This is a genomic window from Neorhizobium sp. P1_A6 (assembly GCF_056406795.1).
Genome location: NZ_JBFTZM010000015.1, coordinates 1 through 107,857, shown reverse-complemented (window position 1 = coordinate 107,857; position 107,857 = coordinate 1). Strand labels below are relative to the sequence as shown.

Genomic DNA, 107,857 nt, shown 5'->3' with positions numbered 1-107,857 from the left:
AATAGGAAGCCTCAGGCAAACCGGTCCTGCATCGCTGCTGCCGCCTTGGCAAGGCTGGTGATATTGTCGCGGATGCGGTTCTCGATCACCCGGCCGACCTGGGGATATTCCTCCAGCAGGCGGTGGAACAGCGAGCGGCTGATCTTCAGGGCCTCGGAGTCCTCGATCGCCACGGCGGTGAACTTGCGCTCCACCATGGTCACGAGCGCCAACTCCGACAGAAGGGTACCGGGACCGACCGTCGCTTCCACCTTCATCTCGCCGCTCCGGTCCGCCATCAGCAGTTCGAAACGGCCCCTTGCGACGATGAAGGCCGACTCCGCCGGGGATTTTTCCCGGAACAGCTGCTGGCCGGTCGTCACCTGCCGACGCTCGGCACCGAAGGCGACGAGGCGCAGCTGGTCGTCGTTCATGTCCCGGAACAGCGGGACCTGCGAAAGCAGGCGGATATCTTCGGTCAGCGACATCAGGGCCCTTTACGGTACGATCTTGTAGCCGCCGTTTTCAGTGACCAGGATTTCGGCGCTCGACGGATCGCGCTCGATCTTCTGGCGAAGACGGTAGACATGGGTTTCCAGCGTATGCGTAGTGACGCCGGAATTATAGCCCCAGACTTCCTCCAGGAGGACGTCGCGGGTCACTACCTTCTGGCCGGCGCGATAGAGGTAGCGGATGATCGCCGCTTCCTTTTCGGTCAGGCGGATCTTCTTGCCGTCCTCGGTGGTCAGCAGCTTCTGGCTCGGCTTGAAGAGATAGGGGCCGACCGTGAAGGTGGCGTCCTCGCTCTGCTCGTACTGGCGAAGCTGGGCACGGATGCGGGCGAGCAGCACGGCGAAGCGGAAGGGCTTCGTCACATAGTCGTTGGCGCCGGCTTCGAGGCCGAGAATGGTGTCGGAATCGGTGTCGTGGCCGGTCAGCATGATGATCGGCGCCTTGAAACCGTTCTTGCGTAAGAGTTTCACCGCTTCGCGACCGTCCATGTCCGGCAGGCCGACGTCCATGATCAGCAGGTCGATCTGGGCATTCTTGGCGGTCTGCAGCGCCTTGGCCGCATTCGCTTCCTGGAGGATTGCGAACTCTTCGTAAAACGACAACTGCTCGACGAGCGTCTCGCGCAGATCATCGTCGTCGTCCACCAGGAGTATCGTGCGCGATGCCATGCGTTCTTGCCTTTCGTCTCGCCGTTGCGTCCAGACTGCTGTTGCAGCCAATCGAAGCGCATTTAGGGCTCCTCGATCTAAATCCCTACAGCATCGACCCAAAAATCGGAATCGATTTTCGGAAAGTACGATGTTTCGATTCAATATGCGCAGCGCTTTAGTGTGCTATGAATTCAAACGAAATCATATTCAAAGCAAAACCTTGTGAGAGAAATGCAGCGTTTTCGCGGGGGAAATCACAAAAAGACTGCCGTCGTCACCGTTCGGACCGCGCCGCGCGACCGGCGTCGGGCGATCGTCTCCTTCGGCGGTATCACCGTGCCGGCGGCGCTCGGGCGGTCCGGCACCACTCCCTTCAAGCGTGAAGGGGATGGCGCAACGCCGATCGCGCCGATGCGCCTCCTCAACGGCTATGTCCGTGGGGACCGCGTGACGCTGCCCCCGACGCCGCTTTCGATCGCGCGCATCGATAAAGACCTGCTGTGGTGCGACCAGCCGGAGCACCCGTCTTACAATCGTCCGGTGAGGGCACCATTCCGGGCAAGCCACGAAGAGATGATGCGGGCTGACGGGCTCTACGACATCTGCCTCGTGCTCGACTGGAACGTCACCTCGCGAGCCCGAAATCGTGGCTCGGCGATCTTCTTCCACCTGATCAAGCCGGGTTACCAGCCGACCGCCGGCTGCATCGCCGTCAGTCTTCCCGACATGAAACGGCTGATCCGGTTCATGCGCAAGGGTACGGTGGTGAGGGTGCTCGGCTAAGGCCTGAAACGAAAATGCCCGGCGCTGAGGGCCGGGCATCTCAAAATCAAAGCTGGAAAACGCTCATTTCCACTCGCGGATGTCGACGAAGTGGCCGGCGACCGCGGCTGCGGCGGCCATGGCCGGCGAGACGAGATGGGTGCGGCCCTTGTAACCTTGGCGGCCCTCGAAATTGCGGTTGGAGGTGGAAGCGCAGCGCTCGCCCGGCTTCAGGCGGTCGTCGTTCATCGCCAGGCACATCGAGCAGCCCGGCTCGCGCCATTCGAAACCGGCATCCTTGAAGATCTTGTCGAGGCCTTCGGCTTCCGCTTGTTCCTTGACGATGCCCGAGCCCGGGACGACCATGGCGGACACGGTCGATGCGACGGCGCGGCCTTCGACAACCTTGGCTGCAGCACGCAGGTCTTCGATGCGGCCGTTGGTGCAGGAGCCGATGAAGACGCGGTCGATGGCGATATCGGTGATCTTGGTGCCGGGCTTCAGGCCCATATAGTCCAGAGCGCGCCATTTCGAGGTGCGCTTGGTTTCGTCCTGGATATCGTCCGGGTTCGGAACGGAGCCTTCGACCGAGATCACGTCTTCCGGTGAGGAGCCCCAGGAGACGATCGGCGGCAGGTTGGCGGCGTCGAGCACGACGACTTTGTCGAAATGCGCGCCTTCGTCCGTCTGCAGCGTCTTCCAGTAGTCGAGCGCCATGTCCCAGGCCTTGCCCTTCGGGGCGCGCGGTTTGTCCTTGATATACTCGAAGGTCTTTTCGTCCGGCGCGATCAGGCCGGCGCGGGCGCCGCCTTCGATCGTCATGTTGCAGACCGTCATGCGGCCTTCCATGGAGAGCGCGCGGATCGCCTCACCGGCGAACTCGATGACATGGCCCGTGCCGCCGGCGGTGCCGATCTCGCCGATGATGGCAAGGATGATGTCCTTGGCGGTGACGCCCGGCGGCAACTGGCCGTCGACGCGCACCAGCATGTTCTTCGCCTTCTTCTGCACCAGCGTCTGGGTGGCGAGCACATGCTCGACCTCAGACGTACCGATGCCGTGCGCCAGCGCGCCGAAAGCGCCGTGGGTGGAGGTGTGGCTGTCGCCGCAGACAATGGTCATGCCCGGCAGGGTAAAACCCTGTTCGGGGCCGACGATGTGGACGATGCCCTGGCGGACGTCCTTTTCCGAATAATATTCGACGCCGAAGTCGCGGGCGTTCTGGGCAAGCGCTTCCACCTGGATGCGGCTTTCCTCGTTCTTGATGCCTTCGTGGCGGTCGGCCGTGGTCGGGACGTTATGGTCCACGACGGCGAGCGTCTTTTCCGGTGCGCGGACCTTGCGGCCGGCGATGCGCAGGCCCTCGAAAGCCTGCGGCGACGTCACCTCGTGAACGAGGTGACGGTCGATGTAGAGAAGACAGGTGTGGTTCTCGTCCTCGGAAACGACGTGGTCGTCCCAGATCTTGTCGTAAAGGGTGCGGGGTGCGCTCATGGCTGCTGTCCGTATAACTGACTGAAACTGGAAATGGGTGTCCGGCAGCACAGGGCTGCCTCAAGCTGAGGAAAGTCAGCTAAGTCGGTCGCAAAGCGCCCCGGATACCCGCGCGAAAAACCGTGCCGGCAGACGTTTGTGGTCCTGCAGCACGACGATATGGTTCGCGAGGCATCCGAATTTCGATCCCATGGCCGCTGCAATAGCAGTTTCCGGGGAAATCGGCAATCGAATTGCTTCGCAGAAAATCTGTCGCATCTCTGTCATAAAGCTTTCGCGGAAACGTGGTTGATCTGGGTTTCCATAAAGGAGGAATGCCTACCATGTCCGAACCCATGCAAGACCAGCTCAGCCGCATCAAGGAAGAGATCGCCGACAGCTTCGATGAAGAGCTGGAAATGCAGATGGAAGAGGACCGGCTCGACGAGCTGGTCGCCGAGGGCATGTCTGAGCCCGCCGAGGCGACGATCGACCGCCGGATCTATTTCCGCGAACTCTTCCGCCTCCAGCACGAACTCGTCCGCCTGCAGGACTGGGTACAATACAAGAAGCTGAAGATGGTCGTGCTGTTCGAAGGCCGCGACTCGGCCGGCAAGGGCGGCGCCATCAAGCGCGTCACCCAGCGCCTCAATCCGCGTGTCGCCCGCGTCGTCGCGCTGCCCGCGCCGACCGAGCGCGAACAGAACCAGTGGTATTTCCAGCGCTACGTCCCGCACCTGCCGACCGCCGGCGAAATGGTGATGTTCGACCGCTCCTGGTACAACCGCGCCGGCGTCGAGCGGGTCATGGGCTTCTGCACCAAGGACGAACTGGAAGAGTTCTTCCGCTCGGTGCCGGAATTCGAACGCATGCTGGTCCGCTCCGGCATCATCCTCGTCAAATACTGGTTCTCGATTACCGACGAGGAGCAGGAATTCCGCTTCAAGATGCGCATCCACGATCCCCTGAAGCAGTGGAAGCTGTCGCCGATGGACCTCGAAAGCCGCGTCCACTGGGAAGAATATACCAAGGCGAAGGAAGAGATGCTCCAGCGCACCCACATCCCGGAAGCGCCGTGGTGGGTGGTGCAGGCCGTCGACAAGAAGAAGGCGCGGCTCAACATGATCTCCCACCTTCTCGCCCAGGTGCCTTACGAGACCGTTCCGAAGGAGCAGATCGACCTGCCGGGCCGCGTCCGGAACGACGACTACATTCGCCATCCGGTGCCGGCGGACATGTACGTCCCGGAAGTGTACTAAACAGAAACGCGCCCTGCCGTCGTTGACGCTGCGGGCGCTCGGCAGGGACTGAAACGGCGAGGCGGCCTTCGGGCCGCCTTTTGCGTTAGCGCTCCGTCCTTTTCCGCAAACGTGCTTCGAGGCCGCGCAGGGCCAGCGACAGGCCGATCGTCAGCAGCAGGTAGATATAGGTGACGATCGAATAGGTCTCGAAGAAGCGGAAGGAGCCGGCCGCGTAGACCTTGGCCATCTGGGTGATGTCGGCGACGCCGAGTACCGAGACGAGCGAACTATCCTTCACCATCGAGACGAAGTCGTTGGAAAGCGGCGGCAGGATCACCCGCATCGCCTGGGGGAAGACGATCAGCCGGAAACGCTGCCAGCGACTGAGGCCCAGCGCCTTCGCCGCCTCGATCTGGCCGATGTCGACGGCTTGGAACCCGGCGCGAAAGATTTCGGCGATGAAGGCTGCATAACCGATCGTCAGGGCGATGATCGCCCGCCACAAGAGCGAGACGTCGCGCACCAGAAGCGCCTGGACCCAGCCGCGCTCGATCAGCGGCGACAGCGCCCAATTGTAGAGCGTCACGAAGGCCGGTGCGCCGACGAAGGCGATGTAGAAGAGCAGGACGAGGATCGGGATGCCGCGGATGAGCTCGATATAGAAACGCGCCGCCTGCCTCAGCACGACATTGCCGGAAAGCCCTGCAAGCGCGATGCCGAGCCCCAGCAGCGTCGCCAGGAGAAAGGCTGCCAGTGTCACGCCGACCGTGATGCCGATGCCCCTGGCGACGACATTGAAGACCTGGGAATAAAGATCGTTGAGGGCGATGACCGCCGCCAGGCCGAGGCAAAGTATCGCGAAGGCGACCAGCCACCAGGGGAAATCCTGCGGCTGGGACGTTCTGCGACGCGAAGGCGCCATGCCTTTACTGGCCCATCTTGTAATCGAGGAACCACTTCTTGTTCAGCGCATCGAGCGTGCCGTCAGCCTTCAGCGCGGCGATCGCGGCGTTGACCGGCGCAACGAGATTCGAACCCTTCTTGAAGATGAAGCCGAAATCCTCGGTGCCGAGCGGCGCGCCGATCAGCTTCAGGGTACCGCCGGAGGCCTTGACGTAACCGTCGCCGGCGGTGCTGTCGGTCAGCACCAGATCGACATCTCCCGCCTTCAGCGCCTGCACGGTCGCCCCAAAGGTTTCGAACAGCTTGATCCGCGGGTTCTGCTCGTTGCCGTCGAGGATTTCGTAGACCGCCGTGTAGAACGGGCTCGTTCCCGGCTGGGCGCCGATCAGGCCGGTCGCCAGGGCGCCAAAACTCTTGGCGTCGGCGAAGCGTTTTTCATCGCCGCGTACCAGCATCAGCTGTTGCGAGCGCATATAGGGATCGGAGAAGTCGACCTTCTGTTTACGATCATCCTTGATGGTGATGCCGGTCATGCCGATGTCGTATTGCCCGTCGGAAACGGCCTGGATCATCGCGTCCCAGCTGGTGTTCTGGTATTCGAGCTTGAAATTCAGCCGCCTGGCGATCTCGTTCATCGCATCGTATTCCCAGCCGATCGCCTTGCCGCTTTTGGGATCGACAAATTGCAGCGGCGGATAGGCGTTTTCCGTGACCACGACAACCGCCTGGCCGCCGAGGTCGGGAAGATCGATGGCAAGGCTCGGGGAGGGGGCAAGAAAGAGTGCGGCAAGGCCGGCAATAACGGTGCGGCGGAAAGGCATCAGGACACTCCCGTAAAATGAGAACCGCATTCGACTCTCACGAAACCGGCTCAGATGACAAGCGGCGAAATCGGGTGCGGAGCATCAACTTTCCCGTGCTCCGGAACAAAGCGGCGCATGCGGCCTTTACGAGGCAGCGAAGGTTCCAGTGCGTTCAAGAGCATCAAGCCGCGGGAGGATATGTCTATGGTTTCCGAACAGCAACTGATCTCCAAGATCACCTGGCGGCTGATGCCGTTTCTCGGGGTTCTTTATCTCATCGCCTATATCGACCGCCAGAATGTCAGCTTCGCCAAGCTCGACATGGTATCCGCACTTGGCATGAGCGAATATGCCTACGGGCTCGGCGCGTCCCTGTTCTTCATCGGCTATTTCCTCTTCGAAGTGCCGAGCAACCTGTTTCTCACGCGGTTCGGCGCCAGCCGCTGGTTCGCCCGCATCATGATCTCCTGGGGCATCGTCACCATCGCGCTCGCCTACACCCAGAACGCTACGATGTTCTACATCCTGCGTTTCCTGCTCGGTGTGTGCGAAGCCGGGTTCTTTCCGGGCGTCCTCTATCTTCTGACCCTCTGGTTCCCGGAGGATTATCGCGGGCGCATGGTCGGGCTGTTCATGATCTTCAGCGCTCTTGCCAATGCGGTCGGCGCTCCGCTCGGCGGCACGCTGCTCGATCTCGACGGGCTTCTCGGTCTTGCCGGCTGGGAATGGGTTTTCCTTGCGACCGGGGTGCCGGCCGTCATCGCTGGCATCGTCACGCTCTTTTATCTCGACGATACGCCGGAAAAGGCGAAGTTCCTGAACGACGAGGAAAAGAAGTGGCTGCATGATCGGCTTGCCCGGGAGAAATCGGGTATGGACGAGCATTCCGACAACGGCTTCAAAGCGCTCCTGAACCCTCGGGTTCTCGTCATGGCGCTGTGCTATATCGGGTTTCCGCTTGCCGCCTATGGCCTGAGCTATTGGCTGCCGACCATCGTCAAGGGTTTTGGCGTTTCAAACACCGCCAATGGTTTTATCAATATCATTCCGTGGGTGATCGTCGCCGTCGCGCTCTGGGCGGTACCGGCAGCCGCCGACAAGGTGGCCAGGAAGACGCCCTATATCGTCATTCCGGCCTTCGTCGGGGCAATCAGCCTTGCCCTGTCGGCGATCTTCGCCAATCCGACGCTGCAGTTCGTCTTCCTCTGCGTTGCTGCCGCGGGCATCTTCGCCGGGCAGCCGGTATTCTGGAGCCTGCCGTCGCGCTTCCTGAAAGGTGCGGGTGCTGCGGCCGGCATCGCGGCCATCAACTCCGTCGGCAATCTCGGTGGCTTCATCGCGCAGAACGTGGTGCCCTGGATCAAGGATCAGACCGGCAGCAATATCCTGCCGATGTTCTTCCTGGCGGTCTGCCTTGCCGTCGCCGGTGTCCTCGTCATCATCGTGGGGCGAATGTTGGCGGCGAGACAGGCGATCTCCGTCTGACCGGACATTACTGCCATTGGTTCCCTCCGCGGAACCAATGGCGGCAAAACTGCCTGCTTCCGCCTCATCGGCGTTTCTCCTATGTCTTTTGGCACGCCAGATCAAAACGCTTGGAGAATGTCGATGATACGAATCTTTAAACATGCCGCTCTGGGTTTGGCTCTGTTCGGGGCCGCGATGGGCACGCTTATCGCGCCCTCGCTGGCACAGGAGCCGGTGCTGGCCGCCCCGGACAAAGACGCGCTTTTCACCAGCACGGACCCCAAGCTGCATGCAAACAAGCAGGTTGTCTACGGCATCGTCCGTGACCTGCTGGAAGCCAATCAGTGGGACAAGGCCGATCAGTATCTCACGGAACGTTACATCCAGCACAACCCGAATGCCGCGTCAGGACGCGAGGGGGTGGTACGCTATTTCATCGACGTCCTGAAGCGGAAGCCGAGCCCCATTCCGACCAAGATAAAAACGCCGGTCGCCTTTGTCACAGCGGAAGGCGATCTGGTGACCGTGGGGACGGTGCGCGAAATGAAAGATCCTCGCGATCCTTCGAAGAGCTATACCAGCACCTGGTACGACACATGGCGTATCGTCAACGGCAAGGCCGACGAACACTGGGATTCGGCCGTCAGGAATTAAACCTGTATCGCGCAACAAAAAAGGCGGCTCGAAGGCCGCCTTTTCCGTATTCGATATGAAAAGCTTATTCGGCAGTCGCTTCAGCAGCCTTGGCGGCTTCTGCGGCTTCAGCAGCTTCTGCTGCGGCCTTTGCTTCAGCGGCTTCCGCTGCTGCCTTTTCGGCGGCGAGAGCCTGGGCTGCTGCAACCTTCTCGGCTTCGATACGTGCCTTCTCTTCGGCAACGGCCTGACGCTCGGCGTCGTTCAGCTTGCGGGCGCGAACGCCGGTGTCTTCAACGATACGAGCCGACTTGCCGCGACGATCGCGCAGGTAATAGAGCTTGGCGCGACGGACCTTACCGCGGCGAACGATTTCGACGCTCTCGACCATCGGCGAGTAGATCGGGAATACGCGCTCGACGCCTTCGCCGTAGGAGATCTTGCGAACGGTGAAGCTTTCGTTGATGCCGCCGCCGGAACGGGCGATGCAGACGCCTTCATAGGCCTGTACGCGGGTACGGGTGCCTTCCGTGACCTTCACGTTGACGCGGACGGTGTCGCCAGCGGAAAATTCCGGAAGCGTGCGCTTGGCTGCAATCTTGGCGGCCTGTTCGGCTTCCAATTCCTGGATGATATTCATCGTCTCAAACCTTTGGTTCTTCTGAAACAGCCAGAGCGCTCGGATATATCCCTTTGGTCAAAGCCTCGGGGATTTGCCTTTTCGGCAGAGCGGATTCACCATTCTTTGTTGCTGGTCGACGGGATATTTCCCATTTCCGGCTGGGCCAATACACCAAAGACATGGGTTTGTCATCCCGTTGATTGCGATTTTATGACGAAAAAGCCCGCTATTGCCGGGTTTCGCCGAAGCGGCTATCTGATGGCCAGGGATGAGGAAACATCAATGACAATCACAATGATAGCCCTGCTCGCCGCGGCGGGCTTCCTGTCCGGTGCGGTCAACGCGATCGCCGGCGGCGGAACCTTTCTGACCTTCGGGGCGATGACGCTTGCCGGCGTTCCGCCGATCCTCGCCAATGCGACGTCCTCGATCGTCCAGTTTCCGGGCTACGTTACTTCGACGATCGCCTATTGGGACGAGATTTCCAGCCGCTGGCGCAGCGCGCTGGTGCTTGCGCTGGTTTCGGTGGTCGGCGCCGTTGCCGGCGCCTTCCTGCTGCTGTCGCTCGACAATCCGTCCTTCCGCGCGCTGGTGCCCTGGCTGCTGGCGGCTGCGACCGCTGTGTTTGCGGCAGGTCCCTGGCTCAAGCCAAGAGCATCCGCGGAGCGCCCAGCGGGTTCGCCCGGTTCCGTCATCGCCCAGTTTCTGACAGCTATCTATGGCGGGTTCTTCGGCGCCGGCATGGGCATCATGATGCTCGCCGTGCTCGGCGTCACCACCGGCGGCAGCTATCACCATCTCAACGCACTCAAGAACATGCTGGCGATCCTGATCGCCGCCGTCGCCATCGTCGTCTTCGTCGGCGGCGGCGTCATCGCCTGGCCGGAAGCGATCGTGATGATCCCGGCAGGCGCGCTGGGCGGTTATGCCGGCGTGTGGATGGCGCGGCGGGTGCCACAGGCGGTGCTGCGCTGGTGCGTGGTGGCCGTCGGGGTCGGGTTGACGATCTATTATTTCGTAACGGGGTGAAGAGGTATTCTTACTCGCCCTTCAGCAAATCCGGCCGCCGCTCCGCGGTCAGCTTTTTTGCCTCCTCAAGCCGCCATTTTTCGATAGCGGCATGATTGCCCGATGTCAGCACGGCTGGAATCTCACGCCCTTCGAATACCTGCGGCCTGGTATATTGCGGGTGTTCAAGCAGCCCGTTTTCGAAGCTTTCGTGGGTGCCGGACAGCGCGTTGCCCATCACGCCCGGCAGGATGCGCACCACCGCGTCGAGCAGCGTCAGCGCCGCCGGCTCGCCGCCGGAGAGAACGTAGTCGCCGATCGACACCTCTTCGAGATCGCGGGCATCGATCACCCGCTGGTCGACGCCTTCGAACCGGCCGCAGATGATCACCACGCCATCGCCGGCTGCCAACTCGCGTACCCTCTCTTGCGTCAGTGGTTTTCCGCGCGGGCTCATCAGCAGGCGCGGGCGTCCCGGGGCCAAGTCGTCACCTTCGGAGACGTTGTCGATCGCCTTGGCCAGAATATCCGGCTTCAGCACCATGCCGGCGCCGCCGCCGGCCGGCGTGTCGTCGACGGTGCGGTGCCGGTCCTCGGCAAAATCGCGGATCTGCACCGTGTCGAGCGACCATTGTCCACGCTCCAGCGCCTTGCCGGCGAGCGAAAAGGCCAGATGACCCGGAAACATTTCCGGATAGAGCGTCAGAATGGTGGCGCGAAACGTCATCGCGCCTACTTGCCCTTCTTGGGGAAACCCGGCGCGGCGCCGTCGTCTTCCGGGTTCTCGGCAAGGCCTGCCGCCTGCGGATCGATGAGGATCTTGCGGCCTTCGAGGTCGATTTCCAACACCGCAGCTTCGGAGAAGGGGATGAGGGTAGGGCGGCGGCCGGGGCCTTTCAGCTCCAGCAGATCGCCGGCGCCGAAATCATAGACCGCGCTCACCGTGCCGTAGCTCTTGCCGTCCTGATCGACCGCTTCGAGGCCTTCGAGGTCCGCATAATAGAATTCGTCTTCCTCGAGTTCGTCGTCCGGCAGGTTGTCGCGCTCGATGAAGAGTTCGAGGCCGGCCAGCGCTTCGGCCGCATTGCGGTCGTTGATGCCGCGGAAGCGGACGATCGCGATGTTCTTCGCCTCGCGGATTTCGAGGATCTCGAAAATCCGGCCGTCCTCGCTGTGCAGGTTGCCGTATTCGCCGAGCGCCGTCGCATCGGCCGTATACGTGCGCACCCGCACCTCGCCTCTCAAGCCTTGGGCGGCGCCGATGGTCGCCATCAGAATGGGGTTCTCGAGCTTGGTCATGCGGGTCGTGATCTCAGTTGCCGTGCGCTCATTTAAGCGCTGCGCGATTAAAAGCAAACAGCAAAACGGGCAGCGCGTTGCCGCGCCACCCGTCGATTGCGAAGAATTTTTGCGAAGCTTATGCTTCGGCGGCGGCAGCCGCTGCGTCTTCAGCCTTCTGGGCCCGTTCCTTGACGCGTTCCTGGGCCTTCTTGCCCGGTAGTGCCTTTTCCGGGTTGTTCTTGGCAGCGCGCTGGGCAAGGCCGGCTTCCGCGAGGAAACGCAGAACGCGGTCGGTCGGCTGGGCGCCGTTGTCGATCCAATGCTGGATGCGCTCGGCGTTCAGTTCAACGCGCTTGGCATCGTCCTTGGCGAGCATCGGGTTCCAGGAACCGAGCTTTTCGAGGAAGCGGCCGTCGCGGGGCGAACGGGCGTCGGCAACGACGACGGTGTAATACGGACGCTTCTTGGAGCCGCCGCGGGCGAGACGAATTTTCAGGGCCATTTCATTTACTCCTAGGTTTTCTGGCCGCCGTCAGGCGGGCCGGGTTCTTCTTGAGGCCGCCATCAGGCGGGCTGGTTCAGGCTGTTTTCGTGCCGACGTGTTCGGCGGCGATGGCTTCATGATGCCGGATGACTTCCTTGATGACGAAGTTCAGGAACTTCTCGGCGAAATCCGGGTCCAGATGCGCTTCCTTCGCCAGGCGGCGAAGACGCTCGATCTGGAATTCTTCGCGCGCCGGGTCGGCCGGCGGCAAATCATATTGGGCTTTGAGGACGCCCACTTCCTTGGTGCAGCGAAAACGCTCCGCCAGCATGTGCACGAGCGCCGCGTCGATGTTGTCGATCGACTGGCGATAGCTTGCAAGTTTCGCTTTGACCTCGGGGTCAACCATTGGCGTGTCCTCCCTCACTTCTTCTTGGGCAGGCCCGGTAGACCGGGAAAACCGCCGCCGAGGCCGGGTAGCTTGGGGGCACCAAGACCCGGCATGCCGCCGCCCGGAAGGCCAGGCATGGAGCCGGGCTTCAGCCCCGCCGCCTCTGCCTGCTTCTGCAGCGCTTCGAGCTGTTTCGGATCGAGCTTGGAAAGGTCGGGCATGCCGCCCATTCCACCCATTCCGCCGCCCAGGCCGCCCCCCATGCCACCAAGACCCATCTTGGAGGCAAGGCCGCCCATCATCTGCTTCATCATGCCGCCCTTGCCCTTGCCGCCCATCATTTTCATCATGTCGGCCATCTGGCGATGCATTTTCAGCAGCTTGTTGATTTCGGCGGCGTCCGTGCCGGAACCGGCGGCAATGCGCTTCTTACGGCTGTGCTTCAGCACGTCGGGATTGGCGCGCTCGGCTTTGGTCATCGACTGGATGATGGCGATATGGCGAGCGAACGTCTTGTCGCTCATGCCGGCGGCCGAAAGCTTGTCCTTCATGCCGCTCATGCCGGGCATCAGCCCCATGATGCCGCCCATGCCGCCGAGCGACTGCATCTGCTTCAGCTGTTCGGCGAGATCGTTCAGGTCGAACTTGCCCTTGGCCATCTTTTCGGCCATGGCGCGCGCCTTGTCGGCGTCGATATTCTCCGCGGCCTTCTCGACCAGCGAGACGATGTCGCCCATGCCGAGAATGCGGTCGGCGATGCGGCGGGGATGGAATTCCTCCATCTCCGTCATCTTTTCGCCGGTGCCGATCAGCTTGATCGGTTTGCCGGTGACGGCGCGCATCGAAAGGGCCGCGCCACCGCGGCCGTCGCCGTCCATGCGGGTTAGCACGAGGCCGGTAATGCCGACGCGTTCGTCGAAATTGCGGGCGAGGTTGACGGCGTCCTGGCCGGTGAGACTATCGGCGACCAGCAGGATTTCATGCGGGTTGGAGCGGCGCTTGATCTCGGCCATCTCCGCCATCAGCGGCTCGTCGATATGGGTGCGGCCGGCGGTGTCGAGGATGACCACGTCATGGCCGCCGAGCTTGGCCGCCTGCACGGCGCGGGCTGCGATCTCGGTCGGCGACTGGCCGGCGATGATCGGCAGCGTGTCGACGCCGGTCTGTACGCCGAGCTGGCGAAGCTGTTCCTGGGCGGCCGGGCGGCGCGTGTCGAGCGATGCCATCAGCACCTTCTTGCGCTCGCGATCGGTCAGCCGCTTGGCGATTTTGCCCGTCGTCGTCGTCTTGCCGGAGCCCTGCAGGCCGACCATCATGATCACGACCGGGGCGACCGCATGCAGGTCGATGCCGACCCCTTCGGAGCCGAGCATCTCGATCAGCTCGTCATGGACGATCTTGACGACCATCTGGCCGGGCTTGATCGACTTCAGAACTTCGGCGCCGACCGCCTTTTCGCGCACCTTGTCGGTAAACGAACGCACGACTTCCAGCGCCACGTCTGCTTCCAGCAGGGCACGGCGAACCTCGCGCAGAGCGGCGGACACATCCGCTTCACTCAATGCGCCACGGCCGGTCAGTCCACTCAAGATGGAGCCAAGACGGTCCTGGAGGCTTTCGAACATCGTTTCTTCCTTCTCGCGTTTCGGGATCACCGAAACGTCGGGTTCTCATCTGCCAAAAACAAGAGACAAAGCCAAAAAGCACCCGAGGGCGCAACGCGCTGTCGGGTGTTGACCTCCGGGCTCAGTCTATCGGCCCCGGTCGGCGGCTCCAAGTCGTAACTTGTCAGCAGATGGGCGGGCTTAAACAGCAAGCGGCCGGGAAAGTCAAGGCTGGCGCGTCGGCTTGTGCCTCGCGCTTGCAGGGATATTCAATTGCTTTATATTGAATATTCAAACCTGCGGATGGTAGCCATGTCCCTTTATATACGCGACGCCAAAGTGAATGAACTCGCTGAAGAAGTTATGCGCCGGCTTGGTACGAAAACCAAGACGGAAGCCGTGCGGGTGGCGCTGGAGAACGAGCTGAAGCGGGCCGATAAAGATATTCCGCTCGCGGAGCGGGTCAAAAAATACCAGCGCCAGATTGCCGAACTTGGTCCGCGCGACCCGAATTTCGATGAAAAGGCCTTTATGGATGAGATGTGGGAGTATTGATGTTTCTCGATGCTTCCGCAATCGTTGCAATCCTACAAGAAGAGGACGCGGGAGCGTCTTTGCTCGATCGTATAGAGGCTGCGGAAGGTCCGGTTTACTATTCCTCGCTTGCCGTCTTTGAGGCGGTCGTCGCTTTGTCGCGCCAAAGGAAGATAGAGACGCTTGGCGAGCACACATCAACGCCGCCCGATCTCATTGCGAAGACGGAAATTTCTGTCGAGGGCTTTTTGAAGGAAATAGGCGCCATTGAAGTTGCTCTTCCTGCTGGGTTACATGCTGTCGCCCTCGAAGCCGCGCGTAGTTATGGCCGGTTCGTCGGCCATCCCGCCAAACTGAACTTCGGCGATTGCTTCTCCTATGCTGCCGCGAAAACGCTTCGGTCGCCGCTACTGTTCGTCGGCAACGATTTTTCAAGGACGGACATAGAGGTCGCATAAATGTGTCCATTCCTTGCGCGCTCTCTTCCCAGGTGTAAGAGCACGCTGATAGACATCTGCCATGAACCGACGAAAATTCCTGAAATGGTCCGGCATCGGCGCGATCGCTGCCCTTGTGGGCGGGTTCACGGCAAGGGGAGCCATGGCTGCCAACAAGTACTACTCCGGTCCGGCTTCCGATCATTTCGACGGAACGTATTTCTTCAATCCGGGTGGGGAGCAGCCGCGCGGCGGGCTTGACCTGCTGCGCTGGAAGCTCGGCGGCAACAACATCGCCTGGCCGGACAGCTTTCCGAGCCCATTTCCTCAGACCGTGCCGGAAACCCGCGTCTCGGGCGACCGGCTGATGGTTACCATGGTCGGCCATGCCGCGATGCTGATCCAGGTAGCCGGTCTCAACATCCTGACCGATCCGGTCTGGGACGATCGCGCCAGTCCGGTGCGTTTTGCCGGCCCCAAGCGGGTCAATCCGCCCGGCATCCGCATCGGCGACCTGCCGCCGATCGATGTCGTACTCGTCACCCATAACCATTACGACCATATGGACCTCGAGACTCTCTGGGTGCTGCAGGGCCGCGACAAGCCGCATTTCGTCACGCCGCTCGGCAATGACGCGCTCATCCGTTCGCGTATCGCGGATGCGAAGATCACGGTGATGGATTGGGGCGGCCGCGAGGAGATCGCCGCAGATATCGGTCCTGGCATCGTCCTGCATTGCGAGCCCTGCCATCACTGGTCGGCGCGCGGCGTAGGCGACCGGCGCATGGCGCTCTGGGCCGCCTTCGTTTTCGAAACCCCGGCCGGCAAGATCTACCATATCGGCGATACGGGCTTCCACCAGGGCATCAACTACCGCGCCGCGCGGGAAAAGCACGGGGCTTTCCGGCTCGCCAACCTGCCGTTCGGCGCCTACGAGCCGCGCTGGTTCATGCAGGCGCAGCACCAGAACCCGCAAGAGGCGGTGGAGGGCATGCTTCTTTGCGATGCGGCTTTCGTGGCCGGCCATCATTGGGGCACGTTCAAGCTGACCGATGAAGGGATCGAACAGCCGCTGGCGGCGCTTCACGCCGCTCTCGATGCGCGCGGCGTTTCCCGGGAGCGCTTCCGGCCGATGCGGCCGGGCGAAGTCTTCGAAGTGCCGACAATTTCCGTCTGAGCACGCCGGAACTGTTGCGAAAACGCGACAGGCAGCCCCGAAGCGGCGGAAATTTCAGTCTCTGCCGCCGCCAATGCCTGGCTGCCCAACATGCTGATTTCACATTAAAACATGAGTATACTTATCATCTTATCCGATGATCTTTGGATCCATTCCAAATCATTGATGTTGCGCCGCTTTTTAGGTGGCGCTAAACGCGGAACCGTTGGTCGGGCAGGTTTCGGCCTTGGGGTTACGGACTTGGACATCAGCCTTATCGAGCAGTTGCAGCAGACCGAGGAGGGGAAGCTGCGGCGGTTCTTTCTTCGGCGCCTGCGCAACAGGGAGGATGCGGCGGACGCGACGCAGGAGACCTTTCTGCGGCTGCTGACGGCATCGCCGAAGGAGGATCTGCGCAATCCGCATGCCTATCTTTTCCAGGTCGCCCGGTCCGTTGCCCATGGCATTACCGCACGGCTGATGCGCGACAGCGCGCTTTTCGACGATGAGCTGGACCAGACACAGGTTGCCGACGAGGCGCCAGGCCCGGAGCGCGTGGTCGCTGCGCGCCAGCAGCTCGGGCTTCTGATCGAGACGATTTCCTCCCTGCCGCCGAAATGCCGGGTGGTGTTCGTGCTCAGCCGGCTCGAAGGACTTTCCAACGGAGAGATCGCAACCAAGCTCGGGATCTCCCGAAACATGGTTGAAAAACACATCATCCGTGCACTCATGGCTTGCCGTCAGGCCCGCCTTGCGGCATTGGCTCCCGCCGGGGGGATTGCGCATGACTAATGTTTCAGACAAGGCGCGTGAGGACGCCATTGCGGAGGAGGCGGCAGGCTGGGTCGCGCGGCTCGGCTCCCATGATGCGACCGATGCGGATCGCCGCCGCTTCGAATTCTGGAGAATGCAGGATCCGGCGCATGCGGCTGCCTTTGAAGAGATGAGCGCTCTCTGGGGCGATCTCGCTGCGGTGCCGAAAACGGTCGTGCCACGTCGGCGCCGGATGGTCGGGGGTGGCATTGCCGCACTGCTTCTGATGGGCTGTCTTGGCATCATCGCCAGCGAGACCGGCCTCATCGCCCGGTATCGTTCGGATTTCTACACGCCGGTCGGCGTCATCCAGCGCATCGACCTCGATGACGGGTCGGTGGTGACGCTCAACACCGATAGCGCGATCAAGGTGCGATACGGCCAGACCGAACGCCGGATCGTGGTCCTGCGCGGCGAAGCATTTTTCGACGTCACCCCGAACCCGGCACGGCCTTTCGTCGTCAGCGGCGACGAAACCCAGGCGATCGCGCTCGGAACCCATTATGCGGTGCGGGTCGGCGAGCGCGACGAGGTGATGGTTGAGGAGGGACATGTGGCGGTGACCGCCGGCTCCCAGCGCGCGGTGCTCGAAACCGGTGGCACCGCCCATCTCGGCGCCGATGGCCGCCTGGCAACTGGCTCCGGCGATGTCGCCGATCTGACGAGCTGGCGCAGCGGCAAGCTGGTCTTCTCCGGCCGACCGCTCGGTGAGGTGCTCGACCGGATCGGCCGCTACCAGCGGGGTCGCATCATGATGCTCGACGACCAGGCCTCGCAGCTGCGGGTCAGCGGCATCTTTGCCATGAACGATGTCGATCAGACTTTCACGGCGCTGCAGGAAAGCCTGCCGATCCGCATCATCCGGCTTTCCGACTGGGTCACGCTAGTCCGTTCGCGCTGAAGACATGCCCATCACAAAAATTGAGTATTAAATTCATCTTTTTTCGAAAACCGACATCAGGAGTTGGAGCCCCCTTTCACTCATAACCACCAGGGACCGCGATGAGAGCGGTCACGAGGTTCGAGTGCAGGGGGCTAAATGAATTTGAGGGGACCGCTTTATTCGCGGCATGTCCGGATTGCGCTTGGTTGCGCATCCTTGCTGGGCGGCATGGCTTCGGCCTTCGCACAGCAGCCGGCGCAAAGCATCCGGTCGCAGCAGGTCGCCGTTTCCATTCCCGCCGGGCCGCTTGAAAACGCACTTCTCGCGCTCGGCCGCCAGACCGACCTGCGTCTCGTCTATCGCAGCGAAATCACCGCCGGAAAGACCACGGGTGGCGTCACCGGTTCGCTGACGCCGTCTGCCGCCCTGTCGCGGCTGCTCTCCGGCACCGGCGTATCCTTTCGGTCAAGCGGCGGCAATACGGTGACGCTGGAGGCGGGTTCGCCTTCGGTTGCAGCGACCGGCGGCGATGCGGATACGACGCTCAAGCCAATTGTTCTGCGCGATGGCGGCAACGGTGGTGCTGCCGACACGCCTTACGAGACACCAGGCTCTACGAGTTATATATCGTCCGAGCAGATCCAACGCTTCCGCGGCTCGTCGGCCGGCGACCTGTTCAAGAACACGCCGGGCATCATCTCCGCCAACAACCACAGCAGCGGTTCCGTCAACGTCAACATTCGCGGCCTGCAGGGCCAGAACCGCGTTCGGGTTGCGATCGACGGTACGCAGCAGACGACGACCACCTGGCGCGGTTACGGCGGCGTCGATGACCGCACCTATATCGATCCGGATCTGATCGGCGGCGTCGGCATTTCCAAGGGACCGACGGGCGGCGCGGCGGGCGCCGGCGTCAATGGCGGCGTGGTCGAGATCACCACGTTGAAAGCCAAGGATATCGTCGAGGACGGCAAGCAATATGGCGGCCGCATCAAGATCGGCGCCCAGGACAACACGACAAGGGATTTTACGGTCAATTCCTACGACCAGCAGACGGATTCGGCCGAATTCTTCGATTTCACCAATGGCTCGGGCAGCTTTGCGCTCGGTACGGTGCAGGACAATTTCGATTTCGTCATCGCCGGTGCCCGCCGCTATCGCGGTAACTATTTCGCCGGCAAGCACGGCAAGAATTACTACGAGTTCCAGGGCCGCAATCAATTCCTCTCGCTCACCAAGCAGGGTGAAGAGGTCTTCAATTCGTCCAACGAATCCACCTCGTTTCTCGCCAAGGGTACGCTTCGCTTCGATGACGACCAGAGCCTGGAACTGGGCTATATCCGCTATGAAAGCCAGTTCGGCCAGATCATGGCCTCGCTTCTGACCTCGGGCGACAACACATTCCGGCAGGCGCCGCTATCCGATGTCACGACCGACACGTTCACCAGCCGTTATCGCTACAATCCCAGCGACCTGATCGATCTCAAGGTCAACGCCTGGCTGAGCATCGTCGACCAGAACTCCATGTCGACGGGTTTCGGTATTTATCTTCCGCAATTCAACATCAAACCGGGTGATGATCCCCGCTACGCCATGACTCATACCTGGGGCGGCGACATTTCGAACACGAGCCTGTTGGACACGGAATACGGGCCCTTCAAGGCCAATTACGGTGTGTCCTACCTGCTCGAGGATATCGATTCCCGACGCTATTACAGCCGCAGTCAGTCAAACAGCCCAGGGGTCAAGATGGATCCCAGTATGGGCAACCGGTCGATCGCCAGCGTGTTTACCGACGGCCAGTGGGAGGCGACAGACTGGCTGACCCTCAATGCCGGGCTGCGCTATGACGGTTACTGGATGAACGACAAGGGTATCGAATCCAGGACCGGTATCCGCCACAAGGAAGGTGGCCGGTTCAACCCGTCCGTCAGCGTCATCGTGGAGCCGATCGAAGGGCTGCAGTTCTACGCGCTTTATGCCGAAGGCATGCGCCCGCCGACCATGCGCGAAACGATGGGCAATGACGGTAACGTCATCCAGAACCCCTATCTGAAGCCCGAGGTCTCGAAGAACTGGGAAGTCGGCATCAACTACAGCAAGGATGGCCTGTTGCTCGCCGACGACGCGTTGCGCTTCAAGCTGTCCTATTTCAACAACAACTACACCGACTATATTTCTCGCGTACCGTCCAATGCGGGGCCGGGCCAGCCGGTCTTCACCTTCGACAATCTCAGGAGCACCCGGTTCTCCGGTATCGAAATCTCCGGCTCCTACGAGGCCGGCCTGTTCTTCAGCGAAGGATCGCTGACCAAGTACCTGAGCTACGAGTTCTGCCGCACTCTTTCCACCTGCTCGGACTCGACCGTGTCGATGGACTATGCCGCCAACCACATGCCGCCCGAGATCATGGCGAGCCTGACGCTCGGCATGCGGCTCTTCGACGACAGGCTGAGTTTTGGCACCCGCTTCACGCATGGCGGTGCGCGCCTGTCGCCGGTCACACAGGAAGCCCGGATGTATACGGGCATGTGGATTCCCTACACGACCGTCGATGCGTTCGCCACCTACAAGATCACCGACCACTTGACGTTCGATCTCCAGGCGGAGAACCTGACGGATCGATTTTACGTGGATGCGCTCGACGGGTTCACTCCCGCTCCCGGACGGACAATCCGGGCGTTCCTGACAGCCAAATTCTAAAACATATAAGCATCTGGACATTGCACGCATGCAGATCGAACTCGAAACAACCGCCGCACCGACCCGGATCCAGCGTCTGAAGGCTCTCACCGATGCCACCCATGAGCGCCTCGACAAACGCATCATGGCGGCCGATCCCTTCGCCAGCCGCGAGCGTTACGCGCTGTTCCTCGCGGTGCAGCATCATTTCCATGCGGATGTCGACCCACTCTATCTCGATCCGCGGCTCAACCGCGTCGTCCCCGATCTTCCGAGCCGGGTCCGGCTTGAAGCGCTGCGCCAGGATATTGCCGACGTGACCGGAAGCGAGCCGCCGGTCCTCACTGCCGGCACGGGCGGGCTTGGTATCCCGGCCGCACTCGGATGGCTGTACGTTGCCGAAGGCTCAAACCTCGGCGCCGCCTTCCTCCTGAAGCAGGCGGCCCGGCTCGGCCTGTCGGAAGAATTCGGCGCCCGCCACCTCGCCGGCCACCCCGCCGGCCGCGGCCTGCACTGGCGCACTTTCGTTGCTGCTTTCAACGGGTTCGAGATGTCCGAGACGGAGGAAACGGAAATGGCCGAAGGCGCCAAGTCGGCGTTTCGGAGGGTGCATGCGCTGGTGGACGAGTTTTTCGTCTGAGGGCGTGGCCTGGGTCCTCAGGCTTGACCCCGCGCCACCCACTGGTAATTCCCTGCCTTTTCCGCCATATACAGCCCAATAGGCGGGCATTCGGCCCGGAATGGATTGGCGTCATGATGGAACTGGTGGAATTCGCGCGGATGAACGGGCTTGGCAACAAGATCCTGGTCGTCGACATGCGCGGACGCACCGACAAGGTGACGCCGCAGGCTGCTATCGCACTCAATGCCGATCCGGCCACCCAGTTCGACCAGATCATGGCCATCCACGATCCGAAGGCTCAAGGCACCGATGCCTGGATCGACATCCTCAATTCCGACGGTACGATGGCGCAGGCCTGCGGCAACGGCACGCGTTGCGTGGTGCAGGCGCTGAGCGCCGAGACCGGCCGCAAGACCTTTACCTTCCAGACCGTCGCCGGCATCCTCAATGCCGTCGAGCATGAGGACGGTACGATCTCGGTCGACATGGGCAAGCCAGTCTTCGAATGGGACCGCATTCCGCTGGCCGAGGAATTTTTCGATACGAGCCGCATCGAGTTGCAGATCGGCCCGATCGATGCGCCAATCCTGCATTCGCCATCCGCCATGTCGATGGGCAATCCGCATGCGATTTTCTGGGTCGACCGTGATCCGATGAGCTTCGACCTCGAACGGTTCGGGCCGCTGCTCGAAAACCATCCGATGTTTCCGGAAAAGGCCAATATCACGCTGGCGCAGGTCACGTCGAAGTTGTCGCTGCGCACCCGCACCTGGGAACGTGGCGCCGGCCTGACGCTCGCCTGCGGTTCGGCCGCCTGTGCCGCCGCCGTTTCCGCCGCCCGCACCGGGCGCACCGGTCGTATGGTGACGATCGACGTTGCCTCCAGCCCGATCCGTCAGCCGCTCGTCATCGAATGGCGCGACGACGATCACGTCGTGATGACCGGTCCAGCCGCATGGGAATGGTCCGGCAAGGTGGATCCGACCATCGGAACCTTCATCCGCGACGACGAGCCAGAGGCCAACCAACGGGGCGAGCCGGAGGCTCGGGTCAATTGAGCGGCGTCGAGGTCATCACCTTCGGCTGTCGGCTCAATACCTATGAATCGGAAGTGATGCGGGCAGAGGCCGAAAAGGCCGGGCTCAACAATGCCATCCTCGTCAACACCTGCGCCGTGACCGGCGAAGCCGTGCGCCAGGCCCGCCAGGCGATCCGCCGGGCGCGGCGTGAAAATCCGCATGCCCGGATCATCGTCACCGGCTGCGCCGCCCAGACCGAAAAAGAGACATTTGCGGGCATGGCGGAAGTCGATGCCGTGCTAGGCAACGAGGAGAAGCTGAAAAGCTCATCCTACCGGGCGCTGCCGGATTTCGGCGTCTCGGCGGAAGAGAAGCTGCGCGTCAACGACATCATGAGCGTGCGCGCCACCGCGCCGCAGATGGTGAAGCATATCGACGGCCACGTGCGTGCCTTCATCCAGGTGCAGAACGGCTGCGATCATCGCTGCACCTTCTGCATCATTCCTTATGGCCGCGGCAATTCCCGCTCGGTGCCGATGGGCGCGGTGGTCGACCAGGCCCGGCGGCTGACGGAAAGCGGTTATCGCGAGATCGTGCTGACCGGCGTCGATGCCACCAGCTATGGCGCCGATCTTCCGGGCCAGCCGTCTCTCGGTTATCTGGCCAAGACGCTGCTCCGCCAGGTGCCTGAGATCCTGCGCCTTCGCCTATCGTCGATCGACAGCATCGAGGCGGACAAACATCTCTGGGGCCTGATCGCCGACGAGCCGCGCTTCATGCCACACCTGCACCTGTCGCTGCAGCATGGCGACGACATGATCCTGAAGCGGATGAAGCGCCGCCACTCGCGCACCGAGGCGCTCGCCTTTACCGAACAGGCGCGGCGCCTGCGCCCGGAGATTGCCTTCGGGGCGGATATGATCGCCGGTTTCCCGACCGAGACCGAAGAGATGTTCGAGAATGCCGCGACGATGGCGGAGGAGGCTGGCATCTCGTTCCTGCACGTCTTTCCCTATAGCCCGCGTCCGGGCACGCCGGCTGCGCGGATGCCGCAGGTCGATCGGGCTGTTGTCAAGGACCGGGCGGCACGGCTGCGGGCCCGGGGCGAGGTGCTGCATCGTCTCCACCTCGATCGCATGGTCGGCACCGAGCAGGCGATCATCGTCGAGAACAACGGCATGGCGCATACGGAAAACTTTTCGCTGGTGGCGGCGCCGCGCCTTGTTCCTCGCGAGTTCAAGCGCGTTATGATTACCGGCCATAACGGCAAACATCTGGAAATGCAGGTCGCGTCCGCCCTTGTCCCGTCTCGGGCGGCGTAACCGGAACAGGTTCTCATGGCATTGGGCTTCATCAAACGCGTCTTCACCTTCGGCAAACCCGCCGAGGAACCGGCACCCGATGCGGCAAAGCCGGAGGATGCCGCTGCCATCCAGGCGGAACTGGAGCCGAAGTCGCGCGACGAAGACCTGCCGGTCTCGCCCGTCGATCCGGTTGCGCCGGCCGAGATCGAGACGGCCGGTGGGCCAGTTGCGGATGTGGCGGCGGAGAATGTCGAGCCGGCCGAGCCGGAGACTGCCGAAGAGGATGAGCCGGCGCTGCTTCCCGGGGTCGAGAGCGTGCCGGATATCGGCATGGTGCCGCTTTCGCTGCTGCAGGCGGAAGCAGAGGCCGAGGCAGTCGAAGAGGGCGCGGCATCTCCGGAGGCACCCCCCTCTGTCCTACCGGACATCTCCCCCTCAAGGGGGGAGATTACGGATGAGCCGTCGCGCCCGACATCCGGCACTGACGTCGTTGACTCTGCTGCCGGTGCCACGGTTTCGAAATTGGATTTGGAGCAGGAAGCCCCCCGCTTGCCGATCTCCCCCCTTGAGGGGGAGATGTCCGGCAGGACAGAGGGGGGTGTTTCTCCAGACGAAGAGGTTCCTGCTCCAAGCGAAACGCCCAGCCCAGAACCCACCCTCCCCAGAGGCTTCTCCACCGCCCGCCAGGAATCGACGCCCGAACCCCTCGCGCCGGCTCCAAAACTCACCTGGTTCCAGCGCCTGCGCGCCGGCCTTGCGCGCACGTCGTCGCAGCTGACCGGCCAGATTGGTGCGCTTTTTACCAAGCGTAAGCTGGACGAGGAAACGCTGGAGCAGCTCGAAGACCTGCTGATCCAGGCCGATCTCGGGGTCGAGACCGCCATGCGCGTCACCGGGGCGCTGTCCTCCGAGCGCTACGGCAAGGACGTGACCGGCGAGGACGTGTCGCGGATCATGGCCGAGGAGATCACCAGGGTTTTGGGCGCGGTCGCCAAACCGCTGACGCTCGATCTCAATCACAAGCCGCATGTCATCCTCGTCGTCGGCGTCAACGGCACCGGCAAGACCACGACGATCGGCAAGCTCGCCGCAAAACTCTCCGGCTCCGGCCTCAAGGTCATGCTCGCCGCCGGCGACACGTTTCGCGCGGCCGCCATCGAGCAGCTGAAGATCTGGGCGGACCGCACCGGTTCGACCTTCATCGGCACCAAGCTCGGCGCCGATGCCGCAGGACTTGCCTATGACGCCTACGAGCAGGCGCGCGCCAACAAATCGGATGTATTGATCATCGATACTGCCGGCCGGCTGCAGAACCGCACCGAGCTGATGGCCGAACTCGAAAAGATCGTCCGCGTGCTCGGCAAGCTCGATCCCGACGCCCCGCACACCGTGCTGCAGACGCTGGATGCCACGACCGGCCAGAACGCCATGAACCAGGTCGAGATTTTCCGGAACGTTGCGGGGGTCAGCGGGCTTATCATGACGAAGCTCGACGGCACGGCGCGCGGCGGCATTCTGGTGGCGATCGCCGCCAAGCATAAGCTGCCGGTCTATTTCATAGGCGTCGGCGAAGGTGTCGACGATCTCGAACCCTTCGAGGCGCAGGATTTTGCGCGCGCCATTGCGGGTTTGACGCATTGATGACACAGAATGACGATTTGGCTTCGCCGATAACGGCCTCAAAGTTGGAACCCATGCAGACGATCGAAAGCGACATCACGCCGACCAAGGAAGAAAAGCAGCATCCGATGCTGAAGCTCGCGCTGGAAATCGGGCCGCTCCTGGTGTTCTTCTTCGGCAACCTGCGCGGCGAATGGCTGGTTGCGCAATTCCCGGCGCTTTCGGCGGTCGGCGGCCCACTTCTGGTGGCGACCGCGCTGTTCATGGTGGCAACCGTCATCTCGCTGATCGTCTCGAAGATCGTCTTCCACCATCTGCCTATCATGCCGATGGTGTCCGGCGTCGTGGTGCTGATCTTTGGTTCGCTGTCGATCTGGCTGCAGGACGAAACCTTCATCAAGATGAAGCCGACCATCGTCAACTCGCTCTTCGGCGTCGCGCTGCTCGGCGGGCTGCTGTTTGGCAAATCGCTGCTCGGCTACGTCTTCAACGCCGCCTTCCAGCTCGACGAGGCCGGCTGGAAGAAGCTGACTCTGCGCTGGGGGATCTTCTTCCTATTCCTGGCCGTCATCAACGAGGTCGTCTGGCGGAATTTCTCCGATGTGGTGTGGGTCAATTTCAAGGTCTGGGGCACTATGCCGATCACCATCATCTTCACGATCGCACAGATGCCGCTGATCATGCGCCACACGATCCAGGAACCGGCACCCGAGGTCGAAAAGTGACGGCAGCGGAATTTTCCCCCTCGAGTTCGTCGCCGAAACGCTGGCTTCTTGCCGCGCTCATCCTTTTCCTGCTCCAGATCGCCATCCTCTATGCGATGGGCCGCATTCCGATCTGCGAATGCGGTTATGTGAAACTCTGGGAAGGCGGCGTGAATACCAGCGGCAATTCGCAGCATCTCTCCGACTGGTACACGCCGTCGCATATCATCCACGGTTTCCTGTTCTACGGTCTCGGCTGGCTGATCCTGCGCCGCGCCCCGATCGCGGCCCGACTGTCGCTGGCAGTCTTGATCGAAGCCGCCTGGGAACTCCTCGAAAACTCTCCTCTCATCATCGACCGCTACCGCACGGCGACGATGGCGCTCGGTTATACCGGCGACAGCATCCTCAATTCGGCGATGGACACCGTATTCATGGCGGTTGGTTTTTTTGTCGCCTCGCGCCTGCCGGTCTGGCTGACCATTGCGATCGCCATCTTCTTCGAACTGGCGACCGGCTACATCATCCGTGATAACCTGACGCTCAACGTGCTGATGCTGATCTGGCCGGTGGATGCGGTGCGGGTGTGGCAGGGTGGGCTGTAGTGCCGGACGGGTTTTGACTGGGGGCGATTTTCCTCACCCCGAGAAAAATCCGCCCAACCTCATCAACGCTTTAGCCATATTCACTTCCCCCTTCATCCCCGCCTCCCGAACCCATCCCATAATCACCCCCGTCATCGGATGGGAAAACCGGGTTCGCGAACCGGCCTCCTCGTCCAAGGTTTTTCGGACCCCGGTTTCCGGTGATGGCTGCAAAGGTGGGTAACGAGGCCTGGCAATCCTCGAAAGACCATCGAAACAGTCGGGGCAGGCAAAAATACCTACCTCCCACATACTCGATACCGCCTGCCCCATTCCCAAACCAAAACCGCGCTGGACAAGATGTCCCGCGCGGCCAAAACTGCTTGTATTCACGTGGCGGATTTTCGTGCCTGATCAGCCTTTCGCAGACGCCTTCTCGATCGCCGGCATGAGATCCTGCGTCAGGCTGCGCGCGTCGAACGGACCGACCCGCTTGTAGAGGATCGTGCCATCAGGCGCGACCAGATAACTTTCCGGAATGCCGTAGACACCCCAGTCGATCGCCGCCTTGCCGTTCGGATCGACGCCGATCGCTTTGTAGGGGTTGCCGAGTTCGCCAAGGAAACGCAGCGCGTTGTCGTTGCGGTCCTTGTAGTTGATCCCGACGATGGTGAGCCGGCCGTCGTTCGCCAATTCCTTCAGGATCGGGTGTTCCTGGCGGCAGGGCACGCACCAAGAGGCGAAGACGTTGACCAGCGTCAGCTTGCCGGCGATCGCCGCGGTCGTCAGCGCTGCGGTGTTCGAGCCTTCAAGCGGCGGCAACGCCAGCGACGGCGCCTTCTTGCCGATCAGGGCCGAGGGGATGGCCGAAACGTCGCGGCCGTTGACGTCCTGGTCGTAGAGCATTTTGCCGGCGACGCCGGCAAAACCGAGGAAAATCACCAGCGGGATCAGCGGCAGCGCATAACGCGCCAGGCTTTTGCGTGGGGCGGGTTGGTTTCCGGTCTCGACGCTCATGCTGCGTCACCTGTCGGCTGGGCGGAGCGGCGGCGGATGCCGGAAGCCTCGAGTTCGGCCAGCTCTTTTTGACGCGTGCGCCCGTCTAGCCACGTCCAGGCGATCAGACAGAGGATGACGGTCGCCGCAACGGCATAAGACATGACGATATAGAACGTGTGGGTCATAGTTCCTTAAGCCTCCCGGCCGGCCAAACGTGCGGCCATGCGGCGCTGGGCGGCGACGCGGCGGCGCCAGATCTCGTTGCGCATCGCCATCACATGCAGGGTGAAGAACAGCAGGGTGAAGGCGATCGCCATGATCAGCAGCGGCCAGAGGAATTCCTGGTCGATGGTCGGGCCGCCCATGCGGATGACGCTGGCCGGCTGGTGCAGCGTGTTCCACCAGTCGACCGAGAATTTTATGATCGGGATGTTGACGAAACCGACGAGGATCAGCACGGCGGAGACGCGGGCCGCCCGCGACGGATCGTCCATGGCGCGGTTGAGCGCGATCAGGCCGAGATACATCAGGAACAGCACGAAGACCGAGGTCAGCCGGGCATCCCACACCCACCACGTGCCCCACATCGGCTTGCCCCAGAGCGAACCGGTGGCGAGCGCGATCAGCGTGAAGGCGGCGCCGAGCGGGGCGGCGGCCTTGTGGCTGACGTCGGCGAGCGGGTGGCGCCAGACCAGCGTGCCGATCGCCGAAACGGCCATCACCGTGTAGCACATCATCGACAGCCAGGCGGAGGGCACATGCACGTACATGATACGCACCGTCGCGCCCTGCTGGTAATCGCCTTCCGTCGTGAAGCTCAGATAGAGCCCGATCGCGAAGAGCATCACGGTCGCCGCCGCCATCCACGGCAGGATGCGGGCCGCCAGCGCCAGAAATCGCGTCGGGTTGGCCAGGTCGCTGAACTTGCTGATGGCGAGGCTTTCGGTCATGGGCACTTTCTAATATGCGCGCGGAAAAATCAGCTTGATCCTGGTCAATTCGCCGGTCGTCGATCCGATCCCGTTCAATCCGATTCTAGTCAATCGCCGGCATTGCGCAACGCCAGTGCCGCGCCGAGCGGCCCGAGGACGGCAAAAAACATCGTGATCGCCACCAATATCAGGAAAGGCGGCATAAACGGGGCAGGATCCTCGACCGCCGCATAGGAAGCGCTGACCCCGAAGATCAGAACGGGGATCGCAAGCGGCAGGACGAGGATTGAGACCAGCAGCCCGCCGCGCGGCAAAGCCACTGCAACCGCCGCGCCGACCGCGCCGATGAAGGTCAGTGCCGGCGTGCCGACCAGGAGCGTCAGCATGGTGGCGCCGATCGCCACCTCGTCCATGTTCATGAAGAGGCCGAGCAGCGGTGAGGCGATCACCAAGGGCAGGCCGTTGCCGAGCCAGTGGGCCAGGCATTTGACCAGCACGGTCAGCACCAGCGGGTGTTCCTGCATCAGAAGAAGGTCGAGCGATCCGTCTTCTCGCTCGGTCTGGAACAGGCGGTCGAGGCCGAGCAGGGCCGACAGCAGCGCGCCGATCCAGACGATCGCGGGGCCGATGCGGGAGAGGAGGTTGAGGTCGGGGCCAACGCCGAAGGGGATGACGGCGACGACGGTCATGAAGAAGAGGACGCCGATCAGGGCGCCTCCGCCGGCTCGCACCGAGAGCTTCAGGTCGCGGAGGAGAAGGGCGGTCATGATAGGACGCTCCGTGTCTGGGGCTTACCCCCCTCTGCCCTGCCGGGCATCTCCCCCAACTCAGTTCCCGTCATCCTCGGGCTTGACCCGAGGATCCACTTTTCGTGCCGGAAGGTATCGATCCGGTCCAATCGGTATAGTTCGGAGGCTGGGATCCTCGGGTCAAGCCCGAGGATGACGGCGAGAGGGCGGCGGATGGCGGCGAGTATGGGGGTGCGTGGAACCCCTCCCCCTTGTGGGGAGGGGTTGGGGAGGGGACTTTTCACCCGGTATGAAAACCCCTCCCGCCTGCCGGCAACCCTCCCCACAAGGGGGAGGGTTAGGATTGCCGCGTCGCCGCAGGCTCCATTTGCCGGAGCGTTGTCCTCAAGAGGAGGATGCCCGGCAGGGCAGAGGGGGGTAATGCAGGACAGGACGATCACCATCTCCCCTCCGCCACGCCTGCAAACCCCGTCATCTTCAGTTCCTTTGTATTCTCAAGTCCAAGCGGCTGGTGGGTCGCGGCCAGCACAATGCCACCGGTCGCGAGATGCGCATTGATGAGCCCCGTAAACACCCCCTCCGCACTGACATCGAGGGCCGCCGTCGGCTCATCGAGGATCCAGACCGGGCGATAAGCGACGAGCAGCTTGGCAAACGCCATGCGGCGCTGCTGGCCGGCGGAGAGATAACCGAAGGGCAGGTGGATGATGCCGTCAAGGCCGACGGTCTCGGCGGCCTCGGCCGGAGAGATGCTCTCGCCGCCATTCACGTCGCCAAAAAACTCCTTCCAGAAGGAGAGATTTTCAAAGACCGTCAGTTCCGCCTTCATCGCGTTGCGGTGGCCGAGATAATGACAGGCCTCGGCGGTGCGCATCCCCGATTCGGCTTTGTCCGAAATCCAGGCGACGCGACCGGTCTCCGGGTGCAGCAATCCGGCCACGACGCGCAGCAGCGTCGATTTCCCCGATCCGTTGCGGCCGGTCAGGACCAGGCTTTCACCGGCTCCGAGGTCAAAGGAGATATCCGTGAAAATCAGGTCTTCGCCGCGTCTTGCGCTCAAGTTTTCGGCCAAAAGCCGCATGCCGGAGACCTTCATTAAGATTTTAATCATCGCGATCCGAAAATTTATTCGGAATGGGCGCCAAGCGTCTGGAACCCTTCTTAGAAATTATCTATAAGCACTGCAACCACGCCAGCGGCCGGCGTGATTTCAATCTTCCGCCGAACTTGAAGATCCCAAAAAATCTTCTCGTGCGGACAGCGGAAATGGTCGTACCCGCATCCTGATGTGCATGAAGTGCATAGGCGTCCGCACGCGCGTGTTGGCTCTTTAATCAGCGGGGTTTATTCCGTGGCTAAGTCTCTCGACAGTTTCAATTGTCGCTCCATCCTTACCGTAGGCGGTAAGGATTACGTTTACTACAGCCTTCCCAAGGCCGAACAGAACGGCCTGGCCGGTGTTTCGAAGCTGCCCTTCTCCATGAAGGTGCTGCTCGAAAACCTGCTCCGCTTTGAAGACGGCCAGTCCGTCACCAAGGAACAGATCCTCACCGTTGCCGAATGGCTGAACAACAAGGGTCTGACGGAAGCGGAAATCGCCTACCGTCCGGCCCGCGTGCTGATGCAGGACTTCACCGGCGTTCCCGCCGTCGTCGACCTTGCCGCGATGCGCGATGCGATGGTGTCGCTCGGCGGCGATCCGGAAAAGATCAACCCGCTGGTTCCCGTCGACCTCGTCATCGACCACTCGGTTATCGTCGACGAATTCGGCACGCCGACCGCGTTTGCCAAGAACGTCGAGCTCGAATACGAGCGCAACGGCGAGCGCTACCGCTTCCTGAAGTGGGGCCAGCAGGCGTTCAAGAATTTCCGCGTCGTTCCCCCGGGCACCGGCATCTGTCACCAGGTCAATCTCGAATATCTCGGCCAGACGGTCTGGACCAAGGAAGAGGACGGCGAAACGATCGCCTATCCGGACACCTGCGTCGGCACCGATTCGCACACCACGATGATCAACGGCCTCGGCGTTCTCGGCTGGGGTGTGGGCGGCATCGAAGCGGAAGCCTCAATGCTCGGTCAGCCGGTCTCGATGCTGCTGCCGGAAGTCATCGGCTTCAAGCTCACCGGCAAGCTCAAGGAAGGCGTCACCGCGACCGACCTCGTGCTCACCGTCGTGCAGATGCTGCGCAAGAAGGGCGTTGTTTCCAAGTTCGTCGAATTCTTCGGTCCGGGCATGGACAACATGCCGCTCGCCGACCGCGCGACGATCGGCAACATGGGTCCGGAATACGGCGCGACCTGCGGCTTCTTCCCCGTCGATGGCGAAACCATCAACTACCTGACGATGTCCGGCCGCACGCATGAGCGGATCGCACTGGTCGAGGCCTATTCCAAGGTCCAGGGCATGTGGCGCGAAGGCGATGGTTCCGACCTCGTCTTCACCGACACGCTGGAACTCGACCTCAACGACGTCGTGCCGTCGATGGCCGGCCCGAAGCGTCCGGAAGGCCGCATCTCGCTCGACAAGATCGCTTCCGGTTTCGCCGGCTCGCTCGATACCGAATACAAGAAGCCCGGCCAGCTCGACAATCGTTACCCCGTCGAGGGCACGGATTTCGATCTCGGCCATGGCGACGTGGCGATTGCCGCGATCACGTCCTGCACCAACACCTCCAACCCGTCGGTGCTGATCGCTGCCGGCCTTCTCGCCCGCAACGCGGTTGCCAAGGGCCTGAAGTCCAAGCCGTGGGTCAAGACTTCGCTTGCACCGGGATCCCAGGTCGTCGGCGAATACCTTGCCAAGTCCGGCCTGCAGGCCGATCTCGACAAGCTCGGCTTCAACCTTGTCGGTTTCGGCTGCACCACCTGCATCGGCAATTCCGGCCCGCTGCCGGCGCCGATCTCGAAGACGATCAACGACAAGGGCCTGATCGCCGCCGGCGTGCTCTCGGGCAACCGCAACTTCGAAGGCCGCATCTCGCCGGACGTCCAGGCGAACTACCTCGCTTCGCCGCCGCTCGTCGTTGCTTATGCGCTCGCCGGTTCGGTCCAGAAGGACCTGACCTCCGAGCCGCTCGGCGAAGACCAGAACGGCAACCCGGTCTTCCTCAAGGACATCTGGCCGACCTCGAAGGAAGTCCAGGAATTCATCCTGAAATACGTCACCCGCGAACTCTACGAAACCAAGTATGCGGACGTGTTCAAGGGCGACGAGAACTGGCAGGCGGTCAAGGTTCCTCCGGGTCAGACCTATGCCTGGGACGACGATTCGACCTATGTGCAGAACCCGCCCTATTTCGTCGGCATGGGCAAGACCGGTTCGGGCCTCAAGAACATCAAGGGCGCCCGCGTCCTCGGTCTCTTCGGCGACAAGATCACCACCGACCACATCTCGCCTGCCGGTTCGATCAAGGCTGCTTCACCGGCCGGTGCGTACCTTACGGGCCATGGCGTCGGCGTTGCCGACTTCAACCAGTACGGCACACGCCGCGGCAACCATGAAGTGATGATGCGCGGCACGTTCGCCAACATCCGCATCCGCAATTACATGCTCGGCCCGAACGGCAAGGAAGGCGGCTACACCTTCCACTATCCGTCCAAGGAAGAGATGTCGATCTACGACGCGGCCATGCAGTACAAGGCGGAGGGCGTTCCGCTCGTCATCTTCGCCGGCGTCGAATACGGTAACGGTTCGTCGCGCGACTGGGCCGCGAAGGGCACCAACCTGCTCGGCGTCAAGGCGGTCATCGCCCAGTCCTTCGAGCGTATCCACCGCTCGAACCTGGTCGGCATGGGCGTCGTTCCTTTCGTCTTCGAAGAGGGCACGACCTGGGCCAGCCTCGACCTCAAGGGCGACGAGACTGTCGAGATTCTCGGTCTCGAAGGCGACATCAAGCCGCGCGAATGGAAGACCGCCAAGATCACCTACGGCGACGGCACGGTGAAGGAAATCAACATCCTCTGCCGCATCGATACGCTCGACGAGGTCATCTACATGAACAATGGCGGCATTCTGCAGACCGTCCTGCGCGACCTCGCAGCCTAAGCGACAAAGCCACCCGCAGGCTGGGCCTGCGGGTGGTCTTCTGCACAACCCCATCGGTCCTCATTCCCGTGCTTGTCACAGGAATCCAGCCAGCCCAAGTCCTTGGGCTGAAAGAGTCTCCCGACCCCGATAGACATCGGGTCACTGGATTCCTGTGACAAGCACAGAAATGAGGGAGGTGGAGGCCCTCGATCCCAGCTGTCCCAAGGTCCCGCGCCCTTGACCGTCGTCATCCTCACCGGAATGGCCGTCACCGTTTTCCTGACATCGTTGCTTTCGGGAATTTTTGGCATGGCGGGTGGGCTGATCCTGCTCTGGGTGCTGCTTTTCCTTTATCCCGTCGGTACTGCGATTGCCTTCCACGGCATCATCCAGATGGTGTCGAACGGATCGCGCGCCTGGTTTTCCCGCGCCTATATCGACTACCGCATCCTCGGCATCCTCTGCCTCGGCGTCGCCGTTTCGGCGGCGGTGCTGTTCTCGGTCAACTACGCGCCGGACCTGGTCGTCGTGCTGATCGGAGTGGGGCTGATGCCGATCCTGGTTTGGCTGCCCGTCAAGCGACTGCAGCTCGATGCGTCAAAGCCGCTGCATGCTTTCATCTGCGGGCTGTTTTCCGGCGCACTGACGATCAGCGTCGGCGTCGCGGGGCCGACGGTCGATATCTTCTTTATCCGCACCCAGATGGACCGCCGCAAGATTATCGCCACCAAGGCGTCGATCCAGACGCTTTCGCATCTCACGAAGGTCGCCTTCTATTGGAACGCGGCTTCCGGCCTGCCAGCCTCCGACTGGATTTCGATCCTGCTCGCCGCGCCGATCGCCATCCTCGGCGCGCATGTCGGCAATGGCATCCTGCAGAAGATGACCGACCAGAATTTCCGCGCCTGGACGCGCTGGGTCGTCACCGGCGTGGGTGCCGTTTATTTTACTCAGGGCTTGCTTAAACTGATTTGACCTCAGCGCATTTTTCGCCAAGTTTGGCGCCCAACGAAACGCATTCGGGAACCGATCAATTATCCGGTCTTCACCCCTTCGTGACTTTCTCTTGAATGTGCCCGGTGGTTACTTTCCGCCATCCAGTGCATTCGGCCTTGATCGCCGCGAGCAATCGTGGATAACAGTTGCCCTGATAAAAAGGTCCGCCACCCATGCCCTTTCGTTTTCGCTCCGTACTCCTTGTTGCGGGCCTGTTTTATGCGGGCGCTGCATTGGCGGGAGAGGTGAGAGCGCCGAAGGGCGTGATCGAGCTTTTCACCTCTCAAGGGTGTTCTTCCTGCCCGCCGGCCGACGCCGCGCTGGGCGAGCTGGTGGCGCAGGGCGACATGGTCGTGCTCTCCTACCACGTCGATTACTGGAACTATCTCGGCTGGACCGATACACTGAGCTCCAAGGAGAATACCGAGCGGCAATATGGTTATGCCAAGACGTTCGGACGAACCGGCGTCTATACTCCGCAGGCCGTCATCAACGGCCGCGATCATGTCAAGGGCACGGACCTCACGGTCATCAACGACAAGGTGAAGGTGCTCGGCCAGAACGGCAAGGGGCTCGACGTTCCGGTGACCGCTGCGATGCGCGGCGACGAGATCGAGATCGAGATCGGCGGCGGCAAGGGACAGGCAGACGTTGTCGTCGCCTATTTCACCAAACGCCAGCAGGTGGATGTCACCAAGGGTGAAAACAGCGGCAAGAACATGGAATATTGGCACGCCGTCTATGACGTCCAGTCGGTCGGCACCTGGAACGGCCAGAGCATGAAGCTGACCCTGCCGGGCAAGCTGATGGGCAAGTCCAAGAAGGACGGTTGCGCGATTCTGCTGCAGACCTCCGGTCCGGGCGGCGAACCGGCAGCCATTCTCGGCGCGACGGTATTGATGGTGGGTCGCAAGAACTATTGACCGCAGGCGCGGTTCCGGGCTGGCTGACTGTATGAGAACTTGTTGGCGGCCCGATCCAATAACATTGGGGGGCTGGGGGTAAGGGTCAATGCACCAGACCGGGCCATATGGCGCTGAAAACGGCGCCAACCAACATCGTCAATTTCGCTTCGAAATCGGGCACTCTTTTGTTCGAAATGGGGCAACAATAAAATCGTGCGGTTCGCTCCCCGCGAAATTGCCGGGGTTGATTTTTGCAGCCTCTCGGGCAAACTGTCATGTCTCTGACATTTGACGATTTGGGAGTCTTGATGACAGATCAGCCGGATTTGCCGGGGGGCCAGAGATCCCGGGACACAGCCGTCGTCGTCGATCTCAGTGAATATAGGCAGAATCTCGATCCTGCACCGGTCACCTTCCACCGGCGCGAACTCGACGCGATCCTGAGGATTTACGGCCGCATGGTCGGCGAGGGGGAGTGGAAGGACTACGCTATCGATCACCTCAAGGATCGGGCGGTGTTCTCCATTTTCAAGCGCTCAGGCGAGACGCCGCTGTTCCGAATCGAGAAGAACCCGAAGCTTGCCGCCAAGCAGGGCGCCTATTCCGTGACGAACACCCACGGGCTGATCATGAAGCGCGGCCATGATCTGCCGCAGGTGCTCAAGGTGTTCGACAAGGTGCTGAAACTGATCGACTGACGCTGATCGCTACTCGGTAAACAGCGAACCCGGATAGACGCCGGGATCCGGATCGGTTTCGTTGCCTTCGCCGAGGGCTGCCTGCATCAGCACCGTATCCTGCCATTTTCCGTGTTTGAAGCCGGTGCCCTTCAGAGTGCCGGTGAGTTCGAAACCGAGGCCGCGATGCAGCGCCACGGACGCCGGGCTCGCACCGCCGATGACGGCAACCATCTGGCGGAAACCAAGCGCCTCGCAGCGCACCAGCAATTCCTTGAGAAGTGCCTTGCCGACGCCCTTGCCGCGCGCTTCCGGTGCCAGATAGATCGAATCCTCGACCAGCCAGCGATAGGCGGGGCGGGTCCGGAAGGCCGATGCGTAGGCGTAGCCAAGGAGTGTGCCGTCTTCCTGTTCGGCCGCGATATAAGGATACCCCTTGGCGCGGATCGCCTCGAAGCGAGCCGTCATCTCAGTCTGATCCGGGGGCAAGATCTCGTAACTTGCGGTGCCGTTCAGCACGCTGTCGCGATAGATCTCGGTGATGGTCGGAAGATCGGCGGGGGAGGCGTCGCGGAGATGGAATGTCATTGAGGCAGCCGTTGAAAGGAATGGCCAAGCCTATGCCGCAACCCGAAGCCGGGCAACAAAAAAGGCGACCCGGAGGCCGCCTTTTCCTGTTCGAATTCCTCGGAGATTAGTTGTTCCGGTTGCCCAGGAACTGGAGGAGGAACGTGAAGAGGTTGATGAAATCGAGGTAAAGGGTCAGAGCGCCCATGATGGCCTTGCGGCCAGCAACCGCGACGTCGTCGCCGTCAAAGTACATTTCCTTGATCTTCTGCGTATCGTAGGCGGTGAGGCCTGCGAAGATCAGCACGCCGATGGCGGAGATCGCGAAGCCGAGGGCCGAAGAGGCCAGGAAGATGTTGACGATCGAGGCGATGATCAGACCGAAAAGACCCATGATCAGGAACGATCCCATGCCCGACAGGCTTTTCTTCGTCGTGTAGCCGTAAAGCGACAGGGCGCCGAAGGAGGCAGCGGTAATGAAGAACGTCTGAACGATGCTCTGGGCGGTGTAGACCAGGAAGATCGACGACAGCGACAGGCCCATCAGGGCCGCATAGGCCCAGAAGGTGCTCTGAGCGGCGCCGACGCTCATCTTATGAACGCGGAAGCTCAGGAAGAACACCACTGCGAGCGGTGCGAGCATGACGACCCAGCGAAGCGGCGAACCGTAGATCGCAGCGCCAAGGCTGGTCAGCAGGATGCCGTTCGGAAGCCGGGCGACAGCTGCAGCTGCATCCGTCGTCGTTGCGAGGGCCGAGATACCATAAGCGGCGATACCGGTGATAGCCAAGCCGACAGCCATCAGGTTGTAGACCTTGAGCATGTAGGCGCGCAGGCCTTCATCGATCATCGCGCCGGACTGGGCGCGACCCTGCGCCGCCCGGGTCTGGTAGTTGTTAAAGTCAGCCATTGTTTCCTCTTTAAGCTCCGGAATTATTCACGGTGTCGGGCCCCCTTTTTTACGGACCCAGGCGCCGCTGCGGAGCTCCAGCAAGCCTGCGCATAAATATGATGCGAGATCGTTTCACATACAAGAGGTGCGCCGAGCGAAAAACGCAAGCCACAGGCGCTATTTAGCAACCTATGGGACGTTCTGACGGGAATTTGATCCGTGAGTTAACGTGAAATACTACCTCTGGACGAATTAGAGCTCGCGCAGCACAGGTGCGGCCTTCTGCCCTAATATGCGCCAGGTGCCGGCAAGGCCTATTCCGACCGTCAGTACCAGCGAAACGGCGAGCGTCAGCACCGCGACATCAGGCAGGAAAACCGATTGAAGCCGCATGATGCGGCTGACCACGAACCAGGCGGAGAGGCCACCGGCGACGAGCGCAAAGAGCGCGGTCGCAGCACCGAGGATCATGTATTCGTAGCTGAAGGCTCGCATCAGCATGCCGCGCGTGCCACCGAGCGTCTTCAGGATGACGGCGTCATGGGTGCGGGCCCGGTTGCCGGCGGCGAGCGCACCGGCAAGCACCAGCACCGAGGCGATCAGCGCAACGGCGGCAGCGGCCCGGATAGCGGTCGCGAGCTGGCCGACGAGCTGGTCGACGATGTCGATCGCATCTTTCACCCGGACGCTGGTGATGGTCGGATAGGCGTTGGTGACGGCGCGCAGGATCGAGGCTTCCTGTTGGGCGGTGGCCGAAGGATCGCTCAACGTCGCGAGCCAGGCATGCGGCGCGCCGCGAAATGTGTTCGGCGAGAAGATCATCACGAAATTGATCGACAGCGATTCCCACTGAACCTTGCGGAAATTGGCGATGCGCGCGGTGATGTTGCGGCCGAGCACGTTAACGGTGACGGTATCGCCGATCTTCAGGCCGAGTTCGCCGGCCTCTTCCGCTGAGAAGGACACCAGCGGTTCGCCGGTGTAGTCGGCACCCCACCATTGTCCGGCGGTGAGCGCCGAATTGGAAGGAAGCTTCTCCTCATAGGTGATGCCGCGGTCGCCGCGCAGCACCCAGCGGCCGGCCGGCGGCACGTTCATCTGGGTGACGTCCTGGCCGTTGAAAGCGAGAATCCGGCCGCGCAGCATCGGCACCTGGGTGATCGTACCCTCCGGCGCCTGCTGTTTCAGGATGTTGACGAAGCCTTCGCGCTCCGATCCCTGGATGTCGACGAAGAAGAAATTCGGCGCCTGCTGGGCGATGCTGCCGGTCAGCTGCCGGCGCATGTTGCCGTCGATCAGCGCCAGCGTCACCAGCAGCGCAAGGCCGAGGCCGAGCGACAGCACGACCGACGGCGTCAGGGCGCCGGGCCGGTGAATATTGCCGATCGCCAGCCGCAACGCCGGCGAATTGACCCGCGGACTTCTTTTCGCAAGGGCGGCGATGAGGGCCGCGACAAGGCGCAAGAGCACGAAGGCACCGGCTACGGCGGCCAGGAAAACGGAGGCGATGAAACGTTCTTCCGCCGAGACGATCGCAAGTGCCGCCAGGGCGGCGAGCGCCACGCCCGCGGCCAGAAGATAGGGCCAGGAGGGAAGGCGGGTATTGTCGAAACTCTGTTCGCGGAAAAGGGCGGTCGCAGGCACTTCGCGGGCATGACCGAGCGGCAGGACTGCGAATGCGAAGGTGATCAGGATGCCGAACAGCGCGGCAAGCGCCAGCGCCGAGGGGTAGAAGGTGACTTCCTTCGGAACCGGCAGCACGCCTTCGAGGAATTGCAGCGCCACGAAGGGCGAGATGGCGCCGATGACGAGACCGATCAGGATGCCGACCACTGCAAGCAGCATGATCTGGATGAGATAGATCATCGTCACCACCGAGGCCGGTGCGCCCAGGCACTTGAAGGTGGCGATGGTGGTGCGCTTGGCATCAAGGAAGGCGCGCACGGCATTGGCGACGCCGACGCCGCCGACGATCAAGGCGGTCAGGCCGACCAGCGTCAGGAATTGCGAGAAGCGGTCGACGTTTTCGGTGAGCGAGGGGGCAGCGCGGTCGCTGGTGCGGATGGACCAACCGGCACTCGGGAATTCGCGATTGGCGCGGGTGGTCAGCGTCGAACGGGTCGCCGGATCGTCGAGCCGGACCTTGTAGGCATGTTCCACGAGGCTGCCGGTGGTGATCAGGCCGGAAGCGGTGAGCGCTTCGCGGCTGACGATCAGGCGGGGCGCAAAGCCGAAACCGTCGGAAAGCGCGTCGGGCTCGGCGGTGATCGTGCCGCGCAATGTCAGCCTGGCATTGCCGAGCAGAAGCTGATCGCCGTCCTCGAGGCCGAGGCGTTCCAACAGCAGCGGGGCTGCCAGTGCGCCAAAAGTCTCTCCCTGCTTGCCAAGCAGGTCAGGAAGCGGTGCCGCCGGTTCAGCGCCAAAGCTGCCATAGAGCGGATAGGCGTCGTCGACCGCCTTGACCTCGACCAGCGCCTGTTCGGAACCGTCAGGCTTGCGGGCCATGGAGCGCAGGCTGGTGGAGACGGAGACCTTTCCGAGGCTGGTGAGGAACGCCCGCTCCTGGTCGGTGGCTTCGCGGTTGTTCAGTTCGAAACGAATGTCGCCGGCAAGGATCTCCTGGCCCTGGGAGGCGATGGCGCCGGTGATGGCGCGCGAGACCGAATTGACGGCAGCGATCGCTCCGGTGCCGAGCGCGATGCAGGCGAGGAAGATGTAGAAGCCGGCCAGCCCGCCGCGCATTTCGCGCAGCGCCAGGCGGAAGGAAATCGCGAGGCGCGGAAAGGCGAGCCTCATGCGGAGACCGCCTGGACGGTCGCGCTGTCGCCGACGATTTCGCCGGAGCGGACGCGGATCTGGCGGGAGCAGCGGGCGGCAAGCGCGTTGTCATGGGTGACGAGCAGCATGGTCATGCCGCGCTCGGCCTGTTTCGAAAATAAGAGGTCGGCGATCTGCCGGCCGGTCTCGGTGTCGAGATTGCCGGTCGGTTCGTCGGCGATCAGCACGGAGGGCGAGGGGGCAAGGGCGCGGGCAATCGCCACGCGCTGCTGCTCGCCGCCGGAAAGCTGGCCTGGATAGTGGCTCAGCCGCTCGCCGAGGCCGACGGCGGTCAGTTCCCGCTTGGCGATCTCGAAGGCGTCCTTCACATTGGCGAGTTCGAGCGGCACGGCGACGTTTTCGAGGGCCGTCATGTTGGCGATCAGGTGGAAGGACTGGAAAACGATGCCGATATTGCGGCCGCGGAAATCGGCAAGCCTGTCTTCGGAAAGGGCGTGAAGGGGTGCGTCGTTGATGACGATCTCGCCGCTGTCGAGGCGTTCGAGGCCGGCCAGAACCATCAGCAGCGTCGATTTTCCCGAGCCCGAAGGCCCGACGATGCCGACGGCTTCGCCTGCACGGATTTCGAGGTCGATCTGCTTCAGCACATGCACCGAGGCCGCCGCGCTGCCGAGCGTCAGATCGGCTTTCTTCAGCGTGATGATGGTTTTAGTCAAATCGAACCGTCCTATATAGGCGTGAAGCGTAACCCGAACACCGCGTTGCGGTAGCGCCCAATCTAGGAGACGGATCGTGAGTTTTAAAGCAAGCCTGCTTCACTTCATCGGCATGTCCGCGCTGGCGCTGGCCGCACTGCCGGCCGCTGCGCAGGACAGGGCGATCCAGCTCGTCGGTTTCGGCGACAGCCTGATGGCGGGTTACCAGCTTGCGCCTTCCGAATCCTATACGGCCCAGCTCGAGGCGGCGCTGAAGGCCGATGGGCAGAATGTCGTGGTCACCAACGCGGGCGTTTCGGGCGATACGACAGCAGGAGGGCTTTCGCGCATCGACTGGTCGGTGCCCGACGGCACTGACGGCGTGATCCTCGAGCTCGGCGCCAACGATGCGCTGCGCGGCATCTCCCCCGAGCAGTCGGAAAAGAACCTCGATGCGATCCTGGCGCGGCTGAAGGAACGGAAGATCCCGGTGTTCCTGGTCGGCATCCTGGCGCCACCGAACATGGGCGGCGATTATGCCGAAAAGTTCAACCCGATCTACAAGCGGCTGGCGGAGAAATACGTGGTGCCGCTCTATCCATTCTTCCTGGATGGGGTCGCGACCATTTCCAGCCTGCAGCTCTCCGACGGCATGCATCCGAACGCCAAAGGGGTCGCCGTGATGGTCGAAAAGACCATTCAACCTGTCAAAAGCTTCCTGGGGGCTATTAAGGATAAGGGAAAATAACAGCTTGCGCGGAACTCCGTTGCATGATTCGCTGTTTGCATCTGCAAAAGATTCGAGGAGGTCCCTATGCCGAGACTTTTCACCGCCCTCGAAGTTCCGCGCAATGTAGCGATGAGCCTGTCTCTCCTGCGCGGCGGGATCCCCGGTGCCCGGTGGATCGACGTGGAGAATTATCACATCACTCTACGCTTTATCGGCGATGTCGACGGCCGCACCGCCGACGAGATCGTCGACCGGCTGGACCGCATCGACCGACCGGAATTCCAGGCGTCGCTGACTGGGATCGGCTCGTTCGGATCGAAGAAACCGCATTCCATCTGGGCCGGCGTTTCACCCTCGCCGGAAATCTACGCGCTGCAGGCGGAGATCGAACGGATCTGTCAGCGTATCGGTCTGCCGCCGGATCCCCGCAAGTTCACGCCGCATGTGACGCTCGCACGGCTCAAGAACTGCCGCCTGGACGACGTGGTTCACTATCTTGCCGGCCGCGGCAATTTCCACACGGCACCCTTCACCGTCCCCCGTTTCGTGCTGCTGTCGTCGAAGGAGTCGGTCGGAGGCGGACCGTATCTGACGGAGGAAATCTTCCCGCTGCAGGAGGCAAGCTACGGCACTGCCTATGCCGGCGACATGGAGCCGGCGAAGAGCCTCCTTTAACCGGAAGGCGCCCCTTTAGTCCGAAGGAAGGTTGGACGATGAACTACGAAAAGCTGGATGCGGCTGCCGTCGTGCGTGAACTCGCGACGCTCGATGGCTGGGAGCTGAAGCCGGAAGGCGACGCGATCTTCAGGAGCTTCAAGTTCAAGACCTTCATCGAGGCCTTCGGTTTCATGGCCGAATGCGCGCTGTCCGCCGAGAAGCTCAACCATCACCCGGAATGGTCGAACGTCTATTCGCGGGTCGACGTGCTGCTGACCACCCACGCGACAAAAGGGCTGACCGACATCGACTTCAAGCTTGCCCGGGCGATGGACAAGGCATCCTCGCGCAGCAATTGAACTTCATGGTCGAGAGCCCATATTGGGTGGGCACACGTTGAGCGAACGGAGCGACCATGAACGACGTGAAGATCGGCGAAATTCTGCTGCCGGGTGACGAGGATACACAAGGCCGCCGCGAGCGGCAGGTGCGGACTAAGTTCTGGCCGACTCTGAAGCGGGCCGTGCGGCAGGTCCCGTTCAGCCGCGACCTGATCGCCGCCTATTACTGCGCGATCGACCGGCGGACTCCGACCCGCGTCCGGGGCGTGCTGCTTGCCGCGCTCGCCTATTTCGTGATGCCGATCGATTTCGTGCCGGACATGTTCGTCCTTGTCGGCTTCACCGACGATGTCGCCGTGCTCGCAGCAGCTTTCCGGATGATCCAGGGCCATATCGCCGACCGCCATTACGAGGCTGCCGATCTGGCGCTGGCGGACAATCCGGACATCGCCGAGGGCGTGCGCGGCAAATAGTCTCACGGGGCATCATTCCCCCGAAGGATCGTCGAGAACTCTTCGCAAGCGCTCGAATGCAAGCCGGATTCGTGACTTCACCGTCCCGAGCGGCAGGCCCGTGGACGAGGCGATTTCCGAATGGGACTGGCCGAGGAAGAAGGCCGCCCGCACCATTTCCATCTGTTCGCCGGGGATGTCGGCAAGGGCTGCACGCACCTGCGCATCCCGTTCCTCGCCTTCGAAAATCGTATCGGCGCCCGGCGCCTCGGTCACGAAGAACAGGGGTTCGTAGACATCCAGATACTTGTGCCTCGCCCGCCGTTCCGCATCGATGCGACGGTTGCGGGCGATGCGAAAAAGCCAGGTGGACAGGGAGGATCGCGTCGGATCGTAGAGGCCGGCGCGGTGCCAGAGAACGGCCATCACCTCCTGGACGAGTTCCTCCGCATCGTCGGGCCGCATCGACCGTTTCAACAGCCAGGATTTCAGACGCGGCGCGTAATAATCGAACAGCACGGTAAAAGCTGCCTGATCGCGCTCATCGGCCACTGCCCTTACCAAGCCGGCGAAGTGGTCTCTTTCGTCTACATCCATTTACGCTGTGCACAGTTTCCGATGAGATTCGCGTCATATTCGACCATTCTAATGTCATTGTGAGAGTTAGGAAAAGGACAAACTCTTGCCCCAATCCTTGTGTCACTGATTGACGAAACGCATGGAAATTCTGCTGGTTGGCTCTTTGGAGGCATGGCGGGGAGTGGTATCTCCACGCACCTACGGGCCAAGGCAGAAGATTCAGCAGATTCTAATAGTCTGGTTGACGGTTTGGTAACCAGGATCAAGTCAAAATGCACCGAATCAGGATCATGCCTGGCAAGGCTTGCCCGCTCGGGCCGTTGAACGAACAAAACCGGCAGGAGACCATGTCTGTAAGAACAATCGCAACCGCATTGGCAATCTTGGCTGCAAGCACCGGCCTGGCATCGGCTCAGGCGCCGAAGGCTACTGCCCCGGCCAAGCCCCAACAGGCCCAGGCGCCGGCACCGGCCGCCGCAGGCCCCACCCGCATCCAGCAATTCAAGGCGTGGGGCGCCTATTCCTACAAGTCGGGCGCCAGCAACGTCTGCTACGTGCTTTCGGTGCCGACCACCAAGGAACCGGCCAGCGTCGATCACGGTGATATCTTCTTTATCGTCTCGCAGCGGCCCGGCCAGAACATTTCCTACGAGCCGCAGGCGATGGTCGGATACGTCCTGCAGCCGAACTCCAAGGTGACGGTGACGATCGACAAGAAGAACTTCACGATGTTCACCAAGGACAAGGCGGCCTGGGTCGAGAACGCGGCCGAGGAGCCGGCGCTCGTCGCGGCGATGAAGACGGGTCACAACATGAGCGTCAGCGCCGTTTCCGGCCGCGGCACCAAGACCTCCTACGCCTATTCGCTGCAGGGCATTGCGGCGGCGCTGAAGCAGATCGAAACCTGCAAGTAAGCGCCCGTGCGCGGCAAGAGTTGGAAGGCCGGTCGCAGGACCGGCCTTTTGCATTTCTTGAAGAATAGTGACGCGGCGGCTATTTGATGATAAAGCCCGCCCCAACGAAGGTCCGGCACATGTGCCCAATGGGCCGATACAGGTTTCACGCATTCAACATGCCCTGACTTTCCCGCTAATCGATCGTGGGAAAGCTGCATGTGTTCGAACGGGATAGAAGAATGTCAGTCTCAGAGGCTCTGGCGCCGCTTGCCATCAAGAAGCCGCTCGTCGCCAATCCGGATCTGTTCGGCACCAAGCCGTCGCTGATCGGGCTTTCGCGCGAGGACATGGCGCAGGCGCTGAAGGAAAAGGGCGTATCGGAAAAGCAGGTGCGGATGCGCGTCAGCCAGCTCTGGCACTGGCTCTATATCCGCGGCGTATCTGATTTCGACGCGATGACCAATGTCGCCAAGGATATGCGCGAAATGCTGAAGGCGCATTTCACCATTGCGCGTCCGGAAATCGTCGAGGAACAGGTTTCCAACGATGGCACCCGCAAATGGCTGTTGCGCTTTCCGCCGCGCGGCGCCGGCCGTCCGGTGGAAGTCGAAACTGTCTACATTCCGGAAGAAGGCCGCGGCACGCTCTGCATTTCGAGCCAGGTCGGCTGTTCGCTCACCTGTTCCTTCTGTCACACCGGCACCCAGAAGCTTGTGCGCAACCTGACCGCCGAGGAAATCCTGTCGCAGTTGCTGCTGGCCCGTGACCGGTTGGGTGATTTTCCGGGCACCGACACGCCGCCCGGCGCCTTCGTGCCGACCGGCGACCGCAAGGTCACCAATGTCGTGATGATGGGCATGGGCGAGCCGCTCTACAATTTCGAAAGCGTCAAGACGGCGCTGCTGATCGCCACCGACGGCGACGGGCTGTCGCTGTCGAAGCGGCGCGTCACGCTGTCGACCTCCGGCGTGGTGCCGGAAATCTTCCGGACCGGCGACGAGATCGGCGTGATGCTGGCGATCTCGCTGCATGCGGTGCGCGACGATCTGCGCGACATGCTGGTGCCGATCAACAAGAAATATCCGCTGAAGGAACTGATCGAAGCCTGCCGCAATTATCCCGGTCTTTCGAACGCCCGCCGCATCACCTTCGAATATGTGATGCTGAAGGACGTCAACGACAGCCTGGAGGACGCCAAGGCGCTGATTCAGCTCTTGAAGGGCGTTCCGGCCAAGATCAACCTGATCCCGTTCAATCCCTGGCCGGGCACCAACTATCAATGTTCGGAATGGGCGCAGATCGAGAAATTCGCCGATTTCATCAACCAGGCGGGTTACGCCTCGCCGATCCGCACCCCCCGCGGCCGCGACATCCTCGCCGCCTGCGGCCAGCTGAAATCGGAATCGGAGCGGATGCGCAAGACCGACCGCCTCGCCTTCGAGGCGATGATGATCGCCGGGCACGGCGAGGACGATTGAATAACGAGGCCGGCTCTGCCGGCCTTTCTATTATCGTGCCTGGGTGAAGAAAATCTTGGCCGCGAAGATCGAGAAGACGCCGGCAAAGGTGCAGTCGATGCCGCGCAGGACCTTCGGGTTGGCCTGCAGCCAGTTGGCCAGGCGGTCGGCGGCAAGGACGACGATCACGTTGACCGGCATGCCGATGACGATGAAATAGACCCCTAAGAAAATCAGCTTGCTCGTGACGTCCGGATCGCCGGCGGTGACGAATTGCGGCAGGAAGGTCATGAAGAAAATGATGACCTTGGGATTCAAGAGGTTCACCCAGAAGCCCGTCGAAATGTTGGAAAGTGCGCTCGCCTTGGGCTGGTCGACCTTCTCCACCGACAGTTTTGAGCCGAAGCGGATTGCCTGGATCGCCAGCCAGAGCAGATAGGCGGCGCCGCCGGTCTTGAGGATGAAGAAGGCGGTCGGTGACGCGGTGATCAGCGCCGAGATACCGAACGCGACCAGCAGCGTATGGCAGACGACGCCGAGGCTGGTGCCGAGCACCACGAACAACGCGGGTCGCCGGCCCTGGCCAAGCGCGCGGCTGATCGACAGCGTCATGTCCGGCCCCGGCGTCAGCGCCAGAAGCAGACCAGCAGCCGTGAAGGCGAGAAGGGTGGCAAGGCTCGGCAGGAAATCCATGGGGCGCACGCTCGAATAGCCGGGTAAAGGAGTGCTCCATTTACCCGGCTTTCGCAGCTATGCCAATCAGGCGCTCAGCGCTTGGAGATGAATTCCTTTGATGCATCCGCAAAGTCCGGATGCCAGCGCGACAGCGGCGGGCGGTTCTCGATGATGTCGCCGATCGCCCAGGCCATGCGGCGTTCGTCTGTCGTCCGGTCCACGTCGTTGTCTGGGCAGAGAATATAGAAATCACCGCGCTCCAGGCTCACCAGCATGAACCCGACCGTCTCTTCCGGCGTCCAGGCGCCGGCGGGCTTTTCGATGCGGTCGCCCTTGGTCAGGCCGGTAAACACGAAGCCGGGGATGAGCAGATGCGCCGACACCTGGCAGTTCGGCGTGTTGCGAAGCTCGTGCTGCAACGCCTCGGTGAACGTCTTCACGCCGGCTTTGGCGACATTGTAGGCGGGATTGCCGGGCGGTGTCGTGATTCCCTGTTTCGAGCCGGTATTGATGATCAGCGACGGCTCGCCATGGGCGATCATGGCCGGGCCGAACGTCCGCGTGCCGTTGATGACGCCGAGCAGGTTGACGGCGAAAATGCTGTCCCAGTTGACCTGCGGCCCGAATATCGAGCTCCCCGGGCTGATGCCGGCATTGTTCATCAACACATGCACCCGGCCGAAACGCTGGATGACCGCGCGTTCAAGTGCCTCGATCTCATCCGGCTTCGAAACGTCGGTGCCGATGGCGGCGACATCCGCCTCGCCGTCTTCGGCAAGAGCCGCGACCTCGCGGCAAGCTTCCGCAAGCTTGTCGCCCTCCAGATCGGCAAGGACGACGGAAAGGCCCATCCGGGCAAATTCCTTCGCCGCCGCAAGGCCGATACCGGATGCGGCCCCGGTAATCACGGCGACATTGTCCTTTTTCAGAGCGGGATGAGTGATGGTCATGGCAGATCTCCTCTAGGGCGCCGCTGTTCAAAGGTCGGGCGGGATATGGTACCCTCATCAAAACCTGTCAACATGACAAGGGCGTCACAAGAGAGCGGGAAGCCGATGGGCACGATCATCTCGATTACGATGGATGAGGAATTGGCCGCCTTCGTTCAGAGAAAAGTGGATGCCGGGCGCTACGGTTCAGTATGCGATGTGGTGGAAGAGGCGCTTCGCCTGCTGAAGCAGAGGGAAGACGAATCCCTCGAAGCGATCCGCACCGCCATCGAGGAGGGCGAGGCTTCCGGTGAGCCGCAACCGTTCGATTTCGAGGAGTTCCTGCGGGGGAGGCATGCGGAGATTGGCCGCGACCGACAATCGCTTCCGAAATCCATCCCCGGTTTTTCTTGCGTGCCTCAGGAAACTCGCTAAAAGTGCCGCAAATCCCGACTTGGCAGTTTCAAGAACCGCTTCCACCCGCAGACGGACGTAAATCGACATGGCAATCCCGAAAGACGTAAAGAAGGTCGTTCTCGCCTATTCCGGCGGCCTCGACACCTCGATCATCCTGAAATGGCTGCAGACCGAACTGAACGCCGAGGTGGTGACCTTCACCGCCGATCTCGGTCAGGGCGAGGAACTGGAACCGGCCCGCAAGAAGGCCGAGATGCTCGGCATCAAGGAGATCTATATCGAGGACGTGCGCGAAGAGTTCGTGCGCGATTTCGTCTTCCCGATGTTCCGCGCCAATGCCGTCTATGAAGGCGTCTACCTGCTCGGCACCTCGATCGCCCGCCCGCTGATCTCCAAGCACCTGATCGAGATCGCCAAAAAGACCGGTGCCGATGCGATCGCCCATGGCGCCACCGGCAAGGGCAACGACCAGGTCCGTTTCGAGCTTTCGGCCTATGCGTTGAACCCGGATATCAAGGTGATCGCGCCGTGGCGCGACTGGGCTTTCAAGAGCCGCACCGATCTTCTGAAATTCGCCGAGGAAAACCAGATTCCGGTCGCCAAGGACAAGATGGGCGAGGCACCGTTCTCCGTCGACGCCAACCTTCTGCACTCGTCGTCCGAAGGCAAGGTTCTCGAAGACCCGGCCGTCGAGGCTCCCGAATACGTGCATATGCGCACGATCTCGCCGGAAGCTGCTCCGGACAAGGCGACGGTCATCAAGGTCGGCTTTAAGAAGGGTGACGCGGTTTCCATCAACGGTGTCGCCATGTCGCCGGCGACCCTCCTTGCCGCGCTCAACAATTACGGCCGCGACAACGGCATCGGCCGTCTCGACCTCGTCGAGAACCGCTATGTCGGCATGAAGTCGCGCGGCGTCTACGAGACCCCCGGCGGCACGATCCTGCTCGCCGCCCACCGGGCGATCGAGTCGATCACGCTCGATCGTGGTGCCGCGCATCTCAAGGATGACATCATGCCGCGTTACGCGGAGCTCATCTATTACGGCTTCTGGTTCTCGCCGGAGCGCGAAATGCTGCAGGCGCTGATCGACAAGAGCCAGGAGCATGTGGAAGGCGAAGTGACGCTGAAGCTCTACAAGGGCAATGTCATGGTGATCGGCCGCGAGAGCGAAAAATCGCTCTATTCCGACAAGCTGGTCACCTTCGAGGACGACCAGGGCGCCTACGACCAGAAGGATGCGGCGGGCTTCATCAAGCTCAATGCGCTGCGTCTGCGCACCCTCGCCAAGCGCAATCTGGGCAAGTAATTCCCGATAACTCGATCAGCGAAGCCCGCCTGCCCGAAAGGGGAGGCGGGCTTTTTCATGCCCTGCGGCGGCTGGCGATCCGGAAGCCGATGTAACCGAGCACGGCGATCAGGTGCATGGCGGGAATGACGATGCCGAAGGCCGGCAGCGGCGAGCCGATCGAGGCGGCGGCCACGCCGCCCACGAAGCCGGCGCCCATCTGGATGAAGCCCATCATCGCGGACGCCGACCCGGCAATATGCGGGAAGGGGATGAGGCCCGCCGCGGTCATGTAGGGCGATACGAAGGCGATCCCGAAGGCGCACATGGCAACCGGCACCATGACCGACAGAAAGGATGGCGGCAGATAGTGGATAGAAAGGGCCATGACGAGGCCGCCGCTGCCGCTGAAAATCAGTCCAACCAGGGGCGCCCGTTCGGCCGGCAACCATCTCGAGATAACGCGCAGGCAGACCGAACCCATCAGGAAGAAACCGGATTGCATCAGCATGCTCATGCCGAACTGGATCGGCGTCAGCCCGACCTTCTCGATCAGGATGAACGGCAACACGGCCGCCTGGGCGTACATGGATCCCACAGCGCCGGCGAGAACGACCGCGGTAAACAGGAAGCGCGGCAAGGTGATGATTTCCGCATAGGCCTGGACGAGCCGCAGCGGCTTCAGCCGACTGCGATCGGGGACCGTAGTTTCCTTCAGACAGACGGTCGACAGGAAGACCAGCAGGGCGCCGAAGCCGACCATCAGCAGGAATACCGATCGCCAGCCGAACGCGGCCAGGGCGAGGCCGCCGACCGTCGGGCCGAGAGACGGCCCGATCGCCAGGATGATGCCCATCGTGTTGATGATCCGGGCCGCGTCGCCGCCGTTGAACTGGTCGCGCACGATGGCGCGCGACACGGTGATGCCGACCGAAGCGCCGATGCCCTGGATCAGGCGGCCGGCGAGCACCCATTCGACCGTGGGAGCAAAGGCGGCAAGCAGAGAACCGGCCAGATAGACCAGGAGAAAACTCAGCGAGGCGGTCTTGCGACCGAAGGCGTCGGAGACGGGGCCGGCAACCAGCTGGGCCAGCGCGAACCCGGCAAAATAGAGCGACAGCGACATCTTGATCGCTGCCTCCGTGGTCGAAAAGGCATGCACCAGCTCCGGCATGGCCGGCGTGTAGATCGCCATCGAGATCGGTCCGATTGCCGTCAGGAGCGCGCCGATGATTGTGGTTCGGCGCTCGCTCATCCGAGCGGGGACAGGCGGCATGTTATCGGCTTTCATCGAATGCGGTCTGGAGCATGACGGAGGGGGCTACGGCCTGGAGGTTGGCGTTGAACGCGGCCAATGCCTCGCGCAGGATGCGGCTGTTTTCCTCGCTCAAGCCTTCGGTCGCTTGAGCAAGGATGGCGTTCAGTTCGTGGCGGATCGAGCCGATCATCTCGTCGGAGGTCTTGGTGAGATTGATCCGCTTGACGCGCCGGTCGGCAGAGCATTGCTGCCTTTCGACCAATCCGAGCGTCTCCAGCTTGTCGAGATAGGCGCAGAGCGTCATCGGCTCGACGCCCATGCGGGCAGCGATGTCGAGCTGGCGGCTGCCGTCGACGGTCGCGATGTTCAGGAGCGCCCGCGCCTCGCCGGGCGTTAGTCCGAGGCCGGCCTCGGCGATGCGGCGCTCGAAGGCGGCACGCAGCAATCGGGCACTGTCGGCGATCAGAAATCCCAAACTGTCCATGCCCTCTTCGGCACCTTTCGCCTTTATATGCAAATTTTGTAAGGTACCCTTACTATCTTTCGGGTGTGAGGCAAACGGAAAACGGGGTTCGGTTGCATTGACACCGGCGAAACCTGCGGCGAGATTGTCACAGCCTTCGGACGGAGCCTCTCCATGTCATCATCGCTGCTTGCCGGCGCCTTTTTCGCGGCGCTCGCCTATACGCTCATTCCCGGCCCGGCATTCCTGGCGCTGCTCGGCATCGGTGCCGGACAGGGAAGGCAGGCCGGCGCCTTCTTCATGGGCGGTCACCTGGCGGGAGACATCCTCTGGTCCGGGCTGGCGCTGGTGGCGATCATCGGCGCCAAGACGGTCGGTACCACAGTCTTCGACATACTTGGGGTTTTCTGCGGCCTCTATCTTGGCTGGATCGGCTGGAGCGCGTTGCGGGCTAAGCCGAAGGAGAATGGAGGCGCTCTGGTGACGGTCGAAAAACCGCTGCGGCGCGGGCTGATCTTCGGCCTGACGAACCCCAAGGGGTATCCGGTGGCGCTGGCGACGTTCACCGCGCTGCTTGCAAGTTCTGCCGATGCACTGGATTTCAGCGCGCTGCCGCTTCTTCTCGCCGTGTCACTGATCGGGTTCCTGACGGCCGATCTGGTGCTGATCGGGATTATCGGGGCCGGCGTGGTTCGGCGGTTCTATCGGAAGTATGAAAGGGTGATCGTCCGGCTTTCCGGCCTGCTGTTCATCGGTTTTGCGATGCAGGCGCTCTGGCATTCGGCACCAGGCCTGTTCGGCTACCGGCGTGCCTGAGCGACGACGCTTTCCGATCAGACTTCGATGAAGGCCATCACTGCGCGAAGGACATTGGCGCGGGGCGTATCGCCAAGCGACATGGCGATTTCGAGCTGATTGCGGTAGTAATCGTGGAAATTGAAGCCGGTTTCGTCGGTGACCTGCGACAGGTCCATCAACTGTCCCTGAGCATCGACGGCGTGAGTTGGAAGTTCTTCGGACAGCGTGATGTAAGTGTCCTGGTCGATCCTGCCCGCCTGATAGTTTTCAAGCGCGAGCGCACGCAGATCCCGCGGGGTGATCGCCGAAAAATCGATCGGCGATTCATCCGTGTCGGGCACCTGAAAGGTGATCTGGCTCTGCCGACTTCCATGCTCGGATGACTTCTCGACTTTATTGTTTCGAGAATGGTCTCTCTGCAGTAAGTTGGTAGACCAGCGCAAGGAACTGATTTCCATGGCTATATCCTGATTCATCGGATACTGGCCAAAAGTACCTTTGATTACTGCACTGCGTCAAATGGTTAATAACCGTTAATTGTTATGTATGATTTCTTGCCGGAAATCGAAAATGGACAGGCGCATACCCATTCCCGCCGGCTTCTCCTATATGAATGGCGATGCATCGTTAGGAAGGATATTTGCATGTCTTCTAATCTTCTGGTGAACCCCGCTCTCGTGGACTGGAACGGCCATCACGGCCTGCCGCGTTTCGATCAGGTGAAGGACGAGGACTTCGCTCCCGGTTTCGACGCGGCACTTGGCATCCACGAAGCGGAGATCGAGGCGATCGCCAGCAATCCGGAAGAGCCGACCTTCACCAATACCGTCGTTGCGCTGGAGACCGCGGGCGACGAGCTGTCGCGCGTTTCGTCACTGTTCTGGGGCAAGGCTGGTGCGCATACCAACGAGAATATTCAGGCGCTTGAGCGCGAGATCGCGCCAAAAATGTCGCGCCATTATTCGAAGATCGGCATGAATGCGGCGCTGTTTTCCCGCATCGATACGCTTTGGGAAAAGCGCAAGGAGCTTGGCCTTACGCTCGAGGAAGAACGCGTGCTGGAACGTCACTGGAAGGGCTTCGTCAAGGCCGGTGCCAAGCTTGCCAAGGCTGAGCAGGAGCGGCTTGCCGATATCAACGAGAAGCTCGCCGGGCTTGGCGCCAAGTTCGGCCAGAACGTGCTCGGTGACGAGAAGGGCTGGTCGCTGAAATTGTCCGGCGAGGCTGAACTGGACGGCCTGCCGGCCTTCCTGCGCGATGCCATGGCGTCCGCGGCCCGCGAACGCGGCGAGGCGGACGGCTATATGGTGACGCTGTCCCGCTCGATCATCGAACCGTTCCTCACCTTCTCGACCCGCCGGGACCTGCGCGAACAGGCGTTCAGGGCCTGGGCTGCGCGCGGACAAAACGGCGGCGAGACCGACAATCTCGGGATTGTGCGCGAAACGCTGGCGCTGCGGGCGGAAAAGGCAAAGCTGCTCGGATACGAGAATTTCGCCGCCTACAAGCTCGACAATACGATGGCGAAGACCGCGGACGCGGTGAATTCCCTGCTCCGCAAGGTCTGGGACAAGGCGCGCTCCAAGGCGCTGGAGGAGGAGGCGAGCCTTGGCGGGCTAATTGCCGAGGAGGGCAAGAACCATGAGGTCATGCCCTGGGACTGGCGGCATTACGCCGAGAAGCTGCGCCAGCGGACCTTCGATTTCTCCGAGACCGAGCTAAAGCCCTATCTGCAGCTGGAAAAGATCATCGAGGCCTGCTTCGACGTCGCCGAGCGCCTGTTCGGTATCAAGGCGGTCGAAGTGAAGGGTGTGGCGGCCTATCATCCGGATGTACGGGTGTTCGAAGTCCGCGACAGGGATGGTTCGCTGAAGGCGCTGTTCCTCGGCGATTATTTCGCCCGCTCCTCGAAGCGCTCCGGCGCATGGATGAATTCCCTGCAGTCGCAGCACAAGCTGCCGCTGAAGAACGGTGCGACAGGCGAACTGCCGATCATCTACAATGTCTGCAATTTCGCCAAGCCCGCCGAAGGCAAGCCGGCACTGCTGTCGCTCGACGATGCCCGCACGCTGTTCCACGAATTCGGCCACGCGCTGCACGGCATGCTGTCGGATGTCACCTATCCGTCGGTCTCCGGCACCGGCGTGTCGCGCGATTTCGTCGAACTGCCGTCGCAGCTCTACGAGCACTGGCTGACCGTGCCGGAAATCCTCGAAAAATACGCGGTCCATCACGAGACCGGAAAGCCGATGCCGAAGGCGCTGCTCGACAAGGTGCTGGCGGCGCGCACGTTCAACGCCGGGTTCGCGACGGTGGAATTCACCTCCTCGGCGCTGGTCGACATGGCGTTCCACACCCGCGGAGCGGTCGAGGATCCGATGGCGGTTCAGAAGGAGGTGCTTGACGAGCTCGGCATGCCGGCCTCGATCGTCATGCGCCACGCGACACCGCATTTTCAGCACGTGTTTTCGGGCGACGGTTATTCGGCCGGCTACTATTCCTACATGTGGTCGGAAGTGCTCGATGCGGACGCCTTCTCGGCCTTCGAGGAAACCGGCAATGCCTTCGATCCGGTCATGGCCCGCAAGCTCAAGAACAACATCTATTCGGTCGGCGGCTCTATCGACCCGGAAGAGACCTACAAGGCCTTCCGTGGCAAGCTGCCGGACCCGCAGGCGATGCTGAAGAAAAAGGGCCTTGCGATGGTCGAGGAGCTGTCCGGCAGCGACGCCTGAGCGCGTTGTGATCCCAGTCTCAAGGGGTGCGGCATGCCGGTGATTCATCAATCATCGGCCTGTCATTCGGCCGTCATAAAACCGTAACACCACTGTCATGAAACCTTAATAGGAAACCGGCATCGCCTCCAACCGATGCCGGTTCCCCATGACCTTTCAGCCCCCAGCGACACATGCCGCCGTCTCGACGGCCGGGGTGGAATTGCATTACGGCGCGACGCCGGTTCTCAAGGGCATCGATATCTCGCTTTCGAAGGGCAAGACGCTTGCTCTGCTCGGCCCCTCCGGCTGCGGAAAGACCACGCTTCTGCGCCTCGTCGCCGGATTGCTGGCGCCGACCAAGGGTTCGATCTCGATTGCCGGCCAGGTGGTTGCGGATGCTGCCGCGAATACATTCTCCCCGCCCGAAAAGCGCAATCTCGGCATGGTCTTTCAGGATTACGCGCTCTGGCCGCATCTGACGGTCGGCGGCAATGTTTCCTTTCCGCTCGAGATGCGTGGCCTCGGCAAGGCCGAATGCCAGTCTCGCACGATGCGGGCGCTGGAGCGTGTCGGTCTCGGTGCCTATGCGGACCGCCGTCCAAGCGATCTGTCCGGCGGCCAGCAGCAGCGCGTGGCGATCGCCCGCGCGATCGTCGCCGAGCCGCAGCTGATCCTTTTCGACGAGCCGCTTTCCAACCTCGACCGTGAACTGCGCGAAAACATGGTCGGCGAACTTGCCGAGCTGATCGCAACGCTCGGGCTGACCGCCATCTATGTCACCCACGATCATGCGGAAGCGCTGACGCTTGCCGACGACGTCGCGGTGATGCGCGGCGGGCTGATCGAACAGCTCGCATCCCCCGACCAGCTGATCGATAAGCCGGCGACGCCTGAAGTGGCGGACTTCCTGCGCCTCGGCGGCATCGCCGATCTCGACTATCGCGACGGGCTGTGGGTCTTCAAGGGCAGCGACGTGGCGCTGCTGCGGGATGCCGCCGTTGCCGGCACGAGCGCCCGCGTGCTCATCCCGGTCGGCGCGATCTCGATCGGCGATATCGGGCCGGGGCTGCTTGCGGCAACCGTGCTGCGCTCGCAGTTCCGCGGCGACGGGCACCTGGCGACGGTTTCGCTCGTCGGCCCCACCCATATGGAATTGCAGGTTCTGAGCCGCGTCAAGCTTCGGCCGGGCGATGGTGTCGGCCTTTCGATCGACACCGACCAGGTCCGCTGGTTTTCGCCCAAAATTCATTCGTCCAAAAGGGAGACTTTGGAACATGTTTAAGTCATTGAAGAGCATTACCTTCGGCGTCGTTGCCGCAGCACTTATGGCTGGCGTCGCCCATGCCGACGTCACCGTCTACACCGCCGGTCCGCAGAGCCTGATCGACAAGCTGTCGTCCGGTTTCACCAAGCAGACCGGCATCAAGGTCAACGTCTTCCAGGCAACGACCGGCAAGGTCATGGCTCGTATCGAAGCCGAGGCTGCAAACCCGGTCGTCGACGTTCTCGTTTCGGCTTCCTGGGATACCGCGACCGATTTCGCCAAGCGCGGCTGGCTCGTCAAGTATTCGAGCCCGAACGCCGCCAAGGTTCCGGACTTCCTGAAGACGGAAAGCGCTGTAGCCCAAGGTATTTCGGCTCTCGGCATTGCCTGGAACACCAAGAGCGGCACCCCGAAGCCGACCGAATGGGCCGACCTGACAAGCAAGGAATACAAGGACCTCGTCAACATTCCGGATCCGGCGCAGTCCGGCTCGTCGTTCGAACTGACCGCTGCCCTTGCCGGCCAGGACAGTTTCAAGCTCTTCAACGACCTGAAGGCCAATGGCGCGATCATCGCCGGCGCCAATGCCGACGCTCTGAACCCGGTCTTGCAGGGTGCCAAGGCGGCCGTCTTCGGCGCCGTCGATTACATCACGCTCGCTGCCAAGGCGAAGGGTGAATCGATCGACGTGATCTTCCCGGCTTCCGGCACGGTCATCGCACCGCGCCCGGCGATGATCCTCAACTGGTCCAAGAACCAGGACGACGCCAAGAAGTTCATCGACTACATGCTGTCAGACGAAGGCCAGAAGGCCGTTGCCGACGAAATGCTGATGCCGGCCCGCACCGATATCCCGGCTAACCGTCCGCTGATCAGCGACCTGAAGCTGCTGAAGTACGATACCGCCACCGTCTACGGCAAGCGCAAGGAAACGCTGGCCGAGATTACCAAGATCTACGGCGGCAAGTAAGGAACAGGCGCATGAAGGCGAACGGCATCGGCGGCGCGGCTCCGGCCGCCTGGCTCGCGATCGCGGGACTGGTCCTCGTCGTCGCCATTCCCTTCATCGCCGTGGTGCTGCAGGGCATCTTCCCCAATCTTGGACAGGGCTCGTTCGCGGGCCCTTTCTCCTCTCTTTTCTCGACGCTTGCCGATAGCGAGCTGATCGGCATGGCCGGCAATACGCTGCTGCTCGGCTTCTGCGTGGTGCTCGCCTCGGCCGTGGTCGCTGTGCCGCTCGGCGTGTTCCGAGCGCTCTACCGCATTCCCTTCGCCCCGTTCTGGGATGTGGTCCTGCTCGTTCCCTTCATGATCCCGCCCTATATCGCGACGCTCGGCTGGATCATGACGCTGCAGCCCCGCGGTTATCTGCAGCAGCTGGTCGGCTTCAATCTCGCACCCTTCCTGTTCTCGCTGTTCGGCATGACGCTGGTCATGGCCTTCAACACTTTCCCGATCGTTTATTTCGCGGTGTCGCGCACGGTGGAAGCCGTTGGCTCCCGTTACGCCGATGTCGGCCGCGTCTTCGGTGCGACGCCGGCGCGGGCTTTCTGGCGGATCACGCTGCCGTTGTCGGCTCCCGGCCTTGCCGCCAGCCTGATGCTGGTATTCGCAGCCGCCATCGAGGAATACGGCACACCGGCAGCACTCGGCCGTCGTGCCGGTTTCCAGGTGCTGGTGACCGGCATCGACCTTCGCATCACCGACTGGCCGATCGATCTTCCGGGTGCAGCGATCCTGTCGCTGCTGCTGGTCGCCATGTCCCTCGTCACATTCCTGCTGCAACGCTGGATCCTTTCGCGGCGCTCCTACCAGACGGTGGGCGGCAAGCCGAGCGCCAAGGACAAGCGACCGCTCGGCGCCCTGAAGGTGCCTGTGATGATCGCCTTCTCGGTCGTGGCGTTCCTGGCGACGGGCGTGCCGCTGCTGGCGATCCTGGCGACGGCGTTGTCGCGGACGATTTCCGGCGGGCTGGCGCTCGGCAATCTCAGTCTCAGCAATTTCATCCTGGTGTTCAGCAACAGCGCCGGCGCGGTCGGGGCACTGGTCAACAGTTTCTCGCTCGGCATCGCCACGGCCGTGATCACCGGGCTTATCGGCGTGACCGCAGCCTACACGGTGGTCAAGACGCGGATGCGCGGCCGTATGGCGATCGACATCATGACCATCCTGCCGAATGCGCTGCCTGGCATTGTCGTGGCGGTCGGGCTGATCCTTGCCTGGAACATGCCCTGGCTGCCGGCGACGCCCTACAACACCGCCTTTATCCTGCTGCTTGCCTATTGTTGCATCCTGCTGCCGCAGCCTGTACGCTATACCACGGCGGCCTTCCAGCAGATCGGTGACAATCTGGAGGCAGCGGCCCGCGTGTTCGGTGCCAGCAGCATCACGGCCTTCCGGCGCATCCTGCTGCCGCTGGTCTTTCCAAGCCTTGCATCGGCCATGCTGCTGGTCTTTGCGCTCGCTTCCCGCGAGCTGGTCGCCTCTGTCGTCGTCGCACCGGTCGGCATGCAGACGATCGCCACATTCATCTGGCGGCAGTTCGAACAGGGGTCGATCGGTCTCGGCATGGCCATGGCCTTCATCGCGATCGTGATTACCACCCTGCTGCCGCTCCTCCTGCTGACGCTGTTGAGGCGCAGCGGGCTGGTGGCGGAATAGCCGTCAACCATCATCGCGCTCACCCCTTTCGCAAATGCGAAAAACAGGGTATGAGGCCGCAAAACGAATTGGGTGCCGCCTCCCGTCGCCGCGCCAAAGCTCAGAGATTCAAAACATGAAAATGCGCAATATCGCGATTATCGCACACGTTGACCATGGGAAGACCACCCTCGTTGACGAACTTCTGAAGCAGTCCGGCTCGTTCCGCGACAACCAGCGCACCACCGAGCGCATGATGGACAGCAACGATCTCGAAAAAGAACGCGGCATTACCATTCTTGCCAAGGCGACCTCGATCGAGTGGAAGGGCGTCCGCGTCAACATCGTCGACACGCCCGGCCACGCCGACTTCGGCGGCGAAGTCGAGCGCATTCTCTCGATGGTGGACGGCGCGATCGTTCTCGTCGATTCGTCCGAAGGCCCAATGCCGCAGACCAAGTTCGTGGTCGGCAAGGCGCTGAAGGTCGGCCTTCGCCCGATCGTCGCGATCAACAAGATCGACCGCCCGGACGGCCGCCACGAAGAAGTCATCAACGAAGTCTTCGACCTGTTCGCCAATCTCGACGCCACCGACGAACAGCTCGATTTCCCGATCCTTTACGGTTCCGGCCGCGATGGCTGGATGAACGTCAATCCGGAAGGCCCGAAGGACCAGGGTCTCGCCCCGCTTCTCGATCTGGTGCTGAAGCACGTTCCCGAGCCGAGCGTCGGCGAAGAAGACGGCGCGTTCCGCATGATCGGCACGCTGCTCGAAGCCAACCCCTTCCTCGGCCGTATTATCACCGGCCGTATCCATTCCGGCTCGATCAAGCCGAACCAGGCCGTCAAGGTTCTGAGCCAGGACGGCAAGACGGTCGAAACCGGCCGTATCTCCAAGATCCTTGCGTTCCGCGGCATCGAACGTACGCCGATCGAGGAAGCCCATGCGGGCGATATCGTCGCGATCGCCGGCCTCTCCAAGGGCACGGTCGCCGACACGTTCTGCGATCCCTCGGTCACCGAGGCGCTGCACGCACAGCCGATCGACCCGCCGACCGTCACCATGTCCTTCCTCGTCAACGACTCACCCCTGGCAGGCACCGAAGGCGACAAGGTCACCTCCCGCGTCATCCGCGACCGCCTGTTCAAGGAAGCCGAAGGCAATGTCGCGCTGAAGATCGAGGAATCGGACGGCAAGGATTCGTTCTTCGTGTCCGGCCGCGGCGAATTGCAACTCGCCGTGCTGATCGAAACCATGCGCCGCGAAGGCTTCGAGCTTGCCGTGTCGCGTCCGCGCGTCGTCATGCACAAGGCCGAGGACGGCACGTTGATGGAGCCGATCGAGGAAGTCGTCATCGACGTCGACGAGGAACATTCCGGCGTCGTCGTGCAGAAGATGTCCGAGCGCAAGGCCGAAATGGCCGAGCTGCGTCCGTCCGGCGGCAGCCGCGTCCGCCTGGTATTCTTTGCGCCGACCCGCGGCCTGATCGGCTACCAGTCGGAACTTCTGACCGATACCCGCGGCACGGCCATCATGAACCGCCTGTTCCACGACTATCAGCCCTACAAGGGTGAAATCGGCGGCCGCACCAACGGCGTGCTTCTGTCCAACCAGGCCGGCGAAGCTGTCGCCTATGCGATGTTCAACCTGGAAGACCGCGGCCCGATGATCATCGAGCCGGGCGAGAAGGTCTATGCCGGGATGATCATCGGCATTCACAGCAGAGACAACGACCTTGAGGTCAATGTCCTCAAGGGCAAGCAGCTGACCAACATCCGCTCTGCCGGCAAGGACGAAGCCGTCCGTCTGACCCCGCCGATCCGCATGACGCTCGACCGCGCTCTCTCCTGGATCCAGGACGACGAGCTGATGGAAGTGACGCCGAAGAACATCCGTCTGCGCAAGACCTATCTCGACGCCAACGACCGCAAGCGCTTCGGCAAGGCGAAGATCGCCTGATTTCGACAGCATGCTCTGAGCCTTTCAAAACCCCGGCAGAAATGCCGGGGTTTTTTCTGTGCCTACGGCCTGCGCGGCCTTGTCGCAAAGGTTAAAAACACGTTAACGTTGCCGCGTTGTCCACATGAGAAGTCTGTGGGCAATCCGCTCTACACACATTGGTGGAATGGCGGATTGCCGACATCAGGGCCTAGAGTAAACGTTATGAAGACGTTATCGATCGATGTCCGGCGGGCCGAACCGCAAGACGCCCGCGCCATTTCCGAGGCGCACCGCCAGGCATGGACCCAGGCCTATGCAGGCCTCATTCCCTACAAGCCGCTAACCCAGATGCTGGAGCGCCGGGGCGAGACCTGGTGGCGCAAGGCGACGCGCGGTCCGGCCACGCTGCTGGTGCTCGACGTCGCCGACCAAGTCGCCGGTTATGCGACGATCGGCCTCAACCGCGCCCGTGCCCTGCCTTACGACGGCGAGGTCTACGAGATCTATCTGCGTCCGGAATTCCAGGGCATCGGCCTTGGCCGCCGCCTGTTCGGCGAAAGCCGCCGGCTCCTGAAGTCGCTCGGCTGCGAAGGCCTGGTCGTCTGGTGCCTTGAGGACAGCGAGCATGCGGCGCGTTTCTTCCGCCGGCACGGCGGCGTGGATCTCGCCGAAGGCATGGAAGATTTCGGCGGCACGCAGCTTCGCAAGATCGGTTTTGTCTGGCCTTGAACGGTCAGGCTTGAAGGCCTTGAATTTAAACGCTTTCTAATGTTTCGGCGCGCAGCGCGGTTCAATATTGGCGTCAAAGCCTTGTTGCCTTGCAGCATGATTCCCGCTATCGACGCTTAACTTTGTCGAACCTCATCGGGGACTAGAATGCGTATCGATGCAATTTCCGTTGGCAAGAATCCGCCTGAAGACGTCAACGTCATCGTTGAAGTGCCGGTCGGCGGCCAGCCGATCAAGTACGAAATGGACAAGGAAGCCGGCGCTCTTGTCGTCGATCGCTTCCTCTACACGCCGATGACCTATCCGGGCAATTACGGCTTCGTACCGCATACGCTCTCTGAAGACGGCGACCCGATCGACGTCCTTATCTGCAACACCCGTCCGCTGGTTCCCGGCTGCGTCATCAACGTGCGCCCGATCGGCGTGATGATCATGGAAGATGATGGCGGCAAGGACGAGAAGATCATCGCCGTGCCGGTTCCGAAGCTGACCCAGCGCTACGACAAGATCAAGAACTACACGGATATGCCCGAGATCACGCTGAAGCAGATCGAGCATTTCTTCGAGCACTACAAGGATCTGGAGCCCGGCAAGTGGGTGAAGATCGGCGGGTGGCAGAATGTCGACGTGGCCAAGACGCTGATCATCGAAGCCATCGAGCGCTACAAGGCAAGCAAGTAAGCCGTCAGGCTTTCAGGAATTTTTTGAATTTCTCTTCCAAGTCCTCCGGGTCGCCATCGATCCGGAGGATTTTTTTGCGCGCGGTTTCGCCCGACAGGATCGAAATGGAGGATTTGGGGAGACGGAACGTATCGGCCAGCAGCAGGATCAGCGCCTTGTTGGCCTTGCCGTCCTCCGGCACGGCGGTGACGCGTGCCTTCAGGAAGACCTCGCCATCGGCGGCGGTCTCCAGGCCCTCGACAGCATTGCGGCCCGAATTCGGCGTGAGCCGGATTGCGAGCCGCAGATGATCGGAATGCCTGCTATAAGGGCCGCTCACGCAAACAGCGGATAGATCGACGTCCACATCAGCGAGCGGATGAAGAAGATGATCAGCAGCAGGACGACTGGCGAAATGTCGATGCCGCCGAGATCCGGCATGATGCGGCGGATGGGGCGCAGCACCGGTTCGGTGACGTTGAAGAGGAAACGACCGACCGCATCGACGAACTGGTTTCGCGAATTGATGACGTTGAAGGCAAAGAGCCAGGAAAAGATGGCGCTGGCAATCAGCACCCAGGTATAGAGGTTCAAGGCCAAATCGATGGTCTGAAACAGGGCGAGCATTAACGTCTCCATTTCTTTGTTGACAGACATGTAGACATTGGCGAACTAACGGGCAAGTGCCGCGCCCGTGCCTCATCCGATTCATGTTTAACGGGCGACAGGCACGCTGCCGGCTTCCGGCTCCGCTGAAAGTGCTGCCTTATGTCCATTCCCGCCTCGGGCGATCGTTTCGCCGCCTTCCGGCACTCATCCTATACTCGCTTCTTCTTTTCCCGGCTTTTCTCGGCTTTCGCGATCCAGATCATCAGCGTCGCAGTCGGCTGGCAGATGTACGACGAGACCAGCAATCCGCTCTATCTCGGTCTGATCGGGCTTTTCCAGTTCCTGCCGTCGCTGCTCCTGATCCTTGTCACTGGCTCCGTCGCCGACCGCTATAACCGGCGCGCGATCGTGGCGGCCTGCATGGTGGTCGGAGCGCTCTGCGCCGGTGCCCTGCTGGCACTCACCGTCACGCATTCGTTTTCGCCCTGGCCGGTGTTCGGCATCCTGATCGTGTTCGGGATCGAGCGCGCCTTCATGGGACCCGCGGTGCAGTCGCTCGGGCCGAACCTGGTGCCGGAACAGGACCTGCCGAATGCGGTCGCCTGGAACTCCTCGTCATGGCAGACGGCGGCGATCCTCGGTCCGGTTGCCGGCGGTCTCCTGTACGGCGTCAGTGCGATCGCTGCCTATTCGGTCGCCTTCGCCTTTCTCATCCTCGCCGCCATTCTGGTGTTCATGATCCCGAAGCCTACGCAGCGCAATGCCGTGGAGAAGGTGAGCTGGGGCCAGATTCTCGCCGGCTTCCACTTCATCTCGCAGGAAAAGATCGTCCTCGGGGCGATCTCGCTCGATCTCTTCGCGGTGCTTCTCGGCGGCGCGGTGGCGCTGATGCCGATCTTTGCGCGCGATATTCTCGAGCTTGGACCCTGGGGGCTCGGCATGCTGCGGGCAGCACCGGGCGTCGGCGCGATCATCGTCGCGATCTACCTTGCCTTCTACCCGATCCGCCACCATGCCGGCATCGCGATGTTCATCGGCGTCGGACTGTTCGGGGTGGGCACGCTGGTCTTCGGTCTCTCAGCGACGCCCTGGCTGTCGATTTCGGCGCTGATGCTGATGGGAGCGTCGGACATGATCTCCGTCTATGTGCGCGAGACGCTGATCGCGCTCTGGACGCCGGACGAAGTGCGTGGCCGGGTCAATGCGGTCAACATGGTGTTCGTCGGCGCGTCCAACGAACTCGGGGAATTCCGGGCAGGTACGATGGCCTCGATCTTCGGGGCGATGCCGGCCGTGGTCATCGGCGGTGTCGGCACGCTGGCGGTCGCGATCATCTGGTCCATGGGTTTCCCGAAGCTGCGCCGGATCGACAGTCTCGAGGCACCGGAGCGGGAAGAGAAATCGGCTCAGCCGGCCTGAAGCGCCGGCTGAGGGCGCAGCATGATGACATCGGAAGCTTCGTGGCTGAAGGAGGAAATATCGGCATCGGGTGCCGTCAGTCTCCTCCCTGGTCTCCCATGGTTGCACGGGCGGCGGCCTGCTGGCGCTCCAGAACCCTGTCGCGCGCCGAAACGCCCAGAAGATCGGCGATCCTCCAGATCACGTGATCTTCGATTTCGCTGCGCTGGCCGTCGGCATAAACGATATCCCAGAGGATGCCGAGCAGCTCGACACGGTCTTCTTCATTGACGAGATGTTTTCTAAGATCGGACGTGAAGCGGTAATAATCGACCGCCTCGCTCCCGGCCTGGTGGCCGACCTCGATCAGCACCTTGAGGCGGTCCTCGCTCAAGTCGTACCGTTCGCGCAGCAGATCGCGAAACTTCTGCTGTTCCTGATCGGAAATATTGCCGTCCGCCTCCATGACCTGGAAACATAGCGCCACGAACGCCACCCGCGGATCATCGGGCGCGAATTCCTGTGTATGGTGAGACCCTGTCAGAGTGTGGAGGAAAGCCTGAATGCGATCTAACATCTATCTCCAGGCCCTCGCCATTCTAGAACAACCGGAGCCTCGTTGCAGGCTGCCCGGCATCGGGATCTTTCACACCCGGATCATCCGGCGGGCGGCCGAAAAAGGGAACGGGCTCCTCCCTATTTTTAGGGGTTTTTCCGTCCTTTGACGTCACATTCGCAGGCGCTGGTGTTTTTGCTGCAACAGCTAACTCCTTCGGAGCCGGCTTTGCCTCCTGCGGAACGGGCTTGACCGGAACCACGATCGGCCGCGGCGCTTCCTCGGCGCGAGACTCGGCCTTCGGGGTGAAAGCCGGCACCTCGGTGACGGGCGGCAGGCTGGCGATCGCCGTGTCGGCTGCGAGCGAACCTTCCTCGACCGGGCCTTCGAGCTGGTCGAACGGCGCCTTCCACTCGAAGGCGTCGAGCCTGCCGGTGACCGGGGAGAGCGGCAGCCACTTTTCCGAGACGTGTCCGTCGGCCACCCAGGCCGGGTCGCGGGGTGCTCGCAGCGCCTGCGCCATCCAGTGCCGGACGCGGCCCTGATCGCCGGTCTCGGCCTCCTCGATATCGGCGAGCAGCAGGTAGACGGCCTCGCGGGGCTCCATGCGGGCGGCCGCCTCCGCCTTGGCGCGGGCCTTCCTGAACTCCTGTGCGTCGAGCGCCGCCTGGGCGACGGCCAGCAGCGATTCGACATTGTTGGGTCGCATCGCTTCGAGCTTTTCGGCGCGTTTCAGCCGGTCGACGGTGCTGTCGCCACTGCGGGCACGGACATAGGCGCGGGCGATTTCCGGATGGGGCCCGAGCTTCCAGACGCCTTCGAGGACCGATGCGGCCTTGCGGACATTGTCCTCACGCAGCCAGGCCTTGGCGGCGATGACGGCGGCGGGCACCAGATCCTTGGCGAGCTTCAGGGCCGCCATGGCGTCGTCGCGGGCGCCCTTCGGATCGCCTTCCAGCCGGTCGTTTGCCTTGGCCGTCAGGAGCACGGCCTTCCAGCGTTCGGCCTTCGGCTTTTCAAGAATATTGGCCATGCGCTGCTGGTCGAGCAGGCGGATCGCATCGTCCCAGCGACCGGACTGACTGCGGGATTCGAGCGTTGCCTGGGCGGCCCAGGGCAGGTAGGGCGCATGCTCGACGGCCTTTTCCGCATATTGGCGGGCGGCCTCGTTGGCGCCGAGCCGGCGGGCTTCCATGTAGAGGCCGCGCAGGCCGAGTTCCCGGGTTTCCGGATCCTCGGCCATCTGCTCGAATTTCTTGCGCGCTTCGTCGTGCTTGCCTTCGATGAGGGCGGCCTGGGCTTCGAGGAGATGGATCAGCGGTTCCTGGTCGGCGCTGATCAGCCCGCGGGTGCGAAGACTCATCTTGCGGGCGAGCAGAGCATTGCCGGCGCCGGCGGCGATCAGGCCGGTCGACAGCGCCTGATAGCCGCGGTCCCGCTTGCGGGCGCGAAAATAACGGCGGACGGAATAGGGCGAGGTCCAGATCACCCCGACGATCCACCAGAGAATCATGGCAAAGCCGACCAGCGCGACCATCGCGGTGGCGGCCACCATCAGGCTGGTTTCGATCAGGTGATCCTGCCAGGTGATGGAAATCAGGCCGGGGCGATCCGCGAGCCAGGAGAAACCCCAGCCGAGAGCCAGCACCACAACGAGAAAAATGAAAAGTCTGACCATCCGGTTCTTCCGTCCTCAGCCTTGGGTGCCGGCGACGGCACGCGTCAGCGTTCCGCCCACGAGATTTTCCACCTGAATGCGGGCATCGAGCTTCTGCTTGAAATCGCGCGAAACGGCTTTTGCCGGTTCCGGCAGCGCGTCCCATTCGCGAGCGGAGGCCTGGAGATTGCCGTTGCGCAGCGCCTCTTCCATGCGGGCGACGATCGCATCCGGCGTCGCGCCCTGGACGTCGCCGACGCGGCGGACCTTGACCACCGACATGGCGGAGGCAAGCAACCGGCCGGCAATGCCCTGGTTGGGATCGGGTTGGGCGGTTGCTTCCAGCATGGCATCGGCAATGCGGGGGAAGTCACGCTGCAGCTCGGCGCGGGCGGGCACCCCGGCGGACGCGAACTTTTGCAGGTCGGCGACGGCGGGATCGTCGCCGGCGACGCTCACGAAGGTCTGCAGTTCTGTTTCGAACGGACCGCCGCGATCGATGCCGGCCTTGAGGGCGGCGGCTGCGACGGCGCGGGCGACCTGCTGTTCCGGGCCGCGATCATTCAGTTTGGCTTCGGCCTGGTCAAGGCGCTGGGCGAGACCGGAACCGGCGCTCGCCGCCGACTGGACGGTGGCGCGAAGCCGGTCGAGATCGGCCTTCAGCGCGGCAAGCGCCTGATCGCTGGCGCCGCTCGATGCTTTGGGCGCGGTTTCAAGGGCTGCGACGCGATTGGCGAGCGCTGTATCCGGCGCTGCTGCGGTGGTGGGACGGTTTTTGAGGGCCGCAATTTCCTGGCGCAAAGCGGTGATGTCGGAGGAGAGGCCGGCCGTGTTGGAGGCGGCCGGGGCAGGTGTGGCGCCGGGCAGGTAACCGGCATATTGCATGCTGCCGGCCAGCAGCAGCGCAACGATGCCGCCGAAAATACCGGCTGCGATCAGCGTCGACGTGGCAGGACTCGGACGCTGCGACGGGGCAGGAGTTGGCTCCGGTTCGGGCGCCACGGTCGCGGGCTGCGGTTCGCTCCGGGCGGCGGCAGACCAAGGGTCGTCATAACGCGGCTCGTCCGCGGCCGAGGGACTGGACGCCGGTTCTTCCGTGGACTCGGGCTTGGGCGTGACCGGCTCTTCGGCTGTTGCGGTAACATCTTCGGCGGGCTCCGTGGCGCTCACCACGTCGTCGGTGTCGTTGCTGCGGACGGGTTCGGCGACGACATCGGACTGCTCGGCGGTCAGGTCGATCGTGACCGGCTCCTTGTCCGTCTTGGATCGGCGGGGTGGTTGTTCCGGTACCATCTCGACCTCTTTTTGCATGCGCTCACAGGAAACTAGTGGGTGGGTCTTAGGAAAGAAAGGGGCGGGCGGGATTTTGGCGCCACACCTCGACTAAAGGAGTGCCAATACCCCATCCTCGTCAGGGTGGCTGGCGATCTTGATATTTCTATGGAATTCCCGCGGAATAATTTCGGCGACATTGTCGCTGAGGCAGAGGAACCGTAGGGACGCGAGTTCCTGAAGGTGCGGCGCAGCGAAATCGCAGAAAAGCCGGGCGGTTTCCCGCGAATAGAGGAGCACAGCATCCACCGGCGGATCGAGCAGGATGTCGCGGATGAAAACTTCATCGTAGGCTATGGGCGTCATTTCATAGACTTCGGCCGTCACGAACGGGACGCCCTTCGCGTGCATGCCGTCCTCGAATTTCGGCGAACGCTGTTTGCCGGCGAGATAGAGCAGGGGCGCATCCAGATCCGATGCATCGCTTGCGATGATTTCCGCGAGTTCGGCGCCTGTGCCAGGCCCGCGGCGAATATTCCGGAAGCCGGCATCTTCGGCAGCCTTTGCTGTTGTTTCGCCAACGGCAAAGAGGGTTTGGCCGAGAAATGGGATGAGACGCTCGCCCAACGCGGACAGCACGCGCAGGGCTTCGGCGCTGGTGACGGCCAGCGCCGAATGGGGGCTGGCGAGCGAGGCCTCGGCAATTTTCGGATGATGGATCGTCCTGGTCAGCGGCAGCAGGACCGGCTGATGGCCGAGATTCTGCAGCCGTTCGGCGGTCCGGCGGGCCGAGTTTTCGGGGCGGGTGACGACGACCCGCATCGCGCTACGACCAGCCTTCGAAGAAATCGGAACCGGCCGCCGCGCGAACGGCTTCGCCCGCCTGCCTGCCTAGCTTTTCGGCATTGGCGCGTTTGCCCTCGGTCTCGATCGAATGTTCCTTGCGGCCATCCGGCGTCAGGATGAGGCCCGAGAACTTCAGATGGTCACCCTCGCAGATGGCGTATCCGCCAATCGGGGTGCGACAGGAACCGTCGAGTGCGGCCAGGAAGGCGCGTTCGCAGGAGACGGCATCATACGTCGGGCGGTCGTTGATCGGGTCGAGAAGCGCGTCGATGCGGGCGTCACTGACACGGCTTTCGACGCAGATCGCGCCCTGCGCCGGTGCCGGGGGGAAGTCCTGCGGGTCGAGCAATTCGGTGACGACATCCTGCCTGCCGAGGCGCTTCAGGCCGGCATAGGCGAGCAGGGTCGCATCCACCTGGCCTTCGTTCAGCTTGCGCAGCCGGGTTTCGACGAGGCCGCGGAAGGTGATGACCTCGATGTCCGGACGGATGCGGCGGATCAGCGCCTGGCGGCGCAGCGACGAGGAGCCGACGGTGGCGCCATCCGGAAGTGCGGCCAGCGTATGGGCGGTGCGGCCGATAAACGCATCGCGAAAATCCTCGCGGGGCAGGTAGGCGGCGAGACGCAGGCCGTCGGGCAGTTTTGTCGGCATGTCTTTCGAGGAATGGACGGCGAAATCGAGATCGCCGGAAATCAGCCCTTCCTCCAGTTCCTGGGTAAACAGGCCCTTGCCGCCGAGCTCGGTCAGCGCCCGGTCGGTGATGCGGTCGCCGGTGGTCGACAGTACGACGATCTCGAACATTTCCTCCGGCAGGCCATGCGCCGTCATCAGCCGGGCACGGGTTTCGGAAGCCTGGGCGAGCGCCAGCGGGCTGCCGCGCGTGCCGATCCGGAAAGGTTTTGTTTGCATCCGCGTCATTCCATTGTTACCGGAAGCTTTCGTAAACCGGTTTACCCGGCATCGCAATTATCGATAGGCGTATGGCGACCTTTCTTCGCATCCTCGGCATTGAAACTAGCTGCGACGAGACGGCGGCTTCCGTCGTCGCGCGCCATGAAGACGGCCGCGGCGAAATCCTCTCCGACATCGTGCTGTCGCAGCTCGACGAGCACAGCGCCTATGGCGGCGTCGTGCCGGAAATCGCGGCGCGTGCGCATGTCGAGGCGCTGGACGGGCTGATCGAGGAAGCGCTCACCCGCGCCAATGTGTCGCTCGACGAGATCGATGCGATTGCCGCGACATCCGGGCCGGGCCTGATCGGCGGCCTGATCGTCGGGCTGATGACGGCGAAGGCGATCGCGCGGGCCGCCGGCAAGCCGCTGATGGCGATCAACCACCTCGAAGGCCATGCCTTGACGGCACGGCTGACCGACGGGCTTTCCTTTCCCTACCTGATGCTGCTCGTGTCCGGCGGCCATACCCAGCTGGTTCTGGTGCGCGGCGTCGGCGAATACGAGCGCTGGGGTACGACGATCGACGATGCGCTTGGCGAGGCGTTCGACAAGACGGCAAAACTGCTCGGCCTGCCCTATCCCGGTGGGCCGGCTGTCGAGAAGGCGGCCCTGAAGGGCAATCCGGACAGGTTCTCGCTGCCGCGGCCGCTGGTCGGCGAAGCGCGGCTCGACTTTTCCTTCTCTGGCCTCAAGACGGCGGTGCGTCAGGCGGCGACCGAGATCGCGCCGCTCAGCGAGCAGGATGTCGCCGATATCTGCGCCTCGTTCCAGAAGGCGATTTCCCGCACGCTGCGCGACCGCATCGGCCGCGGGCTCGCCCGCTTCAAACAGGAGTTCGCGCATCTCGATGTCGACCGGGCGCTGGTCGTCGCCGGCGGGGTTGCCGCCAACCAGGAAATCCGCCGCACGCTGCAGGCGCTCTGCATCGAGAACGGCTTCCGCTTCATCGCACCGCCGCTGCGCCTCTGCACCGACAATGCGGCGATGATCGCCTGGGCGGGGCTCGAGCGGATGGCGGAGGAACTGCCGACCGACGGTCTCGACGTGGCGCCGCGCTCGCGCTGGCCGCTCGACAAGGACGCCAAGACCTTGCTCGGGTCCGGCAAACGGGGTGCCAAGGCATGAGCGGTGCGGGAAAAATCGTCGTCATCGGTGCCGGTGCCTTCGGGACGGCGCTTGCCGCCGTAATTTCGCTGGAAGGCCGACATCCGGTGACCCTGATCGGCCGCGATCCTTCGCTGATGAGCGATCTGCGCGACGACCGGGTGCATGATGCCGCACTTCCCGGCGTACCCCTGCCGGATGCGCTGGAATTTTCCGCCGAGCCGGATGCGATCGGCGAGGCGAGCCTCGTGCTCTTCGCCATGCCCTCGCAGGCGCAGGCGGATGCGGCGCGGCATTACGGTCCCTATCTTGCCGACGGCGCGGTGGTCGTCACCTGCGCCAAGGGCATAGACAAGTCTTCCGGCCGGTTGCTGACCGAGCTGCTGGAGGCGGAATTGCCGCATCATCCGGTCGCGGTACTTTCGGGGCCGGGTTTTGCGGCCGATATCGCCCGCGGCCTGCCGACGGCGATGGCGATTGCGGCGGGGGATGAGGCATTGGCGGAACGGCTCGCCAACGCGCTCTCCAGCCGTACCTTCCGCCTCTATGCTTCCACCGACCGGATCGGTGTTCAGCTCGGCGGCGCGCTGAAGAACGTGCTGGCGATTGCCTGCGGCATCATCGAAGGCGCCGGGCTCGGCGAATCGGCGCGCGCCGCACTGATCTCGCGCGGTCTTGCTGAAATGTCGCGGCTGGTCGAGGCGATGGGCGGCAAGGCGGATACGGTGCGAGGCTTGTCGGGCCTCGGCGACCTGGTGCTGACCGGCACCAGCCATCAATCGCGCAACCTGCGTTTCGGCATCGCGCTCGGGCAAAGTGGCGGTAGCTGGGGCGAGGGCACTCAGGCCGGCGGACCGCTGGTCGAAGGGGCGTTCGCGGCATCCGTCGCGGCGCGTCTGGGCAAGAAATTTTCGGTCGAACTGCCGGTCACCAACGCGGTGGCCGATATCATCGACGGCAAGCTCGATATCATGACGGCCATGGAACAGCTGATGACCCGGCCGATCACCACCGAATAAGACCGTTTTCCCAATAGGATCATGCAAGGAGAGACTGATGCTGTTTGCGTTTCTGTGCACCGACAAGCCCGGCCATCTGAACGTCCGGATGGAAACCCGCCCTGCCCATCTGGAGCATCTGAACAAGCTCAATGCCGAGGGCGTGCTGAAGTTCGCAGGCCCGTTCCTCGATGACGACGGCAAGCCGAACGGCAGCCTCGTGGTCGTCGAAGCCGCCGACATGGCCGCCGCCCGGCTGATCGCCGAGGCCGATCCCTATTACCTGGCCGGCCTCTTCGAGAAGGTCGAAGTGAAGGCCTGGAACTGGGTCTTCAACAAGCCGGAGTGAGGCGACAGATGGCATATTGGCTTTACAAATCCGAACCGTCGTCCTGGTCCTGGGAACAGCAGAAGGCGGCGGGCGAAAAGGGCACTGAATGGACCGGCGTGCGAAACTACCTGGCGCGCAACAACATGCGGGCCATGAAGATCGGCGACAAGGGTTTTTTCTACCACTCGAATGACGGGCTGGAGATCGTCGGCATCGTCGAGGTCTGCGCGCTGTCGCATCCCGATTCCAGCGCCAAGGGCGATCCAAAGTGGGATTGCGTCGACATCCGCGCGGTGACCGACATACCGACGCCGGTGACGCTGAAAGATATCAAGGCGAACCCGAAGTTCGAGAAGATGTCGCTGGTGACGTCGATGCGGCTTTCGGTGCAGCCGGTGACCGACGAGGAATATTTCGAGATCTGCAAGCTCGGCGGTCTCGACAATCCACCGAAATCGCCGGCCTGAAGCGATCTTGAAGACCGATCCCCGGACCTTCATCCTCGAGAACACGGTTCTCACGAGCCCGCCGCATGTGCCGGAAATCCGGCTGCATCTGGCGAGCGAGGCGCATGACCTCTGGCTGAAGACGGAAGAGGATCTGGAGGAAATCGGCCTGCCGCCGCCTTTCTGGGCTTTTGCCTGGGCGGGCGGGCAGGGGCTTGCGCGTTATATCCTCGATCATCCGGAAACGGTCGCGGGCAAAGAGGTGCTGGATTTCGCCAGCGGCTCCGGTCTGGTGGCGATTGCCGCGCAGCTTTCCGGCGCCGCCGACGTGCTGGCGGCGGATATCGATCCCTGGGCTGCGAGCGCCATTGCGTTGAATGCCGCGGAGAACGGAGTGGCAATCCGCTCCACAGCCGACGATCAGATCGGCAAGGTGGTCGGGGCGGATGTCATCCTGGCTGGCGATGTCTTCTACGACCGGGATTTTGCGGCGGCCTTGATCCCATGGTTCACGCGGCTTGCGGAGGAGGGGAAGCTGGTTCTGATCGGCGATCCGGGCCGCAGCTATCTTCCGAACGACCGGCTCGAATCGCTGGCGGTCTACCAGGTGCCGGTCACCCGGGCACTGGAGGACAGCGAAGTGAAGAAGACGACCGTTTGGCGGTTTGTTTAGCTTCGAGCAGATAATGCCGCGTCTCAGTTCCCGCCGCGGATGACGCAGACGCCGGCTTCGTAGGAACAGGCGTTTCCGAAACCGCGCAGGCCTGTGCCGACATCGATGATCTTGGCCCTTGGGGCAAGCACCACGCGACCTTCTTCTCCCTGCCAGTAGCCTTCCGAAAAGTAGCGTGAAAAATGAATGCCGAAGTCGGGGATCGGGGGAGCCTGCAGCGGTCCGCTGAAAATGCCGAGCCTGCGGACGAACGATGCCGTGCCGGTGTAGAAAACGCGGAAGCTTTCCACGTTGGATGCGCCGTCGTCCTGTTCGACCCAGTGATTGCCGCCGAGGCGGTAGACGCTGCTGTCGGCGCCGCGCCAGCCGTCGCGGGCATTGGCGGCGGATGCGAGCGACGCAAAAAGCGCCGCAGCGACCAGGACAGGCTTGATGCGATTCGCGATCATGGCGAAACTCCGGAGAACATGATTAACGAAACGTTACCATAAAACGGCTCGTCACGTCCCGGCGGCAACGAAATCTTTCGAAATTGTAGTTAATGTGACGGCCGGGTTTGAACCACGCCAGCCACGAGAAAGACACAATCGATTAAATTGAAAATCGGTTTGAATTGTTCTTGTCGTCCGACATCCGTGCGATTAAACCACGCCAATGATGCAATGCACATTTCTTCGGCACCGTGCATTGCTGGGCGCCCGCCCTTGATACCGCATACGACGCCGCGAGGTTCTGATGGCGAATGTGACAAATAACCGGCCTCTGTCGCCGCATCTGCAAATCTACAAGTTCATTCCCACCATGGCGATGTCGATCGTCCACCGTATTACCGGTGGCGCGCTCTACGTCGGCACGTTGCTGGTCGCCGCCTGGCTGATCGCAGCCGCATCCGGCGAGCAATATTTCAACCAGGTCAACTGGCTGTTCGGCTCGATCATCGGACAGGTCGTGCTGTTCGGCTATACCTGGGCCCTTCTTCACCATCTGCTCGGCGGCCTGCGCCACATCATGTGGGACATCGGCTACGGTTTCGAGAAGGAATTCTCGACCATGCTGGCCAAGGCCAATCTCGTGGCTTCCATCGCGCTGACCGTTCTGGTCTGGGCGATCGTGCTCATCGTTCGCTGAGGAGATTGATCATGGATATGCGCACTCCTCTCGGAAAAGTCCGTGGCCTCGGCTCCGCCAAGAGCGGCACGGAGCATTTCTGGCGTGTCCGGACGACCGCGGTCGCACTCGTGCCGCTTCTTCTCTTCTATGTCGTCTTCCTGATCATCTATGCAGGCAAGCCTTATGCCGAAGTGGTGGGCGCGCTGGCCAATCCCTTCGTCGCCACGATCAACGGGCTGACGGTCGTCGCCAGCATCATCCACATGCGTCTCGGCATGGAAGAGATCATCCAGGACTACATCCATTCCGAAGCCACGAAGATCGTTCTTCTGATCCTCAACGCCTTCTTTTCCCTCGCGGTGGGCGGCCTCTGTCTTTTCGCCGTCCTGAAAATCGCATTTGCAGGATAACCCCGTCATGGCATCCGTCACCCCCATCGCCCAGAACGGCAAGGCCTATACCTATGTCGACCATTCCTATGACGTGATCGTCGTCGGCGCCGGCGGCGCGGGCCTTCGCGCCACGCTCGGCATGGCTGAACAGGGTTTCAAGACCGCCTGCATCACCAAGGTCTTCCCGACCCGCTCCCACACCGTGGCCGCCCAGGGCGGCATCGCCGCCTCGCTGCAGAACATGACGCCGGATAGCTGGCAGTGGCACCTTTACGACACCGTCAAGGGCTCCGACTGGCTCGGCGACGTCGATGCCATGCAGTACATGGTCATGGAAGCGCCGAAGGCCGTCTACGAACTCGAGCATTATGGCGTGCCCTTCTCCCGTAACGAAGAAGGCAAGATCTACCAGCGGCCGTTCGGCGGCCACATGCAGAATTTCGGCGCCGGCCCGCCGGTGCAGCGCACCTGCGCCGCGGCAGACCGCACCGGCCACGCCATCCTGCACACGCTTTACGGCCAGTCGCTGAAGAACAACGCGGAATTCTTCATCGAATATTTCGCGCTCGACCTGATCATGTCGGACGACGGACGCTGCACCGGCGTCGTCGCCTGGAACCTCGATGACGGCACGATCCACCGCTTCGCCGCCAAGATGGTGGTGCTGGCGACCGGCGGTTACGGCCGCGCCTATTTCTCGGCGACTTCGGCCCATACCTGCACCGGCGACGGCGGCGGCATGGTGGCTCGCGCCGGCCTGCCTTTGCAGGACATGGAATTCGTGCAGTTCCACCCGACCGGCATCTACGGCTCCGGCTGTCTGATCACCGAAGGCGCGCGCGGCGAAGGCGGTTACCTCGTCAATTCCGAGGGCGAGCGCTTTATGGAACGCTACGCACCTTCGGCGAAGGATCTCGCCTCGCGCGACGTCGTCTCGCGCTGCATGACGCTGGAAATCCGCGAAGGCCGCGGCGTCGGCAAGAACAAGGATCACATCTTCCTGCATCTCGACCATCTCGATCCGGCCGTTCTGCACGAACGCCTGCCGGGCATTTCCGAGAGCGCCAAGATCTTTGCGGGCGTCGACGTGACGCGGGAGCCGATCCCGGTCCTGCCGACCGTGCATTACAACATGGGCGGCATCCCGACTAACTTCTATGGTGAAGTGCTCAATGCCGACAGCAACAATCCGGAACGACTGCTGCCGGGCCTGATGGCCGTCGGCGAGGCGGGCTGCGCCTCGGTTCACGGCGCCAACCGCCTCGGCTCCAACTCGCTGATCGACCTCGTGGTGTTCGGCCGCGCCGCCGCGATCCGCGCCGGCGAGGTGATCAACAAGGCCGAGCCGATCCCGGCGCTCAACATCGCCGCCTGCGACAAGATCATGGACCGTTTCGACCGCCTGCGGAACGCCAACGGCGGAACGCCGACCGCGGTGCTGCGCGACAAGATGCAGCGCACCATGCAGGACGACGCCGCCGTGTTCCGCACGCAGGAATCGCTGGAATCGGGCTGCAAGCGCATGTCGGCGATCTGGGGCGAGCTGAAGGATATCAAGGTCACCGACCGTTCGATGATCTGGAACTCGGACCTGGTCGAGACGCTGGAACTCGAAAACCTGATGGCGAATGCAATTGCCACGGTCGTCGGCGCGGAAGCCCGCAAGGAAAGCCGCGGCTCCCACGCCCGGGAGGACTACACGTCCGGCCCGTTCGGCGGCCGCGACGACGAGAACTGGCGCAAGCACACGCTTGCCTGGGTCGGCGACAACGGCGACGTCAAGCTCGACTATCGCCCGGTTCACACCGAACTCATTGCCGAAGGCATCGATCCGCACAAGATCGAGCCGAAAGCCCGCGTCTACTGATCTGAGGGAATTGGACCATGGTTGAACTCGCTCTCCCCAAGAACTCTCAGATGACCGAAGGCAAGACCTGGCCGAAGCCGGCCGGTGCCAAGAACGTCCGGGAATTCCGCATCTACCGCTGGAACCCGGATGACGGCCAAAACCCGCGCATCGACACCTATTATATCGATGTCGACGATTGCGGCCCGATGGTTCTCGACGGTCTGCTCTACATCAAGAACAATATCGACCCGACGCTGACGCTGCGCCGCTCCTGTCGCGAGGGCATCTGCGGCTCCTGCGCGATGAACATCGACGGCACCAACACGCTCGCCTGCACCAAGGGCATGGACGACGTGAAGGGCACCGTGAAGGTCTATCCGCTGCCGCATATGCCTGTGGTCAAGGACCTGGTTCCGGACCTCACCAACTTCTACGCCCAGCACCGCTCGATCGAGCCCTGGCTGAAGACGGTTTCGCCGCCGCCGGCCAAGGAATGGAAGCAGAGCCACGAAGACCGCCAGAAGCTCGACGGCCTCTACGAATGCATCCTGTGCGCCTGCTGCTCGACCTCCTGTCCGAGCTACTGGTGGAACGGCGACCGTTATCTCGGCCCGGCCACCCTGCTGCAGGCCTATCGCTGGCTGATCGATAGCCGCGACGAAGCCAAGGGCGAGCGCCTCGACAATCTCGAGGATCCGTTCCGGCTCTATCGCTGCCACACGATCATGAACTGCGCCCAGACTTGCCCGAAGGGTCTGAACCCGGCCAAGGCGATCGCCGAGATCAAGAAGATGATGGTCGAGCGCCGCGTCTGAGGCGTTCTCGGCAATTTGATGCCTCATTCGGTCCCCGCGTCGGCGGGACCGGATGCATTGCAGCATTCTTCTTGATCAGCCATGCCGAATTGTTCCAGTACGACTTGATTAACCAAGGTGGTTTACGATAATTCGGTCTCAATTCAGTGGCATCGGTGGCGGGTCAAGCTGAAAGCAGGAGTTAGATGATGCAGTTCAGATACGTGGCGACGGGACTTGTTCTTGCCTTGGCACTGGCGGGTTGCCAGCGCACTTCATATAGCCCCTATAGCGATCTGCCTGCTCAACCCTCTCAGCCCGCTCCGCTTCAGGCGCAGCCTGTGCCGTCCGTTCAGGGCGGCCAGTTGCCGCCGCCTCCCGGTACTGCCGGTGCTTCCCAATTTCCGAGCGCGCCCGGCGCAAATCCTGCCATGGCGTCGGCCAACCCGACCGCACCGCCAGCGAGTGCGCTCGACGTCAAGAAGGAAGCGATGGTCGGCAACTGGCGCGTTTCCAACGGCGGTTCGTCCTGCGACATGTTCCTGACGCTCACCAATCTCGGCGGTGGTTCGCGCGGCGGTACCCGCGGCTGTGCCGGTGAATTGACGGCAATGGGTTCGTGGGAAGTGTCCGGCAAGATGGTCCAGTTCAAGAACCGGGCCGGCGACGTGATCGGACGCGTCTACAAGAGCGCCGAGAACCGCTTTGACGGTACGATGAATTCCGGTCAGCAAGTCAGCCTCAGCCGTTAAGCGGCCCCCGCAATTTCGAGGGCGTCCGGTTGGAACCCATCCCCGAATACACGACGAGTGTCGGTGAGGAGCTGAGAGCCCTCACCGCATCCGGCGTATTGACCGCCGATCGGGCCCAGCTTTCGGTTGCCGCCAAACTCGACCATCTGCTGACCTGCCTTCGCGAGACGAGGCCGGCGAAGAAGAAAAGCTCGCTCGGCTGGCTTTTTGCCAAGGGCGGCGGCCGCCCCCGCGAAATCCGCGGGCTCTATGTGCATGGCAGCGTCGGGCGTGGCAAGACCATGCTGATGGACATGTTCTTCAAGAAGGCGCCAACGACGAAGAAACGCCGGGCGCATTTCCACGAATTTATGGCGGATGTGCACAACCGCATCCACGACCACCGCCAGAAGCTGAAACGCGGCGAGACCAAGCAGGCCGATCCCGTGCCGCCGGTCGCTGCAGCCCTCTTTGCGGAGGCCGAACTCCTCTGCTTCGACGAATTCTCGGTCACCGACATCACCGACGCGATGATCCTGGCGCGGCTGTTCACGGAGCTGTTCGGGCTCGGCTGTGTTCTTGTCGCCACCTCAAACGTTGCGCCGGACGATCTCTACAGGGACGGGCTGAACCGCGGCCTCTTCCTGCCGTTTATCGCGCTGCTCAACCGGTATGTCGACGTGGTCACCCTCGATTCACCCAACGACTACCGTATGCAGAAGCTCGCAAGCCTGCCGGTCTACGTGACGCCGCTCGACGCGCGCGCCGACGCGGCAATGGAATCCGCCTGGCACCAGGTGACCGAGGGCGAGAAGGCGGCGCCTGCCGAGATCCCGATAAAGGGCCGCAGCATCCATGTGCCCTCGGCCGCCGGGCGGGCGGCGCGGTTTGATTTCAAGGACATCTGCGGCAAACCGCTGGGTGCGTCGGACTATCTGGCGCTTGCCCATCGTTTCGATGCCATCTTCGTCGAGCACGTTCCGCAGCTCGGGCCGGAGAAGCGCAACGAAACCAAACGGCTGATCAATCTCGTCGACACGCTCTACGACCACACGGTCCGGCTCTATATTTCCGCGGCGACCGCGCCGGAAGGTATCCTCCTGGAGCGAAAAGGCACAGAAGGCTTCGAGTTCGACCGCACCATCTCGCGTCTTTTCGAGATGCGCAGCCCTGACTATCTTGCGCTGCACCAGGAAAAGCGCCGCTGACTTTAACGGTTTGGTGACAGAAACCCTTACGTTTACGTAAGAGTTTTGATATCTAACCGATTGAAAAAGTTGAGTGGAAAATAATCGATTGCCATTTTGAGCGGATGGGGCTATGCGGTCTGGCACATTGGTAGGCGAGCCGTAGTCTGCCAAGGATTCGGATCTCGAAAGGAAGCTTTTCGATGGCGCGCAAGAAGATCGCACTTATTGGTTCTGGCATGATTGGTGGCACACTGGCGCATCTCGCCAGCCTGAAGGAACTGGGCGACATCGTCCTCTTCGACATCGCCGACGGCATTCCGCAGGGCAAGGGCCTCGATATCGCCCAGTCCGGCCCGGTCGAAGGCTTCAATGCCAAGCTTTCCGGCGCCAGCGATTACGCGGCCATCGAAGGCGCCGACGTCTGCATCGTCACCGCCGGCGTCGCCCGCAAGCCGGGCATGAGCCGCGACGACCTGCTCGGCATCAACTTGAAGGTCATGGAACAGGTCGGCGCCGGCATCAAGAAATATGCCCCGAATGCCTTCGTGATCTGCATCACCAACCCGCTCGACGCGATGGTCTGGGCTCTCCAGAAGTTCTCCGGCCTGCCGAAGAACATGGTTGTCGGCATGGCCGGCGTGCTGGACTCGGCTCGCTTCCGTCTCTTCCTCTCCGAAGAATTCAACGTCTCCGTCCAGGACGTCACCGCGTTCGTTCTCGGCGGCCACGGCGACACGATGGTGCCGCTCGCCCGTTACTCGACCGTCGGCGGCGTACCGCTCACCGACCTCGTCAAGATGGGCTGGGTCACCAAGGAGCGTCTCGAAGAAATCATCCAGCGCACCCGTGACGGCGGCGCTGAAATCGTCGGCCTGCTGAAGACCGGTTCGGCCTATTACGCTCCGGCCGCATCGGCGATCGAAATGGCCGAGTCCTTCCTCAAGGACAAGAAGCGCGTTCTGCCGGCGGCCGCCTATCTCTCCGGCCAGTACGGCGTGAAGGACATGTATGTCGGCGTTCCGACGATCATCGGCGCCGGCGGCGTCGAGCGCATCATTGAGGTCGAGTTCAACAAGGACGAAGAAGCCGCCTTCCAGAAGTCCGTCGGCGCCGTTGCCGGCCTCTGCGAAGCCTGCATCAACATCGCCCCGGCTCTCAAGTAACCGACGCGCCGAACTCATCGAAACAGGGATAAACCCATGAACATTCATGAATATCAGGCCAAGGCTCTGCTGAAGGGCTATGGCGCGCCGGTTGCGGAAGGTGTCGCGATCCTGAAGGCTGAAGAAGCCGAGGCTGCTGCGAAGTCACTTCCTGGCCCGCTCTATGTCGTCAAGAGCCAGATCCATGCCGGCGGTCGCGGCAAGGGCAAGTTCAAGGAACTCGGCCCCGACGCCAAGGGCGGCGTTCGCCTCGCCTTCTCGATCGAAGAAGCCAAGGCGCATGCCAAGGAAATGCTCGGCAACACGCTGGTGACCGCGCAGACCGGCGAAGCCGGCAAGCAGGTCAACCGCCTCTATATCGAAGACGGCGCCGACATTGCCCGCGAACTCTATTGCTCGCTGCTGGTCGACCGCTCGGTCGGCCGCGTCGCATTCGTGGTTTCGACCGAAGGCGGCATGGACATCGAAGCCGTCGCCCACGATACGCCTGAGAAGATCCACACGATCGCCATCGATCCGGAAGCCGGCGTGACGGCTGCGGACATTGCTGCGATCTCCAAGGCTCTGGAACTCGACGGCGCTGCCGCCGAAGACGCCAAGTCGCTCTTCCCGCTGCTCTACAAGGCCTTCAACGAGAAGGACATGGCCCTTCTCGAGATCAATCCGCTGATCGTCATGAAGAACGGCCACCTGCGCGTTCTCGACGCGAAGATGTCGTTCGATGGCAATGCGCTCTTCCGTCACGACGACGTCAAGGCGCTGCGCGACGAGACTGAAGAAGACGCCAAGGAAATCGAGGCCTCCAAGTGGGACCTCGCTTACGTGGCGCTCGACGGCAATATCGGCTGCATGGTCAACGGCGCCGGTCTCGCCATGGCGACGATGGATATCATCAAGCTCTACGGCAAGGAGCCGGCTAACTTCTGCGACGTCGGCGGCGGCGCCGGCAAGGAGAAGGTGGCTGCGGCCTTCAAGATCATCACTGCGGACCCGAAGGTCGAGGGCATCCTCGTCAACATCTTCGGCGGCATCATGCGCTGCGACGTCATCGCCGAAGGCGTTGTCGCGGCGGTGCAGGAAGTCGGCTTGAAGGTTCCGCTCGTGGTGCGCCTCGAAGGCACCAATGTCGAACTCGGCAAGAAGATCCTGAATGAATCTGGTCTCGCTATCACGGCGGCTGACGACCTTGACGACGCGGCGAAGAAGATCGTCGCGGCGATCGAAGCCTAACCTGGAAGGACCGGAACCAATGTCTATTCTCGTCAACAAAGACACCAAGGTCATCGTCCAGGGCCTGACCGGCAAGACCGGCACCTTCCACACGGAGCAGGCGCTCGCCTACTACGGCACCAAGATGGTAGGTGGCGTTCATCCGAAGAAGGGCGGCGAATCGTGGTCCTCCGGCGTCGACGGTACGGCGCTGCCGATCTTCACCTCGGTTGCCGAAGCCAAGGAACGCACGGGCGCCGACGCGACCGTGATCTACGTTCCGCCGGCAGGCGCAGCGGACGCGATCATCGAGGCGATCGAAGCCGAGGTCCCGTTCATCACCTGCATCACCGAAGGCATTCCGGTCATGGACATGGTGCGCGTCAAGGCTCGCCTCGACCGTTCCAAGTCGCGACTGCTCGGCCCCAACTGCCCGGGCATCCTGACCCCGGAAGAATGCAAGATCGGTATCATGCCGGGCTCGATCTTCCGCAAGGGCTCGGTAGGCATCGTTTCCCGCTCGGGCACGCTCACCTATGAGGCCGTGTTCCAGACGTCCAACGAAGGCCTCGGCCAGACGACCGCTGTCGGCATCGGCGGCGACCCGGTCAAGGGCACCGAGTTCATCGACGTCCTGGAAATGTTCCTCGCCGACGACGCCACCACCTCGATCATCATGATCGGCGAAATCGGCGGTTCGGCTGAAGAAGACGCAGCGCAGTTCCTGAAGGACGAAGCCAGACAAGGCCGCAGCAAGCCGATGGCCGGCTTCATCGCGGGCCGTACCGCTCCGAAGGGCCGCACCATGGGTCATGCCGGTGCCGTGGTTTCCGGTGGCAAGGGTGATGCGGAATCGAAGATCGCGGCCATGGAATCGGCGGGCATCAAGGTGTCGCCGTCCCCGGCCCGTCTCGGCAAGACCTTGGTTGAAGTCCTGAAGGGCTGACGCCACATAAAGGACACTCGCCACCCCCAGATAGATAGGTGGCGATTGATCCGACAAGCTTCGGACAGGCGAAGCGCCACATTGTTTCGCCTGTCCATGTTTTGCGTCTCTTAATCTTAGGGGACGTGTGACCGCCAAGGGCGGTTCGGTACCAAGACGAAGACCAAGAAAATGCGGAGGCCAGAGATATTTTCCGGCTCCGATTACGTGAGGAGGCGGGCGCGGCGCCCGCAGATAACCATGGCACGGCAAGAAGCCAACGAGCAGTTCCTCATCACCTCTTTCCTCGACGGACAGAACGCGGCCTATATCGAGCAGCTTCATGCGCGGTATGAGGACGAACCGACATCCGTCTCGCCGGAATGGCAGGCCTTCTTCAAGGCGCTCGCCGACAATCCGGACGATGTGAAGGCGGCCGCCAAGGGAGCCTCGTGGCAGCGCAAGAACTGGCCGATTACGGCCAACGGCGAACTGGTGTCGGCACTCGACGGCAACTGGCCGATCGTCGAAAAGGCGATCGAAACGAAGGTCAAGGCGAAGGCGGAAGCGACTGCTGCCGCGACCGGCAAGCCGGTCAACGAAACCGATGTGCTGCAGGCGACGCGCGATAGCGTCCGCGCCATCATGATGATCCGCGCCTACCGCATGCGCGGCCACCTGCATGCCAAGCTCGATCCGCTCGGCATTGCCAGCGCGGTCGAGGACTATAACGAACTGTCGCCGTCCGCTTACGGCTTCACCGAAGCAGACTACGACCGCAAGATCTTCATCGACAACGTGCTCGGCCTCGAATACGCGACGCTGCGCCAGATGATCGAGATTCTGGAGCGGACCTATTGCTCGACGCTCGGTGTCGAGTTCATGCACATCTCCAATCCGGAAGAAAAGTCCTGGATCCAGGAACGTATCGAAGGCCCGGGCAAGGGCGTCGAATTCACGCCGGAAGGCAAGAAGGCGATTCTTTCCAAGCTCGTCGAAGCGGAAGGTTACGAACAGTTCCTCGACGTCCGGTTCAAGGGCACCAAGCGCTTCGGCCTCGACGGTGGTGAATCGCTGATCCCGGCGCTCGAACAGATCATCAAGCGCGGCGGCCAGGAAGGCCTTGAAGAAGTCGTTCTCGGCATGCCGCACCGCGGCCGCCTGAACGTGCTCACCAACGTCATGCACAAGCCGCACCGCGCGGTGTTCCACGAGTTCAAGGGCGGTTCGTTCAAGCCGGACGAAGTCGAAGGTTCGGGCGACGTCAAGTACCATCTCGGCGCTTCGTCGGACCGCGAGTTCGACGGCAACAAGGTTCACATGTCGCTGACGGCTAACCCGTCGCATCTGGAAATCGTCAACCCGGTGGTCATGGGCAAGGCTCGCGCCAAGCAGGACATGCTCGCCAAGGCCTGGGACGGCGATATCATTCCGCTGAAGGAACGCTCCAAGGTCCTGCCGCTGCTGCTGCACGGCGATGCCGCGTTTGCGGGCCAGGGCGTCGTGGCCGAAATCCTCGGCCTGTCGGGCCTGCGCGGCCATCGCGTCGCCGGCACGATGCACGTCATCGTCAACAACCAGATCGGCTTCACCACCAATCCGGCCTTCTCGCGTTCGTCGCCTTATCCGTCCGACGTCGCAAAGATGATCGAGGCGCCGATCTTCCACGTCAATGGCGACGATCCGGAAGCGGTCGTCTATGCCGCCAAGGTCGCGACCGAATACCGGATGAAGTTCCACAAGCCGGTCGTCATCGACATGTTCTGCTACCGCCGCTTCGGTCATAACGAAGGCGACGAGCCGGCGTTCACGCAGCCGAAGATGTACAAGGTCATCCGCGCCCACAAGACGGTCGCGCAGATCTATGCCGACCGCCTGATCGCCGAAGGCCTCGTCACCGATGGTGAATTCGAGAAGATGAAGGCCGACTGGCGCGCCAATCTCGAAACCGAGTTCGAGGCCGGCCAGAGCTACAAGCCGAACAAGGCCGACTGGCTGGACGGTCAGTGGTCGGGCCTGCGCTCGGCCGACAATGCCGACGAACAGCGCCGCGGCAAGACTGCGATGCCGATGAAGGAACTGAGGGAAATTGGCCGCAAGCTGGCGACCATTCCGGAAGGCTTCAACGCGCACCGCACCATCAAGCGGTTCATGGAGAACCGTTCGCAGATGGTCGAGACCGGCGAAGGCATCGACTGGGCCATGGCGGAAGCCCTGGCATTCGGCTCGCTTGCCGTCGAAGGCACCAAGATCCGCCTGTCCGGTCAGGATTGCGAACGCGGCACGTTCTCGCAGCGTCACTCGGTTCTCTACGATCAGGACACCGAAGAGCGTTACATACCGCTCGCCAACCTGTCGCCGACCCAGGCCCGTTACGAAGTCATCAACTCGATGCTTTCGGAAGAGGCGGTCCTCGGCTTCGAATACGGTTATTCGCTTGCCCGCCCGAATGCGCTGACCCTCTGGGAAGCCCAGTTCGGCGACTTCGCCAACGGTGCGCAGGTCGTGTTCGACCAGTTCATCTCGTCTGGCGAACGCAAGTGGCTGCGCATGTCCGGTCTCGTCTGCCTTCTGCCGCACGGTTATGAAGGCCAGGGTCCGGAACACTCCTCGGCCCGCCTGGAACGCTGGCTGCAGATGTGCGCCGAAGACAACATGCAGGTCGCCAACGTCACGACGCCGGCCAACTACTTCCACATCCTGCGCCGGCAGACGAAGCGCGACTTCCGCAAGCCGCTGATCCTGATGACGCCGAAGTCGCTGCTGCGCCACAAGCGGGCCACCTCGACGCTTGCCGAAATGGCCGGCGAATCCGCCTTCCATCGCCTCCTCTGGGACGATGCGGAGGTCATCAAGGATGGTCCGATCAAGCTGCAGAAGGATGCCAAGATCCGTCGCGTCGTGCTCTGCACCGGCAAGGTCTATTACGACCTTCTCGAAGAGCGCGAAAAGCGCGGCATCGACGACATCTACCTGCTGCGCATCGAACAGCTCTATCCGTTCCCGGCCAAGGCCCTGATCAACGAGCTTTCCCGCTTCCGCAATGCGGAAATGGTCTGGTGCCAGGAAGAGCCGAAGAACATGGGTGCATGGTCGTTCATCGACCCGTATCTGGAATGGGTTCTGGCGCATATCGATGCCAAGTATCAGCGCGTCCGGTATACGGGCCGGCCGGCAGCGGCCTCGCCTGCAACGGGCCAGATGTCGAAGCATCTCGCACAGCTCGAAGCCTTCCTCGAAGACGCGCTCGGCGGCTGATTCCCAGCCGCTCCTTCACTTTTCACAGACACAACCTGACAAACACGGAAACAGATCATGGCCACCGAAATCCGCGTCCCCACTCTCGGCGAGTCCGTCAGCGAGGCAACTGTCGGCACCTGGTTCAAGAAGGTCGGCGATACGGTCAAGGCCGACGAGCCGCTCCTTGAGCTCGAAACGGACAAGGTGACCGTCGAGGTTCCGTCGCCGGCCGCCGGCGTTCTAACCGAGATTGTCGCCGCCAATGGCGAGACCGTCGGCCTCGGCGCCCTGCTCGGCCAGATCGCCGCAGGTGCCGCCGGCGCCGCGACCGCTGCTCCGGCTGCAAAGCCCGCCGAAGCCGCGCCTGCCAAGGCTGCCGAACCGGCTGCTCCCGCCCCGGTCGCTGCCGCCGCCAGCGCTTCTGCTGCCGCCACCTCGATGCCGCCGGCTCCGGCTGCTGCAAAGGTCGCTGCGGACAACAACATCTCGACTGCCGATATCGATGGTTCGGGCAAGCGTGGCCAGGTTCTGAAGGGTGATGTGATCGCCGCCGTCGCCAAGGGTATTTCCGCTCCGGCCCAGGCGCCTGCCGCTCCGGCGGCACCGCGCCCGGTTTCCTCGGCCGACGACGCATCCCGCGAAGAGCGTGTGAAGATGACGCGCCTGCGCCAGACGATCGCCCGCCGCCTCAAGGATGCCCAGAACACCGCCGCCATGCTGACCACCTATAACGAGGTGGACATGAAGGCGGTCATGGACCTGCGCAACCGCTACAAGGACGTGTTCGAGAAGAAGCATGGCGTCAAGCTCGGCTTCATGGGCTTCTTCACCAAGGCCGTGACCCACGCGCTGAAGGAACTGCCGGCCGTCAACGCCGAGATCGACGGCACCGACATCATCTACAAGAACTACTGCCATGTCGGCGTCGCCGTCGGCACCGACAAGGGCCTCGTGGTTCCGGTCGTGCGCAATGCCGACCAGATGTCGATCGCCGAAATCGAGAAGGATATCGGCCGCCTCGGCAAGCTTGCCCGTGATGGCGCGCTCTCGATGGCCGACATGCAGGGCGGCACGTTCACCATCTCGAACGGCGGCGTCTACGGTTCGCTGATGTCTTCGCCGATCCTCAACGCCCCGCAGTCCGGCATTCTCGGCATGCACAAGATCCAGGACCGTCCGGTCGTCATCGGCGGCCAGATCGTCATCCGCCCGATGATGTATCTCGCGCTCTCCTACGATCACCGCATGGTCGACGGCAAGGAAGCCGTGACTTTCCTGGTGCGCGTCAAGGAAAGCCTCGAAGATCCGGAACGCCTGGTTCTCGATCTCTAAGCCGGGAACGAACCCATGGAAACGCTCGGGGTTACCGCAACGCCATACATGACGCTGCTGGCCTTGAGCGTTGTCCTTCTCGTGTTCCATGTTCTGCTGCAGGGTACGCTCTCCACCCGTGAGCTCGGTCGTGAATGGAATGCAGGGCCGCGGGACGAGGGACTGGCGCCGGGGGACAAGTTCGCGGGGCGTGCCGCGCGTGCTTCGAAGAATTTCCAGGAAACCTATCCGGCATTCGTCGGCCTGCTGCTCGGCGTCGCCTTTGCCGGACACGACGCGTCCGGCTGGGGGCTGATCGGCGGCTGGATCTGGCTGATATCTCGGGTCGTCTATATCCCGCTCTACATGGGCGGTGTGCCCTATATCCGCTCCCTTGTCTGGACGGTGAGCCTGATCGGGCTTCTCGTCATGACCATCGCGCTGTTCCGGTGACGCCATGACCGCATCGTTGAAAACATGGCTTCCGATATTCTGCCTGGTGCCGGGCATGGCGATAGCTGCCGAGCGATGCGCCATCGAGAAGGCCGTGTTCGTCGAGGCTACCGCCGGGACCGTGCTGTCGTTCAAGCCGGTCGGTTCGGACGCCGCGGTGGTCAGCCATCTCTTCACGATCACCGGGGCCAAGCTGAAGCTCGACGGCAACGTCATGTATGACGAGGAATCCAAGCGCCCGGGTGGCATGGTGACGAACAATTGCCCGCAAGGTGATGCGACCGGCGCCGAACTTCGAGCCTGTACGGTCTGGACAGGCGTCCCCTATGCCCTTGATGTGGCGACCGGCCATATCGACATATTGGGCGCGGCGAATACCCTGGCGCCGGACGCGATCCTGATGCCGGGCTTCGGCCCGTCGATCCGACATTCGACGCTATGGGGCAAGAGCGGTCTGAAACAGGTCCCCTGGGACCTGTACGAATTCAAGGAATGCAAGGCATGAGCGAAACCCCTGTTCTTCTGGTGACCGGCGGAAGCCGCGGCATCGGCGCGGCGGTCTCGCTGATGGCCGCCAGCCGTGGTTGGCGGGTGGCGGTGAACTACGCGGCCAATCGGCAGGCAGCCGAAAAGGTGGTTTCGGAAATCGAGGCCGGCGGCGGCGAGGCGATAGCGGTCCAGGCAGATATCGGCAATGCGGCCGAAATCGTCGCGATGTTTCAGGAGGTCGACCGACATTTCGGGCAGCTCGACGGGCTGGTCAACAATGCCGGGATCGTCGACATGCCGCAGCGCATCGACGAGATGAGCGCGGAGCGCATCGAGCGGATGATGCGGATCAATGTCACCGGTTCGATCCTGTGTGCCGGGGAGGCGGTGCGCCGCATGTCGACGAGACATGGCGGCAAGGGTGGCGCGATCGTCAATATCTCGTCGATGGCCGCCAAGCTGGGCTCCCCGGGGCAATATGTCGACTACGCAGCTTCGAAGGCGGCGATCGACACGCTGACCATCGGCCTGGCACGCGAAGTCGCGACCGAAGGCGTGCGCGTCAATGCGATCCGCCCGGGCATCATCGACACGGATATCCATGCATCCGGCGGGCTGCCGGACCGGGCGCGCGACATGGCGCCCAGCGTTCCCATGCAACGGCCGGGCAGGGCGGAAGAGGTGGCGGATGCCGTTCTCTATTTTCTGTCGCCAGCGGCCTCCTATGTAACCGGCGCCATACTCGACGTGAGCGGCGGGCGCTAAGAGATGAAGAGAAGGAAAAACAACTATGGCATATGATCTCGTCGTCATCGGAAGCGGCCCCGGCGGTTACGTCTGCGCGGTGAAGGCTGCCCAGCTCGGCCTCAAGGTCGCGGTCGTGGAAAAGCGCGCCACCTATGGCGGGACCTGCCTCAACATCGGCTGCATCCCTTCCAAGGCGCTGCTGCACGCTTCCGAAATGTTCGCCCACGCCGCTCACGGCATGGATGCGCTCGGCGTCGAGGTTTCCGCGCCAAAACTCAATCTTGAAAAGATGATGGCCCACAAGGACGCGACCGTTAAGTCGAACGTCGACGGGGTCTCCTTCCTGTTCAAGAAGAACAAGATCGACGGCTTCATCGGCACCGGCAAGATCGTCTCGGCCGGCAAGGTCTCGGTGACCGGCGACGACGGCAAGGTCCAGGAACTTGAAACCAAGAACATCGTCATCGCCACCGGCTCCGACGTTGCGGGCATTCCGGGCGTCAATGTCGAGATCGACGAGAAGGTGATCATCTCGTCGACCGGCGGCATCGCGCTCGAAAAGGTGCCGGCGCACCTGATCGTGGTCGGCGGTGGCGTCATCGGCATGGAGCTCGGTTCGGTCTGGTCGCGCCTCGGCGCCAAGGTCACCGTGATCGAATATCTCGACAAGCTGCTCGGCGGCATGGACGGCGAAGTCTCCAAGCAGTTCCAGCGCATGATGGCCAAGCAGGGCATGGACATCCGCACGGATGCCAAGGTCATCGGCGTCGAAAAGACCGCCAATGGTGCCAAGGTCACCTACGAGCCGGTCAAGGGCGGTGAGGCCCAGACGCTGGAGGCCGACGTGGTGCTGATCTCTACCGGGCGCAAGCCCTACACGGCAGGCCTCGGCGTGGAAGAAGCGGGCGTCAAGCTCGACAACCGCGGCCGCGTCGAGATCGACGGGCACTTCAAGACCAATGTCGAAGGCATCTATGCGATCGGCGACGTGGTCAAGGGACCGATGCTTGCCCACAAGGCGGAAGACGAAGGTGTGGCGATGGCGGAAATCCTCGCCGGCCAGCACGGCCATGTGAACTACGACGTCATCCCGAGCGTCGTCTATACCCAGCCGGAAGTGGCGTCCGTGGGCAAGACCGAGGAAGAGCTGAAGGCTGCGGGCATCGCCTACAAGGTCGGCAAGTTCCCGTTCACGGCGAACGGCCGCGCTCGCGCCATGCTGGCGACGGACGGTTTCGTGAAGTTCCTGGCCGACAAGGACACCGACCGGGTTCTCGGCGGCCATATCGTGGGTTTCGGCGCCGGCGAAATGATCCACGAGATTGCCGTGCTGATGGAATTCGGCGGTTCGTCGGAAGACCTCGGCCGCACCTGCCATGCCCATCCGACCATGTCGGAGGCCGTCAAGGAAGCCGCGCTCGCGACCTTCTTCAAGCCGATCCATATGTGAGCGCGTCCAGCGCTTTCATGCCGATACGATAAGGAAGGGTGGGACATCGTCCTGCCCTTTCGCCGTTTGTGAGGCCTACCCTTCGAAACGGCCCATGGCATCACGATCGTGCTCGTATCGCCTGGCGAGCGGAAACGGCGGTAACCAGGACTCCCGGCGGATGATCCAGCTTTCGTAGGTTGGCGTCAGCTGGTCGGGAGCATCCAGGGATCCGAGGTTGACTTCGATCTCGTCCGCGGTGCGTGCGAAAACCGAGGAGCCGCAGCGGGGACAGAAAAACCGGCCGGCGTAATCACGTGTCTCGCCATCGACGGTTACCGCGTCCTGGGGAAATATCGCGGAAGCGTGGAAAAGCGCTCCATGGTGCTTGCGGCAGTCGAGACAGTGACAGAGGCCGACCCGGTACGGCTGCCCCGACGCCACAAATCGCACATTGCCGCACAGGCAACCGCCGGTAAATCGATCCATGTTGCGTCTCCTCCAAGATCAAGCGGTGGGAATTTTTACACCGACCAGCGCCTTCGGTGCAATTGCCGTCACCGGGCGATAATGATCCTCATTTCCAGCCGAACACCTGGCCTGGAATTATGATTGGTCAATTCCAGGATTAAATCTTGGACAGGGTTGCCGCTTTTGCTTGAGCCTCCGGCAAACGGACCTAGACTGGATTCCATCACTCTAACCTTCTGAAAAAGGTCAAGAAAATGGCTTCCTCCTTCACAGTTCCGCAGCGTATCCTACATTGGCTGATGGCGGCGCTGATCCTGTTCAACCTGCTTTTCACCGACGCCATGGAGACTGCCGGGCGGCTGATGTTCCGCGGTCAGGCACTAACGCCGGAGCAGGTGAGTGCGGCGAATATCCACGCCTATGTCGGTATCAGCGTGCTGGTCCTCGGCCTGATCCGGCTCTGTCTGCGGCTGGTGCAAGGTGTTCCGCCGGAGCCGCGGCAAGAGCCTCCATTCCTGCGGGCTGTGGTGAAGATCAGTCACTGGGCTTTTTACGCGCTCTTCGTCGCCATGCCCCTGGCTGGCATCGGCGCGTGGTATTTCGGAAACAAGACTGCCGCCTTTGCTCATACGGGGCCGCTGAAAATTTTGATGTGGGCATTGATCGTCGCCCATATCGGCGGGGCGCTGGTGCATCAGTTCTACTGGAAGACCGATGTGCTGAAGCGGATGACGAGTGGCCGATGAAGGATGGACGGCGTCAGTTGATCGCCGTCACCTTGAAGCCCTGTTTCCGGAAGAGTTCGACAAGGCCTTCCTCGCCCGGCAGGTGAAGGGCGCCGACAGCCATAAAGGCGCCGCCCTGGTCGAGGATGGAAGCCGCCCGATCGGCCATCACGTGGTTGCGTTTGCTGACGACGAGGTTTTCGAAGTCGCCATATCCGGCCTCGTCTTCGGTACCGTCGGGTGCCACGGCTTTCAGCATCGGCATGGCAAGGCCGATATTGCCTGAGAGATAGACGTCGGTCAGCGTCTCAAAAACGTCGTCGACGCGCCGGCCGAGCTTGATGGTCTCGATCAGCGACCTGAGGTGAAGTTCGATCGGGATGGCGTTGAGTGCCGCCGCCTGTTCTTCGAGCGTTTCCAGGCCTTTGACCGGTTTGCCTTCGGCGGTCGCCTGTTCGGCGATCTTCTTGTCGAGAAAGGCGACGTTCTGCGCCTTGCGGGCAAGCTCGCAAGCCGGCACGGAAACGAGCGCCATCAGCATCCACGGCCGCATGCGCGAAACGGCCGAGAGCGGCACTCCGCGGGCCTTCAGGCCGGTTTCAAGCAGCGCGACATCGTCCTTCGGCAAGAGCGAATCGATCGTGCTGCCGTTCGTCAGCATCATCAGTTCCGGTTTGGCCAGCATCTTGGCCATGGCCTTCTTCTCGTCGATGACCTCGTCGGATTCGATGATGATGGTCTTCGCCTTGGAATGGGCTTCGGCAGCGCCGAGCGGCATTTTCAACACCCGCGGGTCGGAGACGTGCATGGTGCCGAGCAGGTAAGAGGGTTGAAGCCCGTCCTTCTCGATCTTCCAGAAGGTGCCCTTGCCGTTCGGCACCTTGGCGGCCTCGGCGAGGATCTGGTCGTAGAGCGGTGACTTTTTGACCTTCATCTCTTCGAGAAGGTTCTTGCCGTCACAGGCCGGCGTTTCCGCCCGTGCCGGGGACAATGAGCCGAGGATGAGAAGCAGAGAGGCGAGCGCTGCGACATGCGCGGCCGCGATCAGCCACAGCATGAAACCTTGGGCGTGCTTCATCAAAGCGCCGGTGGGGGAGGCAAAGGCGGGAGTCATCATGTCATCCGTCTGAAAGTTGCCGGCATATTAGCGATGGCGGCTGCACAAGCGCTTAACGCAACTGGTTAAAACTTCGTTCAGGCAGATTTAGGGGCTAAGCACGGGGATGGGCGCGGTCGTAGACTTCCAGCAATCTGGAGGAGTCGACGCCGGTATAGACCTGGGTTGTCGAGAGGCTCGCATGGCCGAGCAGTTCCTGGATGGTGCGCAAATCCCCGCCGCCGGCAAGCAAATGCGTTGCGAAGGAATGCCGCAGCGCATGTGGGGTTGCCGTCTCCGGCAGGCCGAAGGCGCTCCGGAGCTTCTGCATTTCCCGCTGGATGATCGCCGGCTGCAGCGGACCGCCGCGGGCGCCCCGGAAGAGCGGCTTTTCGGCTTCCAGATGGTAGGGGCAGAGTTTCTTGTAGGTCTCCACGGCGTCGAAAACGATCTGGAGCAGCGGCACGAGGCGAGTCTTGCCGCCCTTGCCGGTGATCCGCAGGCTCGTTGCACCCGGCGTCAGGTCGATGGGGCGGAGGCCGAGCGCCTCCGAGATGCGCAGGCCGCAGCCGTAGAGCAGGGTCAGCACGGCGGCATCGCGGGCGGCGATCCACGGCTCTTCCTGTAGCTGCGCGCCGGTGGTGACGAGATTGAGCGCCTGCCTGTCGGTCAGCGGCTTCGGCAGGGATTTTGGCTGCTTCGGAGCGCGGATTGCACCGGCGGCCGCGGCGTTCACTAGGCCCTTGCGCTCGAGATAACGAAGAAATGAACGAAGCCCGGCAAGATGCCGGCCGAGCGACCGCGCGCCCGAACCCTCGCGGCGGCGGGCTGCCAGGAAGGCGCGCAGGTCGGCCGGACGCAGGGTGTGGATATCTGAGATTTTCGCCGGACCTGCCAGATGTCCGGTTAGAAACGTCAAGAACTGCCTCGTGTCGCGCTCATAGGCATCGAGCGTGTTCTGCGAAAGCCGGCGCTCGCTCGCCAGGCTCTCCAGCCATTCCTTGCGTTTTTCGGTCAGATCCGGCGCGGCGATAATCAGCAGTTCGTTCAAGATCTGACCCGTTGAATTTCGAGAGGTTGCGCCCCAGATTGCTCTGGACGGCGTTACGAAATCCCTAAACCTGCCTTAGTCCTGGGTAACGATGTCATCGTTCGATCATACGGGGCTGCGATACCAAGCAGGTCCTGCCTGCGGGAGTTTCTATGGCGCGCCGTGATTCTACGACCACTCTTGGACAGTTCGCGGAAACAATCGCCCTCGTTTCACAAGGCAGACCCGGTCACATCGTCGACACGCTGATCGCCGAACGCGGCCAGCGGATCGTTCAGAACCCGCTCTGGCCGGTGATGCGGCCGTTTCTCTACACGCTGCTGCGTTATGGAAGGGCGATCAAATTCGCCAACGACATCTCCACGCTCAACGGCTTCCAGTGCTTCGAATACATGAGCAACCTCCTGAAGCTGGATGTCACGGTCGCCAATGCCGAGCGCATTCCCGAAAAGGGCGGCTTCATTCTCGTCAGCAACCATCCGACCGGGATTGCCGATGGGGTTGCCGTCTTCGACCTCCTGAAGGCGCGGCGTCCGGACATGATGGTTTTTGCCAACCGTGATGCGGTGCGCGTCAATCCGCGTTTTTCCGAGATGATCATTCCCGTTGAATGGCGGGAGGAGCACAAGACCAAACTCAAGGCGCGCGAGACGCTGGTTCTCACCAACAAGACCGTCGAGGACGGCAAGGTGATGGTGCTGTTTCCTTCGGGGCGCATCGCCTATTGGGCGGAGGGCAAACTGAACGAGCGCCCGTGGAAGACATCCGCCGTCAGCCTGGCGCGTAAATACAACATGCCGATCCTGCCGATCCACATGCGGGCGCGCAATTCCGGCCTGTTCTACTGGTTTGCCAAATGGTCGACGGAGCTGCGCGACATGACGGTGTTCTACGAACTCCTCAACAAGAAGGGCGACCATTTCGATTTCACCGTGGGTCAGATGATCCCGCCGAGCGCGCTGGATGGCGATATGACGGAGGTCACCAAGGCGCTTGAACAGCACACGGTGTTCGAGCTTGCGGCTGATGGCGACGCGACGTTCAAGCCTGCCGAGAAATCGCAGACGGCTTCGGCGGCATGAAGGACATGCGCCCCGCGGATACAGCTCCACTGGAGATAGGCGTGGTGGTTGCTCCGCTAGGCAACCCGCTCGCGGGCGATATCGTGATGCTCGCGGAGACCGCCAGGCAGGACGGTTATAATCACATCCTGCGGATCGCCGAGGAATGGTCTGCGGGGATCAATCGCTTCGAGCGACGCGGCGAAAGCCTGCTCGGCGCCCACGATCAGGGGCGGCTGATCGCCGTCGGCGGGATGACGGTCGAGCCGTCGCGGGCCGACTGGCTGCGGATGCGCCGCTTTTATGTGTCGCGGCAATACCGGGGCAGGGGGATCGGCAGGCGTCTTGCCGAACACCTGCTCGAACACGCCCGCTCCTTCACGCCGGTGGTGACAGTCCACGCCGGCAGCGACGATGCCATCAGTTTCTGGCAGGCCATGGGGTTTCAGCCGCTGACGGGCGAGAGCTATACGCACACCCTGCACCTGAGCGACGGTTTTCCCGCCATTCTTCGGCTAGACCCGCTCTTCGGCTAGGAATAGAGCATGCTGCTTCGCTCGATGTTTGCCGCCAACTACCGCTCTCTGCGCTCGATCCGCATGGATCTGGCCGGCGTGAACCTGTTCATCGGTGAGAACGGTGTCGGAAAATCCAATCTCTACCGTGCCCTGCAGCTGGTGCAGGCGGCCGTTCGCGGCAATCTTGCCTATGAGATCGCAGCCGAAGGCGGCATGGCCTCGGCGCTCTGGTCCGGTCAGCGCCGGCAGGAGAAGAATTTCCGCATCAAGCTCGAGGTCGAGGTTCTTGATGAAGAGCGGGCGGTGACGTTCCGCTACCGGGTCGAGGCAGGCCTTCGTCCGCCTATCGATGCGGCGGGCTTTGCCTTCGAGCCGCAGGTGAAGGAAGAGGAGCTTATCGTTGAAACCGGTGCGCGGCCCGTGACGATGATAAAACGTACCGGGCCGGGGATCATGGTGCGTGGGACAAGCGGTCGCATGGAGGAGTATCCCGAAAAGGCGATGACCTCGGAAACGGCAATCGCGCTGCTCGGCGATGCCGGCCACTATCCGGAAGCAGGGGCTTTTCGGCGATTGATCGACGGCTGGCGGTTCTTCCATGGTTTTCGAACGGATCGCGATTCCACCCTGCGGCAGCCCTGCCTTGCCGTTACCTCGCCGCTGCTGGATCAGGACGGAGGGAACATGGCGGCGGTGTTCGCGACACTCGTCCACACCCGCGGGGATACGGTGGAGCTCGACCGCGCCGTTGCCGCGGCTCTTGGCGGGGCGAAACTGCATGTGCCTGAGCCCGGCGAATATGCGGAATTCGGCCTGATCTTCCCGGATTTTCCCAAACGGGTGTTTCAGCCGCGTGAGCTTTCCGATGGGCAGATCCGTTTCCTGGGGCTCGCTGCGGCGCTGATGTCCTATCGGCAGCCGCCGCTGATTGCGCTCAACGAGCCGGAGGCGAGCCTGCATCCGGATATGCTGGCGCCGCTGGCGGACATGATCGCCCAGGCCGCTCGCTACAGCCAGATCTGGATCGTTACCCATTCGGAGCCGCTTGCTTCCGCCGTCGAGGAACGTTGCGGCACGCGGCCGCGGCGGGTGATACGAAAGGATGGTGCGACCTGGATCCAGGGCATGCGGCTGACCGGCGTCATCGATGACGAGGACGACGATGAGTAGTCCTGTTTAGGGTTCACTTTTGTTCCGCATTTGGGCATGGTCCCGCCCATGGGCATAGATTCGTCCGATCTCTTCGGTTCACTGTTCGAAGCGCCGTCATTGGCAAGGGTGGTGCCGGTCCTGGTGCCGCTGCCGGTGCCGGGCGCCTATAGCTATGCCGTGCCGGAGGGCGTGCATGTGGAACCCGGTTCGGTCGTGCAGGTGCCGGTTGGCCCGCGGCAGCTGATCGGCGTCGTCTGGGACGGGGACAACGACGACAGGCTCGACCCGAAGAAGCTGAGGCCGATCACGCTGGTCTTCGATTGCCCGCCGCTCTCCAAGGAAATGCGCGACTTCGTCGACTGGGTGGCGAGCTATACGCTGTCGCCGCCGGGCCTCGTGGCGCGCATGGCAATCCGCGCGCCGGCGGCACTCGATCCGGAGCCGATGGTCGAAGGCCTGCGTTATCTCGGCGGCCAGCCGGAGCGGTTGACACCGGCGCGCGCCCGGGTGCTCGATCTTGCCGGCGAGGAGGAAATTCCGTGGACGCGCAGCGGGCTGGCACATGCTGCCGGTGTCTCGATGAGTGTTGTCGACGGGCTGACGGCGCAGGGAATTTTCGAGACCGTCTTCCTGCCGCCACCACCGGTCGTGGCGCTACCCGATCCGGATTATATTACTCCGCGCATCGAGGGGCCGCAGAAACAGGCGTCCGTGGATATCCTCGACTCAATCCGGGCCGGCGGGTTCTCCGCCTCGCTGATCGACGGCGTGACCGGTTCGGGCAAGACGGAAGTCTATTTCGAGGCAATCGCCGAAACCTTGAGGCGCGGAAAGCAGGTGCTGATCCTGCTGCCGGAAATCGCGCTGACATCGAGCTTCCTCGAGCGTTTCCAGGAACGGTTCGGCGCCAAGCCCGGCGAATGGCATTCGGACCTTGCCCCCCGCATGCGCGAAAAGGTCTGGCGCGGCGTGGTGACCGGCGAGGTGAAGGTGGTAGCCGGCGCACGTTCAGCGCTGTTCTTGCCGTTCGAGGATCTCGGCCTGATCATCGTCGACGAAGAGCACGACCCTGCCTACAAGCAGGAAGACCGGGTCTTCTACAATGCCCGCGACATGGCGGTGGTGCGGGCCCGGATCGGGGATTTTCCGATCGTGCTGGTTTCCGCGACGCCTTCGGTGGAGAGCCAGGTCAACGGCTTGGCCGGCCGCTACAACACCGTGCACCTGCCGACCCGTTTCGGCGATGCGGCGATGCCGGACCTGCATCTGATCGACATGCGGCGCCACCCGCCGGAGCGCGGCGGCTTCCTGTCGCCGGTGCTTTTGCGGGCCATGAAGAAAACCCTGGAGCGGAACGAGCAGTCGCTGCTTTTCCTCAACCGGCGTGGTTATGCGCCGCTGACCCTCTGCCGCGTCTGCGGCCACCGGTTCCAATGCCCGCAATGTTCGAGCTGGCTGGTGGAGCACCGGTTCAAGAGCCAGATCCAGTGCCATCAATGCGGTTATTCGGAGCGCACGCCGGAAGCGTGTCCCGAATGCGGGACCTTCGACCACCTCGTCGCCTGCGGCCCGGGTGTCGAGCGGATTGCCGAGGAAGTCGAAAAGCATTTTCCGGAAGCGCGGACGATCGTCATGTCGTCGGACCTGCTCGGCGGCGTCAAGCGCATGCGGCTGGAGCTGGAGGCGATCGCCAAGGGCGAGGCTGATATCGTCATCGGCACCCAGCTGGTCGCCAAGGGCCACAATTTTCCACTGATGACGCTGGTCGGCATCGTCGATTCCGATCTCGGGCTTTCGAATGGCGATCCGCGCGCCGCCGAGCGCACTTTCCAGCTTCTGAGCCAGGTGACCGGCCGCGCCGGGCGAACCGGCCTCAAGAGCCATGGCCTGCTGCAGACCTTCCAGCCGCAGCATCCGGTGATGCAGGCAATCGTCTCGGGAGATGCCGGCGCTTTCTACGAGCGGGAGATCGCCGAGCGCGAGAAGGCGATCCTGCCGCCGTTCGGCCGGCTTGCCTCGCTGATCGTCTCCGCCGATACCCGGGCGGATGCTGAAACCCATGCGCGGGGCCTCAGGGCCGCCGCGCCGAAAATCACCGGAATTTCGGTGCTCGGTCCGGCGGAGGCGCCGCTGGCGCTGGTGCGCGGCCGGCACCGCTTCCGGCTGCTGGTGCATGGACGCCGCAATTCCGACATGCAGGCGTTTCTGCGGGCGATGATGGAGAACGGCCCGAAACAGCGCGGCTCGGTGCAGATCCAGCTCGATATCGACCCGCAGAGCTTCCTTTAGCGGAATGGCTCAGCCCGGCGGTAGGCCGCCGAGATAGAGGATGCTGCGGTTCGGCAGCTTGTCGAGCAGGGCATGCAGAGCCGGATCGGGAAAACGTTTTTCGAAGGGTTGCGCCCAGGCGATGTCGTCGGCATGGAGCTTGATCTCCTCCTGCTTCACGCCGGCTTTTGTATCGAATGCCTGGGGGGTATCGATGCCGGCGGCGGCGGTTTTCACCAGTCGGCCCAGCGCCGCGTTGCGCTCGGCATAGAGATCCTTGCCGTTGGCCGCGGCGAGCTCGGCAATGGTGACGAGCGGGGCCGCGGCGAAGAGATGATAGTGGAGGGCGCGGGCGCGGCGGTCCATTTCGAGCGGCAGCGTGCCGTCCGGGCGGATTTGGGCGATGCCGACACGGAAACTCTCCATGCCCCAATCGGTCAGGTCCTCGCGGCTTGCGGCAATGCCGGCAGCCATGGCCGCAAAACCGCTCCAGTAACGATGGTTGTTGCGGCCATCCATCTTGTTATCGCGATCATCGTAATAGGTCATGTTCCGCTCGGCGATCCTCGCCAGCCAGTGCGGAACGGCGTCGGTCGCGGAAGCCGGCACCCCACGCGCGGAGCGGACTTTAAGCCAGGCCACCGAAAACGCACCCAGCATCCAGCCCTGCACGTAAACCGCCTGGTTGCTGGACATCGGACCGGTGAGAACTCCGGAACGGGCGAGTGTCGAAAGCCAGGATGCGGCGCAGACGGCGGAGGATGCATCACCCGTCGTGCGATACCGGTCGGCCATCGCCTCGATCTTCCGTGCGGCCGCCTGCAGGGGCTTCACCGCGTCGTCATAGGCCTGCTTGCGGGCGGGATCGATGACCGAGTGGGCCTTGTCGCTATAGTAGTCTGCCGTCTCAAGGCCGGCCGGGAGGTTCGGCGCCGGCCCGCATTTCTCCGGGGTTGTGGCCGCCGCCGCTGTGGGCGGATTGTCCCAGGGGCTTTTTACCATCTGGTCGGCGAGGGCAGGCGAGAGGCGTGAGACCGCGATCGCGACAGTCAGGGCCGAGAGCCGGAAAATTCTTGTCGTCGTCGTCATTCCGTTTCTCCTGATCGGCTGCCGCATCGTCTAACCGGCCCGAGAATTCGCCGTTTTTCGACTTGTTTACCCAAATGGTTATAATCGAACGAATCGAATGAAACGAGGGCCGGATGGAACTCTATTTTCCCACGGAATTCGGCGAACGGGTCGCCTTTGTCTGTGCGGCGGTAACCGCTGCGCTCGGTCTTCTCGTTTTCTTGTTTCCCGCTTTCGTTCTGCGCCTGACGGCGTTCCAGATCGGCGAGGTTCGGCCGGAAGGTTATGCCGCGGTCCGATCCACCGGCGCCCATCATCTCGGGTTCGGCCTGGCGGCGATCATGCTCGCCCAGGACTGGATCTACATGACACTCGGTATCGCACTCGGATTTGCTGCCCTGGGGCGGCTGCTGTCGTGTGCCCTGGATCGAGGCTTCACCCTCAGAAACGTAGCATTTTCCCTACTTCAGGTTGCGCTCGCCGGCGGGCCGCTCGCCTATGTCTTCGGCTATATCTGACGCATAATTCGAAGATTGCAGGCGGTTGCCTGCCGAAAATCCTTCCGCTTCCGGTATAAAATCGCTCTCAGCCCTTGCGTGTCCGGCTTTTTCCGTTATCAGGCGTGTTGCGAGTCCTTACAGCCTATGCTAGACGGACCGCGAAAGTCGGAAAGGGTAGGGCGCAAGCTCTGCAGGTTCTGAGAAAAAATCAAACGATTTCAAGCTCTTGCTTCACCTCTCCCATAGGGTCTGGCGCTTGGATGGCAATACAGGGAAACTGTGCCCGTGGCTGACACGTCCCAGCTTATTTCCGGTGTAGCGGAGCGTTATGCTTCCTCGCTTTTCGAACTGTCCCTCGAGGCTGGTTCGATCGACAAGGTCGGTGCCGATCTTGATCGTTTTCAGGCGCTGCTGGATGAGAGTGAAGACCTGCGACGCCTGGTCGCAAGCCCGGTATTTTCCGCCGAGGACCAGCAGAGGGCCGTGATCGCCGTGGCCGAGAAGGCTGGCATTTCCGGTCTCGTCGCCAATTTCCTGAAGGTGGTCGCCGGCAATCGTCGTCTTTTCGCGATGCCGGGCATGATCCGCGCCTTCCGCCAGATCGCCGCAGAGCATCGCGGTGAAATCACTGCGGAGGTCACCTCGGCGCATGCGCTTTCCCAGGCGCAGGAAAACGAACTCAAGTCGGCGCTGAAGGGCGTAACCGGCAAGGACGTGGCAATCGCCGTGACCATCGACCCGTCGATCCTCGGCGGACTGATCGTCAAGGTCGGTTCTCGTCAGATCGACACTTCCCTTCGCACCAAACTTTCCACCCTTAAGCTTGCACTGAAAGAGGTTGGCTGATGGATATCCGCGCCGCGGAAATTTCCGCAATTCTGAAAGACCAGATCAAGAACTTTGGCCAGGAGGCTGAAGTTTCCGAAGTCGGACAGGTTCTGTCCGTCGGCGACGGCATTGCCCGCGTCTACGGTCTGGACAATGTCCAGGCTGGCGAAATGGTCGAATTCCCGGGCGGCATCCGTGGTATGGCGCTGAACCTCGAAGCCGACAATGTCGGCGTCGTCATCTTCGGTTCCGACCGCGCGATCAAGGAAGGCGACATCGTCAAGCGGACCGGCGCCATCGTCGACGTTCCGGTTGGTCCGGAACTGCTCGGCCGCGTCGTTGACGCGCTTGGCAACCCGATCGACGGCAAGGGCCCGCTCAACGCGACCCGCCGTTCGCGCGTCGACGTCAAGGCTCCGGGCATTATCCCGCGCAAATCGGTTCATGAGCCGATGTCGACCGGCCTCAAGGCCATCGACGCGCTCATCCCAGTCGGCCGCGGCCAGCGCGAGTTGGTCATCGGTGACCGCCAGACCGGCAAGACCGCTATCATTCTCGACACGATCCTCAACCAGAAGGCCATTCACGACAACGGCCCGGACTCGGAAAAGCTGTTCTGCGTCTACGTCGCCATCGGTCAGAAGCGCTCGACGGTTGCCCAGTTCGTGAAGGTTCTCGAAGAGCGTGGCGCTCTGCAGTACTCGATCATCGTTGCCGCGACTGCTTCCGATCCGGCTCCGATGCAGTACTTGGCACCGTTCGCCGGCTGCGCCATGGGCGAATACTTCCGTGACAACGGCCAGCATGCCCTGATCGGTTACGACGACCTTTCCAAGCAGGCCGTCGCCTATCGTCAGATGTCGCTGCTGCTGCGCCGCCCGCCGGGCCGCGAAGCTTATCCGGGCGACGTGTTTTACCTGCATTCCCGCCTTCTGGAGCGCGCTGCGAAGCTCTCCGACGAGCGTGGCAATGGCTCGCTGACGGCTCTGCCGGTCATCGAAACCCAGGGTAACGACGTTTCGGCCTTCATTCCGACCAACGTGATCTCGATCACCGACGGCCAGATCTTCCTTGAAACCGACCTGTTCTACCAGGGTATCCGTCCGGCCGTTAACGTCGGCCTGTCGGTTTCCCGCGTCGGTTCCGCCGCGCAGATCAAGGCGATGAAGCAGGTTGCCGGCTCGATCAAGGGCGAACTCGCCCAGTATCGTGAAATGGCCGCCTTCGCCCAGTTCGGCTCCGACCTCGACGCCTCGACGCAGCGCCTGCTGAACCGCGGTGCACGCCTGACGGAACTCCTGAAGCAGCCGCAGTTCGCGCCGCTGAAGACGGAAGAGCAGGTCGCAGTGATCTTTGCCGGCGTCAACGGCTACCTCGACAGAATAGCGGTCGCCCAGGTCGGCAAGTTCGAGCAGGGCTTCCTCTCGTACCTGCGTTCCGAAGGCAAGGCTATCCTCGATGCGATCCGCACCGAGAAGCAGCTTTCCGACGACACGCGTGCGAAGCTGAAGGCTGCTCTCGACAGCTACGCCAAGTCGTTCGCCTGAGAACGGATCAAGCCCACCTAACCCCCAGGGGACCGATAACGGATGCCTTCACTTAAGGATCTGAAAAACCGGATCGCCTCCGTCAAGGCGACGCAGAAGATCACCAAGGCGATGAAAATGGTCGCCGCGGCGAAGCTGCGCCGTGCCCAGGAGGCGGCCGAGGCCGCCCGTCCTTACGCGGAACGCATGACCAAGGTGCTGGCCGGCCTTTCGGCCGCCAATGCCGGCAATGCGGAAGCGCCGCTGCTGCTTTCCGGCACCGGCAAGGACCAGGTTCATCTGCTGATCGTCGCGACCGGCGAACGCGGTCTGGCCGGGGGCTTCAACTCCTCGATCATCCGTCTCGCCCGCGATCACGCGCTGAAGCTGCTTGCCCAGGGCAAGACGGTGAAGATCATCACCGTCGGCCGCAAGGGCAACGACATCCTGCGCCGCACCTTCAAGGACAACATCGTCGACTACGTGACGTTCCGCGAAATCAAGCAGCTCGGTTTCGCCCAGGCCGACGAGGTGGCACACAAGGTGCTCGCACTCTACAATGCCGGCGAATTCGACATCGCGACGCTGTTCTATGCGCGCTTCCAGTCGGTGATCTCGCAGGTGGCGACCGCTTCGCAGATCATCCCGGCCAAGTTCGATGCGACGCAGGCTGCGGATGCCTCCTCGGCGCTCTACGAATACGAGCCGAGCGAGGAGGAAATCCTCGAAGACCTGCTGCCGAAGAACGTCGCGGTCCAGATCTTCCGGGCTCTGCTCGAAAACAACGCTTCCTTCTATGGCGCGCAGATGTCCGCAATGGACAACGCGACGCGCAATGCCGGTGACATGATCAACAAGCTGACACTCTCCTACAACCGTCAGCGCCAGGCACAGATCACCAAGGAACTTATCGAAATCATTTCGGGCGCGGAAGCGCTCTGAGGTAAAGAAAGAGGGTAAGAATCATGGCTACCGCAACGGGCACGTCCCTCGGCAAGGTGACCCAGGTTATCGGCGCTGTCGTCGACGTCACTTTCGACGGCGAACTGCCGGCGATCCTGAACGCGCTTGAAACCGACAACAACGGCAATCGCCTCGTTCTCGAAGTCGCGCAGCACCTCGGCGAAAGCGCCGTCCGCACCATCGCAATGGACTCGACCGAAGGTCTGGTTCGTGGTCAGCACGTCACGGATACCGGCGCTCCGATTACCGTTCCGGTCGGTCCGGAAACGCTCGGCCGCATCATGAACGTCATCGGCGAGCCGGTTGACGAAGCCGGTCCGCTGGTCACTTCCGGCAAGCGCGCCATCCACCAGGAAGCACCGGCTTATGTCGAGCAGTCGACCGAAGGCCAGATCCTGGTTACCGGCATCAAGGTCGTCGACCTTCTCGCGCCTTATGCAAAGGGCGGCAAGATCGGCCTCTTCGGCGGTGCAGGCGTCGGCAAGACGGTTCTCATCATGGAACTCATCAACAACGTCGCGAAGGCACACGGCGGTTACTCCGTGTTCGCAGGCGTCGGTGAGCGTACCCGCGAAGGCAACGACCTTTACCACGAAATGATCGAATCGGGCGTCAACAAGCATGGCGGCGGCGAAGGCTCCAAGGCAGCGCTGGTTTACGGCCAGATGAACGAACCGCCGGGCGCCCGCGCTCGCGTCGCTCTGACGGGTCTCACCATCGCTGAAGACTTCCGCGACAAAGGCCAGGACGTTCTGTTCTTCGTCGACAACATCTTCCGCTTCACCCAGGCAGGTTCGGAAGTGTCGGCTCTGCTCGGCCGTATTCCTTCGGCCGTGGGTTATCAGCCGACGCTGGCCACCGACATGGGCCAGATGCAGGAACGCATCACCACCACGACCAAGGGCTCGATCACCTCGGTTCAGGCCATCTACGTTCCCGCCGACGACTTGACCGACCCGGCACCGGCAACCTCGTTCGCCCACTTGGACGCAACGACGGTTCTGTCGCGTTCGATCGCCGAAAAGGGCATCTACCCGGCCGTCGACCCGCTCGACTCCACCTCGCGCATGCTCGACCCGCTGGTCGTCGGCGAAGAGCACTATGACATCGCCCGCAAGGTCCAGTCGACCCTGCAGCGCTACAAGGCTCTCCAGGACATCATCGCCATCCTCGGCATGGACGAACTGTCCGAAGACGACAAGATGACCGTCCAGCGCGCCCGCAAGATCGAGCGCTTCCTGTCCCAGCCGTTCTTCGTTGCCGAAGTCTTCACCGGTTCGCCGGGCAAGCTTGTCGCGCTCGAAGACACGATCAAGGGCTTCAAGGGCCTCGTCAACGGCGACTACGACCATCTTCCGGAAGCTGCCTTCTACATGGTCGGCTCGATCGAAGAAGCCGTCGAAAAGGCCAAGAAGCTGGCCGAAGCCGCCTGATCCTGAACGAGATGGCGCGCGGGAACTTATCCGGCGCGCCTTTCCCGCATAAAACACGCGGGCTTCTCGGCAAGGAATTGCCTCGATGCCCTGGTGATTTAGTTTTTCGCAATCCCGGACGCAAAACCGCTCTGCACTTTTGCTGGAATTGCTTTGAGGAAGTGGACCTTCATGGCCGAGGCTTTCAACTTTGAACTGGTTTCGCCCGAGCGCCTGCTCGTCTCGGAAAAGGTCACCGAAGTGGTGATCCCGGCGACGCTTGGCGAAATGACGGTGCTTGCCAATCACGCGCCGACGATGACGACCATCAAGCCGGGTGTGGTTTCGGTGAAGCTTGCCTCGGGCCAGGTTCACAAATACGTGGTTTTCGGTGGCTTTGCCGACATCCTGCCGACCGGCTGCACGCTGCTTGCCGAATCTGCGGTTCCGGCGAGCGAGCTGACCCACGCGACGCTGCAGAAGCGGATCGAGACGACGCAGTCCGAGATCAACCACGCGCAGAACGACGAGCACAAGACCAAGCTCGAGCAGTTCCTGGCGGAATTGACCCATCTCAACGGCGTCGTCAATCCGGCCTGAGTTTCCAAAATTCTCTGCGAAAGATCGAGGCGGTCCGAAAGGCCGCCTTTTTCTTTGGACGGTGGTCGGCCCCCGTCGCGGCTATCGTCGTGACCGGATGACTGCTTGTATGTGCCGCGCCATCTTGTTAGCCCTTGTCGGCGGAGGAACGCGATGATCGACAAGCTGGAATTTTTCATTGCCCTGGCGCGAGAAGGCCATTTCGGCCGGGCGGCGGAGGAATGCGGCATCTCGCAGCCATCGCTTTCGGCCGCCATCCGCCAGCTCGAGGAGAGCCTCGGCGTGCAGCTGGTGGTGCGCGGCTCGCGCTATCAGGGCCTGACGCCGGAAGGCCAGCGCGTGCTGGAATGGGCAAAACGGATCGTCGGCGACGCGCGCACCATGCGCGAGGAGATGCGTGCCGCCCGCAAGGGTCTTGTCGGCCATATAAGACTGGCGTCGATCCCGACGGCACTGGCGATGATCCCCAGATTGACGGAACCCTTCCAGGCGAAGCATCCGGAGGTCACGTTTTCCGTCGTCTCGCGCAATTCGCTGCAGGTGCTTTCGCAGCTCGACAATTTCGAAATCGACGCGGGCATTACCTATCTCGACAACGAGCCGCTGGGGCGGGTGACGAGCGTGCCGCTTTATGCGGAGCGCTACAATCTGGTGACCGCCGAAGGTGCGCCCTATGCGGACCGGGAAAGCGTTACCTGGAAAGAGATGGCCGATCTTAGGCTCTGTCTATTGACGCCGGACATGCAGAACCGCCGGATCATCAACCAGCACCTCGCCGAAGCGGGGGTGACGGTGAAGCCGATGCTCGAATCGAACTCCATGGTTGTGCTTCTCTCGCATGTGGGGACCGGGCGGTGGGCGAGCATCATGCCGCGCAACGTGGCGCGTTCATTCGGCTTTACAAAAGAAATCAGGACGATCCCGATCGTCGATCCGGAAGCCACGCATATCGTCGGGCTTGTTGCGACACACCGCGAGCCGTTTACGCCGCTGGTGTCGGCCCTGCTTCACGAGGCTCGCAGCCTCACTCCCGCTGCCATGGCTTGATAGCTTTTTTCTATCGCGTAACCGATCTCCTTTATTGACGGTTGCGGCATCGGTTGCGACATTCCATTCCCAGTAGGCGAAGTACGATTGTCGGACAACTTCGTCGGCTTTCTGATCCTCATGTGCATGGTGGCGCCGACGCCGCAGCGCTGGGACGGATCAGCTGGGAGGCTGCAGACTATGAATATGCGAATTTCCGCTGGTGAGCTCACCGAGCGGTCGCTTCAGATCATCAGGGATCTGAAGCATCTGGAAGGCCCGATGCTGCCGATCCTGCATGCGATCCAGGCGGAGTTCGGTTATGTGCCGGAGGAGGTGAAGCCGGTCATCGCCAGCGAACTCAACCTGTCGCGCGCCGAAGTGCATGGTGTCGTCACCTTCTATCACGAATTCCGCGACCACCCGGCCGGTCGGCATGTGCTAAAGCTCTGTCGCGCCGAAGCCTGCCAGTCGATGGGCAGCGACCGCATTGCGGACCGCGCCCGGCAGCTTCTCGGGATCGACTTCCACCAGACGACGCTCGATGGCTCGGTGACGCTGGAAGCCGTGTACTGTCTTGGGCTCTGTGCCTGCGCGCCGGCCGCGATGCTTGACGGCGAGCTCTACGGCCGCGTCGACGAACACTGTCTTTCCGAAATCGTTGCGGGGCTAAGCCGATGACGGTGACGATCTACGTGCCGCGCGATGCCGCAGCGCTCGCTCTCGGAGCCGAAAAGGTGGCAAACGCGATTACCCAGGAGATCGCAGCCCGCGGCCTCGATGCGAAAGTCGTGCGCAACGGCTCGCGCGGCATGTTTTGGCTGGAGCCATTGGTCGAGGTGAGTACCGAACACGGGCGTATCGCCTATGGGCCGGTCAAGGCCGGCGACGTGAAGGGATTGTTCGATGCCGGCTTTGTAGACGGTGGACAGCATGCTTTGCATCTCGGGCCGACCGAGGACATTCCATTCCTGCGCCAGCAGACGCGGCTGACCTTCTCCCGTTGCGGCGTCACCGATCCGCTGTCGCTCGACGACTATCGCCACCATCAGGGTCTGAAGGGTCTTGAGAACGCGATCGCCATGAGCCGGGCCGAGATCGTCGCTCAGGTCACCGACAGTGGTCTTCGCGGCCGCGGCGGCGCCGGCTTCCCGACCGGCATCAAGTGGAAGACGGTGATGGATGCGGTGGGGCCGCAGAAATACATCGTCTGCAATGCAGATGAGGGCGACAGCGCCACCTTCGCGGACCGGATGATCATGGAGGGCGATCCCTTCGTGCTGATCGAAGGCATGATCATTGCTGGCATCGCGACGGGCGCCACCAAGGGTTATGTCTATACCCGCTCGGAATATCCGCATGCCATCGCGACGATGCGCCAAGCCGTCGAGATCGCCCGCGCCGCCGGGATCCTCGGGCCGTCGGTGATGGGCTCGGTGCATGCCTTCGACATGGAGATCCGCTCCGGCGCCGGCGCCTATGTCTGCGGCGAGGAGACCTCGCTGCTGAATTCGCTGGAAGGCAAGCGCGGCATCGTGCGCGCCAAGCCGCCGCTGCCGGCGCTGCAGGGTTTTCTCGGCCGCCCGACGGTGGTCAACAACGTCATCTCGCTTGCGTCGGTGCCGGTCATCATGGATCGCGGTGCCGCCTTCTATCGCGATTTCGGCATGGGCCGTTCGCGCGGCACAATCCCGATTCAGATCGCCGGCAACGTCAAATACGGCGGCCTTTACGAGACGGCCTTCGGCCTGTCGCTCGGCGAGATCGTCGACCATATCGGCGGCGGCACGGCGACCGGACGGCCGGTGAAGGCGGTGCAGGTGGGCGGGCCGCTCGGAGCCTATTTCCCGCGCGCTCTCTTCGATACGCCGTTCGACTATGAAGCTTTCGCGGCCCGGGACGGGCTGATCGGCCATGCCGGCATCACCGTGTTCGACGATAGTGCCGACATGCTGAAACAGGCGCGGTTCGCGATGGAATTCTGCGCCATCGAGAGCTGCGGCAAGTGCACGCCCTGCCGCATCGGTTCGACCCGCGGCGTCGAAACGGCCGACAAGATTGCGCAAGGGATCGAGCCGGAGAAGAACAAGGCGCTGCTCGCCGACCTCTGCAACACGATGAAGTTCGGCTCCCTCTGCGCGCTCGGTGGGTTCACGCCCTATCCGGTGATGAGCGCGATGAACCACTTTCCGGAGGACYTTTCTCCGGCTCCGATGGTGGAGGCGGCTGAGTGATGGACGCTCCTATCTTTGCTTCGGCGCAAGTCGCCCCCCTCTGGCCTGCCGGCCATCTCCCCCTCAAGGGGGGAGATCGGCTGGGCGCGCGCTCATCACTTTCCATTCCACGTTTCATCCTCCGCTTCGGTTCTCTTGAAGCGGCGGCCATGCCGCTTGTAATCTCCCCACCTGTGGGGGAGATGGCCGGCAGGCCAGAGG

General features: G+C 62.3%; 110 protein-coding genes. 72 read left to right on the top strand and 38 right to left on the bottom strand.

Annotated features, from left to right (window positions below):
* Positions 1-11 precede the first annotated feature (11 nt).
* The gene (locus tag AC1D3C_RS24815) at positions 12-467 is read right to left on the bottom strand and encodes a cyclic nucleotide-binding domain-containing protein (RefSeq protein ID WP_477484727.1); all 456 of its coding nucleotides are present in this window, start codon (positions 465-467) and stop codon (positions 12-14) included.
* Between the two features lie 9 nt (positions 468-476).
* On the bottom strand, positions 477-1,160 hold the full coding sequence (locus tag AC1D3C_RS24810; protein WP_477484726.1) for a response regulator transcription factor: 684 nt from the start codon (positions 1,158-1,160) through the stop codon (positions 477-479).
* Between the two features lie 213 nt (positions 1,161-1,373).
* Between AC1D3C_RS24810 and AC1D3C_RS24805 the strand changes: the two genes are divergently transcribed.
* On the top strand, positions 1,374-1,925 hold the full coding sequence (locus AC1D3C_RS24805) for a L,D-transpeptidase family protein (RefSeq protein ID WP_477484725.1): 552 nt from the start codon (positions 1,374-1,376) through the stop codon (positions 1,923-1,925).
* Between the two features lie 63 nt (positions 1,926-1,988).
* On the opposite strand, the gene leuC is transcribed toward AC1D3C_RS24805, so the two are convergent.
* Complete coding sequence (gene leuC / locus AC1D3C_RS24800; protein WP_247137243.1) at positions 1,989-3,398, bottom strand: 3-isopropylmalate dehydratase large subunit; 1,410 nt, start codon at positions 3,396-3,398, stop codon at positions 1,989-1,991.
* Positions 3,399-3,721: 323 nt separating this feature from the next.
* Here leuC and ppk2 point away from each other — a divergent pair, with 323 nt between their 5' ends.
* Complete coding sequence (gene ppk2 / locus AC1D3C_RS24795) at positions 3,722-4,636, top strand: polyphosphate kinase 2 (protein ID WP_105403853.1); 915 nt, start codon at positions 3,722-3,724, stop codon at positions 4,634-4,636.
* Between the two features lie 85 nt (positions 4,637-4,721).
* Here ppk2 and AC1D3C_RS24790 read toward each other — a convergent pair whose 3' ends face one another.
* Both AC1D3C_RS24790 and AC1D3C_RS24785 read right to left on the bottom strand, forming a co-directional pair.
* Positions 4,722-5,540, bottom strand: coding sequence for an amino acid ABC transporter permease (locus tag AC1D3C_RS24790; RefSeq protein WP_477484724.1), 819 nt, complete (start codon positions 5,538-5,540; stop codon positions 4,722-4,724).
* Positions 5,541-5,544: 4 nt separating this feature from the next.
* The gene (locus AC1D3C_RS24785; RefSeq protein WP_477484723.1) at positions 5,545-6,342 is read right to left on the bottom strand and encodes a transporter substrate-binding domain-containing protein; all 798 of its coding nucleotides are present in this window, start codon (positions 6,340-6,342) and stop codon (positions 5,545-5,547) included.
* A 186-nt stretch (positions 6,343-6,528) separates the two neighbouring features.
* Here AC1D3C_RS24785 and AC1D3C_RS24780 point away from each other — a divergent pair, with 186 nt between their 5' ends.
* Positions 6,529-7,809: an MFS transporter gene (locus AC1D3C_RS24780; RefSeq protein ID WP_038546700.1), complete on the top strand. Its 1,281-nt coding sequence runs from the start codon at positions 6,529-6,531 to the stop codon at positions 7,807-7,809.
* 123 nt (positions 7,810-7,932) lie between these two features.
* Positions 7,933-8,445, top strand: a complete 513-nt coding sequence (locus AC1D3C_RS24775) for a nuclear transport factor 2 family protein (RefSeq protein WP_197569338.1) — start codon at positions 7,933-7,935, stop codon at positions 8,443-8,445.
* 64 nt (positions 8,446-8,509) lie between these two features.
* On the opposite strand, the gene rplS is transcribed toward AC1D3C_RS24775, so the two are convergent.
* Complete coding sequence (rplS, locus tag AC1D3C_RS24770) at positions 8,510-9,064, bottom strand: 50S ribosomal protein L19 (protein WP_038546695.1); 555 nt, start codon at positions 9,062-9,064, stop codon at positions 8,510-8,512.
* A gap of 264 nt (positions 9,065-9,328) precedes the next feature.
* Here rplS and AC1D3C_RS24765 point away from each other — a divergent pair, with 264 nt between their 5' ends.
* Entirely contained in the window at positions 9,329-10,075 is a 747-nt protein-coding gene (locus tag AC1D3C_RS24765; protein WP_247137249.1) for a sulfite exporter TauE/SafE family protein, read from the top strand.
* A gap of 10 nt (positions 10,076-10,085) precedes the next feature.
* On the opposite strand, the gene trmD is transcribed toward AC1D3C_RS24765, so the two are convergent.
* From trmD to ffh, 5 genes are all read right to left on the bottom strand, one after another.
* Entirely contained in the window at positions 10,086-10,781 is a 696-nt protein-coding gene (gene trmD, locus AC1D3C_RS24760; protein WP_477484722.1) for a tRNA (guanosine(37)-N1)-methyltransferase TrmD, read from the bottom strand.
* A gap of 5 nt (positions 10,782-10,786) precedes the next feature.
* Complete coding sequence (rimM, locus tag AC1D3C_RS24755) at positions 10,787-11,353, bottom strand: ribosome maturation factor RimM (protein WP_038546686.1); 567 nt, start codon at positions 11,351-11,353, stop codon at positions 10,787-10,789.
* Positions 11,354-11,471: 118 nt separating this feature from the next.
* Complete coding sequence (gene rpsP, locus AC1D3C_RS24750; RefSeq protein WP_038546684.1) at positions 11,472-11,837, bottom strand: 30S ribosomal protein S16; 366 nt, start codon at positions 11,835-11,837, stop codon at positions 11,472-11,474.
* A gap of 76 nt (positions 11,838-11,913) precedes the next feature.
* Positions 11,914-12,228, bottom strand: a complete 315-nt coding sequence (locus AC1D3C_RS24745) for a chorismate mutase (protein ID WP_038546681.1) — start codon at positions 12,226-12,228, stop codon at positions 11,914-11,916.
* 14 nt (positions 12,229-12,242) lie between these two features.
* Positions 12,243-13,835, bottom strand: a complete 1,593-nt coding sequence (gene ffh / locus AC1D3C_RS24740) for a signal recognition particle protein (RefSeq protein ID WP_477484721.1) — start codon at positions 13,833-13,835, stop codon at positions 12,243-12,245.
* Positions 13,836-14,087: 252 nt separating this feature from the next.
* Between ffh and AC1D3C_RS24735 the strand changes: the two genes are divergently transcribed.
* The 12 genes from AC1D3C_RS24735 to AC1D3C_RS24680 all read left to right on the top strand — a co-directional run bounded on the left by AC1D3C_RS24735 (position 14,088) and on the right by AC1D3C_RS24680 (position 26,193).
* Positions 14,088-14,369 carry a type II toxin-antitoxin system VapB family antitoxin gene (locus AC1D3C_RS24735; RefSeq protein WP_367396514.1) on the top strand — a complete coding sequence of 94 codons (282 nt, stop codon included), beginning with the start codon at positions 14,088-14,090 and terminating at the stop codon, positions 14,367-14,369.
* Positions 14,369-14,806, top strand: coding sequence for a type II toxin-antitoxin system VapC family toxin (locus tag AC1D3C_RS24730; protein WP_477484720.1), 438 nt, complete (start codon positions 14,369-14,371; stop codon positions 14,804-14,806). The genes AC1D3C_RS24735 and AC1D3C_RS24730 overlap by 1 nt, the downstream gene beginning before the upstream one ends.
* A gap of 61 nt (positions 14,807-14,867) precedes the next feature.
* A complete protein-coding gene (locus tag AC1D3C_RS24725) occupies positions 14,868-15,962 on the top strand; it encodes an MBL fold metallo-hydrolase (protein WP_477484719.1) in 1,095 nt (364 codons plus the stop codon).
* A gap of 165 nt (positions 15,963-16,127) precedes the next feature.
* Complete coding sequence (locus AC1D3C_RS24720; RefSeq protein WP_477484718.1) at positions 16,128-16,733, top strand: RNA polymerase sigma factor; 606 nt, start codon at positions 16,128-16,130, stop codon at positions 16,731-16,733.
* Positions 16,726-17,655: a FecR family protein gene (locus AC1D3C_RS24715; RefSeq protein WP_477484717.1), complete on the top strand. Its 930-nt coding sequence runs from the start codon at positions 16,726-16,728 to the stop codon at positions 17,653-17,655. Before AC1D3C_RS24720 ends, AC1D3C_RS24715 begins: the two co-directional genes overlap by 8 nt.
* 138 nt (positions 17,656-17,793) lie before the next feature.
* Positions 17,794-20,340, top strand: a complete 2,547-nt coding sequence (locus AC1D3C_RS24710; protein ID WP_477484716.1) for a TonB-dependent receptor — start codon at positions 17,794-17,796, stop codon at positions 20,338-20,340.
* A gap of 28 nt (positions 20,341-20,368) precedes the next feature.
* Entirely contained in the window at positions 20,369-20,959 is a 591-nt protein-coding gene (locus AC1D3C_RS24705) for a biliverdin-producing heme oxygenase (RefSeq protein WP_477484715.1), read from the top strand.
* Positions 20,960-21,072: 113 nt separating this feature from the next.
* A complete protein-coding gene (gene dapF, locus AC1D3C_RS24700) occupies positions 21,073-21,999 on the top strand; it encodes a diaminopimelate epimerase (RefSeq protein ID WP_477484714.1) in 927 nt (308 codons plus the stop codon).
* Complete coding sequence (gene mtaB / locus AC1D3C_RS24695; protein ID WP_477484713.1) at positions 21,996-23,282, top strand: tRNA (N(6)-L-threonylcarbamoyladenosine(37)-C(2))-methylthiotransferase MtaB; 1,287 nt, start codon at positions 21,996-21,998, stop codon at positions 23,280-23,282. The genes dapF and mtaB overlap by 4 nt, the downstream gene beginning before the upstream one ends.
* Before the next feature lie 15 nt (positions 23,283-23,297).
* Positions 23,298-24,905 (top strand): signal recognition particle-docking protein FtsY, encoded by a 1,608-nt coding sequence (gene ftsY, locus AC1D3C_RS24690; RefSeq protein WP_477484712.1) that lies wholly within the window; start codon positions 23,298-23,300, stop codon positions 24,903-24,905.
* Positions 24,906-24,958: 53 nt separating this feature from the next.
* A complete protein-coding gene (locus tag AC1D3C_RS24685; RefSeq protein WP_477484711.1) occupies positions 24,959-25,609 on the top strand; it encodes a septation protein A in 651 nt (216 codons plus the stop codon).
* Complete coding sequence (locus tag AC1D3C_RS24680) at positions 25,606-26,193, top strand: DUF2585 domain-containing protein (RefSeq protein WP_477484710.1); 588 nt, start codon at positions 25,606-25,608, stop codon at positions 26,191-26,193. Before AC1D3C_RS24685 ends, AC1D3C_RS24680 begins: the two co-directional genes overlap by 4 nt.
* A 393-nt stretch (positions 26,194-26,586) precedes the next feature.
* Here the strand turns inward: AC1D3C_RS24680 and AC1D3C_RS24675 are convergent, their stop codons facing one another.
* The 5 genes from AC1D3C_RS24675 to ccmA all read right to left on the bottom strand — a co-directional run bounded on the left by AC1D3C_RS24675 (position 26,587) and on the right by ccmA (position 29,933).
* Positions 26,587-27,189, bottom strand: coding sequence for a DsbE family thiol:disulfide interchange protein (locus AC1D3C_RS24675; RefSeq protein ID WP_477484709.1), 603 nt, complete (start codon positions 27,187-27,189; stop codon positions 26,587-26,589).
* Positions 27,186-27,356 carry a heme exporter protein CcmD gene (ccmD, locus tag AC1D3C_RS24670; RefSeq protein WP_477484708.1) on the bottom strand — a complete coding sequence of 57 codons (171 nt, stop codon included), beginning with the start codon at positions 27,354-27,356 and terminating at the stop codon, positions 27,186-27,188. Before ccmD ends, AC1D3C_RS24675 begins: the two co-directional genes overlap by 4 nt.
* Positions 27,357-27,362: 6 nt before the next feature.
* Positions 27,363-28,121 carry a heme ABC transporter permease gene (locus AC1D3C_RS24665; RefSeq protein ID WP_477484707.1) on the bottom strand — a complete coding sequence of 253 codons (759 nt, stop codon included), beginning with the start codon at positions 28,119-28,121 and terminating at the stop codon, positions 27,363-27,365.
* An 89-nt stretch (positions 28,122-28,210) separates the two neighbouring features.
* A complete protein-coding gene (gene ccmB / locus AC1D3C_RS24660; RefSeq protein WP_037081467.1) occupies positions 28,211-28,870 on the bottom strand; it encodes a heme exporter protein CcmB in 660 nt (219 codons plus the stop codon).
* Positions 28,871-29,288: 418 nt separating this feature from the next.
* Complete coding sequence (gene ccmA, locus AC1D3C_RS24655; protein WP_477484729.1) at positions 29,289-29,933, bottom strand: heme ABC exporter ATP-binding protein CcmA; 645 nt, start codon at positions 29,931-29,933, stop codon at positions 29,289-29,291.
* A 270-nt stretch (positions 29,934-30,203) separates the two neighbouring features.
* Between ccmA and acnA the strand changes: the two genes are divergently transcribed.
* The 4 genes from acnA to AC1D3C_RS24635 all read left to right on the top strand — a co-directional run bounded on the left by acnA (position 30,204) and on the right by AC1D3C_RS24635 (position 35,478).
* Complete coding sequence (acnA, locus tag AC1D3C_RS24650) at positions 30,204-32,897, top strand: aconitate hydratase AcnA (RefSeq protein ID WP_477484706.1); 2,694 nt, start codon at positions 30,204-30,206, stop codon at positions 32,895-32,897.
* Positions 32,898-33,116: 219 nt separating this feature from the next.
* Entirely contained in the window at positions 33,117-33,854 is a 738-nt protein-coding gene (locus AC1D3C_RS24645) for a sulfite exporter TauE/SafE family protein (RefSeq protein ID WP_038546634.1), read from the top strand.
* 194 nt (positions 33,855-34,048) lie between these two features.
* On the top strand, positions 34,049-34,798 hold the full coding sequence (locus tag AC1D3C_RS24640) for a DUF1223 domain-containing protein (RefSeq protein ID WP_247137632.1): 750 nt from the start codon (positions 34,049-34,051) through the stop codon (positions 34,796-34,798).
* Positions 34,799-35,088: 290 nt separating this feature from the next.
* Positions 35,089-35,478 carry a DUF2794 domain-containing protein gene (locus tag AC1D3C_RS24635; RefSeq protein WP_477484705.1) on the top strand — a complete coding sequence of 130 codons (390 nt, stop codon included), beginning with the start codon at positions 35,089-35,091 and terminating at the stop codon, positions 35,476-35,478.
* A 9-nt stretch (positions 35,479-35,487) separates the two neighbouring features.
* Here AC1D3C_RS24635 and AC1D3C_RS24630 read toward each other — a convergent pair whose 3' ends face one another.
* The 4 genes from AC1D3C_RS24630 to AC1D3C_RS24615 form a co-directional block, all read right to left on the bottom strand.
* Complete coding sequence (locus tag AC1D3C_RS24630) at positions 35,488-36,045, bottom strand: N-acetyltransferase family protein (protein ID WP_477484704.1); 558 nt, start codon at positions 36,043-36,045, stop codon at positions 35,488-35,490.
* A gap of 106 nt (positions 36,046-36,151) precedes the next feature.
* Positions 36,152-36,934 (bottom strand): Bax inhibitor-1/YccA family protein, encoded by a 783-nt coding sequence (locus tag AC1D3C_RS24625; RefSeq protein WP_477484703.1) that lies wholly within the window; start codon positions 36,932-36,934, stop codon positions 36,152-36,154.
* Positions 36,935-37,168: 234 nt separating this feature from the next.
* Complete coding sequence (locus AC1D3C_RS24620) at positions 37,169-39,712, bottom strand: ABC transporter permease (RefSeq protein ID WP_477484702.1); 2,544 nt, start codon at positions 39,710-39,712, stop codon at positions 37,169-37,171.
* On the bottom strand, positions 39,709-40,410 hold the full coding sequence (locus AC1D3C_RS24615) for an ABC transporter ATP-binding protein (RefSeq protein WP_477484701.1): 702 nt from the start codon (positions 40,408-40,410) through the stop codon (positions 39,709-39,711). Before AC1D3C_RS24615 ends, AC1D3C_RS24620 begins: the two co-directional genes overlap by 4 nt.
* 76 nt (positions 40,411-40,486) lie before the next feature.
* On the opposite strand from AC1D3C_RS24615, the gene AC1D3C_RS24610 reads away from it, so the two are divergent.
* The 4 genes from AC1D3C_RS24610 to AC1D3C_RS24595 all read left to right on the top strand — a co-directional run bounded on the left by AC1D3C_RS24610 (position 40,487) and on the right by AC1D3C_RS24595 (position 42,590).
* Complete coding sequence (locus AC1D3C_RS24610; protein ID WP_477484700.1) at positions 40,487-41,137, top strand: arylesterase; 651 nt, start codon at positions 40,487-40,489, stop codon at positions 41,135-41,137.
* Positions 41,138-41,203: 66 nt separating this feature from the next.
* Positions 41,204-41,794 (top strand): RNA 2',3'-cyclic phosphodiesterase, encoded by a 591-nt coding sequence (gene thpR, locus AC1D3C_RS24605; RefSeq protein ID WP_477484699.1) that lies wholly within the window; start codon positions 41,204-41,206, stop codon positions 41,792-41,794.
* Between the two features lie 38 nt (positions 41,795-41,832).
* Positions 41,833-42,135 (top strand): 4a-hydroxytetrahydrobiopterin dehydratase, encoded by a 303-nt coding sequence (locus AC1D3C_RS24600; RefSeq protein ID WP_477484698.1) that lies wholly within the window; start codon positions 41,833-41,835, stop codon positions 42,133-42,135.
* A 56-nt stretch (positions 42,136-42,191) separates the two neighbouring features.
* Entirely contained in the window at positions 42,192-42,590 is a 399-nt protein-coding gene (locus tag AC1D3C_RS24595; protein WP_477484697.1) for a YkvA family protein, read from the top strand.
* 12 nt (positions 42,591-42,602) lie between these two features.
* Here the strand turns inward: AC1D3C_RS24595 and AC1D3C_RS24590 are convergent, their stop codons facing one another.
* On the bottom strand, positions 42,603-43,166 hold the full coding sequence (locus tag AC1D3C_RS24590; protein WP_477484696.1) for a sigma-70 family RNA polymerase sigma factor: 564 nt from the start codon (positions 43,164-43,166) through the stop codon (positions 42,603-42,605).
* 329 nt (positions 43,167-43,495) lie between these two features.
* Here AC1D3C_RS24590 and AC1D3C_RS24585 point away from each other — a divergent pair, with 329 nt between their 5' ends.
* Positions 43,496-44,062, top strand: a complete 567-nt coding sequence (locus AC1D3C_RS24585; protein ID WP_038590872.1) for an invasion associated locus B family protein — start codon at positions 43,496-43,498, stop codon at positions 44,060-44,062.
* 221 nt (positions 44,063-44,283) lie between these two features.
* Positions 44,284-45,522 (top strand): dual-specificity RNA methyltransferase RlmN, encoded by a 1,239-nt coding sequence (gene rlmN / locus AC1D3C_RS24580; protein WP_477484695.1) that lies wholly within the window; start codon positions 44,284-44,286, stop codon positions 45,520-45,522.
* A 30-nt stretch (positions 45,523-45,552) separates the two neighbouring features.
* Here the strand turns inward: rlmN and AC1D3C_RS24575 are convergent, their stop codons facing one another.
* Together AC1D3C_RS24575 and AC1D3C_RS24570 are read right to left on the bottom strand one after the other, a co-directional pair.
* Positions 45,553-46,194, bottom strand: a complete 642-nt coding sequence (locus tag AC1D3C_RS24575; RefSeq protein WP_247035605.1) for a LysE family translocator — start codon at positions 46,192-46,194, stop codon at positions 45,553-45,555.
* Between the two features lie 74 nt (positions 46,195-46,268).
* A complete protein-coding gene (locus AC1D3C_RS24570; RefSeq protein ID WP_477484694.1) occupies positions 46,269-47,126 on the bottom strand; it encodes an SDR family NAD(P)-dependent oxidoreductase in 858 nt (285 codons plus the stop codon).
* Between the two features lie 105 nt (positions 47,127-47,231).
* On the opposite strand from AC1D3C_RS24570, the gene AC1D3C_RS24565 reads away from it, so the two are divergent.
* The gene (locus AC1D3C_RS24565) at positions 47,232-47,540 is read left to right on the top strand and encodes a type II toxin-antitoxin system ParD family antitoxin (RefSeq protein ID WP_477484693.1); all 309 of its coding nucleotides are present in this window, start codon (positions 47,232-47,234) and stop codon (positions 47,538-47,540) included.
* A 67-nt stretch (positions 47,541-47,607) separates the two neighbouring features.
* On the top strand, positions 47,608-48,831 hold the full coding sequence (locus tag AC1D3C_RS24560) for an argininosuccinate synthase (RefSeq protein ID WP_477484692.1): 1,224 nt from the start codon (positions 47,608-47,610) through the stop codon (positions 48,829-48,831).
* A gap of 55 nt (positions 48,832-48,886) precedes the next feature.
* Here AC1D3C_RS24560 and AC1D3C_RS24555 read toward each other — a convergent pair whose 3' ends face one another.
* Together AC1D3C_RS24555 and AC1D3C_RS24550 are read right to left on the bottom strand one after the other, a co-directional pair.
* Positions 48,887-50,086 (bottom strand): multidrug effflux MFS transporter, encoded by a 1,200-nt coding sequence (locus AC1D3C_RS24555; RefSeq protein WP_477484691.1) that lies wholly within the window; start codon positions 50,084-50,086, stop codon positions 48,887-48,889.
* Between the two features lies 1 nt (position 50,087).
* On the bottom strand, positions 50,088-50,552 hold the full coding sequence (locus AC1D3C_RS24550; protein ID WP_477484690.1) for a MarR family winged helix-turn-helix transcriptional regulator: 465 nt from the start codon (positions 50,550-50,552) through the stop codon (positions 50,088-50,090).
* 153 nt (positions 50,553-50,705) lie between these two features.
* On the opposite strand from AC1D3C_RS24550, the gene AC1D3C_RS24545 reads away from it, so the two are divergent.
* Positions 50,706-51,347 carry a LysE family translocator gene (locus tag AC1D3C_RS24545; RefSeq protein WP_477484689.1) on the top strand — a complete coding sequence of 214 codons (642 nt, stop codon included), beginning with the start codon at positions 50,706-50,708 and terminating at the stop codon, positions 51,345-51,347.
* A gap of 17 nt (positions 51,348-51,364) precedes the next feature.
* Here the strand turns inward: AC1D3C_RS24545 and AC1D3C_RS24540 are convergent, their stop codons facing one another.
* On the bottom strand, positions 51,365-51,787 hold the full coding sequence (locus AC1D3C_RS24540; protein ID WP_038546579.1) for a hypothetical protein: 423 nt from the start codon (positions 51,785-51,787) through the stop codon (positions 51,365-51,367).
* A 186-nt stretch (positions 51,788-51,973) separates the two neighbouring features.
* Here AC1D3C_RS24540 and AC1D3C_RS24535 point away from each other — a divergent pair, with 186 nt between their 5' ends.
* The 7 genes from AC1D3C_RS24535 (at position 51,974) to ppa (ending at position 61,302) form a co-directional block, all read left to right on the top strand.
* Complete coding sequence (locus AC1D3C_RS24535; RefSeq protein ID WP_247138161.1) at positions 51,974-54,064, top strand: M3 family metallopeptidase; 2,091 nt, start codon at positions 51,974-51,976, stop codon at positions 54,062-54,064.
* 148 nt (positions 54,065-54,212) lie between these two features.
* Complete coding sequence (locus AC1D3C_RS24530; RefSeq protein WP_477484688.1) at positions 54,213-55,328, top strand: ABC transporter ATP-binding protein; 1,116 nt, start codon at positions 54,213-54,215, stop codon at positions 55,326-55,328.
* Entirely contained in the window at positions 55,321-56,280 is a 960-nt protein-coding gene (locus AC1D3C_RS24525) for an ABC transporter substrate-binding protein (RefSeq protein WP_477484687.1), read from the top strand. Before AC1D3C_RS24530 ends, AC1D3C_RS24525 begins: the two co-directional genes overlap by 8 nt.
* 11 nt (positions 56,281-56,291) lie before the next feature.
* A complete protein-coding gene (locus tag AC1D3C_RS24520) occupies positions 56,292-57,971 on the top strand; it encodes an ABC transporter permease (RefSeq protein WP_477484686.1) in 1,680 nt (559 codons plus the stop codon).
* A gap of 115 nt (positions 57,972-58,086) precedes the next feature.
* The gene (gene typA, locus AC1D3C_RS24515) at positions 58,087-59,910 is read left to right on the top strand and encodes a translational GTPase TypA (protein ID WP_038590846.1); all 1,824 of its coding nucleotides are present in this window, start codon (positions 58,087-58,089) and stop codon (positions 59,908-59,910) included.
* A 204-nt stretch (positions 59,911-60,114) separates the two neighbouring features.
* Positions 60,115-60,621: a GNAT family N-acetyltransferase gene (locus AC1D3C_RS24510; protein ID WP_038590844.1), complete on the top strand. Its 507-nt coding sequence runs from the start codon at positions 60,115-60,117 to the stop codon at positions 60,619-60,621.
* A gap of 147 nt (positions 60,622-60,768) precedes the next feature.
* Complete coding sequence (gene ppa / locus AC1D3C_RS24505) at positions 60,769-61,302, top strand: inorganic diphosphatase (RefSeq protein ID WP_038546562.1); 534 nt, start codon at positions 60,769-60,771, stop codon at positions 61,300-61,302.
* A 4-nt stretch (positions 61,303-61,306) separates the two neighbouring features.
* On the opposite strand, the gene AC1D3C_RS24500 is transcribed toward ppa, so the two are convergent.
* Positions 61,307-61,621, bottom strand: a complete 315-nt coding sequence (locus AC1D3C_RS24500; RefSeq protein WP_477484685.1) for a DUF167 domain-containing protein — start codon at positions 61,619-61,621, stop codon at positions 61,307-61,309.
* Positions 61,618-61,908 carry a YggT family protein gene (locus AC1D3C_RS24495; protein WP_038546555.1) on the bottom strand — a complete coding sequence of 97 codons (291 nt, stop codon included), beginning with the start codon at positions 61,906-61,908 and terminating at the stop codon, positions 61,618-61,620. Before AC1D3C_RS24495 ends, AC1D3C_RS24500 begins: the two co-directional genes overlap by 4 nt.
* 141 nt (positions 61,909-62,049) lie before the next feature.
* On the opposite strand from AC1D3C_RS24495, the gene AC1D3C_RS24490 reads away from it, so the two are divergent.
* Positions 62,050-63,309: an MFS transporter gene (locus tag AC1D3C_RS24490; RefSeq protein WP_247138166.1), complete on the top strand. Its 1,260-nt coding sequence runs from the start codon at positions 62,050-62,052 to the stop codon at positions 63,307-63,309.
* 76 nt (positions 63,310-63,385) lie between these two features.
* On the opposite strand, the gene AC1D3C_RS24485 is transcribed toward AC1D3C_RS24490, so the two are convergent.
* The 5 genes from AC1D3C_RS24485 to hemC form a co-directional block, all read right to left on the bottom strand.
* The gene (locus tag AC1D3C_RS24485; protein WP_477484684.1) at positions 63,386-63,865 is read right to left on the bottom strand and encodes a tellurite resistance TerB family protein; all 480 of its coding nucleotides are present in this window, start codon (positions 63,863-63,865) and stop codon (positions 63,386-63,388) included.
* 22 nt (positions 63,866-63,887) lie between these two features.
* The gene (locus tag AC1D3C_RS24480) at positions 63,888-65,522 is read right to left on the bottom strand and encodes a heme biosynthesis HemY N-terminal domain-containing protein (protein WP_477484683.1); all 1,635 of its coding nucleotides are present in this window, start codon (positions 65,520-65,522) and stop codon (positions 63,888-63,890) included.
* Between the two features lie 15 nt (positions 65,523-65,537).
* Positions 65,538-66,794 (bottom strand): COG4223 family protein, encoded by a 1,257-nt coding sequence (locus AC1D3C_RS24475; RefSeq protein WP_477484682.1) that lies wholly within the window; start codon positions 66,792-66,794, stop codon positions 65,538-65,540.
* A gap of 90 nt (positions 66,795-66,884) precedes the next feature.
* Positions 66,885-67,595, bottom strand: coding sequence for a uroporphyrinogen-III synthase (locus tag AC1D3C_RS24470; RefSeq protein WP_477484681.1), 711 nt, complete (start codon positions 67,593-67,595; stop codon positions 66,885-66,887).
* Positions 67,596-67,599: 4 nt separating this feature from the next.
* Positions 67,600-68,529 (bottom strand): hydroxymethylbilane synthase, encoded by a 930-nt coding sequence (gene hemC, locus AC1D3C_RS24465; RefSeq protein WP_477484680.1) that lies wholly within the window; start codon positions 68,527-68,529, stop codon positions 67,600-67,602.
* A 71-nt stretch (positions 68,530-68,600) separates the two neighbouring features.
* Between hemC and tsaD the strand changes: the two genes are divergently transcribed.
* From tsaD to AC1D3C_RS24440, 5 genes are read left to right on the top strand one after another with little or no spacing between them, the layout of a single operon-like run.
* Positions 68,601-69,698, top strand: coding sequence for a tRNA (adenosine(37)-N6)-threonylcarbamoyltransferase complex transferase subunit TsaD (gene tsaD / locus AC1D3C_RS24460; RefSeq protein WP_477484679.1), 1,098 nt, complete (start codon positions 68,601-68,603; stop codon positions 69,696-69,698).
* Positions 69,695-70,696: an NAD(P)H-dependent glycerol-3-phosphate dehydrogenase gene (locus AC1D3C_RS24455; protein ID WP_477484678.1), complete on the top strand. Its 1,002-nt coding sequence runs from the start codon at positions 69,695-69,697 to the stop codon at positions 70,694-70,696. The genes tsaD and AC1D3C_RS24455 overlap by 4 nt, the downstream gene beginning before the upstream one ends.
* A gap of 37 nt (positions 70,697-70,733) precedes the next feature.
* Positions 70,734-71,024, top strand: a complete 291-nt coding sequence (locus AC1D3C_RS24450) for a YciI-like protein (RefSeq protein WP_477484677.1) — start codon at positions 70,734-70,736, stop codon at positions 71,022-71,024.
* Between the two features lie 8 nt (positions 71,025-71,032).
* On the top strand, positions 71,033-71,473 hold the full coding sequence (locus tag AC1D3C_RS24445; RefSeq protein ID WP_477484676.1) for an EVE domain-containing protein: 441 nt from the start codon (positions 71,033-71,035) through the stop codon (positions 71,471-71,473).
* A gap of 7 nt (positions 71,474-71,480) precedes the next feature.
* Positions 71,481-72,125 carry a class I SAM-dependent methyltransferase gene (locus tag AC1D3C_RS24440; RefSeq protein ID WP_477484675.1) on the top strand — a complete coding sequence of 215 codons (645 nt, stop codon included), beginning with the start codon at positions 71,481-71,483 and terminating at the stop codon, positions 72,123-72,125.
* A gap of 23 nt (positions 72,126-72,148) precedes the next feature.
* On the opposite strand, the gene AC1D3C_RS24435 is transcribed toward AC1D3C_RS24440, so the two are convergent.
* The gene (locus AC1D3C_RS24435) at positions 72,149-72,574 is read right to left on the bottom strand and encodes a hypothetical protein (RefSeq protein WP_038546527.1); all 426 of its coding nucleotides are present in this window, start codon (positions 72,572-72,574) and stop codon (positions 72,149-72,151) included.
* A gap of 286 nt (positions 72,575-72,860) precedes the next feature.
* Here AC1D3C_RS24435 and sdhC point away from each other — a divergent pair, with 286 nt between their 5' ends.
* The 15 genes from sdhC (at position 72,861) to lpdA (ending at position 89,178) form a co-directional block, all read left to right on the top strand.
* Entirely contained in the window at positions 72,861-73,253 is a 393-nt protein-coding gene (sdhC, locus tag AC1D3C_RS24430; RefSeq protein ID WP_038546525.1) for a succinate dehydrogenase, cytochrome b556 subunit, read from the top strand.
* Between the two features lie 11 nt (positions 73,254-73,264).
* The gene (gene sdhD, locus AC1D3C_RS24425; RefSeq protein ID WP_038546523.1) at positions 73,265-73,645 is read left to right on the top strand and encodes a succinate dehydrogenase, hydrophobic membrane anchor protein; all 381 of its coding nucleotides are present in this window, start codon (positions 73,265-73,267) and stop codon (positions 73,643-73,645) included.
* Between the two features lie 7 nt (positions 73,646-73,652).
* Positions 73,653-75,494 (top strand): succinate dehydrogenase flavoprotein subunit, encoded by a 1,842-nt coding sequence (sdhA, locus tag AC1D3C_RS24420; RefSeq protein ID WP_477484674.1) that lies wholly within the window; start codon positions 73,653-73,655, stop codon positions 75,492-75,494.
* Between the two features lie 17 nt (positions 75,495-75,511).
* Positions 75,512-76,291, top strand: a complete 780-nt coding sequence (locus AC1D3C_RS24415; protein WP_007757759.1) for a succinate dehydrogenase iron-sulfur subunit — start codon at positions 75,512-75,514, stop codon at positions 76,289-76,291.
* Between the two features lie 188 nt (positions 76,292-76,479).
* Complete coding sequence (locus AC1D3C_RS24410) at positions 76,480-77,022, top strand: protease inhibitor Inh/omp19 family protein (protein WP_247038821.1); 543 nt, start codon at positions 76,480-76,482, stop codon at positions 77,020-77,022.
* Positions 77,023-77,051: 29 nt separating this feature from the next.
* Positions 77,052-78,209, top strand: coding sequence for a cell division protein ZapE (gene zapE / locus AC1D3C_RS24405; protein WP_477484673.1), 1,158 nt, complete (start codon positions 77,052-77,054; stop codon positions 78,207-78,209).
* 182 nt (positions 78,210-78,391) lie between these two features.
* Positions 78,392-79,354: a malate dehydrogenase gene (gene mdh, locus AC1D3C_RS24400; RefSeq protein ID WP_007757753.1), complete on the top strand. Its 963-nt coding sequence runs from the start codon at positions 78,392-78,394 to the stop codon at positions 79,352-79,354.
* Between the two features lie 36 nt (positions 79,355-79,390).
* Positions 79,391-80,584: an ADP-forming succinate--CoA ligase subunit beta gene (gene sucC / locus AC1D3C_RS24395; protein WP_024163886.1), complete on the top strand. Its 1,194-nt coding sequence runs from the start codon at positions 79,391-79,393 to the stop codon at positions 80,582-80,584.
* A 19-nt stretch (positions 80,585-80,603) separates the two neighbouring features.
* Positions 80,604-81,509, top strand: a complete 906-nt coding sequence (gene sucD / locus AC1D3C_RS24390; RefSeq protein ID WP_038546513.1) for a succinate--CoA ligase subunit alpha — start codon at positions 80,604-80,606, stop codon at positions 81,507-81,509.
* Between the two features lie 240 nt (positions 81,510-81,749).
* Positions 81,750-84,746, top strand: coding sequence for a 2-oxoglutarate dehydrogenase E1 component (locus AC1D3C_RS24385; RefSeq protein ID WP_038546511.1), 2,997 nt, complete (start codon positions 81,750-81,752; stop codon positions 84,744-84,746).
* A 57-nt stretch (positions 84,747-84,803) separates the two neighbouring features.
* Complete coding sequence (gene odhB, locus AC1D3C_RS24380) at positions 84,804-86,060, top strand: 2-oxoglutarate dehydrogenase complex dihydrolipoyllysine-residue succinyltransferase (RefSeq protein ID WP_477484672.1); 1,257 nt, start codon at positions 84,804-84,806, stop codon at positions 86,058-86,060.
* 15 nt (positions 86,061-86,075) lie between these two features.
* Positions 86,076-86,492: an MAPEG family protein gene (locus AC1D3C_RS24375; RefSeq protein ID WP_477484671.1), complete on the top strand. Its 417-nt coding sequence runs from the start codon at positions 86,076-86,078 to the stop codon at positions 86,490-86,492.
* Positions 86,493-86,496: 4 nt separating this feature from the next.
* A complete protein-coding gene (locus AC1D3C_RS24370; protein WP_477484670.1) occupies positions 86,497-86,997 on the top strand; it encodes a hypothetical protein in 501 nt (166 codons plus the stop codon).
* A complete protein-coding gene (locus AC1D3C_RS24365; protein ID WP_477484669.1) occupies positions 86,994-87,746 on the top strand; it encodes an SDR family oxidoreductase in 753 nt (250 codons plus the stop codon). The genes AC1D3C_RS24370 and AC1D3C_RS24365 overlap by 4 nt, the downstream gene beginning before the upstream one ends.
* Positions 87,747-87,771: 25 nt before the next feature.
* Positions 87,772-89,178 (top strand): dihydrolipoyl dehydrogenase, encoded by a 1,407-nt coding sequence (gene lpdA / locus AC1D3C_RS24360; protein WP_477484668.1) that lies wholly within the window; start codon positions 87,772-87,774, stop codon positions 89,176-89,178.
* A 75-nt stretch (positions 89,179-89,253) separates the two neighbouring features.
* On the opposite strand, the gene AC1D3C_RS24355 is transcribed toward lpdA, so the two are convergent.
* Entirely contained in the window at positions 89,254-89,646 is a 393-nt protein-coding gene (locus tag AC1D3C_RS24355) for a GFA family protein (RefSeq protein WP_477484667.1), read from the bottom strand.
* Positions 89,647-89,882: 236 nt separating this feature from the next.
* Here AC1D3C_RS24355 and AC1D3C_RS24350 point away from each other — a divergent pair, with 236 nt between their 5' ends.
* Positions 89,883-90,374, top strand: a complete 492-nt coding sequence (locus AC1D3C_RS24350) for a cytochrome b (RefSeq protein WP_038546498.1) — start codon at positions 89,883-89,885, stop codon at positions 90,372-90,374.
* Between the two features lie 13 nt (positions 90,375-90,387).
* Here AC1D3C_RS24350 and AC1D3C_RS24345 read toward each other — a convergent pair whose 3' ends face one another.
* Together AC1D3C_RS24345 and AC1D3C_RS24340 are read right to left on the bottom strand one after the other, a co-directional pair.
* Complete coding sequence (locus AC1D3C_RS24345; protein WP_477484728.1) at positions 90,388-91,467, bottom strand: TraB/GumN family protein; 1,080 nt, start codon at positions 91,465-91,467, stop codon at positions 90,388-90,390.
* Positions 91,468-91,564: 97 nt separating this feature from the next.
* Positions 91,565-92,500: a tyrosine recombinase XerC gene (locus AC1D3C_RS24340; RefSeq protein ID WP_477484666.1), complete on the bottom strand. Its 936-nt coding sequence runs from the start codon at positions 92,498-92,500 to the stop codon at positions 91,565-91,567.
* A gap of 152 nt (positions 92,501-92,652) precedes the next feature.
* On the opposite strand from AC1D3C_RS24340, the gene AC1D3C_RS24335 reads away from it, so the two are divergent.
* Genes AC1D3C_RS24335 through AC1D3C_RS24320 form a run of 4 tightly spaced genes read left to right on the top strand, consistent with a single transcriptional unit; the run spans position 92,653 to position 97,520 of the window.
* Positions 92,653-93,582 carry a GNAT family N-acetyltransferase gene (locus tag AC1D3C_RS24335; RefSeq protein WP_247137222.1) on the top strand — a complete coding sequence of 310 codons (930 nt, stop codon included), beginning with the start codon at positions 92,653-92,655 and terminating at the stop codon, positions 93,580-93,582.
* A gap of 44 nt (positions 93,583-93,626) precedes the next feature.
* The gene (locus tag AC1D3C_RS24330; protein WP_477484665.1) at positions 93,627-94,097 is read left to right on the top strand and encodes a GNAT family N-acetyltransferase; all 471 of its coding nucleotides are present in this window, start codon (positions 93,627-93,629) and stop codon (positions 94,095-94,097) included.
* Positions 94,098-94,106: 9 nt separating this feature from the next.
* The gene (locus AC1D3C_RS24325; protein WP_477484664.1) at positions 94,107-95,249 is read left to right on the top strand and encodes an AAA family ATPase; all 1,143 of its coding nucleotides are present in this window, start codon (positions 94,107-94,109) and stop codon (positions 95,247-95,249) included.
* A gap of 48 nt (positions 95,250-95,297) precedes the next feature.
* Positions 95,298-97,520, top strand: a complete 2,223-nt coding sequence (locus AC1D3C_RS24320) for a primosomal protein N' (RefSeq protein ID WP_477484663.1) — start codon at positions 95,298-95,300, stop codon at positions 97,518-97,520.
* A 9-nt stretch (positions 97,521-97,529) separates the two neighbouring features.
* Here AC1D3C_RS24320 and AC1D3C_RS24315 read toward each other — a convergent pair whose 3' ends face one another.
* Positions 97,530-98,588, bottom strand: coding sequence for an alginate lyase family protein (locus tag AC1D3C_RS24315; protein WP_477484662.1), 1,059 nt, complete (start codon positions 98,586-98,588; stop codon positions 97,530-97,532).
* A 113-nt stretch (positions 98,589-98,701) separates the two neighbouring features.
* On the opposite strand from AC1D3C_RS24315, the gene AC1D3C_RS24310 reads away from it, so the two are divergent.
* From AC1D3C_RS24310 to AC1D3C_RS24270, 9 genes are all read left to right on the top strand, one after another.
* Complete coding sequence (locus AC1D3C_RS24310; protein ID WP_247137217.1) at positions 98,702-99,085, top strand: AGROH133_08824 family phage infection protein; 384 nt, start codon at positions 98,702-98,704, stop codon at positions 99,083-99,085.
* A gap of 261 nt (positions 99,086-99,346) precedes the next feature.
* Positions 99,347-99,913 (top strand): F0F1 ATP synthase subunit delta, encoded by a 567-nt coding sequence (locus tag AC1D3C_RS24305; protein ID WP_477484661.1) that lies wholly within the window; start codon positions 99,347-99,349, stop codon positions 99,911-99,913.
* The gene (atpA, locus tag AC1D3C_RS24300) at positions 99,913-101,442 is read left to right on the top strand and encodes a F0F1 ATP synthase subunit alpha (protein WP_247137215.1); all 1,530 of its coding nucleotides are present in this window, start codon (positions 99,913-99,915) and stop codon (positions 101,440-101,442) included. Before AC1D3C_RS24305 ends, atpA begins: the two co-directional genes overlap by 1 nt.
* Before the next feature lie 42 nt (positions 101,443-101,484).
* Entirely contained in the window at positions 101,485-102,363 is an 879-nt protein-coding gene (locus AC1D3C_RS24295; RefSeq protein WP_038590766.1) for a F0F1 ATP synthase subunit gamma, read from the top strand.
* A gap of 23 nt (positions 102,364-102,386) precedes the next feature.
* Positions 102,387-103,817: a F0F1 ATP synthase subunit beta gene (gene atpD, locus AC1D3C_RS24290; RefSeq protein WP_038546473.1), complete on the top strand. Its 1,431-nt coding sequence runs from the start codon at positions 102,387-102,389 to the stop codon at positions 103,815-103,817.
* A 171-nt stretch (positions 103,818-103,988) separates the two neighbouring features.
* On the top strand, positions 103,989-104,396 hold the full coding sequence (locus AC1D3C_RS24285; protein WP_436110974.1) for a F0F1 ATP synthase subunit epsilon: 408 nt from the start codon (positions 103,989-103,991) through the stop codon (positions 104,394-104,396).
* Between the two features lie 153 nt (positions 104,397-104,549).
* On the top strand, positions 104,550-105,443 hold the full coding sequence (locus AC1D3C_RS24280; protein ID WP_105404600.1) for a LysR family transcriptional regulator: 894 nt from the start codon (positions 104,550-104,552) through the stop codon (positions 105,441-105,443).
* A gap of 180 nt (positions 105,444-105,623) precedes the next feature.
* Entirely contained in the window at positions 105,624-106,103 is a 480-nt protein-coding gene (locus AC1D3C_RS24275; RefSeq protein ID WP_477484660.1) for a formate dehydrogenase subunit gamma, read from the top strand.
* Positions 106,100-107,656 carry a formate dehydrogenase beta subunit gene (locus tag AC1D3C_RS24270; protein WP_477484659.1) on the top strand — a complete coding sequence of 519 codons (1,557 nt, stop codon included), beginning with the start codon at positions 106,100-106,102 and terminating at the stop codon, positions 107,654-107,656. The genes AC1D3C_RS24275 and AC1D3C_RS24270 overlap by 4 nt, the downstream gene beginning before the upstream one ends.
* Positions 107,657-107,857: the final 201 nt, after the last annotated feature.

Bases quoted from the DNA above. Each gene is read 5' to 3' on its own strand.
- AC1D3C_RS24775 (WP_197569338.1), top strand. From the start codon at position 7,933: ATGATACGAATCTTTAAACATGCCGCTCTGGGTTTGGCTCTGTTCGGG.
- AC1D3C_RS24480 (WP_477484683.1), bottom strand. From the start codon at position 65,522: ATGGTCAGACTTTTCATTTTTCTCGTTGTGGTGCTGGCTCTCGGCTGG.
- sucC (WP_024163886.1), top strand. From the start codon at position 79,391: ATGAACATTCATGAATATCAGGCCAAGGCTCTGCTGAAGGGCTATGGC.
- leuC (WP_247137243.1), bottom strand. From the start codon at position 3,398: ATGAGCGCACCCCGCACCCTTTACGACAAGATCTGGGACGACCACGTC.
- ppk2 (WP_105403853.1), top strand. From the start codon at position 3,722: ATGTCCGAACCCATGCAAGACCAGCTCAGCCGCATCAAGGAAGAGATC.
- AC1D3C_RS24520 (WP_477484686.1), top strand. From the start codon at position 56,292: ATGAAGGCGAACGGCATCGGCGGCGCGGCTCCGGCCGCCTGGCTCGCG.
- AC1D3C_RS24455 (WP_477484678.1), top strand. From the start codon at position 69,695: ATGAGCGGTGCGGGAAAAATCGTCGTCATCGGTGCCGGTGCCTTCGGG.
- AC1D3C_RS24415 (WP_007757759.1), top strand. From the start codon at position 75,512: ATGGTTGAACTCGCTCTCCCCAAGAACTCTCAGATGACCGAAGGCAAG.
- rlmN (WP_477484695.1), top strand. From the start codon at position 44,284: ATGTCAGTCTCAGAGGCTCTGGCGCCGCTTGCCATCAAGAAGCCGCTC.
- AC1D3C_RS24810 (WP_477484726.1), bottom strand. From the start codon at position 1,160: ATGGCATCGCGCACGATACTCCTGGTGGACGACGACGATGATCTGCGC.
- AC1D3C_RS24745 (WP_038546681.1), bottom strand. From the start codon at position 12,228: ATGGTTGACCCCGAGGTCAAAGCGAAACTTGCAAGCTATCGCCAGTCG.
- AC1D3C_RS24630 (WP_477484704.1), bottom strand. From the start codon at position 36,045: ATGACATTCCATCTCCGCGACGCCTCCCCCGCCGATCTTCCGACCATC.
- odhB (WP_477484672.1), top strand. From the start codon at position 84,804: ATGGCCACCGAAATCCGCGTCCCCACTCTCGGCGAGTCCGTCAGCGAG.
- AC1D3C_RS24555 (WP_477484691.1), bottom strand. From the start codon at position 50,086: ATGCCGCCTGTCCCCGCTCGGATGAGCGAGCGCCGAACCACAATCATC.
- AC1D3C_RS24315 (WP_477484662.1), bottom strand. From the start codon at position 98,588: ATGACGACGACGACAAGAATTTTCCGGCTCTCGGCCCTGACTGTCGCG.
- AC1D3C_RS24765 (WP_247137249.1), top strand. From the start codon at position 9,329: ATGACAATCACAATGATAGCCCTGCTCGCCGCGGCGGGCTTCCTGTCC.
- AC1D3C_RS24355 (WP_477484667.1), bottom strand. From the start codon at position 89,646: ATGGATCGATTTACCGGCGGTTGCCTGTGCGGCAATGTGCGATTTGTG.
- AC1D3C_RS24445 (WP_477484676.1), top strand. From the start codon at position 71,033: ATGGCATATTGGCTTTACAAATCCGAACCGTCGTCCTGGTCCTGGGAA.
- ccmB (WP_037081467.1), bottom strand. From the start codon at position 28,870: ATGACCGCCCTTCTCCTCCGCGACCTGAAGCTCTCGGTGCGAGCCGGC.
- AC1D3C_RS24590 (WP_477484696.1), bottom strand. From the start codon at position 43,166: ATGGATGTAGACGAAAGAGACCACTTCGCCGGCTTGGTAAGGGCAGTG.
- AC1D3C_RS24705 (WP_477484715.1), top strand. From the start codon at position 20,369: ATGCAGATCGAACTCGAAACAACCGCCGCACCGACCCGGATCCAGCGT.
- mdh (WP_007757753.1), top strand. From the start codon at position 78,392: ATGGCGCGCAAGAAGATCGCACTTATTGGTTCTGGCATGATTGGTGGC.
- trmD (WP_477484722.1), bottom strand. From the start codon at position 10,781: ATGACGTTTCGCGCCACCATTCTGACGCTCTATCCGGAAATGTTTCCG.
- AC1D3C_RS24710 (WP_477484716.1), top strand. From the start codon at position 17,794: ATGAATTTGAGGGGACCGCTTTATTCGCGGCATGTCCGGATTGCGCTT.
- AC1D3C_RS24365 (WP_477484669.1), top strand. From the start codon at position 86,994: ATGAGCGAAACCCCTGTTCTTCTGGTGACCGGCGGAAGCCGCGGCATC.
- AC1D3C_RS24280 (WP_105404600.1), top strand. From the start codon at position 104,550: ATGATCGACAAGCTGGAATTTTTCATTGCCCTGGCGCGAGAAGGCCAT.
- AC1D3C_RS24370 (WP_477484670.1), top strand. From the start codon at position 86,497: ATGACCGCATCGTTGAAAACATGGCTTCCGATATTCTGCCTGGTGCCG.
- AC1D3C_RS24310 (WP_247137217.1), top strand. From the start codon at position 98,702: ATGGAACTCTATTTTCCCACGGAATTCGGCGAACGGGTCGCCTTTGTC.
- AC1D3C_RS24435 (WP_038546527.1), bottom strand. From the start codon at position 72,574: ATGATCGCGAATCGCATCAAGCCTGTCCTGGTCGCTGCGGCGCTTTTT.
- AC1D3C_RS24715 (WP_477484717.1), top strand. From the start codon at position 16,726: ATGACTAATGTTTCAGACAAGGCGCGTGAGGACGCCATTGCGGAGGAG.
- thpR (WP_477484699.1), top strand. From the start codon at position 41,204: ATGCCGAGACTTTTCACCGCCCTCGAAGTTCCGCGCAATGTAGCGATG.
- AC1D3C_RS24545 (WP_477484689.1), top strand. From the start codon at position 50,706: ATGTCATCATCGCTGCTTGCCGGCGCCTTTTTCGCGGCGCTCGCCTAT.
- AC1D3C_RS24350 (WP_038546498.1), top strand. From the start codon at position 89,883: ATGGCTTCCTCCTTCACAGTTCCGCAGCGTATCCTACATTGGCTGATG.
- AC1D3C_RS24470 (WP_477484681.1), bottom strand. From the start codon at position 67,595: ATGCGGGTCGTCGTCACCCGCCCCGAAAACTCGGCCCGCCGGACCGCC.
- AC1D3C_RS24490 (WP_247138166.1), top strand. From the start codon at position 62,050: ATGTCCATTCCCGCCTCGGGCGATCGTTTCGCCGCCTTCCGGCACTCA.
- sdhA (WP_477484674.1), top strand. From the start codon at position 73,653: ATGGCATCCGTCACCCCCATCGCCCAGAACGGCAAGGCCTATACCTAT.
- AC1D3C_RS24665 (WP_477484707.1), bottom strand. From the start codon at position 28,121: ATGACCGAAAGCCTCGCCATCAGCAAGTTCAGCGACCTGGCCAACCCG.
- AC1D3C_RS24450 (WP_477484677.1), top strand. From the start codon at position 70,734: ATGCTGTTTGCGTTTCTGTGCACCGACAAGCCCGGCCATCTGAACGTC.
- lpdA (WP_477484668.1), top strand. From the start codon at position 87,772: ATGGCATATGATCTCGTCGTCATCGGAAGCGGCCCCGGCGGTTACGTC.
- AC1D3C_RS24720 (WP_477484718.1), top strand. From the start codon at position 16,128: ATGTTGCGCCGCTTTTTAGGTGGCGCTAAACGCGGAACCGTTGGTCGG.
- AC1D3C_RS24535 (WP_247138161.1), top strand. From the start codon at position 51,974: ATGTCTTCTAATCTTCTGGTGAACCCCGCTCTCGTGGACTGGAACGGC.
- AC1D3C_RS24410 (WP_247038821.1), top strand. From the start codon at position 76,480: ATGCAGTTCAGATACGTGGCGACGGGACTTGTTCTTGCCTTGGCACTG.
- AC1D3C_RS24320 (WP_477484663.1), top strand. From the start codon at position 95,298: ATGGGCATAGATTCGTCCGATCTCTTCGGTTCACTGTTCGAAGCGCCG.
- ffh (WP_477484721.1), bottom strand. From the start codon at position 13,835: ATGTTCGAAAGCCTCCAGGACCGTCTTGGCTCCATCTTGAGTGGACTG.
- AC1D3C_RS24620 (WP_477484702.1), bottom strand. From the start codon at position 39,712: ATGAGGCTCGCCTTTCCGCGCCTCGCGATTTCCTTCCGCCTGGCGCTG.
- AC1D3C_RS24585 (WP_038590872.1), top strand. From the start codon at position 43,496: ATGTCTGTAAGAACAATCGCAACCGCATTGGCAATCTTGGCTGCAAGC.
- AC1D3C_RS24295 (WP_038590766.1), top strand. From the start codon at position 101,485: ATGCCTTCACTTAAGGATCTGAAAAACCGGATCGCCTCCGTCAAGGCG.
- AC1D3C_RS24625 (WP_477484703.1), bottom strand. From the start codon at position 36,934: ATGGCTGACTTTAACAACTACCAGACCCGGGCGGCGCAGGGTCGCGCC.
- AC1D3C_RS24375 (WP_477484671.1), top strand. From the start codon at position 86,076: ATGGAAACGCTCGGGGTTACCGCAACGCCATACATGACGCTGCTGGCC.
- rimM (WP_038546686.1), bottom strand. From the start codon at position 11,353: ATGACCAAGCTCGAGAACCCCATTCTGATGGCGACCATCGGCGCCGCC.
- AC1D3C_RS24780 (WP_038546700.1), top strand. From the start codon at position 6,529: ATGGTTTCCGAACAGCAACTGATCTCCAAGATCACCTGGCGGCTGATG.
- AC1D3C_RS24600 (WP_477484698.1), top strand. From the start codon at position 41,833: ATGAACTACGAAAAGCTGGATGCGGCTGCCGTCGTGCGTGAACTCGCG.
- rpsP (WP_038546684.1), bottom strand. From the start codon at position 11,837: ATGGCCCTGAAAATTCGTCTCGCCCGCGGCGGCTCCAAGAAGCGTCCG.
- atpD (WP_038546473.1), top strand. From the start codon at position 102,387: ATGGCTACCGCAACGGGCACGTCCCTCGGCAAGGTGACCCAGGTTATC.
- sdhD (WP_038546523.1), top strand. From the start codon at position 73,265: ATGGATATGCGCACTCCTCTCGGAAAAGTCCGTGGCCTCGGCTCCGCC.
- rplS (WP_038546695.1), bottom strand. From the start codon at position 9,064: ATGAATATCATCCAGGAATTGGAAGCCGAACAGGCCGCCAAGATTGCA.
- AC1D3C_RS24805 (WP_477484725.1), top strand. From the start codon at position 1,374: ATGCAGCGTTTTCGCGGGGGAAATCACAAAAAGACTGCCGTCGTCACC.
- sdhC (WP_038546525.1), top strand. From the start codon at position 72,861: ATGGCGAATGTGACAAATAACCGGCCTCTGTCGCCGCATCTGCAAATC.
- AC1D3C_RS24335 (WP_247137222.1), top strand. From the start codon at position 92,653: ATGGCGCGCCGTGATTCTACGACCACTCTTGGACAGTTCGCGGAAACA.
- typA (WP_038590846.1), top strand. From the start codon at position 58,087: ATGAAAATGCGCAATATCGCGATTATCGCACACGTTGACCATGGGAAG.
- AC1D3C_RS24385 (WP_038546511.1), top strand. From the start codon at position 81,750: ATGGCACGGCAAGAAGCCAACGAGCAGTTCCTCATCACCTCTTTCCTC.
- AC1D3C_RS24570 (WP_477484694.1), bottom strand. From the start codon at position 47,126: ATGACCATCACTCATCCCGCTCTGAAAAAGGACAATGTCGCCGTGATT.
- AC1D3C_RS24560 (WP_477484692.1), top strand. From the start codon at position 47,608: ATGGCAATCCCGAAAGACGTAAAGAAGGTCGTTCTCGCCTATTCCGGC.
- AC1D3C_RS24550 (WP_477484690.1), bottom strand. From the start codon at position 50,552: ATGGACAGTTTGGGATTTCTGATCGCCGACAGTGCCCGATTGCTGCGT.
- AC1D3C_RS24530 (WP_477484688.1), top strand. From the start codon at position 54,213: ATGACCTTTCAGCCCCCAGCGACACATGCCGCCGTCTCGACGGCCGGG.
- tsaD (WP_477484679.1), top strand. From the start codon at position 68,601: ATGGCGACCTTTCTTCGCATCCTCGGCATTGAAACTAGCTGCGACGAG.
- AC1D3C_RS24635 (WP_477484705.1), top strand. From the start codon at position 35,089: ATGACAGATCAGCCGGATTTGCCGGGGGGCCAGAGATCCCGGGACACA.
- ftsY (WP_477484712.1), top strand. From the start codon at position 23,298: ATGGCATTGGGCTTCATCAAACGCGTCTTCACCTTCGGCAAACCCGCC.
- AC1D3C_RS24815 (WP_477484727.1), bottom strand. From the start codon at position 467: ATGTCGCTGACCGAAGATATCCGCCTGCTTTCGCAGGTCCCGCTGTTC.
- AC1D3C_RS24725 (WP_477484719.1), top strand. From the start codon at position 14,868: ATGAACCGACGAAAATTCCTGAAATGGTCCGGCATCGGCGCGATCGCT.
- AC1D3C_RS24640 (WP_247137632.1), top strand. From the start codon at position 34,049: ATGCCCTTTCGTTTTCGCTCCGTACTCCTTGTTGCGGGCCTGTTTTAT.
- AC1D3C_RS24540 (WP_038546579.1), bottom strand. From the start codon at position 51,787: ATGGAAATCAGTTCCTTGCGCTGGTCTACCAACTTACTGCAGAGAGAC.
- AC1D3C_RS24685 (WP_477484711.1), top strand. From the start codon at position 24,959: ATGCAGACGATCGAAAGCGACATCACGCCGACCAAGGAAGAAAAGCAG.
- AC1D3C_RS24785 (WP_477484723.1), bottom strand. From the start codon at position 6,342: ATGCCTTTCCGCCGCACCGTTATTGCCGGCCTTGCCGCACTCTTTCTT.
- AC1D3C_RS24495 (WP_038546555.1), bottom strand. From the start codon at position 61,908: ATGCTCGCCCTGTTTCAGACCATCGATTTGGCCTTGAACCTCTATACC.
- sucD (WP_038546513.1), top strand. From the start codon at position 80,604: ATGTCTATTCTCGTCAACAAAGACACCAAGGTCATCGTCCAGGGCCTG.
- AC1D3C_RS24510 (WP_038590844.1), top strand. From the start codon at position 60,115: ATGAAGACGTTATCGATCGATGTCCGGCGGGCCGAACCGCAAGACGCC.
- AC1D3C_RS24275 (WP_477484660.1), top strand. From the start codon at position 105,624: ATGAATATGCGAATTTCCGCTGGTGAGCTCACCGAGCGGTCGCTTCAG.
- atpA (WP_247137215.1), top strand. From the start codon at position 99,913: ATGGATATCCGCGCCGCGGAAATTTCCGCAATTCTGAAAGACCAGATC.
- AC1D3C_RS24675 (WP_477484709.1), bottom strand. From the start codon at position 27,189: ATGAGCGTCGAGACCGGAAACCAACCCGCCCCACGCAAAAGCCTGGCG.
- AC1D3C_RS24525 (WP_477484687.1), top strand. From the start codon at position 55,321: ATGTTTAAGTCATTGAAGAGCATTACCTTCGGCGTCGTTGCCGCAGCA.
- ccmD (WP_477484708.1), bottom strand. From the start codon at position 27,356: ATGACCCACACGTTCTATATCGTCATGTCTTATGCCGTTGCGGCGACC.
- AC1D3C_RS24565 (WP_477484693.1), top strand. From the start codon at position 47,232: ATGGGCACGATCATCTCGATTACGATGGATGAGGAATTGGCCGCCTTC.
- dapF (WP_477484714.1), top strand. From the start codon at position 21,073: ATGATGGAACTGGTGGAATTCGCGCGGATGAACGGGCTTGGCAACAAG.
- AC1D3C_RS24485 (WP_477484684.1), bottom strand. From the start codon at position 63,865: ATGTTAGATCGCATTCAGGCTTTCCTCCACACTCTGACAGGGTCTCAC.
- AC1D3C_RS24325 (WP_477484664.1), top strand. From the start codon at position 94,107: ATGCTGCTTCGCTCGATGTTTGCCGCCAACTACCGCTCTCTGCGCTCG.
- AC1D3C_RS24730 (WP_477484720.1), top strand. From the start codon at position 14,369: ATGTTTCTCGATGCTTCCGCAATCGTTGCAATCCTACAAGAAGAGGAC.
- AC1D3C_RS24595 (WP_477484697.1), top strand. From the start codon at position 42,192: ATGAACGACGTGAAGATCGGCGAAATTCTGCTGCCGGGTGACGAGGAT.
- AC1D3C_RS24575 (WP_247035605.1), bottom strand. From the start codon at position 46,194: ATGGATTTCCTGCCGAGCCTTGCCACCCTTCTCGCCTTCACGGCTGCT.
- hemC (WP_477484680.1), bottom strand. From the start codon at position 68,529: ATGCAAACAAAACCTTTCCGGATCGGCACGCGCGGCAGCCCGCTGGCG.
- AC1D3C_RS24345 (WP_477484728.1), bottom strand. From the start codon at position 91,467: ATGACTCCCGCCTTTGCCTCCCCCACCGGCGCTTTGATGAAGCACGCC.
- AC1D3C_RS24475 (WP_477484682.1), bottom strand. From the start codon at position 66,794: ATGGTACCGGAACAACCACCCCGCCGATCCAAGACGGACAAGGAGCCG.
- ccmA (WP_477484729.1), bottom strand. From the start codon at position 29,933: ATGCGGCTTTTGGCCGAAAACTTGAGCGCAAGACGCGGCGAAGACCTG.
- AC1D3C_RS24285 (WP_436110974.1), top strand. From the start codon at position 103,989: ATGGCCGAGGCTTTCAACTTTGAACTGGTTTCGCCCGAGCGCCTGCTC.
- AC1D3C_RS24790 (WP_477484724.1), bottom strand. From the start codon at position 5,540: ATGGCGCCTTCGCGTCGCAGAACGTCCCAGCCGCAGGATTTCCCCTGG.
- ppa (WP_038546562.1), top strand. From the start codon at position 60,769: ATGCGTATCGATGCAATTTCCGTTGGCAAGAATCCGCCTGAAGACGTC.